The 112528-nt window shown below is 70.3% G+C and carries 109 protein-coding genes, 2 tRNA genes and 2 pseudogenes (1 of these 113 running past the window's edge); 51 read left to right on the forward strand and 62 right to left on the reverse strand.

Translation table 11 applies throughout. The features are described 5' to 3' along the window. A protein-coding gene (locus ABH926_RS08480) for an alpha/beta hydrolase (protein ID WP_370364838.1) crosses the window boundary here: on the reverse strand, window positions 1-983 show its 5' portion. It extends 43 nt beyond the left edge of the window; only the first 983 of its 1026 coding nucleotides appear in the window; the start codon lies at window positions 981-983; its stop codon lies beyond the left edge, outside the window. A 207-nt stretch (window positions 984-1190) separates the two neighbouring features. Here ABH926_RS08480 and ABH926_RS08485 point away from each other — a divergent pair, with 207 nt between their 5' ends. Beyond that, complete coding sequence (locus ABH926_RS08485; RefSeq protein ID WP_370364839.1) at window positions 1191-2291, forward strand: phosphotransferase enzyme family protein; 1101 nt, start codon at window positions 1191-1193, stop codon at window positions 2289-2291. On the opposite strand, the gene ABH926_RS08490 is transcribed toward ABH926_RS08485, so the two are convergent. The 3 genes from ABH926_RS08490 to ABH926_RS08500 all read right to left on the reverse strand — a co-directional run bounded on the left by ABH926_RS08490 (window position 2266) and on the right by ABH926_RS08500 (window position 4915). Then, window positions 2266-2787: a bacterial proteasome activator family protein gene (locus tag ABH926_RS08490; RefSeq protein ID WP_370365191.1), complete on the reverse strand. Its 522-nt coding sequence runs from the start codon at window positions 2785-2787 to the stop codon at window positions 2266-2268. The genes ABH926_RS08485 and ABH926_RS08490 overlap by 26 nt on opposite strands. Before the next feature lie 90 nt (window positions 2788-2877). Beyond that, a complete protein-coding gene (locus ABH926_RS08495) occupies window positions 2878-3876 on the reverse strand; it encodes an NAD(P)H-quinone oxidoreductase (protein WP_370364840.1) in 999 nt (332 codons plus the stop codon). Between the two features lie 451 nt (window positions 3877-4327). Further along, complete coding sequence (locus ABH926_RS08500; protein ID WP_370364841.1) at window positions 4328-4915, reverse strand: TetR/AcrR family transcriptional regulator; 588 nt, start codon at window positions 4913-4915, stop codon at window positions 4328-4330. A 98-nt stretch (window positions 4916-5013) separates the two neighbouring features. On the opposite strand from ABH926_RS08500, the gene ABH926_RS08505 reads away from it, so the two are divergent. After that, window positions 5014-5754, forward strand: a complete 741-nt coding sequence (locus tag ABH926_RS08505) for an SDR family oxidoreductase (RefSeq protein WP_370364842.1) — start codon at window positions 5014-5016, stop codon at window positions 5752-5754. Window positions 5755-5825: 71 nt separating this feature from the next. On the opposite strand, the gene ABH926_RS08510 is transcribed toward ABH926_RS08505, so the two are convergent. Next, entirely contained in the window at window positions 5826-6608 is a 783-nt protein-coding gene (locus ABH926_RS08510; RefSeq protein WP_370364844.1) for an oxidoreductase, read from the reverse strand. 244 nt (window positions 6609-6852) lie between these two features. On the opposite strand from ABH926_RS08510, the gene ABH926_RS08515 reads away from it, so the two are divergent. Next, a complete protein-coding gene (locus ABH926_RS08515; protein ID WP_370364845.1) occupies window positions 6853-7830 on the forward strand; it encodes an ATP-binding protein in 978 nt (325 codons plus the stop codon). On the opposite strand, the gene ABH926_RS08520 is transcribed toward ABH926_RS08515, so the two are convergent. Further along, window positions 7796-8533 carry an alpha/beta fold hydrolase gene (locus tag ABH926_RS08520; RefSeq protein ID WP_370364846.1) on the reverse strand — a complete coding sequence of 246 codons (738 nt, stop codon included), beginning with the start codon at window positions 8531-8533 and terminating at the stop codon, window positions 7796-7798. The two genes, ABH926_RS08515 and ABH926_RS08520, sit on opposite strands and share 35 nt — an antisense overlap. Window positions 8534-8736: 203 nt before the next feature. Continuing rightward, complete coding sequence (locus ABH926_RS08525; RefSeq protein WP_370364847.1) at window positions 8737-9318, reverse strand: TetR/AcrR family transcriptional regulator; 582 nt, start codon at window positions 9316-9318, stop codon at window positions 8737-8739. Window positions 9319-9460: 142 nt separating this feature from the next. On the opposite strand from ABH926_RS08525, the gene ABH926_RS08530 reads away from it, so the two are divergent. From ABH926_RS08530 to nhaA, 4 genes are all read left to right on the forward strand, one after another. Then, on the forward strand, window positions 9461-10663 hold the full coding sequence (locus ABH926_RS08530) for a sensor histidine kinase (protein ID WP_370364848.1): 1203 nt from the start codon (window positions 9461-9463) through the stop codon (window positions 10661-10663). A 28-nt stretch (window positions 10664-10691) separates the two neighbouring features. Then, the gene (locus ABH926_RS08535) at window positions 10692-11426 is read left to right on the forward strand and encodes a LytR/AlgR family response regulator transcription factor (RefSeq protein WP_370364849.1); all 735 of its coding nucleotides are present in this window, start codon (window positions 10692-10694) and stop codon (window positions 11424-11426) included. A gap of 308 nt (window positions 11427-11734) precedes the next feature. After that, window positions 11735-13690 carry an acetate--CoA ligase gene (acs, locus tag ABH926_RS08540; protein ID WP_370364850.1) on the forward strand — a complete coding sequence of 652 codons (1956 nt, stop codon included), beginning with the start codon at window positions 11735-11737 and terminating at the stop codon, window positions 13688-13690. A 218-nt stretch (window positions 13691-13908) separates the two neighbouring features. After that, entirely contained in the window at window positions 13909-15222 is a 1314-nt protein-coding gene (gene nhaA / locus ABH926_RS08545; RefSeq protein ID WP_370364851.1) for a Na+/H+ antiporter NhaA, read from the forward strand. A gap of 67 nt (window positions 15223-15289) precedes the next feature. Here nhaA and ABH926_RS08550 read toward each other — a convergent pair whose 3' ends face one another. From ABH926_RS08550 to ABH926_RS08585, 8 genes are all read right to left on the reverse strand, one after another. Further along, on the reverse strand, window positions 15290-16048 hold the full coding sequence (locus tag ABH926_RS08550; protein WP_370364852.1) for a MerR family transcriptional regulator: 759 nt from the start codon (window positions 16046-16048) through the stop codon (window positions 15290-15292). A gap of 120 nt (window positions 16049-16168) precedes the next feature. Beyond that, complete coding sequence (locus ABH926_RS08555; protein WP_370364853.1) at window positions 16169-16819, reverse strand: HAD family hydrolase; 651 nt, start codon at window positions 16817-16819, stop codon at window positions 16169-16171. Between the two features lie 107 nt (window positions 16820-16926). Further along, a complete protein-coding gene (locus ABH926_RS08560; RefSeq protein ID WP_370364854.1) occupies window positions 16927-18105 on the reverse strand; it encodes a lipid-transfer protein in 1179 nt (392 codons plus the stop codon). Further along, window positions 18102-18503: a MaoC family dehydratase gene (locus ABH926_RS08565; RefSeq protein ID WP_370364855.1), complete on the reverse strand. Its 402-nt coding sequence runs from the start codon at window positions 18501-18503 to the stop codon at window positions 18102-18104. Before ABH926_RS08565 ends, ABH926_RS08560 begins: the two co-directional genes overlap by 4 nt. After that, window positions 18500-19579, reverse strand: a complete 1080-nt coding sequence (locus tag ABH926_RS08570; protein WP_370364856.1) for an acyl-CoA dehydrogenase family protein — start codon at window positions 19577-19579, stop codon at window positions 18500-18502. Before ABH926_RS08570 ends, ABH926_RS08565 begins: the two co-directional genes overlap by 4 nt. Before the next feature lie 5 nt (window positions 19580-19584). Beyond that, complete coding sequence (locus ABH926_RS08575; RefSeq protein ID WP_370364857.1) at window positions 19585-19986, reverse strand: Zn-ribbon domain-containing OB-fold protein; 402 nt, start codon at window positions 19984-19986, stop codon at window positions 19585-19587. Continuing rightward, on the reverse strand, window positions 19983-20519 hold the full coding sequence (locus ABH926_RS08580; protein ID WP_370364858.1) for a MaoC family dehydratase N-terminal domain-containing protein: 537 nt from the start codon (window positions 20517-20519) through the stop codon (window positions 19983-19985). Before ABH926_RS08580 ends, ABH926_RS08575 begins: the two co-directional genes overlap by 4 nt. Before the next feature lie 8 nt (window positions 20520-20527). After that, complete coding sequence (locus ABH926_RS08585; RefSeq protein WP_370364859.1) at window positions 20528-21736, reverse strand: acyl-CoA dehydrogenase family protein; 1209 nt, start codon at window positions 21734-21736, stop codon at window positions 20528-20530. A gap of 161 nt (window positions 21737-21897) precedes the next feature. Here ABH926_RS08585 and ABH926_RS08590 point away from each other — a divergent pair, with 161 nt between their 5' ends. The 3 genes from ABH926_RS08590 (at window position 21898) to ABH926_RS08600 (ending at window position 25372) form a co-directional block, all read left to right on the forward strand. Beyond that, window positions 21898-22989 (forward strand): NTP transferase domain-containing protein, encoded by a 1092-nt coding sequence (locus ABH926_RS08590; protein WP_370364860.1) that lies wholly within the window; start codon window positions 21898-21900, stop codon window positions 22987-22989. After that, complete coding sequence (locus ABH926_RS08595) at window positions 22986-24329, forward strand: molybdopterin molybdotransferase MoeA (protein ID WP_370364861.1); 1344 nt, start codon at window positions 22986-22988, stop codon at window positions 24327-24329. The genes ABH926_RS08590 and ABH926_RS08595 overlap by 4 nt, the downstream gene beginning before the upstream one ends. A gap of 77 nt (window positions 24330-24406) precedes the next feature. Further along, window positions 24407-25372, forward strand: a complete 966-nt coding sequence (locus ABH926_RS08600; protein ID WP_370364862.1) for a TrkA family potassium uptake protein — start codon at window positions 24407-24409, stop codon at window positions 25370-25372. 98 nt (window positions 25373-25470) lie between these two features. Here ABH926_RS08600 and ABH926_RS08605 read toward each other — a convergent pair whose 3' ends face one another. Then, window positions 25471-26316, reverse strand: coding sequence for an HAD-IB family hydrolase (locus ABH926_RS08605; RefSeq protein ID WP_370364863.1), 846 nt, complete (start codon window positions 26314-26316; stop codon window positions 25471-25473). Window positions 26317-27027: 711 nt separating this feature from the next. Between ABH926_RS08605 and ssd the strand changes: the two genes are divergently transcribed. From ssd to ABH926_RS08640, 7 genes and pseudogenes are all read left to right on the forward strand, one after another. Then, window positions 27028-28785 (forward strand): septum site-determining protein Ssd, encoded by a 1758-nt coding sequence (gene ssd, locus ABH926_RS08610; protein WP_370364864.1) that lies wholly within the window; start codon window positions 27028-27030, stop codon window positions 28783-28785. Next, window positions 28782-30230 (forward strand): TadA family conjugal transfer-associated ATPase, encoded by a 1449-nt coding sequence (locus ABH926_RS08615; RefSeq protein ID WP_370364865.1) that lies wholly within the window; start codon window positions 28782-28784, stop codon window positions 30228-30230. The genes ssd and ABH926_RS08615 overlap by 4 nt, the downstream gene beginning before the upstream one ends. Then, window positions 30227-31039 (forward strand): type II secretion system F family protein, encoded by an 813-nt coding sequence (locus ABH926_RS08620; RefSeq protein ID WP_370364866.1) that lies wholly within the window; start codon window positions 30227-30229, stop codon window positions 31037-31039. The genes ABH926_RS08615 and ABH926_RS08620 overlap by 4 nt, the downstream gene beginning before the upstream one ends. Next, window positions 31036-31740 (forward strand): type II secretion system F family protein, encoded by a 705-nt coding sequence (locus ABH926_RS08625; protein ID WP_370364867.1) that lies wholly within the window; start codon window positions 31036-31038, stop codon window positions 31738-31740. Before ABH926_RS08620 ends, ABH926_RS08625 begins: the two co-directional genes overlap by 4 nt. 15 nt (window positions 31741-31755) lie before the next feature. Continuing rightward, window positions 31756-31935 carry a DUF4244 domain-containing protein gene (locus ABH926_RS08630; protein ID WP_370364868.1) on the forward strand — a complete coding sequence of 60 codons (180 nt, stop codon included), beginning with the start codon at window positions 31756-31758 and terminating at the stop codon, window positions 31933-31935. Then, the gene (locus tag ABH926_RS08635) at window positions 31935-32345 is read left to right on the forward strand and encodes a TadE family type IV pilus minor pilin (RefSeq protein ID WP_370364869.1); all 411 of its coding nucleotides are present in this window, start codon (window positions 31935-31937) and stop codon (window positions 32343-32345) included. The genes ABH926_RS08630 and ABH926_RS08635 overlap by 1 nt, the downstream gene beginning before the upstream one ends. Then, window positions 32296-32592 (forward strand): annotated as a pseudogene (locus tag ABH926_RS08640) (Rv3654c family TadE-like protein); the annotation flags it as partial. The gene ABH926_RS08635 and the pseudogene ABH926_RS08640, both read left to right, overlap by 50 nt. Window positions 32593-33147: 555 nt before the next feature. Here the strand turns inward: ABH926_RS08640 and ABH926_RS08645 are convergent. After that, a complete protein-coding gene (locus ABH926_RS08645; protein ID WP_370364870.1) occupies window positions 33148-33744 on the reverse strand; it encodes a hypothetical protein in 597 nt (198 codons plus the stop codon). Between the two features lie 232 nt (window positions 33745-33976). Between ABH926_RS08645 and ABH926_RS08650 the strand changes: the two genes are divergently transcribed. Further along, the gene (locus ABH926_RS08650) at window positions 33977-34531 is read left to right on the forward strand and encodes a peptidylprolyl isomerase (RefSeq protein ID WP_370364871.1); all 555 of its coding nucleotides are present in this window, start codon (window positions 33977-33979) and stop codon (window positions 34529-34531) included. Between the two features lie 153 nt (window positions 34532-34684). Then, window positions 34685-35749, forward strand: coding sequence for a rhomboid family intramembrane serine protease (locus ABH926_RS08655; protein WP_370364872.1), 1065 nt, complete (start codon window positions 34685-34687; stop codon window positions 35747-35749). A gap of 69 nt (window positions 35750-35818) precedes the next feature. Here ABH926_RS08655 and crgA read toward each other — a convergent pair whose 3' ends face one another. Further along, on the reverse strand, window positions 35819-36073 hold the full coding sequence (crgA, locus tag ABH926_RS08660; RefSeq protein WP_370364873.1) for a cell division protein CrgA: 255 nt from the start codon (window positions 36071-36073) through the stop codon (window positions 35819-35821). A gap of 78 nt (window positions 36074-36151) precedes the next feature. On the opposite strand from crgA, the gene ABH926_RS08665 reads away from it, so the two are divergent. Genes ABH926_RS08665 through ABH926_RS08680 form a run of 4 tightly spaced genes read left to right on the forward strand, consistent with a single transcriptional unit; the run spans window position 36152 to window position 38586 of the window. Further along, window positions 36152-36964: a DUF881 domain-containing protein gene (locus ABH926_RS08665; protein WP_370364874.1), complete on the forward strand. Its 813-nt coding sequence runs from the start codon at window positions 36152-36154 to the stop codon at window positions 36962-36964. A gap of 18 nt (window positions 36965-36982) precedes the next feature. Continuing rightward, window positions 36983-37702 (forward strand): class E sortase, encoded by a 720-nt coding sequence (locus ABH926_RS08670; protein ID WP_370364875.1) that lies wholly within the window; start codon window positions 36983-36985, stop codon window positions 37700-37702. 60 nt (window positions 37703-37762) lie between these two features. After that, window positions 37763-37921 carry a hypothetical protein gene (locus ABH926_RS08675; RefSeq protein ID WP_370364876.1) on the forward strand — a complete coding sequence of 53 codons (159 nt, stop codon included), beginning with the start codon at window positions 37763-37765 and terminating at the stop codon, window positions 37919-37921. 29 nt (window positions 37922-37950) lie between these two features. Further along, the gene (locus ABH926_RS08680) at window positions 37951-38586 is read left to right on the forward strand and encodes an aminodeoxychorismate/anthranilate synthase component II (protein ID WP_370364878.1); all 636 of its coding nucleotides are present in this window, start codon (window positions 37951-37953) and stop codon (window positions 38584-38586) included. Between the two features lie 64 nt (window positions 38587-38650). Here the strand turns inward: ABH926_RS08680 and pknB are convergent, their stop codons facing one another. The 6 genes and pseudogenes from pknB to ABH926_RS08710 all read right to left on the reverse strand — a co-directional run bounded on the left by pknB (window position 38651) and on the right by ABH926_RS08710 (window position 48069). Continuing rightward, window positions 38651-40750 (reverse strand): Stk1 family PASTA domain-containing Ser/Thr kinase, encoded by a 2100-nt coding sequence (gene pknB, locus ABH926_RS08685; RefSeq protein WP_370364879.1) that lies wholly within the window; start codon window positions 40748-40750, stop codon window positions 38651-38653. 195 nt (window positions 40751-40945) lie between these two features. Next, entirely contained in the window at window positions 40946-42421 is a 1476-nt protein-coding gene (locus tag ABH926_RS08690) for a peptidoglycan D,D-transpeptidase FtsI family protein (protein WP_370364881.1), read from the reverse strand. Between the two features lie 581 nt (window positions 42422-43002). Next, window positions 43003-44439: pseudogene (locus ABH926_RS08695) on the reverse strand (FtsW/RodA/SpoVE family cell cycle protein); the annotation flags it as partial. Between the two features lie 5 nt (window positions 44440-44444). Continuing rightward, complete coding sequence (locus ABH926_RS08700; RefSeq protein ID WP_370364882.1) at window positions 44445-46466, reverse strand: hypothetical protein; 2022 nt, start codon at window positions 46464-46466, stop codon at window positions 44445-44447. Between the two features lie 19 nt (window positions 46467-46485). Further along, window positions 46486-47010: an FHA domain-containing protein gene (locus tag ABH926_RS08705; protein ID WP_370364883.1), complete on the reverse strand. Its 525-nt coding sequence runs from the start codon at window positions 47008-47010 to the stop codon at window positions 46486-46488. Between the two features lie 21 nt (window positions 47011-47031). Next, the gene (locus ABH926_RS08710) at window positions 47032-48069 is read right to left on the reverse strand and encodes an FhaA domain-containing protein (RefSeq protein WP_370364884.1); all 1038 of its coding nucleotides are present in this window, start codon (window positions 48067-48069) and stop codon (window positions 47032-47034) included. A 461-nt stretch (window positions 48070-48530) separates the two neighbouring features. Between ABH926_RS08710 and ABH926_RS08715 the strand changes: the two genes are divergently transcribed. After that, window positions 48531-48614 (forward strand) — tRNA-Leu (locus ABH926_RS08715). A 151-nt stretch (window positions 48615-48765) separates the two neighbouring features. On the opposite strand, the gene ABH926_RS08720 is transcribed toward ABH926_RS08715, so the two are convergent. The 3 genes from ABH926_RS08720 to ABH926_RS08730 are packed head-to-tail and all read right to left on the reverse strand — an operon-like array spanning window position 48766 to window position 50825. Next, entirely contained in the window at window positions 48766-49413 is a 648-nt protein-coding gene (locus ABH926_RS08720; protein ID WP_370364885.1) for a class I SAM-dependent methyltransferase, read from the reverse strand. A 57-nt stretch (window positions 49414-49470) separates the two neighbouring features. Next, window positions 49471-50283, reverse strand: coding sequence for a DsbA family protein (locus ABH926_RS08725; protein WP_370364886.1), 813 nt, complete (start codon window positions 50281-50283; stop codon window positions 49471-49473). Beyond that, entirely contained in the window at window positions 50280-50825 is a 546-nt protein-coding gene (locus ABH926_RS08730; RefSeq protein ID WP_370364887.1) for a SigE family RNA polymerase sigma factor, read from the reverse strand. The genes ABH926_RS08725 and ABH926_RS08730 overlap by 4 nt, the downstream gene beginning before the upstream one ends. 174 nt (window positions 50826-50999) lie before the next feature. Here ABH926_RS08730 and ABH926_RS08735 point away from each other — a divergent pair, with 174 nt between their 5' ends. Genes ABH926_RS08735 through ABH926_RS08755 form a run of 5 tightly spaced genes read left to right on the forward strand, consistent with a single transcriptional unit; the run spans window position 51000 to window position 54128 of the window. Further along, complete coding sequence (locus ABH926_RS08735) at window positions 51000-51422, forward strand: DUF4260 family protein (protein WP_370364888.1); 423 nt, start codon at window positions 51000-51002, stop codon at window positions 51420-51422. After that, window positions 51415-51945, forward strand: a complete 531-nt coding sequence (locus tag ABH926_RS08740; RefSeq protein ID WP_370364889.1) for a TetR/AcrR family transcriptional regulator — start codon at window positions 51415-51417, stop codon at window positions 51943-51945. The genes ABH926_RS08735 and ABH926_RS08740 overlap by 8 nt, the downstream gene beginning before the upstream one ends. Before the next feature lie 51 nt (window positions 51946-51996). Continuing rightward, window positions 51997-52947 carry a Gfo/Idh/MocA family protein gene (locus ABH926_RS08745; RefSeq protein ID WP_370364890.1) on the forward strand — a complete coding sequence of 317 codons (951 nt, stop codon included), beginning with the start codon at window positions 51997-51999 and terminating at the stop codon, window positions 52945-52947. Window positions 52948-52993: 46 nt separating this feature from the next. Then, window positions 52994-53638 carry a LysE family translocator gene (locus tag ABH926_RS08750; RefSeq protein ID WP_370364891.1) on the forward strand — a complete coding sequence of 215 codons (645 nt, stop codon included), beginning with the start codon at window positions 52994-52996 and terminating at the stop codon, window positions 53636-53638. A gap of 16 nt (window positions 53639-53654) precedes the next feature. Beyond that, window positions 53655-54128 (forward strand): N-acetyltransferase family protein, encoded by a 474-nt coding sequence (locus ABH926_RS08755; RefSeq protein WP_370364892.1) that lies wholly within the window; start codon window positions 53655-53657, stop codon window positions 54126-54128. Here the strand turns inward: ABH926_RS08755 and ABH926_RS08760 are convergent. Further along, entirely contained in the window at window positions 54125-54865 is a 741-nt protein-coding gene (locus tag ABH926_RS08760; RefSeq protein WP_370364893.1) for a tyrosine-protein phosphatase, read from the reverse strand. The genes ABH926_RS08755 and ABH926_RS08760 overlap by 4 nt on opposite strands. Before the next feature lie 28 nt (window positions 54866-54893). Next, on the reverse strand, window positions 54894-55313 hold the full coding sequence (locus ABH926_RS08765; protein ID WP_370364894.1) for a winged helix-turn-helix transcriptional regulator: 420 nt from the start codon (window positions 55311-55313) through the stop codon (window positions 54894-54896). A gap of 143 nt (window positions 55314-55456) precedes the next feature. On the opposite strand from ABH926_RS08765, the gene ABH926_RS08770 reads away from it, so the two are divergent. After that, window positions 55457-56320, forward strand: coding sequence for an SDR family oxidoreductase (locus ABH926_RS08770; RefSeq protein WP_370364895.1), 864 nt, complete (start codon window positions 55457-55459; stop codon window positions 56318-56320). Between the two features lie 115 nt (window positions 56321-56435). Here ABH926_RS08770 and ABH926_RS08775 read toward each other — a convergent pair whose 3' ends face one another. Further along, window positions 56436-58055 carry an MFS transporter gene (locus tag ABH926_RS08775; RefSeq protein ID WP_370364896.1) on the reverse strand — a complete coding sequence of 540 codons (1620 nt, stop codon included), beginning with the start codon at window positions 58053-58055 and terminating at the stop codon, window positions 56436-56438. A 95-nt stretch (window positions 58056-58150) separates the two neighbouring features. Between ABH926_RS08775 and ABH926_RS08780 the strand changes: the two genes are divergently transcribed. Next, window positions 58151-58753 carry a TetR/AcrR family transcriptional regulator gene (locus ABH926_RS08780; protein ID WP_370364897.1) on the forward strand — a complete coding sequence of 201 codons (603 nt, stop codon included), beginning with the start codon at window positions 58151-58153 and terminating at the stop codon, window positions 58751-58753. A 32-nt stretch (window positions 58754-58785) separates the two neighbouring features. Here ABH926_RS08780 and ABH926_RS08785 read toward each other — a convergent pair whose 3' ends face one another. Further along, window positions 58786-59403 carry a TMEM165/GDT1 family protein gene (locus tag ABH926_RS08785; RefSeq protein ID WP_370364898.1) on the reverse strand — a complete coding sequence of 206 codons (618 nt, stop codon included), beginning with the start codon at window positions 59401-59403 and terminating at the stop codon, window positions 58786-58788. A gap of 201 nt (window positions 59404-59604) precedes the next feature. Here ABH926_RS08785 and ABH926_RS08790 point away from each other — a divergent pair, with 201 nt between their 5' ends. The 4 genes from ABH926_RS08790 to ABH926_RS08805 all read left to right on the forward strand — a co-directional run bounded on the left by ABH926_RS08790 (window position 59605) and on the right by ABH926_RS08805 (window position 63119). Further along, a complete protein-coding gene (locus ABH926_RS08790) occupies window positions 59605-60471 on the forward strand; it encodes a helix-turn-helix domain-containing protein (protein ID WP_370364899.1) in 867 nt (288 codons plus the stop codon). A gap of 169 nt (window positions 60472-60640) precedes the next feature. Continuing rightward, window positions 60641-61510 carry a Scr1 family TA system antitoxin-like transcriptional regulator gene (locus ABH926_RS08795; protein WP_370364900.1) on the forward strand — a complete coding sequence of 290 codons (870 nt, stop codon included), beginning with the start codon at window positions 60641-60643 and terminating at the stop codon, window positions 61508-61510. 100 nt (window positions 61511-61610) lie between these two features. Further along, entirely contained in the window at window positions 61611-62411 is an 801-nt protein-coding gene (locus ABH926_RS08800) for an ATP-binding protein (RefSeq protein ID WP_370364901.1), read from the forward strand. Window positions 62412-62504: 93 nt separating this feature from the next. Then, the gene (locus tag ABH926_RS08805; RefSeq protein ID WP_370364902.1) at window positions 62505-63119 is read left to right on the forward strand and encodes a hypothetical protein; all 615 of its coding nucleotides are present in this window, start codon (window positions 62505-62507) and stop codon (window positions 63117-63119) included. Here the strand turns inward: ABH926_RS08805 and ABH926_RS08810 are convergent. Beyond that, window positions 63103-63816, reverse strand: coding sequence for a nucleotidyltransferase domain-containing protein (locus ABH926_RS08810; protein WP_370364903.1), 714 nt, complete (start codon window positions 63814-63816; stop codon window positions 63103-63105). The two genes, ABH926_RS08805 and ABH926_RS08810, sit on opposite strands and share 17 nt — an antisense overlap. Window positions 63817-63951: 135 nt before the next feature. Between ABH926_RS08810 and ABH926_RS08815 the strand changes: the two genes are divergently transcribed. Continuing rightward, window positions 63952-65109, forward strand: coding sequence for a S1C family serine protease (locus tag ABH926_RS08815; protein ID WP_370364904.1), 1158 nt, complete (start codon window positions 63952-63954; stop codon window positions 65107-65109). 89 nt (window positions 65110-65198) lie between these two features. On the opposite strand, the gene ABH926_RS08820 is transcribed toward ABH926_RS08815, so the two are convergent. The 4 genes from ABH926_RS08820 to ABH926_RS08835 form a co-directional block, all read right to left on the reverse strand. Further along, window positions 65199-66095, reverse strand: a complete 897-nt coding sequence (locus ABH926_RS08820) for an aminoglycoside phosphotransferase family protein (RefSeq protein ID WP_370364905.1) — start codon at window positions 66093-66095, stop codon at window positions 65199-65201. Window positions 66096-66120: 25 nt separating this feature from the next. Beyond that, window positions 66121-66807 carry a Type 1 glutamine amidotransferase-like domain-containing protein gene (locus ABH926_RS08825; protein WP_370364906.1) on the reverse strand — a complete coding sequence of 229 codons (687 nt, stop codon included), beginning with the start codon at window positions 66805-66807 and terminating at the stop codon, window positions 66121-66123. Then, window positions 66807-67409, reverse strand: a complete 603-nt coding sequence (locus tag ABH926_RS08830) for a helix-turn-helix domain-containing protein (RefSeq protein ID WP_370364907.1) — start codon at window positions 67407-67409, stop codon at window positions 66807-66809. Before ABH926_RS08830 ends, ABH926_RS08825 begins: the two co-directional genes overlap by 1 nt. A gap of 71 nt (window positions 67410-67480) precedes the next feature. After that, the gene (locus ABH926_RS08835) at window positions 67481-67849 is read right to left on the reverse strand and encodes a hypothetical protein (protein WP_370364908.1); all 369 of its coding nucleotides are present in this window, start codon (window positions 67847-67849) and stop codon (window positions 67481-67483) included. Between the two features lie 239 nt (window positions 67850-68088). Between ABH926_RS08835 and ABH926_RS08840 the strand changes: the two genes are divergently transcribed. Continuing rightward, on the forward strand, window positions 68089-68823 hold the full coding sequence (locus ABH926_RS08840) for a GntR family transcriptional regulator (protein ID WP_370364909.1): 735 nt from the start codon (window positions 68089-68091) through the stop codon (window positions 68821-68823). Between the two features lie 175 nt (window positions 68824-68998). Further along, on the forward strand, window positions 68999-69451 hold the full coding sequence (locus ABH926_RS08845; protein WP_370364910.1) for a calmodulin-binding protein: 453 nt from the start codon (window positions 68999-69001) through the stop codon (window positions 69449-69451). Between the two features lie 80 nt (window positions 69452-69531). Here the strand turns inward: ABH926_RS08845 and ABH926_RS08850 are convergent. From ABH926_RS08850 to dnaA, 10 genes are all read right to left on the reverse strand, one after another. Then, window positions 69532-69605 (reverse strand) — tRNA-Ile (locus tag ABH926_RS08850). 67 nt (window positions 69606-69672) lie between these two features. Next, the gene (locus ABH926_RS08855; protein WP_370364911.1) at window positions 69673-70215 is read right to left on the reverse strand and encodes a DUF3566 domain-containing protein; all 543 of its coding nucleotides are present in this window, start codon (window positions 70213-70215) and stop codon (window positions 69673-69675) included. Window positions 70216-70535: 320 nt separating this feature from the next. Next, window positions 70536-70721 (reverse strand): hypothetical protein, encoded by a 186-nt coding sequence (locus ABH926_RS08860; protein ID WP_370364912.1) that lies wholly within the window; start codon window positions 70719-70721, stop codon window positions 70536-70538. Window positions 70722-71174: 453 nt separating this feature from the next. After that, window positions 71175-73817, reverse strand: coding sequence for a DNA gyrase subunit A (gene gyrA, locus ABH926_RS08865; RefSeq protein WP_370365192.1), 2643 nt, complete (start codon window positions 73815-73817; stop codon window positions 71175-71177). Window positions 73818-73910: 93 nt separating this feature from the next. After that, window positions 73911-75899, reverse strand: a complete 1989-nt coding sequence (gene gyrB / locus ABH926_RS08870) for a DNA topoisomerase (ATP-hydrolyzing) subunit B (RefSeq protein ID WP_370364913.1) — start codon at window positions 75897-75899, stop codon at window positions 73911-73913. A gap of 448 nt (window positions 75900-76347) precedes the next feature. Then, complete coding sequence (locus ABH926_RS08875) at window positions 76348-76845, reverse strand: DUF721 domain-containing protein (protein WP_370364914.1); 498 nt, start codon at window positions 76843-76845, stop codon at window positions 76348-76350. Next, window positions 76842-77987: a DNA replication/repair protein RecF gene (recF, locus tag ABH926_RS08880; protein WP_370364915.1), complete on the reverse strand. Its 1146-nt coding sequence runs from the start codon at window positions 77985-77987 to the stop codon at window positions 76842-76844. The genes ABH926_RS08875 and recF overlap by 4 nt, the downstream gene beginning before the upstream one ends. 8 nt (window positions 77988-77995) lie before the next feature. After that, window positions 77996-78874 (reverse strand): phosphogluconate dehydrogenase (NAD(+)-dependent, decarboxylating), encoded by an 879-nt coding sequence (gene gnd, locus ABH926_RS08885; protein ID WP_370364916.1) that lies wholly within the window; start codon window positions 78872-78874, stop codon window positions 77996-77998. 85 nt (window positions 78875-78959) lie between these two features. Further along, window positions 78960-80147 carry a DNA polymerase III subunit beta gene (gene dnaN / locus ABH926_RS08890; protein WP_370364917.1) on the reverse strand — a complete coding sequence of 396 codons (1188 nt, stop codon included), beginning with the start codon at window positions 80145-80147 and terminating at the stop codon, window positions 78960-78962. 753 nt (window positions 80148-80900) lie between these two features. After that, window positions 80901-82547 (reverse strand): chromosomal replication initiator protein DnaA, encoded by a 1647-nt coding sequence (gene dnaA / locus ABH926_RS08895; protein ID WP_370364918.1) that lies wholly within the window; start codon window positions 82545-82547, stop codon window positions 80901-80903. A 475-nt stretch (window positions 82548-83022) separates the two neighbouring features. Between dnaA and rpmH the strand changes: the two genes are divergently transcribed. From rpmH to ABH926_RS08940, 9 genes are all read left to right on the forward strand, one after another. Beyond that, window positions 83023-83160, forward strand: coding sequence for a 50S ribosomal protein L34 (rpmH, locus tag ABH926_RS08900; protein WP_015797593.1), 138 nt, complete (start codon window positions 83023-83025; stop codon window positions 83158-83160). Between the two features lie 28 nt (window positions 83161-83188). Then, window positions 83189-83539, forward strand: a complete 351-nt coding sequence (gene rnpA / locus ABH926_RS08905) for a ribonuclease P protein component (RefSeq protein WP_370364919.1) — start codon at window positions 83189-83191, stop codon at window positions 83537-83539. Further along, entirely contained in the window at window positions 83536-83943 is a 408-nt protein-coding gene (yidD, locus tag ABH926_RS08910; protein WP_370364920.1) for a membrane protein insertion efficiency factor YidD, read from the forward strand. The genes rnpA and yidD overlap by 4 nt, the downstream gene beginning before the upstream one ends. Then, window positions 83940-84926: a membrane protein insertase YidC gene (gene yidC / locus ABH926_RS08915; protein WP_370364921.1), complete on the forward strand. Its 987-nt coding sequence runs from the start codon at window positions 83940-83942 to the stop codon at window positions 84924-84926. Before yidD ends, yidC begins: the two co-directional genes overlap by 4 nt. Before the next feature lie 14 nt (window positions 84927-84940). Next, window positions 84941-85519: a protein jag gene (locus ABH926_RS08920; protein WP_370364922.1), complete on the forward strand. Its 579-nt coding sequence runs from the start codon at window positions 84941-84943 to the stop codon at window positions 85517-85519. Between the two features lie 29 nt (window positions 85520-85548). Next, a complete protein-coding gene (rsmG, locus tag ABH926_RS08925) occupies window positions 85549-86286 on the forward strand; it encodes a 16S rRNA (guanine(527)-N(7))-methyltransferase RsmG (protein ID WP_370364923.1) in 738 nt (245 codons plus the stop codon). A 458-nt stretch (window positions 86287-86744) separates the two neighbouring features. After that, the gene (locus ABH926_RS08930; protein WP_370341229.1) at window positions 86745-87725 is read left to right on the forward strand and encodes a ParA family protein; all 981 of its coding nucleotides are present in this window, start codon (window positions 86745-86747) and stop codon (window positions 87723-87725) included. Window positions 87726-87747: 22 nt separating this feature from the next. Further along, window positions 87748-88947, forward strand: a complete 1200-nt coding sequence (locus ABH926_RS08935) for a ParB/RepB/Spo0J family partition protein (protein WP_370364924.1) — start codon at window positions 87748-87750, stop codon at window positions 88945-88947. A 122-nt stretch (window positions 88948-89069) separates the two neighbouring features. After that, window positions 89070-89747, forward strand: coding sequence for a trans-aconitate 2-methyltransferase (locus ABH926_RS08940; protein WP_370364925.1), 678 nt, complete (start codon window positions 89070-89072; stop codon window positions 89745-89747). Here ABH926_RS08940 and ABH926_RS08945 read toward each other — a convergent pair. The 12 genes from ABH926_RS08945 to ABH926_RS09000 form a co-directional block, all read right to left on the reverse strand. Continuing rightward, on the reverse strand, window positions 89711-90658 hold the full coding sequence (locus ABH926_RS08945; RefSeq protein ID WP_370364926.1) for a D-alanine--D-alanine ligase: 948 nt from the start codon (window positions 90656-90658) through the stop codon (window positions 89711-89713). The two genes, ABH926_RS08940 and ABH926_RS08945, sit on opposite strands and share 37 nt — an antisense overlap. 290 nt (window positions 90659-90948) lie before the next feature. Further along, on the reverse strand, window positions 90949-92262 hold the full coding sequence (locus tag ABH926_RS08950) for a PLP-dependent aminotransferase family protein (RefSeq protein ID WP_370364927.1): 1314 nt from the start codon (window positions 92260-92262) through the stop codon (window positions 90949-90951). Between the two features lie 249 nt (window positions 92263-92511). Continuing rightward, complete coding sequence (locus ABH926_RS08955; protein ID WP_370364928.1) at window positions 92512-93267, reverse strand: rRNA methyltransferase; 756 nt, start codon at window positions 93265-93267, stop codon at window positions 92512-92514. Further along, on the reverse strand, window positions 93264-94265 hold the full coding sequence (locus ABH926_RS08960) for a DUF371 domain-containing protein (RefSeq protein ID WP_370364929.1): 1002 nt from the start codon (window positions 94263-94265) through the stop codon (window positions 93264-93266). The genes ABH926_RS08955 and ABH926_RS08960 overlap by 4 nt, the downstream gene beginning before the upstream one ends. A 251-nt stretch (window positions 94266-94516) precedes the next feature. Further along, on the reverse strand, window positions 94517-95662 hold the full coding sequence (locus ABH926_RS08965; RefSeq protein WP_370364930.1) for an N-acetylmuramoyl-L-alanine amidase: 1146 nt from the start codon (window positions 95660-95662) through the stop codon (window positions 94517-94519). 93 nt (window positions 95663-95755) lie between these two features. Further along, on the reverse strand, window positions 95756-96082 hold the full coding sequence (trxA, locus tag ABH926_RS08970) for a thioredoxin (RefSeq protein ID WP_370364931.1): 327 nt from the start codon (window positions 96080-96082) through the stop codon (window positions 95756-95758). Between the two features lie 106 nt (window positions 96083-96188). After that, window positions 96189-97142, reverse strand: a complete 954-nt coding sequence (trxB, locus tag ABH926_RS08975) for a thioredoxin-disulfide reductase (protein ID WP_370364932.1) — start codon at window positions 97140-97142, stop codon at window positions 96189-96191. Between the two features lie 109 nt (window positions 97143-97251). Next, on the reverse strand, window positions 97252-98145 hold the full coding sequence (locus tag ABH926_RS08980) for a zf-HC2 domain-containing protein (protein ID WP_370364933.1): 894 nt from the start codon (window positions 98143-98145) through the stop codon (window positions 97252-97254). After that, the gene (sigM, locus tag ABH926_RS08985; RefSeq protein ID WP_370364934.1) at window positions 98142-98819 is read right to left on the reverse strand and encodes an RNA polymerase sigma factor SigM; all 678 of its coding nucleotides are present in this window, start codon (window positions 98817-98819) and stop codon (window positions 98142-98144) included. Before sigM ends, ABH926_RS08980 begins: the two co-directional genes overlap by 4 nt. Window positions 98820-98829: 10 nt before the next feature. Beyond that, window positions 98830-100572 (reverse strand): serine/threonine protein kinase, encoded by a 1743-nt coding sequence (locus tag ABH926_RS08990; protein ID WP_370364935.1) that lies wholly within the window; start codon window positions 100570-100572, stop codon window positions 98830-98832. A gap of 183 nt (window positions 100573-100755) precedes the next feature. Continuing rightward, a complete protein-coding gene (gene murJ / locus ABH926_RS08995) occupies window positions 100756-103488 on the reverse strand; it encodes a murein biosynthesis integral membrane protein MurJ (RefSeq protein WP_370364936.1) in 2733 nt (910 codons plus the stop codon). Between the two features lie 54 nt (window positions 103489-103542). Further along, window positions 103543-105684, reverse strand: a complete 2142-nt coding sequence (locus ABH926_RS09000; protein WP_370364937.1) for a hypothetical protein — start codon at window positions 105682-105684, stop codon at window positions 103543-103545. Between the two features lie 56 nt (window positions 105685-105740). Here ABH926_RS09000 and ABH926_RS09005 point away from each other — a divergent pair, with 56 nt between their 5' ends. Then, window positions 105741-107216 (forward strand): CCA tRNA nucleotidyltransferase, encoded by a 1476-nt coding sequence (locus ABH926_RS09005; protein WP_370364938.1) that lies wholly within the window; start codon window positions 105741-105743, stop codon window positions 107214-107216. Here the strand turns inward: ABH926_RS09005 and ABH926_RS09010 are convergent. The 3 genes from ABH926_RS09010 to ABH926_RS09020 are packed head-to-tail and all read right to left on the reverse strand — an operon-like array spanning window position 107147 to window position 109089. Continuing rightward, complete coding sequence (locus ABH926_RS09010) at window positions 107147-108451, reverse strand: MFS transporter (RefSeq protein ID WP_370364939.1); 1305 nt, start codon at window positions 108449-108451, stop codon at window positions 107147-107149. The two genes, ABH926_RS09005 and ABH926_RS09010, sit on opposite strands and share 70 nt — an antisense overlap. A gap of 48 nt (window positions 108452-108499) precedes the next feature. Continuing rightward, on the reverse strand, window positions 108500-108796 hold the full coding sequence (locus ABH926_RS09015; RefSeq protein WP_370364940.1) for a hypothetical protein: 297 nt from the start codon (window positions 108794-108796) through the stop codon (window positions 108500-108502). Beyond that, complete coding sequence (locus ABH926_RS09020) at window positions 108793-109089, reverse strand: type II toxin-antitoxin system VapB family antitoxin (RefSeq protein ID WP_370340979.1); 297 nt, start codon at window positions 109087-109089, stop codon at window positions 108793-108795. Before ABH926_RS09020 ends, ABH926_RS09015 begins: the two co-directional genes overlap by 4 nt. 208 nt (window positions 109090-109297) lie before the next feature. Between ABH926_RS09020 and ABH926_RS09025 the strand changes: the two genes are divergently transcribed. The 3 genes from ABH926_RS09025 to ABH926_RS09035 all read left to right on the forward strand — a co-directional run bounded on the left by ABH926_RS09025 (window position 109298) and on the right by ABH926_RS09035 (window position 111965). Beyond that, the gene (locus tag ABH926_RS09025; protein WP_370364941.1) at window positions 109298-109813 is read left to right on the forward strand and encodes a SigE family RNA polymerase sigma factor; all 516 of its coding nucleotides are present in this window, start codon (window positions 109298-109300) and stop codon (window positions 109811-109813) included. 25 nt (window positions 109814-109838) lie between these two features. Beyond that, window positions 109839-111341 carry a hypothetical protein gene (locus tag ABH926_RS09030; protein ID WP_370364942.1) on the forward strand — a complete coding sequence of 501 codons (1503 nt, stop codon included), beginning with the start codon at window positions 109839-109841 and terminating at the stop codon, window positions 111339-111341. A gap of 126 nt (window positions 111342-111467) precedes the next feature. After that, on the forward strand, window positions 111468-111965 hold the full coding sequence (locus tag ABH926_RS09035) for an FBP domain-containing protein (RefSeq protein WP_370364944.1): 498 nt from the start codon (window positions 111468-111470) through the stop codon (window positions 111963-111965). Between the two features lie 33 nt (window positions 111966-111998). Here ABH926_RS09035 and ABH926_RS09040 read toward each other — a convergent pair whose 3' ends face one another. Further along, a complete protein-coding gene (locus tag ABH926_RS09040; RefSeq protein WP_370364945.1) occupies window positions 111999-112484 on the reverse strand; it encodes an N-acetyltransferase family protein in 486 nt (161 codons plus the stop codon). Between the last annotated feature and the right edge of the window lie 44 nt (window positions 112485-112528).

Raw genomic sequence — 112528 nt, forward strand, 5'->3', positions numbered from 1 at the left:
GTGAAGCCCTGGTCCAGAAAGCTGATCACCTTCGGGAAGACCGCGGTGACGAAGTCGTAGGTGTGCCCGCCCGGTTCCAGATGCCAGGACAGGTCCACACCGCAGTTGCAGTCGTGCAGCCGCTGCGCGAACTCCGATGCCTCACCCTGGATCAGCGGGTCGGTCTCGTCCTGGTCCTCCAACAGCAGCACCCGCTTGCCGGCCGCCTTCTTGACCATGTCGTCCGGGGTGTTGGCGGCCTCCACGGTGCTGTCCGAGCCGAACATCCCGTCCGGGTCGTCGACGTGGAAGTACCCGGCCAGCGAGGCGAACTGGCTGAACAGGTCCGGGTGCCGCAGGGTGAGGTTGGCCGCGCCGTAGCCGCCCATGGAGAACCCCACGATGGCGCGCATGCTCGCCGGGCGCGGCGTCTTGCCCTCGACCGCCGGGATCACGTTCCTGACCAGGTAGGTCTCGACCATGTCCTTGCCGTCCTGGGCGTCGGCCCACTCGGTGTCGTTGTGCGCGGTGCCCTCCCCGGTCGGCGCGGCCACGATGAACGGCGCCTCGCCGCCGGTGGTGAACGCCTGGTCCAGCACGTCCTTGACGGACCTCATGATGCGGTCCGGCTCGCCGGGCACCCCGTGCAGCAGGTAGACCACCGGCAGCACGACGTTCGCCGGCACGTCGGGCCGGTAGACGAAGACCGGCCGCGACTTCCAGTCGCTGTCCGCCGACGGCACGTTCAGCTCGGTGACCGTGCCCGGCCCGCCGGCCTTGACCACCGGGTGCGAGCTCACCGGGGCGGAATCAGTGCCGCCTGAGCTGTCCGTGGTCGCTGTGGAGTCGGAACTGGCCTCGGACAGCGGCCCGGTCGGGGGAGCGACCACGCCGGCCTCGTCGGCGCTCTGATGCTTGCCGAAGTGGTGGGTGGCGTAGCCGAACGCCACACCGGAGCCCACGACCAGCGCGGCGCTTATGACGAACAGGGCGGCAGCCCGCAAGGGGGAGCGGCTGCTGCGTTTGGGCGCGCGACGATTGCCTCTCGCGCTCGCCGCCATAGCCCGTCCGCCTCCCCGCGCTCCGCGCTGTAGCGCCGTCGCGTCTTGTCGCCCTGACGGACGACACACCGGATGTCCACTGGTTCATTCGAGGCTAGTCAGCGCACATAAAGCGCAGGTTAAGGATGATCCGCAATGTAGAGTGCGCGCATGCCCGGGACATCAGGGCCACTTCAGGCACTGTTTCTGCGGTTCGGGCTGCCTGCGCCGACCGCTTTCCGCCCTGTGGACTGCGGACTTCTCAACCGGTCCTATCAGATTACGTCCACAGACCGGCTCTACTTCCTAAAGCACTATCTGCCCTGGCGAGGAATCGGTTCCGGACTCCCGGACGCCTACGGCCGACGGCGCTCAGCAGCCCAAACACTGCGCTGGCAGCACGAAACCGTGATCCGATTACAGGCGGCGGGTCTCCCCGCAGTCGCCCCGTTAAGGGATCCCCATGGCCGTACGGTCGCATATGTAAGGGGACGCCCCTTTGCGGTGTTCCCCTGGAACGACGGCGTGCACCGCCACGGCAGACATATGCAGGAAATCGATGCGCACCGTTTGGGCGCCCTGCTCGCCGATATCCACACGGGCCTGGCGCGGGTCCTTCCCCGGGTGCCCCAGCCGCTGTACGTCCCGACCGCCTCCGAGCGCCGTGCCGTCGCCGAGGCCGAACAGCTCCTCGCGGTGGTCGAGACCGGTCCTGGCCGGGACGAGATGGACTCGCTGTCCGCGCACCGATTACGGGAGCGCTTAGCGCTCATTCCCGAGGTCGCACACCTCCGGCCCGCACCGGACGCCGTGGGGACCGTCGGCTACATCCACGGAGACTTCCACGCCGGGAACGTCATGTGGTCGGCCCTGGAGCCCGGAAGCCGGGTGACAGCGGTCGTGGACTGGGAGAAGACGGCCGTCGCGCCGTGTGGGGACGAGGTGGTGAGCACCGCTTTGGTGTTCTTCACCGGGGAGTACTCAGGTCAGCTCGACCTGGATCTGGTGCGTGCGTTCATCGGGGGCTACGCCGCGGCGCGCCCCGAGTTCTCCGAGCGGGAGCTCTCCGACTCCGTACGTCGGGTCTGGTGGGAGCGCCTCACCGACTTCTGGATCCTGACATGGCACTACCACCAGGCCGACCACCGGGCGGACTCGCTGTTCCCCGCCACCGCGGCACTGGTGCCGTGGTGGACGGAGAACTACGCGAAGGTCCTGGACGCCTTCCTGGAAGGCGCCGCGTCGGCTACAGGTACGGTCCCGCGCCGCTGATCCGCCCCGGCTGCTCACCGTCGGCCGCCATGTTGGGCGGCACGGATCCTGGCGGCAGCGCGCGCCGGATCTGCTCCAGCTGCGCCCGCGCGGCCATCTGCTGCGCGAACAGGGCGGTCTGGATGCCGTGGAACAGCCCCTCCAGCCAGCCGACCAGCTGGGCCTGGGCGATCCGGAGCTCGGACTCGCTGGGGACCTCGTCCTCGGCGAAGGGCAGCGACAGCCGCTCCAGCTCGGCCACGAGCTCGGGGGCCAGGCCCTTCTCCAGCTCCGCGATCGAGGAGCGGTGGATCTCGCGCAGGCGGGCCCGGGAAGCCTCGTCCAAAGGCGCGGCCCGCACTTCCTCCAGCAGCTGCTTGATCATCGAGCCGATCCGCATCACCTTGGCGGGCTGCTCGACCATCTCGGCGACGTTCATCGGGTTCTCGCCGGACTCGTCGTCGCCGCGCGCGCCGCCGGCGACCTCCGCGGGCACCACGATGACCCGGCCGGCCATGTCGTCGTCGTGGTCGGGGTCGTTGTTCAGGCTCATGTTCATGGCTCCGAAGATGTCGCCGTTCAATCCCGTCATGTATCCGTCCCTCGATTAGCTGCTGCTGCGTCCGGCCGCCACGTCCAGCACGACCTTGCCGACGTGTCCGCTCTCCTCGACCACCCGGTGCGCCTGGTCTGCCTGCTCAACCGGCAGCACCCGGTCGACGACGACCCGGAAGCGGCCCTGCTCGATCAGCGGCCACACCGCCTCCCGCGCCGCCGCGACGATCTGCGCTTTCTCTTCAGACGGCCGGGCGCGCAGTGTGGTTGCACTGATACTCGCCCGCTTGCGCAGCAGGGTGTTCAGGTTCACCTCGCCCTTGACACCGCCCTGCAGGCCGATGATCACCAGCCTGCCACCCACCGCCAGCGCCTGGACGTTGCGGTCCAGGTAGGCGGCGCCCATGTTGTCCAGGATCACGTCCACGCCGCGGCCGTCGGTGACCTCGGCCACCGTCTCCACGAAATCCTCGTCCCGGTAGTTCACCGCGACGTCGGCGCCGAGCTCGCGGCAGGCCTTCAGCTTCGCGGCGCTGCCGGCCGTCACGATCACCCGTGCGCCGAGCTCGTGCGCGAGCTGGATCGCGGTGGTCCCGATGCCGCTGGAGCCGCCGTGGACCAGCAGCGTCTGGCCGGCCTCGAGCCCGGCGAGCATGAAGACGTTCGACCAGACGGTGCACACCGTCTCCATCAGCCCGCCGGCATCCAGCGCGCTCATGCCCGTCGGCAACGGCGCGACCTGCCCCGCGGGCACCGCGACGAGCTCGGCGTACCCGCCGCCGGCCAGCAGCGCCACGACCTCGTCCCCGGGCACGAACCCGCCGACCCCGGCACCGACCTCGACGACCCGCCCGGAGCACTCCAGCCCCGGATAGGGCGAGGCACCCGGCGGCGGCGTGTAGAAGCCCATGCGCTGCAGGATGTCGGCCCGGTTCACCGCGGTCGCGGTGACCTGGATCAGCACCTCGCCGGCCGCCACGACCGGATCGGGCACCTCCGCCCACACCAACTGCTCCGGTCCGCCCGGCTCTGCGATCGTGATGGCGCGCATGACTTCACCCTAGCGAGACCCGTGCACAAGGGCCGGATCCGGGCGGGAGGACGGCTCTGGGCGGGACACCTGACCACGACTGGGGCCGCTGGGAACCTTGAGGCGCGATTGTTCCCCCATTCGGTCGACAACGAGTAAAAACCCGCCAGTAGCACTTGGCACCGACCTTGATCGGTCGTAGAAAGAAAGCAAGGCCCGGCGACCTCCCAACTCAAAGAGAAGGAATGGTTTGGCACAAGGCCGCTCGACCTCGACATCGAATCGGGAACCCACGCAAAGACCGACCCCTTAAGGGGCCAGCCAGCCAGGCAGACGGAGAGAAACCGCGAGGACCTGGAAGGCGACTACGGCATACAGACGCTTGTTAACTCGTTCTTGGTGTCATTCATAACGGCGGTGCCGCTTGCGCAGCGGCACCGCTGACCTTTTCTGTCGACGCTTCAAAAGGGGATTACCTTGGCGAATCCGCGGCGGCCGCGACAAGTGCGCCGGCGAGTTTATGCGCCGCCTCGTCGTCGAGCGGCCGGTGGCCCACCAGACCGCGATACCAGAGCAGGCCGTAGGCCAGGTCGGTGAGGAAGTCGAGGTCGGCCTCGGCCGAGACCTCGTCCCGGGCCGCGCCCCGTTCGAGCAGGACCCTCAGCGTCGCCCGGCGACTGGCGAGGAAGTCGTAGAAGGGGCGCGCGGAGTCGGGGTTCTCGATCGAGGCGACCATCATGCTCTTCAGCTCGCTGAGGACCTTGGGGTCCGCGGACTGCTGAAAGGTGGCCTTGAAGAACTCCGTCAGGTCGGCGGCCAGCGTGCCGGTGTCGGGCAGCGGGATGGTGTGCCGCGCCCGCGTCGCCACGGCCTCGGCGATCACCGCGGCCTTCGACGGCCACCAGCGGTAGACCGTCTGCTTGCCGACGCCGGCGTCGCGGGCCAGGCGCTCGATCGTGAAGCCCTCGTAGCCGACCTCCTGCAGCAGGCCGATCGCGGCGTCGATGATCGCCTCTCGGGCCGCCTCGTTGCGGCGTCTTCCGGTGTGCGGGCGCTCCATGCCCGGCAGCCTAACGGATTTGTCTAGACGCGTCGTCTCGGCAATACTTGTCGAGACGGATCGTTTCGACAAAGAGTCATCCGACGGAGGGGACGGGTATGTCCACCGAGGGGAAGTTCACCGGCAAGACCGTGTACGTGATCGGCGCGAGCCACGGGATCGGCGAGGCCATCGCCGGCGCGTTCGCCGCCGGCGGCGCCGACGTCCTGATCACCGGCCGCACCAAGGAGCGCCTGGACGCGGCGGCCGAGCGCATCGGCCACCCGGTGCGCGTCTTCCAGTCCGACGCGCGGCGGCAGGAGGACGTGGACGCGCTGTTCGCGGCCGCGGGTTCGAAGATCGACCACCTCGTGCTCGCCGTCAGCGGCGGCATGGTGGGGCTGGGCACGCTGGCCGAGCTCACCGACGAGGCCCTGCGCGAGGGCTTCGAGGGCAAGGTGTTCGCCCAGCTCAGGATCCTGAGGGCGGCGCTGCCGCACCTCGCCCCGGACGCCTCGGTGACCTTCATCGGCGCCGGCAGCTCGCGCGCGGCGTTCCCCGGCACCACCGCCCTGGCGGCGGCCAACGGCGCGCTGGACGCCGCGGTCCGCCCGCTGGCCGCGGAACTGGCCCCGGTCCGGGTGAACGCGGTCTCCCCCGGCGTGATCGACACCGCCTGGTGGCATCCGCTGGGCGAGCAGCGCGACGGGTTCATGGAGCAGCAGGCCGCCGCCACTCCGGTGGGGCGCGTCGGACAGCCTCAGGACATCGCCGACGCGGTGCTCTTCCTGGCCGGGAACGGCTTCACGACCGGCGTGGTGCTGGATGTGAACGGCGGGACCACGCTGGCCAGGAGCTGACGGGGATCAGGCCACGGACGGCCGGGCGGCGGGGCGCGATGACGCGTCCGGCTGTCCGGCTGTCCCGCTGTTCAGCCGCGCATGATGGCTTCGCACACCGCCAGCGACTCGCGCGCTCCCATCGCGACCGCCTCCGCGTAGTGCGCGAGCCAGGCGGCCAGCCCTTCCTCCGTGCCGGACGCGTAGCCGCGGGCGGCGTCCAGATACGCCTCGACGCCGAGGTCCACGTGCCCGGCCTCGACCACCGCCAGCGACTGCGGGTCCAGGCCGCGGTCGGCCAGGATCAGCCGGGACGCGGCCCGGGCCAGCAGGCCGTCGCCCCAGCCGAACGGCTCGCTCACCAGCAGCTCGGCGTGCACCGCCGCCGCGGCCACCACGGCCGGCACGTCGGCGGAGGCCGGATCGCGCAGGTCGTTCGCCAGGGTGGTGAGCACGGCCGCGGCCTCGGGGTCGCGCGGGCGGCCGACTCGGTCCTGCTCCAGGTGTCCCGCGGCGGCGAGCAGGTGCATCCGGGACAGCGCCTGGATCGGGGACCGCTTCCACACCGGCGCGAGCGTGCCCAGCTCGCCGGAGATCCGCAGCGCCCCGCGCAGCTGGCCGGAGCCGTCCTCGTCGCCGAGGTCGGTCCGCCGGCGGACCTCCTCCAGCGGCCAGTCCGTGCCCGCCTCGCTCAGCGAGCCCAGTGCGGCTGAAGCCCGGGCGCCGCGCAGCTGCGACTCGGCGGTGACGCGAGCCGACTGGCTGCGCAGGACCTTGTGCTTGCGCACGCGGTCCACCGCCTCGCGGGCGGTCTCCGCGGCCTCGGCGGCGTTCGGGACGGCGGCCAGGCGCCGGATCGGGGAGCGGGTGTCCATTTCAGGGACTCTACCGATTGGGCCCACGCGCAATGCGCGCTCCAGGCTTCGCAGAAGCCGTGCGCGCAGGCTGCGGGGATGGTAGCGGGGCCGCCACCCGATCGGAGGACGCATGGTTGACGCGCCGGGGCGCCGCCGTCGAGACTCGGCGCGTACCCGTTTTAATGAAAACGATTGTCATCAAGCCCGGCCGCCCCGCGGAGCCCGCGGCTTGTTCCCCTTCCCAGCGCTTGGAGGTCCCGACATGCGCATCGCCCTGGTCGGCAAAGGCGGCAGCGGCAAAACCACGGTCTCGGCCCTCCTGATCCGGCACCTGGCCGCCGGCGGCCGCCCGGTCGTCGCCGTGGACGCCGACATCAACCAGCACCTCGGATTGGCGCTCGGCCTTTCGGAGCAGCGGGCCGCGGCGCTGAGCCCGATGTCCGCCCACCTGTCGGCGATCAAGGACTACCTGCGCGGCGACAACCCGCTGATCGCCGGCGCCGAGGCCATGGTGAAGACCACACCGCCGGGACGCGGCTCGCGGCTGCTGCGCCTGGAGGAGGACAACGCCGTCCACAGCCTGTGCGCAACGCGGCTGGGCGGCGACCTGGAGACCGTCCGGCTGATGGTGACCGGCGGCTTCGAGGAGCAGGACCTGGGTGTGTCCTGCTACCACTCCAAAATCGGCGCCGCCGAGCTCTACCTGAACCACCTCGTCGACGGGCCCGACGAGTACCTGGTGATGGACATGACCGCGGGCGCGGACGCCTTCGCCTCCGGCCTGTTCACCCGTTTCGACCTGACCTGCCTGGTGGTGGAGCCGACCCGCAAGTCGGTGTCCGTCTACCAGCAGTACCGCGAGTACGCCAAGGAGTACGACGTCACCATCCGCGTGGTCGGCAACAAGGTGACCGGCCCGGAGGACGTCGCCTATCTGCGCGACCACACCGGCGCCGACCTCGTGGCCTGCCTCGGCGCCTCGCAGTATGTGCGGGCCCAGGAGCAGGGCCGGGACAAGGGCTTCGACACCCTTGAGCCGGCCAACCGCACCGCCCTGGCGCGCCTACAACTGGAAGTGGACTCGGTGCCGCAGGACTGGGCCAAGTTCACCCGGCAGGCGGTCCACTTCCACCTGAAGAACGCTCAGGCCTGGGGCGACCGCGCGACCGGCGTGGACCTCGGCGCGCAGGTCGACCCGGACTTCGTCATGGGACCGGAAGCGTTCGCGGCACCGAGCTGAACGCCGTCACCTTCCGCACCACGTCCGGGTCGATCAGGATCCGGAAATGGCCGAGGCTGGTCCAGTGGTCGAGTTCGGCCCCGGGCCACATGGCGGCCAGGCGGTCGCCGCTGGCCACCGGGACCTCGCGGTCGCCGAGGTCGTGGACGATCAGCAGCGGCGGCAGCCCGGCCAGGTCCGCGGTGCGCATCCGCTGCGGGATGTCGAACCGGTCCATGGACTCGCCTACGCGTTTCTCAAGAACCCTGAGGAAACCCGTCCGTATGCGTTCCCTGAAGCCGAGCATCTTCGCGAACTCATAAGAGAACCCGATCGGGTCGCTCACCGGCGCCACGACGGCCAGCCTCCCCACCCGGAGGCCGTCGAGCACCGACAGAACGACCGCTGCCGCGCCGAAGGAGTGCGCGATCACCGCATGCGCTTGCCCGAAACGGTCCACGGCACAGGACAGGCTCTCTGAGAACTCCGGGAGCGTCGCCCGCCCCGGCCCCGCGAAGCTCCGCGACGACTTCCCGTGGCCGGGGGCGTCGAACGACACCACGCGGTGGCCGGAGGCCAGCAGCGGCTCCACGAAGGCATCGAGCTGTTCGGCCACACCGCCCCAGCCGTGCACGAGGTAGACCACCGGCCCCTCCGCGCCCCAGACATTGCCGCGCACTGTGCTGTGGCGCACGGTCATCGTGAAGGGCTCGCCGGCGGACACCGCGACGGGCGTCCTCGGCCTCCAGGGCCGTTTGGGAACGGTGAGCCAGATCCGTTCGGCCCAGCGCGCGCCCGGACCCGGCGCGACGACTTCCAGCACCCCGAAAGCGGTACGCAGCGCACCAATCGCAACTGCCTTTTTAGCACGAACGGTCGTGCTTTTTTTACGCGACGACGATGACGCGGTCATCTGGATGACCCCCTCTAGCGGTTGGATTCGATCAGTCGGGAGAACGCGTTGCGCGCCCGTTCCTCGGCCCTGGCGTCGCCGAGCAGCCGGTGCGCCTGGAAGTAGATGAGCATGATCCCGTGCAGGTCGTGGGCGAACTGCTCCGGATCGGCGCCGGCGGCGAAGAAGCCCTCGGCGATCCCGGTCCGGAACATCTGCGCCACCGAGTCGTTGAAGTCCAGGTGCATGCGGACCAGGCGGTCCCGCACCGGCCCCGGCTGGTCGTCGTACTCCCACGCCGCCGAGACGAACAGGCACTCTGCGGTCCCGTCCCGCGACACCGCCAGCCAGCTTTCGAACAGCGTCGCGATCCGCTTCTCACCGCGCGGGGCGGACAGCGCGGGCCGGACGACGTCCTCGACGAACGCCTCGCTGGCGAACTCCAGGACCTGGACTTGCAGCGCCTCCTTGGACTTGAAGTGCGCGAACAGGCCGCTCTTGGACATCCCGGTCCGCTCGGCGAGCGAGCCGATGGTGAGCGAGGCCAGCCCGCTGGACGCCGCGACCTCGACCGCGGCTTCCAGGACCTGCCTGCGGGTCTCCTCGCCCTTGCTCACACTCAGAAAATAGCACGACCGTTCGGCGAGCGCGACCCATCATCGGCCACTGCCGGCCGACCACTCCCGGCCGGTCACTCTCAGCGATCTCAGACCCCCGACACCCTCGACTTCGCACCCCGACCGCATCAGACTGGGGCATGTGGCATCCAACCCCGCCACCGTCGGCATCGTGGCCGCCCTGGTCGCCCCGGCGGTCGCGGTGTCCCGCGCCGTCCAGCGGCACCGTTTGGCCGGCACGACCGCCGAACGCGCCGCCTACGCCGCCATGCACGCCGTCGCCCTCGCCGGGCCCCCTCTGCGGGCCGGCCTGACGCCGGACGCCACCCGCCGCGCGGCCCGCCACCTGCGGCCGCTGCTCGGCACCGCGGCGCTGGCCTTCAACGACACCGAACGGAACCTCACCTGGGACGGTGCCGGGCAGCACCGGCATTCTCAGGACTCCTACGAACTGTCCACCACGGCGCTCAAGTCCAGCAGCGTGACCGTCCTCGGTCCGGAGGAAGTGCACTGTGGCAGCGACTCCTGCGTGATCCGCCACGCGGTCGTCGCGCCGATCATCCCGCCGAGCAGCATCGGCGGGATCCGCGACGACGGCGGCAGCCCGGCGATCGGGACATTGTCGGTCTACAGTTCCAGCACCTCCGTGGCCCTGGTACGGGCCGTCGGCGAGGTCGCGTACTGGGTCGCCACGCAGATCGAACTGGCGGAACTCGACCGGTCGCGGACCCGCCTGATGGAGACCGAACTCAGGGCACTGAGGGCACAGATCTCGCCGCACTTCGTCTACAACTCGCTCACCGCCATCGCCTCCTTCACGCGCACCGATCCGCAACGCGCCAGAGAGCTCCTCTTAGAGTTCGCGGACTTCACCCGCTACTCGTTCCGTGCGCACGGCGAGTTCACGACGCTCGCCGAGGAACTGCGCAGCGTGGACCGCTACCTGTTGCTGGAACGTGCCCGTTTCGGCGAACGCCTCCAGGTGGCCCTGCGGATCGCCCCTGAGGTGCTGCCTGTAGAAGTTCCGTTCCTATGTGTACAGCCCATAGTGGAGAACGCAGTACGGCACGGACTGGAAGGCAAGCCCGGCCCCGGCCATGTCACCATCACCGCCGAGCCGACCCGGCACCACTACCGGATCACGGTCGAGGACGACGGAGTCGGGATCACCCCGGACGTCCTGCGCGACGCCCTAGCCCCGGCCGAGCCGGGCACGCGCACCTCCGTAGGGCTGTCCAACGTCCACGAACGGCTCCGCGCCGTCTACGGGACCGCCTACGGCCTGGCGATCGAATCCCAGCCCGGAGCGGGTACCACTGTGGTGATCCGGGTCCCGAAAAAGTAGAAGGCCACAGAAGCAGAGGGCATACCGCATGACCATCGCGACGCCGACCGGCCTGCGCGTGCTGGTGGTCGACGACGAGCCCCCGGCCGTCGCCGAACTCTCCTACCTCCTGTCCCGCGACCCCCGCGTCTCCTCGGTACGGACCGCCACTGACGGAGAGGACGCGCTGAGGGTCCTGAAGAACTCCCCTGTAGACGCCCTGTTCCTCGACATCCGCATGCCGGGTCTGGACGGTCTGGAGATAGCGGCGCTCCTCAATCAGTTCGCCACGCCGCCGCAGATCGTCTTCGTGACAGCTCATGAGGAATTCGCTCTGGAGGCGTTCGACCTACACGCCTCCGACTACCTGCTCAAGCCGGTCCGTGCCGAACGCCTCGCGGAAGCCATCCGCCGGATGACACCGGCGTCCACGCCCCGTAGGGCCCCCGAACCGGGGCCCTACGACGTCATCCCGGTGGAGCTGGCAGGCGTCACGCGCTTCATCCCGCGCCAGGACGTCTCCTATGCCGAAGCGCAAGGCGACTACGTGCGCTTGTACACGGACAGCAGCAGCCATCTGGTCCGCATCCCCTTGGCAGTACTGGAGGAGCACTGGTCCGGCGCCGGTTTCGCCCGCACGCACCGCCGCTTCCTGGTCCGCGTCGACGCCGTCTCGGAGGCCCGGTGGGAGAGCGGCCACCTGACCGTCATCGTCGGCGGGATCCCCCTCCCGGTCGCCCGCCGGCACACGCGTGAAGTGCGCGAACGGCTCAGCCACCGCTGATCGCGCCGTCCCGACCGCTGAACGCTCGGCGCGGACCGTCCATGGATCGGGCTCTCTCACCCTCTGCCCTGGTTTGCCCGTTACCGCCTACGGTGAGGTGACCGCCCGTCCATCCGACGTCGATGACGGCACGGCACCGTGAGCACGCCGCCCACCGAATCGGGTCCTGGTGGGCGGCGTCTGGGTGTCTCCAGGTAAAAGGTCTATACCAATGGCTCCGAAACCCTTGTGTTCCGGGCCCTCCCTTGGTGTGCTACTGCCTGGATAAAGTGTGACCGCTGTCATAATGCATCGAACGAGGAGAGACGGTGTCGAACGAGGCCCTTTCCAATTTGCTCCGTGAGGACCGCCGGTTCGCGCCGTCCGCGGCCTTCGCCGCCGACGCGAACGTCAAGGCCGAGGCTTACGCCACGGCTGACGCGGACCGGCTGGCGTTCTGGGACACGCAGGCCTCGCGCCTGTCCTGGGACACGCCCTGGACCGAGACGCTGGACTGGTCGGGCAAGCCGGTCGCCAAGTGGTTCGTCGGCGGGAAGCTGAACGTCGCCTACAACTGCGTGGACCGGCACGTCGAGGCCGGCAACGGCGACCGCGTCGCCATCCACTTCGAGGGTGAGCCCGGCGACTCCCGCGCCATCACCTACGCCGAGCTCAAGGACGAGGTCTCCAAGGCCGCCAACGCCCTGACCGAGCTCGGTGTGACCCGGGGCGACCGGGTCGCGATCTACATGCCGATGATCCCGGAGACCGCTGTCGCGATGCTCGCCTGTGCGCGCATCGGTGCGGTGCACTCCGTGGTCTTCGCGGCGTTCTCCCCCGACGCCCTGCGGGCGCGGATCGACGACGCCGGCGCCAAGCTGCTGATCACCGCCGACGGCTACCACCGCCGCGGCGGCACGGTGAACCTCAAGGCGAACGCCGACGAGGCCGTGACCGGTGCCGAGAGCATCGAGAACGTGCTCGTCGTCAAGCGCACCGGCGCGGACGTCACGTGGGGCGACAAGGACGTCTGGTGGCACGACGCGGTCGGCGCCGCGAGCACCGAGCACACCCCGGAGGCGTTCGACAGCGAGAACCCGCTGTTCATCCTCTACACGTCCGGCACCACGGGTAAGCCCAAGGGCATCCTGCACACCACCGGCGGGTACTTGACGCAGGCCTCGTACACCCACCACGCGGTGTTCGACCTGAAGCCGGAGTCGGACGTGTACTGGTGCACCGCCGACGTCGGTTGGGTGACCGGGCACTCCTACATCGTCTACGGCCCGCTCTCCAACGGCGCGACCGAGGTGATGTACGAGGGCACCCCCGACACGCCGCACCAGGGCCGCTTCTGGGAGATCGTCCAGAAGTACAAGGTCTCCCTGCTGTACACCGCTCCCACCGCGATCCGCATGTTCGCCAAGTGGGGCGACGACATCCCGGCGAAGTTCGACCTCTCCTCCCTGCGCCTGCTGGGCTCGGTCGGCGAGCCGATCAACCCCGAGGCCTGGATCTGGTACCGGGAGAACATCGGCGGGGGCCGCACCCCGGTGGTGGACACCTGGTGGCAGACCGAGACCGGGGCCATCATGATCTCCCCGCTGCCCGGCGTCACCGAGGCCAAGCCGGGCTCGGCCATGCGGCCGCTGCCGGGCATCTCGGCGAACGTGGTCGACAAGGACGGCACCATCGTCGAGAACGGCCACGGCGGCCTGCTGGTCCTGGACCAGCCCTGGCCCTCGATGGCCCGCGGCATCTGGGGCGACCAGCAGCGCTTCGTCGACACCTACTGGGCCCGGTTCGCCGAGCAGGGCTACTACTTCGCCGGCGACGGCGCGAAGAAGGACGAGGACGGCGACCTGTGGCTGCTGGGCCGCGTCGACGACATCATGCTCGTCTCCGGCCACAACATCTCCACCACCGAGGTCGAGTCCGCCCTGGTGTCCTACCCGGCCGTGGCCGAGGCCGCCGTGGTCGGCGCCAAGGACGAGACCACCGGCCAGCGCATCGTCGCCTTCGTCATCCTGCGGGCCGGCCAGGAGGAGACCGCTGAGCTGGACGCCGCGCTGAAGGCCCACGTCTCCAAGGAGATCGGCCCGATCGCCAAGCCCAAGCAGATCCAGATCGTGGCCGAGCTGCCCAAGACCCGCTCGGGCAAGATCATGCGCCGCCTGCTGAAGGACGTCGCCGAGGACCGCGCCGTCGGCGACACCACGACGCTGGCCGACTCCACGGTCATGGACCTGATCAAGGCAAAGCTGCCGCACGCCAGCGAGGACTGATCCAGTCTGCCTGAGTGTTCGACCGCCGGGTGCGCGGGCCTCATTGGCCCGTCGCACCCGGCGGTTCCGTGTTCTCAGGAGTCGGACCGCCGCACACAGGTTCCTCATAGTGCGTAACCTGAACGGCTCAGGAGCGCCGGGAAGTCTGGTCGGCATGGGTAGTGGTTTCTTGATCACCACCCGTCCGCCGCCGACCGCCGAGCCACCAGGACGCCCCGATGACGCCCCCGGACCGCCCCGCCGTCCCGTTCCGGGCCTTCGCCCGGCTCAGGCGGATCGAACGCCGACACGTGGCGGAAGTCCTGCGGACCGAGACCGTCGGCGGCGCGCTGCTCATCGTCTTCGCGCTCCTGGGGCTGCTGTGGGCCAACTCCCCGTGGCGCGCTTCCTACGACACCGTCAAGAACACCGTCGTCGGACCGCACCTGTGGCACCTCGACCTGACCCTGGCGGACTGGGCCGCCGATTTCCTGCTCGCGTTCTTCTTCCTGGTGGCCGGGATCGAGCTCAAGCACGAGCTGCAGGCCGGCGAACTGTCGAACCCGCGCGCCGCGGTGCTTCCGGTGGTCTCGGCGCTGTGCGGCATGGTGGTGCCGATCGGGGTCTACCTCGCGGTCAGCGCCGGGCACGCGAACGCGGGCTCCGGCTGGGCCGTGCCGACCGCCACCGACATCGCGTTCGCGCTCGCGGTGCTGGCCGTCGTCGGGCAGAACCTGCCGTCGGCGCTGCGGGCGTTCCTGCTGACCCTGGCCGTGGTCGACGACCTCGGGGCGATCATCATCATCGCGGTCGCGTACACGGCCAGCATCGACGCCGCCGCCTTGGCGATCGCTGCGCTCCTGCTCGTCGCCTTCTATGTGCTGCAACGCAAGCGGATCACCAGCTTGTGGCTCAACGTGCCGCTGGGCCTGGCCATCTGGATCGCCGTGCACGCCAGCGGCGTCCACGCGACGGTGGCCGGTGTGGCCATCGGCCTGATGCTGCACGGCCGGCACCATGGCGACGGCTATGCGGAAGCTGATGAGGGACGCGACCACGAGCCCCAGTCGCCGGCCGAGAATGTGCAGTGGGTGCTCCAACCGTTCTCCGCGGGCTTCTGCGTCCCCGTCTTCGCGATCATGTCGGCCGGGGTGTACATCGGCGGCAAGACACTGGGCAGCCTGGTCAGCAACCAGATCCCGCTGGCCATCGCCGCGGGCCTGTTCGTCGGCAAGGCGGTCGGGGTGTTCGGCGGCGCCTATCTGACCGCGCGTTTCACCCGCGCCGAGCTGTCCGACGAGCTGCGGTGGCGAGACATCGCCGCGGTCTCCACCCTGACCGGCGTCGGGTTCACCGTCTCGTTGTTGATCTCCGAGCTCGCCTTCACCGATACCCCGGAGTTGCTGAACCTCGCCAAGGGCGGAGTGCTGCTCGGTTCTCTGGTGTCCGCACTCGTCGCTGTCGTACTCCTGCGGCGCAGGGACCGCTTCTACGATCAGCTGTGCATCGCTGAAGCGGAGGAAGACGGGGAACCGGCGCTCGGGCGAGAATAGTGCGGCGTCCCCTCCGCACTGGCCGCGGAGGGGACGCGTTTGGGTTTCCGCGCTTAGCGGATCAGCACTAGTCGGCCAGACGTGCGTCCGCATAGGCAGCCATCGCGGCCGCCTGGTACTCGGCGAGACCTTCGGCGATCTTCATGTAGTTCACCTTGAAGCGCTCGTCGTCGACGTACATCTGGCCGAGGCACTTGTACGCCTTGCGGTTCGGCGTCCACCAGACACAGATGCCCTGGTAGTGCTGGTGGACCTCGTCCTGCACCGCCGGGTCGTCGACCGGGGTGCCGGCGGCCATGAACTCCGCCATCCGGATCATCGCCGCGGTCGCCTCCCGCTGCCAGCGCTCCATGTCCTCGTCGGTCATGGCCACGCGCTTGGCCTGGGCCCGCTCGAACTCCTCGGGCCAGCGCTCGCGCGCCTCGTCGTCGTACTGCGACTGGTCGAACCCCTCGAACAGGTTCTCCGGCCGGTTGATGTGCACGGACATCTCTGGCTTCCCTTCCAGCTCGACGATGGTCCGCCGCACGGTCTCGGCCACTCTCGACAGCCGGTCGCGCTCGACGATCAGCCGGCCGTACTGCCGGCGCAGCGCGGCCAGCGTGTCCGGTTCGGAGTCGATCGCCTCGGCGATGTCGGCCAGGCCGAGGCCCAGCTCGCGCAGGACGAGGATCTGCTGCAGGCGCAGCAGCTGCGACTCCTCGTAATAGCGGTAGCCGTTGGCGCCGACGTGGTCGGGCTTGAGGAGCCCGATGTCGTCGTAGTGGCGCAGGGTCCGGGCGGTGATCCCGGAGATCCGTGCCACCTGCGCGATCGACCAGCTCATAGCGGTTCCCATCGATATACAGCCGGTCCTTCCAGCTGCCTTTTCGAAGGTAGAAGCTTCCGTTACGGCAAGGTCAAGCCGAATTCGCCGGCGCCGCAGTTCCGGCGGCGCGAAAACCGGTCAGGGGCGGCTGAGGATCAGCTCGAAGGCCTCGGCGGTGGTCTCCAGGACCTGCTCGGGCTGCGGGTCCGTGGCGCCGAGCGTCCGGCCGTGCCGGATCCAGGCGGTGTGCAGCCCCGCGCCGTTGCCGCCGGCGACGTCCGAGCTCAGGGAGTCGCCGACCATCCAGCCGCCTTCCAGGGGCGCGCCGGCGCGCTCGGAGGCCAGCTGGAAGATCTTCGACTCGGGCTTCCAGCTGCCCTCGACGTCCGAGATGCAGACGACGTCCACATAGGCGCGCAGGCCGACGGCGTCGATCTTGGCGTTCTGGAAGTCGCCGAATCCGTTGGTGACGATGCCGGTCCGCCAGCCGGCGTCGCGCAGCGCCTCCAGCCCGTCCACTACCCCGTTGAAGGGCTTAAGCAGGTCGACCATGCGGAGCCGGTAGTCGGTCAGCAGCTCCGCCGGGTCGGCGTCCAGCCCGAAGTACTCCACCAGGCCGCGGAACGCGTCGTCCGGCGCGCCGGTCCAGAAGATGTGCTCGTTGTCGATGAACCAGCGCACATCACCGGTGGCGCCGTGGGTCGCGACCAGCTCCTCGGCCCAGGCGACGAAGGCGCCCTTGGAGAAGATCAGGGTGTCGTCCAGGTCGAAGAGCGCGAGACGGGGCATGGCTCCGAGATTAACTGATCGTTCCGACGCCCAACGGAACACCGGGTTACGGCTGGTGGCGGGGGTGCCGCTCACCGCCGGTGGGGCCGGCGCCGGCCGGCCCCCGCTCAGACCGCGCTGAGCACCAGCCCCGACGTCGGGACCCCGGTGCCAGCCGTGACCAGCACGTTGCGCACGTCCGGCACCTGGTTCACGGCCGTGCCCCGGGCCTGGCGCACCGCCTCGGCGATGCCGTTCATGCCGTGGATGTAGGCCTCGCCGAGCTGGCCGCCGTGGGTGTTCAGCGGAAGCCGCCCGCCGAGGTGGATGGCGCCGTCGCGGATGAAGTCGCGCGCCTCGCCCCGACCACAGAAGCCGAACTCCTCCAGCTGCGTCAGGACGAACGGAGTGAAGTGGTCATAGATGACCGCCGTCTGGATGTCGTCCGGCCCCAAACCGGACTGGCGCCACAGCTGCCGCGCGACGGTCCCCATCTCCGGCAGTCCGGTGATGTCGTCGCGGTAATAGCTGGTCATCATCTGTTGGTCGTGGGCGGAGCCCTGTGCGGCTCCCGCTATAAGGACTTCCTTGCCGGGAAGATCCTTAGCGCGCTCCGCAGAGACGACGACCAACGCGACTCCGCCGTCGGACTCTTGGCAGCAGTCCAGAAGCCGCAGCGGATCGGCGATCAGCTTCGAGCTCTGGTGGTCGGCCAAGGTGATCGGCCGGTCGTGGAACCACGCCGCGGGGTTCGTGGCGGCGTGGGTCCGCGCCGCTACGGCGACGCGCCCGAAGTCTTCGGAGGTGGCGCCGTACGTATGCATGTAGCGGCGCGCGGCCATGGCGACCCAGGCTGCCGGGGTGATGAGGCCGTAGGGCGAGTAGTAGCCGAAGTGCTGTGCCATCGGAGATTCGCCGCGGGCTTGGACCGCGGCGTCCCCCGAGCCGAAGCGCCGGCCCGAGCGTTCGTTGAAAGCGCGGTAGCAGACCACGACGTCGGCCATGCCCGCGGTGATCGCGGCCGCCGCGTGCGCGACGGTCGCACAGGCGGCACCGCCTCCGTAGTCGACCAGGGAGAAATAACGCAGTTCGGCGACGCCCAGACCCCGGCCGACCATGATCGAGGGACTGGAGTCCATCGAGAAGGTCACCAGACCGTCGACGTCATGCGGTGCTACCCCGGCGTCGTCCAACGCGGCCTTGCACGCCTCCAGACACAGTTGGAGTTCACTGCGTCCCGACTCCTTGGAGAACTCCGTGGCGCCGATACCGGCGATCGCTACTGCGCCGGACAGGGACCCGCTCACTCGCCGCCGCCCTTCAGGGTCACGGTTCCGGTGACATGGTTGCCGAGCTGGTTCGCACCCCGGATCGCGATCTCGACGGTGCCGTCCTCGCTGACGCGCGCCACGGACCCGGTGAGGGTCATCGTGTCGCCGGGGTAGTTCGGGACGCCGAGCCGGATCGCGATCTTCAGGATGCGCGCCTCGGCGCCGGCCCAGTCGGTGACGAAGCGCCCGACGAGTCCGTTGGTGGTGAGGATGTTCATGAAGATGTCGGGGGAGCCCTTCTCCCGGGCGGCCGGGACGTCGTGGTGCACGTCCTGGTAGTCCCGGGAAGCGATGGCGCCGGAGACGATCCTCGTCGGGGTGATCGGGATGACCAGCTCCGGCAACGTCTCCCCGACCTTCGGCAGCGCGGTCATTCGTCCTCCTCGATCGGGTAAGCGGAGATCAGTTCGCCGAGGTCGCCGGACCAGGCTTCCGCGGAGCCGCCATAGAGCTCCCAGTAGCGGGCCCATGCGTGGTACCGGTGCAGGGGATAGGTGATGTCCACCCCGAAACCGCCATGCAGGTGCTGCGCGGAGCCGACGACCCGGCGCGCGCCGTCCGCGGCCCAGATCTTGGCGGAGGCGACCGCGTACCGGGCTCGGGGTGAGCTGATGCCGTGCTCTGCGATGGCGTGTACGGCATCCCACAGCGCGGCCTGCATAGCGCGGGAATCGATATAGCGGTCCGCAGCCCGGAGCGCCACGCCTTGGAACGTGGCCAAGGGGTGTCCGAACTGGACGCGTACGCCGACGTATTCGGCGGTCATCGCCAGCGCCCGCGCCGCGATACCGCACAGCATCGCCGAGGAGAAGAGCGCGGCGTAGGCACGCGCTTCGCCGACCGCGTCGCTGATCTCCATGACCTCGGCGTCGATGAACTCCAGGACGCCCAGCGGCTCGCCGGTGGTGGTCACCTGGTCGCCGATGCGCGCCGTCGACAGGGAGGCCAGCGCCAGGACTTCCCGTCCGTCCTCGCGCAGGGCCGGGACGAGCACCAGGTCGGAGCTGAGCGGGTACGGCACCAGCTGCGTGATCCCGTTGAGCCGCCGGCCGGTCAGCCGCAACGGCGCGGCCAGCGTGGACGGATGCTCGGTGAGCCCCGCGGTGATGACGAGCTCGCCGGACAGCATCGCCGGAAGGTACTGCTCGTCGATCACCAAAGCCGCGACGAACGTCTCCACCAGCGGCAGCCGCGCGAGCGCCGCACCGGCGTCGGTCAGCAACCGCACCATGCCCGGCACTCCGGTACCGCCGCCGCCCACGCTCTCCGGGAGGACCGCGGCGAGCAGTCCGGTGTCGGCCAGGGTCCGCCACAGTCGGCGGTCGTGTTCGTCGGACACCGCTTCGTTGCTGTGGGCCGGACTCCGGGTGTTCTCTACGTCGAGGTCCTTGAAGACCTGGACGGACAGCTCTCCCACGGCTTCCAGCGCGTCGTCCACGGACTGGTCCACGACCGTCACGGTGAGACCTCCGGTCCGGCGAAGACGAGCCCGTCCTCGAAAACGAGGCTCATGGGCATCCCTATACGCAGGTCCTCATTAGCGATGCCGCGTGCCCCGCACACGATGCGGGGCCGCGCATCGCTGTCCTCTACCTCCAGGTCAATAAGGATGACCGCATAGGGACCCTCTTCCCATGGGGGTAGCGGGTGATGGCAGATCGTGTAGCTGTGCAGGACCGCACGACCGGTCGCCTTCGCCGTCGTCCAGTCCAGGGACTGGCACTCCGGACACATGGGAGACGGAGGATGCCGGAGCGATCCACAGGCTGTGCACTTCTGGATGAGTACGTCGCCCTTGGCGACGCCCTCCCAGTAGTAGGCGTTGTCGCGGCCGATGACCGGCAGGGGGCGGTTCATGCGTGCGCCCCTGTGTCTTGCACCCGCGCGGGCTTGAACCAAAGAGTCCGGAACAACATCTCGCCGACCAGCTCACCGTGCTGGTCGCGGTATTCGGTGATCGACGTCAGGAAGTAGCCCGCGCCGAGCGCCGTCCTCTTAAGCGGCGACACGGAGTCGAGCCGTGTGGTGGCGTACAGATGGTCCCCGACGGTGAGGTACCGGTGATAGGTCTGCTCGCAGTCGGTCGCCACCACGGCGCGGTAGCCCGCCTCGATCAGCGTGGCCTGGGCCCGCGTGGACCCGTCCTGGGCCCCGCGCATCCGCAGCCCGGGCATCGTCCAGGCCTGCAACGACGCCGGCGGAGCGACCACGTCGGGGTGGCCCGCCCGGCGGGCCGCCGCCGGGTCGGTGTAGATCGGCAGCTCGTCGCCCATCGCGTCGCACCAGTGCCGGATCATCGGCTGGTTCACCGGGTCCCAGGCCGGGACCGGCTCGGACGGCGGGTCGGCTATGTGCGCGGACACTGTCTCGTACAGCGGATCGGTCTCCACAGTTCTCCCTATCTCCGCACCCTGGGCATCGCCAGCCCGGTCATCGCGATGATCTCCCGCTGGATCTCGTTGGCCCCGCCGCCGAAGGTGTTGGTCACCGCGTAGCGGTAGAGGAATTCGAGGTCGCCTGCCAGGAGCGCGCCGGGGGATCCCGTCTTCAGGACTCCTCCTGCGCCGAGCACCTGGAGCAACTCCGCCAGCGCCTCTATATGCGTTTCCGTCCCGTGCACCTTCGCCGCGGAGGCGTCGGCGGGGGACAGGTGCCCGCCGGTCTGGTCCTTCTGCAGCGCCGCGACCATCTGGCCGTTGAGCAGCCGCAGACCGCTGATGCGGACGTAGGCGCGCGCCATGGTGTTCTTCACCCAGGGCAGATCTATGATCCGGAGCCCGCCGGCGGCCGGTGTCTCCATAGCCCAGCTCTGCACCTTGGCGAACGAGCGGATCACGCCCTGGGCCACCGCGGCCAACGCCACCCGCTCGTGGTTCAGCTGCGTGGTGATCAGTTTCCAGCCCTCGTTCTCGCCGCCGACCCGCATCGTCACCGGGACGCGCACGTCGCGGTAGTACGTGGCGGTCGTGTAGTGCGAGGCGATCGTGTGGATCTTCGTCGCCTCGAAACCCGGATCCCGGGTGTCGACCAGCAGGATCGAGATGCCCTTGTGCTTCGGTGCTTCCGGATCGGTCCGGCAGGCCAGCCAGACGTACTCGGCGGAGTCCCCGTGGGTCGTGAAGATCTTCTGGCCGTCGACCACATAAGCGCTGCCGTCCTCGGTGCGCACGGCCCGCGTGGTCAGACTCGCCAGATCGGTGCCGGCGCCGGGCTCGGAGTAGCCGGCCGCGACGTCGATCTCCCCGGAGAGGATGCCCGGCAGCAGCAGGTCCTTCTGTTCCTGTGTGCCGAAACGCATCAGCGTCGGCCCGACAGTGTTGAGCGCCACCAGGGGCAACGGGCAGCCGGCGCGCGCCGCCTCGTCGAAGAAGACGAACTGCTCGACCGGCGTCAGGCCGCGCCCGCCGTACTCCTGGGGCCATCCCACCCCGAGCCAGCCGTCCGCGCCGAGCTTCCGGTGCAGGGTGCGGGCCGTGTCCGTGGAGGAGTCCGGCAGGCGCAGATCGTGGCGGACCTCATCGGTGACCAGTCCGGCGAAGTAGGTCCGCAGTTCGGCTCGCAGGGCTCGTTGGGCCGGGGTGTAGGCCAGATGTTCCGGAGGATGCATACGGCGGCGTCTCCCGCGGTCGGCGTGATCGGCTGGACGTGTGGGTGCTGAAGTGCTGCTCTGCGCCCGACCGGCGGTTCGCGGCGGGCCGAACGCGATCTGAGCACTCGTCAGATTAGAACACGTTCTACTGGAAGGCCACACCGGGTTAGGGTGGCGGCATGGACGCTCTGAGCGGACCCGGAGAACCCTTCGACGTGATCGTTCTGGCCGGCGGCGGCGCGCGCCGACTGGGCGGGGCGGACAAACCGGCGCTCGAGGTCGGCGGGATCAGCCTGCTCGACCGGGTGCTGGCGGCCTGTCGGGGCGCGGCGTCGGTCGCGGTCGTGGGCCCGCCGCGGCCGGTCGGCAGGCCGGTGGTGTTCACCCGCGAGTACCCGCCCGGCGGCGGCCCGGTGCCGGCTCTGGCCGCCGGGATGGCCGTCGGCTCCGCCGACCACGTCGCCGTCTTCGCCGCCGACCTGCCGTTCCTGGACGTGGAGGCCGTCACCCTTCTGCGGCGCTCGCTGACCGCCGACGCAGTGCTCTTCACCGACGAGCGGGGCAAGGACCAGCCGCTGGCGGCGATATATCGGCGCAACGCGCTTGGGGCAGCCTTGGGCGCACTGTCGGAGTTGCGGGGCGCACGCCTGTTCGCGATCGTCGAAGGGCTGGACACGACCCGGATCCCGGACACGCGAGGAGTCACCGCAGACTGCGACACGTGGGACGCCGTTCACGCGGCCCGCGCTCTGGTCGCGACACGACCCGCCACAAAGACGAAGATGGGGGACATGGACGACAAGAAGCTGCTCGCCGACTGGTGCGCCGCGGCCGCGGCCGAACTCGGGCTGACCGGGCACGAACTCGCCGAGGGCGACCTGGACGCGATCCTCGGCCTGGCCGGGGTCGCCGCCCACAACGTTCTGCGACCGGCCGCGCCGCTGACCACGTTCCTGGCCGGCTACGCGGTCGGGCTGCGCAGCTCGGCCGGCGGCGGCCGCGGCGCGCTGGACGGGCCGATCGCGAAGCTCAGCGCCCTGGCTCAGGCCTGGGACCCGGCCGCCGACGGCCCGGCCCGGGGCACCGGCGGCGCGGTGAGCGCGACGGTCGGCGGCTCGGTCGCGGCGAGCCCGGCGGCTGCGACGCCCGGCGGCGTGGCGGGCGGCGGCGTGGCGGGCGGCGCTCCCGGGACCACCGGCGCCCCGGACCTCGACTCCGCGGGCACCCCCGGCGACGAGTCCGGCGACTCCACAGGATCCGGCGGCCGGTGAACACGTCCTGGGCCGAGGCCCGCAAGATCGCCGGCGCCGCGGCGATCCCCCTGCCCGCCGCCCGCGTCCCCATGGCCCAGGCCCGCGGCGCGGTCCTCGCCGAGTCACTGTCCGCACTGGTCGACCTGCCGCCGTTCGCGACCTCCGCGATGGACGGCTGGGCGGTGGCCGGGCCCGGGCCGTGGCGGGTCGCCGGGCGGGTGCTGGCCGGCCAGGAGGCGACCCGGCTAGGCGACGGCGAGGCGGTGGAGATCGCCACCGGAGCGCGGGTGCCGTCCGGGGCGTCGTCGGTGCTGCGGCGGGAGCGCGGTTTCGTCGACGGGCACGGCCGGCTCCACGTCGGCGAGAGCGGCGAGGCCAGCGAGGGCGGCGAGGCCAGCGAGGGCGGCGAGGCCAGCGAGGGCGGCGAGGCCGGCGACGGACACCGCAGCCACGCCTCGGCCGCCGCGACCGTGCCGCAGCGCTCCTACGCGGCGGTGTCCAACGGGACCACTGCCACGCGCACTCCGCGCGGCACCGAACTGGGTCTGCCGATAGGAGCCGACATCCGGCCGCAGGGCCAGGAGTCGCGCCGCGGCGAGACCCTGCTGTCGGCGGGCACCCGCGTCACCCCGGCGGTCCTGGGCCTGGCCGCCGCCGCCGGCTACGACGACCTGCCGGTCCACGAGCGGCCCCGGGTCGCCCTGGTCGTCATCGGCGACGAGCTGGCCGGCTCCGGCCTGCCGGACGGCGCCCGGATCCGGGACGCGCTCGGGCCGATGTTCACCGCCTGGCTCGACGCGCTCGGGGTCGAGGCGACGGTGAGCCGGGTCGCCGACGATGCCGGGGAACTGCTCGCGGTCGTCGCCTCCTCCCCGGCCGACGTGGTGATCACCACCGGCGGCACGGCCCGCGGCCCGATGGACCACGTGCACCAGGTGCTGGGCGAACTCGGCGCGCGGATGCTCGTCGACGGCGTGTCGGTCCGGCCGGGGCACCCGATGCTGCTCGCCCAGTACGGCGGGACCCGGCAGCACCGCCGGTTCGTCGCCGGGCTCCCCGGCAACCCGCTGGCCGCGGTCGTCGGCTTCGTCACCGTGGTGCGGCCGCTGCTGCGCCGGCTGTCGGGCCTGCCGGACCCGTCACACTTCCTGCCGCTCGGGGATGCCGTCAGCACCCATCCGACCGACACTCGACTGGTGCCCGTCTCCGTCACCGACGCCTGCGCGATCCCCCTGCGGTTCACCGGCCCGGCGATGCTGCGCGGACTGGCGCTGGCCGACGGGCTGGCCGTCGTACCGCCGGGAGGAGGGGTGGTCGCCCTCGGCGCCGGGCAGCGGGTGGAGGTGCTGACGGTCTGAGCGAGAACACCACGTACGCAGCCCCGTTCCGCCCGACCGTCGTGCTGCCGCGCGCGGTCTCGGGCCCTTTGTGGGGGGTGTTCAAGCGGGTCCTGCTGGCGCTGGGGATCCTGGTGCTCTCCGCGGTGATCGTCTATCTGGGACGCGACGGCTACCGCGACTCCTCCGGCAAGCCCATCGGCTGGCTCACAGCCTTCTACTACGCCACCGTGACCCTGTCGACCACCGGCTACGGCGACGTGGTGCCGGTCAGCGACTCGGCCCGGCTGATCAACACCCTGGTCGTGACGCCGCTGCGCGTGCTGTTCCTGCTGGTGCTGGTCGGCACCACCCTGGAGGTGCTCACCGAGCGGACCCGCAACGAATGGCGGCAGGAGAGGTGGAGGTCGAAGGTGCGGGATCACACCGTCGTGGTCGGCTACGGCACCAAAGGCGGCTCCGCCGTACAGACGCTGCTGAAGAACGGCCACAGCCCGGAGTCCATCGTGGTGGTCGACACCGATCCGACGCGGATCGCCGAGGCCAACCGGCGCGGCCTGGCCGGCGTGGTCGGCGACGGCAGCCGCGGCGAGGTGCTGGAGCGCGCGGAGGTGGCCAAGGCCAGGAACGTGGTGATCAGCGCCGAGCGTGACGACACCGCGGTGCTGACCACCCTCACTGTGCGCCGCCTCAACCGCCGCGCCACGGTGGTGGCCTCGGTCCGGGAGGCCGAGAACGCCCCGCTGCTGCGCCAGAGCGGCGCCTCCTCGGTGGTCACCAGCTCCGACACCGCCGGGCAGCTGCTGGGCGTGGCCACCATCAGCCCCCGGGTCAGCCAGGTCGTGCAGGACCTGCTGTCCTACGGCGACGGCCTGGAGCTGCTGGAGCGCCCGGCCGACACCGGCGACGCGGGCAAGGAGCCCGGGGCGGTGAAGGAGCCGGTCCTGGCGGTGATCCGCGGGTCGCGGACCATGCGCTACGACGACGTGGCGATCGGCACCATCGAGCTGACCGACCGCCTGGTCGTGGTGCGCTCGGTGCACAACCGGCGGCCAGGGGCCTGAGACCGCCCGAGATCGCCTCGGATCAGCTCAAGCCACCCTCAAAGCCGCTTCAACCGCCCGAGGGCGCCCCGGACCGTCTCAGAGCTTTACAGACCGGGTCAGGCCAGTCCGGAGCCGCGCCGGCGCCGCCCGCGCGTCCCCAGCCACCAGATCGTCCCGGCCGTGGCCAGCGCCAGCCCGAGCGCCGTCCCGGAGACCGCGGGCCTGGCGGCCAGTTCGCCCACCCGGGAGCGCAGCGCCACCGGCTTGTCGAAGACCAGGATCGGCCACTCGCGGGCCGTGGCCTCCTTGCGCAGGGCGCGGTCGGGGTTGACGGCGTAGGGGTGGCCGACGGACTCCAGCATCGGGACGTCGGTCGCCGAATCGCTGTAGGCGAAGGACCGGCCCAGGTCGTAGCCGCGCTCGGCGGCCAGCTCCACGATCGCCTTCGCCTTGTTCTCGGCGTAGGCGTAGAACTCGATCTCCCCGCTGTACTTGCCGTCCTCGCCGACCGCCATCCGGGTGCCGATCGCCAGGTCCGCGCCGAGCATCTCGGCGATCGGCTCGACCACCTCCGAGCCGGAGGTGGAGACGATCACCACGTCGCGCCCGGCGGCCTTGTGCTCGGCGATCAGCGCCGCGGCCTCGGAGTAGATCAACGGGTCGATCAGGTCGTGCAGGGTCTCGCCGACGATCTCCTTGACCTGTTCGACGTCCCAGCCGGTGGCCATGGCCGACAGGAACTGCCGCATCCGCTCCATCTGGTCGTGGTCCGCGCCGCCGGCCAGGTACACGAACTGGGCATAGGCCGTCCGCAGCACAGCGCGCCGGTTGATCAGGCCACCGTTGTAGAACGACCGGCCGAAGGCCAGGGTCGAGGACTTGGCGATGATCGTCTTGTCCAGGTCGAAGAAGGCCGCCGGACGGCCCGCGCCATCCGCACGTGCGTCCGCATGCTCATCCACACAATCGAGGATAGCGTCGTTGGTAGGTCCTACGCCGGGACCGCTTCAGTTGCGCCCTCAGTGACGGCTTTGAAGCGCAGTTGCGCCCGGTAGAGGGCCTCTCTTCAGTCATTCGGCGTAATGGATGAGGGTGGGGTTTGCATTCTGCGAGCCTCGGGTACACCATGGAAGTCACGGATCGTTCGCGACCGTGCTACCACGGCCCGGCTCCTCCCCCCCGAGCCTGGTCGTGGAGAAGACCCCCGCTCTCCCCCCCGGCGGGGGTCTTCACTTTTCCCACTTCGGCGCCCCGCCCGCCGTCCGCCGGTCCGCCTCCGCCGGGCCCCGGTTGTGCTGACAACCGGTTCGCCGCACCGGCCCGCGCCCGCTCTCCGAGCCCTGATCCCGCCCCTTCCCGGGCGGCTCGAGCAGGGATCGGTGACAGATCCCGCGCGGATCCGGCGCAGTTCCCGCACAGTTGCGACAACAGACGTTCGGATATTTCGTTGTCGGGTTTTGCCCTTACCTGAGAAATCCACAAGTTCGCACACGAACTAAGACCGCGCATCCAATAACAGCGTGGCCGTTAGACCGAACGGGGGATAGCCGTTATCCCCAACCCGGGTTTATCCACAAGTGCTTCCGCCGCTCCTGGCGCCCTCCGCGTTTCCTCGGCGACCGTGGGCCGGTGCCCCGCCGACCGAAGGCGGGCCCCGATCCCAGGGAGCCGCCATGCCAGACCTCACCCAGCATCCGGTGCCCGGCCGGCCGGGCCGCGGCCGCCGTCCCGACCCCCCGCCCCGCCCCGGTCGGGGCCCGACCCCGGCCCCGGCGCCGCTGGCCGTGACCTCCGATCCGGCGCTGGCCGAGGCGCTGCTGCGGGTGGCCGCCGAGGCCGGCGTGCGGATCGACATCGTGCCCGGTCCCAGCGCCGCGCGGCACCGCTGGTCGGCCGCGCCGCTGGTACTGGTCGGCGCCGACCAGGCCGGCGAGGTGGCCCGGGCCGGCCTGCCGCGCCGGCCGGAGGTGGCGCTGATCGGCCGCGACCTGGACGACGCCTCGGTCTGGCAGCGCGGCAGCGCCGTGGGCGCCGCGCACGTGCTGATCCTGCCGGACTGCGAACGCTGGCTGGCCGGGCTGCTCGCCGAGGCCGACAGCCCCCGCGAGGAGCCCGGAGCGGTGGTCGCGGTGCTGTCCGGGCGCGGCGGCGCCGGCGGCTCGACGCTGGCCGCCGCGCTGGCCCTGGCCGGCGTCCGGCGCGGCCTGCGCTGCACCCTGGTCGACCTGGACCCCGCCGGCGGCGGCATCGACCTGCTGTTCGGGCTGGAGACCGAGCCCGGACCGCGCTGGTCGGAGCTGGCGCAGTGGCGCGACGGCCGGCTGTCCGGCCGCTCGCTGCGGGACGCGCTGCCGACCTACGCCGCGCACTCCCGGCACGGCCTGGCCGCGGGCCTGGGCCTGGCCGCCGACGGCGCGGACCGGCTGCCGGTCCTGGCCTGGCCGCGCGCCCGGCCGGGGGAGGGGCCCGAGGACGACGGCCCCGGCTGGCTCGGCGCCCGGCCCTCGGCTCCCGAGGACCCCTGGTACGACAGCGGGACGCCGGCCGACCCGGCGAAGGCGGACCCCTGGCTGGTGCCGGACGGCCCGGCCCGCGGCGGCGACATTGCCGCCGGATCCGGGAATCCGTTGTTCGGCACGACATCCCCTGACATCAACGAGGATCTGACCGCCACGGACGATCTGCGCTCGACTGAGGATCTGTGGTCCGGCGGCGATTCGCCGACCCGGAAGGAAACCGCCGCTCCGGGGCCGGGTGGACGCCGCTTCAATGCTGACGCCTCATCAGCGGAATCCCTTTCCGGGGCAAGCGTGATCGCCTTGGAAATCTCTGATTCAGAGGGATCCGGCGAAGTCGCCGACGGTTCCGCGAGCCGCGACCGGATCGGCGGCGCGGCGCGGGCCGCGACCCGGCCGCGGCGCGGTCTGCCGATCCTCACCTGGCCGCGCACCCGGACCGACCTCCCGCTCCCGGCGGTCGCCGCCGAGCCGGTGCGCGCCGTGCTCACCGCCCTGGCGCAGGCCGGCGATCTGGTCGTGGTGGACCTGCCGCGGGCCCTGGACGAGGCCGCGACCGAGGCGCTGGCCCTGGCGAACGTGGCGCTCATGGTGGTCCCGGCCGAGGTCCGGGCTTCAGCGGCGGCCTCGCAGCTGGCCGCCGCGGTCCGGCTGATCACGCCGGACCTGCGGGTGGTGGTGCGGCTGCCGGCGCCCGGCGGGCTGGAACCCCTCGACATAACGGATGTCATGGGCGGTCTGCCGCTGGCCGGGGTGATCAACGCCGACCGCCGGCTGCCGATCGCCGCCGAGCACGGCTATCCGCCTGGCGCCAGCGCCCGGGGCACCGTGTCCGCCTTCTGCCGGGCCTTCCTGGAGGACCTGTTCGCCCTGCCGTCCGGACGGCGCGGCTCCGAGTCCCGGGTGGCGGCATGAGCGCCCCGGCCCCCGCACCGATGCCGCTGCCGCTGCCGCCCTCCGCTCCGCTGTCCCCCGCGCCCCTACCCGGATCGGAGCGGCTGCGGCTCAACGCCGCGCTCGTGGACCGGGTCCGGACCCGGCTGGCCACCCCGCCGGTGCGGATCGACATGCAGGCCATCCTCGCCGCGCTGCGCGCCGAGGGGTGCATGCTCGACGGCCGCGATCTGCGCGCGGCGGCCTACCAGGTCCGCTCCGAACTCACCGGGGCCGGAGTGCTGGAGCGCTTCCTGGCCGACCCGGAGGTCACCGACGTCCTGGTCAACGCGCCGGATTCGGTGTGGATCGAGCGGGCCGGGACGCTGAGCCGGGCCGACGTGCGCTTCCCCGACGAGGCCGCGGTACGGCGGCTCGCGCAGCGCCTGGCCGCCCACGCCGGACGCCGGCTCGACGACGCGGCACCGTGCGTGGACGGCGTCCTGCCCGACGGCGCGCGCCTGCACGCCGTGCTGCCTCCGGTGGCGGTCCGCGGAACGCTGATCTCCCTGCGAGTCCCGCCGCGCCGGGCGTTCACCGTCGACCGGCTCTGCGCCGGCGGACTGACCACCGAGCACGGCGCGCGCCTGCTGCGGGCCGTCGCCGCGGCCAGGGTGTCGTATCTGGTCACCGGCGGAACCGGCAGCGGCAAGACGACCCTGCTCGGCGCGCTGCTCGGCCTGGTGCCGGCCGACGAGCGGATCGTGGTCGCCGAGGAGTGCGCCGAGGTGGTCGTCGACCATCCGCATGTGGCGCGGCTGCAATGCCGGATCGCCAATCAGGAGAACCGGGGCGCGGTGAACCTGCGAACGCTGGTCCGGCAGGCGTTGCGGATGCGGCCGGACCGGGTCGTGGTCGGCGAGGTGCGCGGTCCCGAGGTGCTGGAACTGCTGGCGGCCATGAACACCGGCCACGACGGATGCGCGGCGACCCTGCACGCCAACGGGGTCGAGGACGTCGTGGCCCGGGTCGAGGCCCTGGCCGCCCCGGCCGGTCTGGAGCGCGACGCGCTGCACGCGCAGTTGGCCTCCGCGGTGCAGGCGGTCGTGCATCTGGTGCGGGACAAGGGAAAACGGCGGCTGGCCTCGATCGGCGTCACCGACCGCGGGTTCGGGCAGACCGAGGTGCTCCCCGCGGTGGACTTCGACACCGCGGGCACGGCGTCCTACGGGCCCGGCTCGGACCGTCTCAGCTCCCTGTTGGGCTTCGACGTCCGGGACAGAACTGAGGAACCGTCTGAAGAACAGTGCACCGCGGATCCCGACGACGATCTGGAGAAACTGGCCGGCTGGCAGGAGGCGCTGGCCGCCGCCGACCGTCTCCTGCCGGTCCTCAAGAGCACCGGAGGCGATGGCGGCAGTGGCTCCGACGCACCGTTCGTCGCCGACTACGGCCCCTCCCCGACCCGCCGAGGAGGCCGCCGATGAACTCCGCGCTGGCCGGGATCCTGGCCGCCTCGGCGGTCCTGGCCTTCCCGGGGCCGGGCACGCGCCGCCGCCTGCAGACCGCCGTGCTGGGCGGCCCCCGGGACCCGAAATGGCGGCTGCGGCTGGCCGGCGCGTGGCCGACGGTGCTGTCGGCGATCGCGGTGGGCGTGCTCAGTTCTCTGCTGGCCCGCTCGACGGTCCTGGCGTTCCTGGTGCCGCTCGGCGCGTGGCGGGGGTACCGGGCGTGGACCGCGCACACCGCGCGGCTGGCCGTCGAGCGGCGGCAGACGGAGGTCATCGAACTCTGCGTCACCATCTGCTCCGAACTGCACGCCGGCCGGGAGGCGCGCGACGCGTTGCGGGACGCCGCCTCCGCCGCGTGCCCGGATCTGGCGGTGCGCCTGGCCGGTCCACTGTCCACCGGGGACGATGTCGTGACCGTGCTCCGCTCGGCCGCCGGGACGCCGGGACGTGAGGCGCTCGCCGCGCTGGCCGCGTGCTGGCAGGTCGCCGAGGGCGGCGCGGGCATGACCGCGGCGATCGGGGAGTTGGCCGACGGGCTCCGCGCCGAACGCGCGCAGCGCCGCGAGCTGGACGCCGAGCTCGCCGGGATCCGCACGTCGGCGCGGCTGCTGGCGCTGCTCCCGGTAGCCGGGCTGATCATCGGCTCCGGTATGGGGCTCTCACCGATCCCCATGCTCCTGCACACCGGCGTCGGCGAGACCTGCCTGGTGCTGGGCATCGCCTTCGTCCTCGGCGGCGTGCTGTGGATGGACCGCATCGCGCGGTCGGCGGAGGCTCTGTCATGACCGTCCTGGGAGTCGCGTTCACCGGTGTCGTGGCTGGGGTCTCGGCTGGCTTGTCAGTGCTCTGTTGGCCGCAACGGCAGCAGAGCCATCCCGCGCGCCGGCTGGCGTTTCTGACGACGCAGAACTGCGCGGCCGATCCCGCGCGCTCGCGACCGTGGGCCGGTTTTCTCAAACATCTGAGAAACAACCCCTGGAGCGCCGCCCGCCACGAACGACGGCACGGCGAGGCAACGGCGCGCATATGTCCCATCGCCGCGGATCTGCTGGCCGCGTGCCTGGCCTCCGGCGCCGATCCGCTGCGCGCCGCCGAGGTGGTGGCGTACTGCCTGCGGCCTCCGGGACGGCTCAGCAGCCTCGGCGAACAGGCCGCGGCCGAGATGGCCGACCGTTTCCAGGAGGTCGCGCACCTGCTCCGGCTCGGCGGCAACCCGATCACCACCTGGCGGGTGGTCGCCGCCGAACCCGGACTGCGCCCGGTCGCCGAGGCCATCGGCCGGGCCGGCCTGTCCGGCGCCCCGCCGGTCGCCACGATCCGGGCCTGCGCGACGGATCTGCGCAAGGAACGGCACGCCGCGAGCACGGCCGCGGCCCGTCGCGCCGGGGTCCGGGGCGTCGCCCCGCTGGCCGGCTGCTTCCTGCCCGCCTTCGTCCTGATCGGCGTCGTCCCGATCGTCCTGGGCCTGGCCCACCACCTGCTCTGACCGGAAGGAAGAACCATGAGACACCCCATCGGCCGAAGACTCCGCCGCGACGACGGCATGTCGACCGTCGAGTACACCCTGGGAACCCTCGCCGCCTGCGCCTTCGCCGTGATCCTGTACAAGGTGATCACGAGCCCGATGGTGCAGAACGGGCTCACCGCGGTGCTGCGCAAGGCTTTGAACACGGCGTTCTGATGCGCCGGCCGGGACAGCCCAGACAGCCCGATGCCGGCTACGCCACGGTCGAGGCGGCGCTGGCCATTCCGAGCCTGGTGCTGTTCACCGTGGCGCTCGCCGGGATCCTGGCCGGTCTGGCGACACAGATCCGCTGTGTCGACGCCGCACGCCTGGGCGCGCGCGCCGCGGCCCGCGGTGAGCCGGCCGCAGCCGTCCAGACCGCGGTCGCCCGCGCCGCTCCCGGCGCGACGGTGCGCATCACGACAGAAGACGGCCTGATCCGCGTCTCGGTCGCCGCGCCGGTGGCCGGACTGCCGATGCTGCGGGCGTTCACCGTGCACGCCGAGGCCTACGAGGCCGACGAAGCCACCGTGGGAGATGAGGGAGGTGAGGGAAGTGAGAACCCAGACGACGCACCGGGTCCGTGACCGGGGCTCGGCCACGGTCTACGCCGCGCTGCTGGCGGGCCTACTGACCGCCCTCACCGGGGCGGTACTCGCCCTCGGCGCCGCGGTCCTCGCCCGGCACCGGGCCGGGGCCGCCGCCGATCTGGCGGCGCTGAGCGCGGCCGTCCACGCCGATGCCGGGGAAGTGCCCTGTGACTGGGCGCGGCGGGTGGCCGCCGCCCAACGCGCCAGGGTGATCCGCTGTGCCTGCGACGGCCCGGTGTGTCTTGTCGGCGCCGCTGTCGGGACGCCATGGGGTGCCGCGGCCGTGACCAGTCGCGCCGGTCCGGCCGACGATCCCGTCGGGCAGGGCGGCGTCGGGCCGGGCACCGTCGGGGTCGAGCGCGGTGCCGGCCTGGAAGCGCAGACCGCCGGTCTTCCGGCCGCTCCGGTCACCCCCGCCTCGCCACCCCACGGAGCCCCACTCGTCCCATCCGCCCCAGCCGTCGGCGTCCGCGTCGTCCTCGCCGAAACCGAGCCACCGGCTCGCGCGCCGGCTGCGGCGTGCGGCCAGCTGCGCGCACCGCGCCCCGGACCGCTGCATCCCCACGCGGAGCAGCCAGAGCGCGATCACGAAGACCCAGCCGAATATCGCGCCGGTGAGGAAGACCTGCGCCGTGGTGGTCTGGACGCCCACCCCCAGGAAGACCAGGTGGTCCCCGCCGGTGCTGGAGGCGGCAACTCCGGTGGCGATCATCACCACGAGGCTGAGCAGCCCCAGCGCGACGGCTATCATCCCGCGACCCCTTTCGGTGGGGTGGTCGGATCAGGCGGGAGGCGGTGCTCAGGGCCAGCGGTTGGCCGGCGACTCGCGCCGGCCGGACTCCATGGTGTCGTCCGCCGAGGCCCGGCTGTCGCGCTCCTGCCAGCGGCCGACCGGCTCGACGTCGGTGTCGGTGTCCAGGATCCACACGCTGTCGGCGTTGGACCGCGACCGGCGCCACCACAGCAGGCCGACCGCGCCGGCCGCGCCGAGCACCATCAGGCCGAGCGGGGCGCGCCCGCGCCGGGCCGAGGTCACCACGGCCACCGGCATGACCGAGGCGATCCGCGTCATCGGCGAGGGCTGCGGGGCGCCGTACCGGATGGCCTGCCAGGCCGCGCCGCCGCGGGCCGCGGCCTCGGCGGCCACCGGGCGGGCCCGCTCGGCCATCACCGCGGCCGCGACCGAGGCCCGGTCGGCGACCTGCTGGGCGACCACGTTCGCACGGTCGGCGACCTGCACCGCCGTGCCCTGTGCGACCCCGGCGGCCTGCATCGCCGCGGACTGGGCGGTCCCGGCCGCTTCCGAGACCGTCTGGGCCGCGCCGGAGGTCCTGTCGCGGACGGCGCAGCGCGCCCGCTCCATACGACTGGCCGGCTTTTCGTGACTGAACGGCATCCTCATCGTCGCCTCGCCTCTCCTCACATCTGGTGTTCACCGCTGCCCGGCGGCCCCGTCGGGCAGCGCCGCCGGAAGCAGGGTCGACCTGGCAAGCGGCTCGAGTTCGTGCCTGCCCGGCCTCCCCTCCAGACAACCTCACTCAGGGCCATTGGGGCTACTCAGAGGGTGAGCGTGCTTCCGTGCGAGGATGGAGAGCGTCCATACGACAGAAACCGAAAGGCAACAGACTGTGGCCGAGAACCTGTACGCCACCATCAAGACGAACCACGGTGACATCGTGGTGCGGCTGCTTCCGGACTACGCGCCGAAGACGGTCGCCAACTTCGTGGGTCTGGCGGAGGGGACCCGGGAGTGGACGCACCCCGAGACCAACGAGACGTCGACCAAGCCGCTGTACAACGGCACGATCTTCCACCGGATCATCCCGCAGTTCATGATCCAGGGCGGCGACCCGCTGGGCCAGGGCTTCGGCGGCCCCGGCTACGTCTTCGACGACGAGCCGCACCCGGACCAGACCTTCAACGACCGCGACTACCTGCTGGCCATGGCCAACGCGGGTGTCCGCAACGGCAAGGGGACCAACGGCTCGCAGTTCTTCATCACGGTGCCGACCCCGCGCCGGCCGACCCACCTCAACGGCAAGCACACCATCTTCGGTGAGGTCGTGGACGCCGACAGCCGCAAGGTCGTGGACGAGATCTCGGCCGTGCCGACCGGTGCGCAGGACCGTCCGCTGAACCCGGTCGTGATCGAGAGCATCGTCGTCGAGCGCCGCGAGGGCTGAGCCCGGCACGCGCGGGGCCCGGAGGAAACTCCGTGCCCCGCGTGTTCGTTTCCTCTACATTCGATCCGGCCGATCGAAACCGGAACCTTCGCGTCGCAGTATCAAAAGAGGACCACCGTGACGATGCCGCCAGGCAGCCCAGGCAGCCCTTCCGTGCCCGCGACCGAACTCCCGGCCTGCTACCGGCACCCGGGGCGGGAGGCGCAGATCCGCTGCACCCGCTGCGAGCGCCGCATCTGCCCGGAGTGCATGGTGCCGGCCTCGGTCGGGTTCCAGTGTCCGGACTGCGTCCGCGGCGGCGCCCAGCAGGTGCCCAAGGCCCGGTCCCCGTTCGGCGCGGTGCTGCGGCCCCGGGTGGTCCCGGTGGTCACCTACAGTCTGATCGCGCTGAACTTCGTGATGTTCGGCCTGCAGCACATCGTCGGCACCTCGCAGGTCGGCGCGGCCGGCGGCGGGGTGTTCCAGGTCAACACCCTGGACATGCGGCTGGAGCTGATCGCCAAGGGCACCTGGGTGGACGGCCAGCCGATAGGCGTGGCCAACGGCGAGTGGTACCGCCTGGTCACCTCGATGTTCCTGCACGCGAACATCGTGCACATCGCCTCGAACATGATCTCGCTGTTCTTCATCGGCCCGATGCTGGAGGCGATGCTGGGCCGGCTGCGCTTCGCGCTGGTCTACCTGATCGGCGGCCTGGCCGGGGCGGTGACGTCCTACTGGTTCATGACCGCGCTGAGCCCGGCGAGCCTGGGCGCCTCCGGCGCCATCTCCGCGGTGTTCGGCTGTCTGGTGGTGATCGGGCTGCGGCGCAAGATCCTGGACCCCGGCATGATCGTCGTGGTGCTGGTCATCAACATCGTGATCCCGCTGCAGAACACCAACATCGACTGGCGCGACCACGTCGGCGGCGTGGTGGCCGGGGCGCTGATCGGCGCGGTCTACGCCTACGCCCCGGAGCTCATCGGCCTGTTCGGCAAGGCCAGGGCGCCGCGCGAGCAGCAGGTGCGGCTGCTCAACTGGCTCGGCTTCGGCACCATGGCGGTGGTGCTGGCCCTGGCGATCGCCGCCACGGCCGTGCACACCGCCCATCTGAACGATCCGGCCAACCGGACGCGCACCGTCGACGGCGCAGCGTACTCACCCGGTGTGACCAGGGTCATCACCGACGGCCCGGAGAGTTATCCACAGGCTTCCGGTGCTTATCCACACTGGGGATAAGCCTGTGGACGTTGTGTTAGGCAGCAGCCGGGCACGGTCGGTGACGACAGCACGCAGAACGCTCCGCCGCTACTTCCACTTCATGGACGCGATGAAGCCGGTGATGATCAGACCGAAGCCGACGGCCATGTTCCAGCCGCCCAGCGCCGACACCGGGTACGTCATGTTCGACAGGTAGTAGACGACTATCCACAGCAGGCCGAGCAGGAAGCACCCGACCATCAGCGGCAGCACGACCCGGTTCCCGGTGTCCAGCTTGATCGGCTGCTTCTTGTCCGGCGGCGGGGTGTACGCGGCCTTCTTGCGGACCTTCGACTCGGGCACGGTTCACTCCTGGATTGCTCGGCTGCTGTGCGGCCTCGATCGGGCATGCGACAGGGTGCGTCCGATAGCGTATCCGCCATGGCGTCAGGGCGCGATCAGCTGGACGAACCCGAAGCGGGAACCGGCCCGGAGCCGGCCGGCGGACGCGGGCCCCTCCGGCCCTCCCGGGTGGCTTGGCACACCGGGGTGGTGCTGGTGTTCGCCCTCGCCGGGGCGCTGTTCCTGACGGCCAGGGACACCGCGAACGGCCAGGGGGACATCCGGCCGGACCGGGGAGCGCAGCTCTCCGACGTGATCCGGGCGCAGAACGCCCACAACCAACAGCTTACCGAGCAGGTGGCGGCCCAGCGCGCGAACCAGGACGCGCTGACCCGGGCCCAGAGCGCCGACGCCCGCGTCAAGGCGGCCCAGGACCAGGCGGACGCGCTGGCCGGCCGGGTCGCCCTGACTCCGGTCAGCGGCTCGGCCCTGGCGGTGACCCTCAACGACGCCCCGCCGAACACCCAGCCCGCCGCCGGGGCGCCGGCACCGCAGCCGGACTGGCTGATCATCCACCAGCAGGACGTGCAGGCCGTGGTGAACGCGTTGTGGGCCGGCGGCGCGACCGGGATCCAGCTCATGGACCAGCGCCTGGCCCCCACCTCGGCGGTGCGCTGCGTCGGGAACACCCTGCTGCTCCAGGGGCGTGTCTACTCCCCGCCCTACGTGATCACCGCGGTCGGCGACCCGACCAAGCTGCGCGCCTCGCTGCTGGCCGCCCCGGCCGTGCAGACCTACCTGGAATACGTCAGCGCATACGGCCTCGGTTGGGACGTGAAGGCACGCGATCGAGTGACACTCCCGGGCTACACCGGCCCGCTGGACGTGTCGTTCGCCTCCCCGGCCCAGTAATGCCGACAAACTGGCGGAATGTGGGCTGACCGTGCGCGAACAGCGATCCGATCCGTCGGTGAGATCCTGATCACGCTCGGCATGGTGCTCTTCCTGTTCTGCGCCTACCAGCTCTTCTACACCAATGTGGTCGCCGACGAGGCGATGCAGTCCGAGGTCTCGGACCTGCACAAGCTGTGGGGCGAGACGCCGGCCGCGCGCTCCGCCGCGCCGGCGGCCACCGGCCCGTTCGACACCGCCGACAGCCACGGCACCGCCGGCGCCGCGTTCGCGATCCTGCACATCCCGCGGCTCGGCGACAAGTCGATCCCGGTCCTGCAGGGCACCACCCTGGACCTGTTGGGCCGCGGAGTCGGCCACTACAAGGACTCGGCCATGCCGGGCCTGGTCGGCAACTTCGCCGTCGCCGGGCACCGCAAGACGCACGGCGAACCCTTCCGCTACCTCGACGAGATGCGCGCCGGCGACCTGATCGTGGTCGAGACCGCCGACGCCTGGTACACCTACCGCGAGGACCGCGACCCGTTCATCGTCGACCCGACCGACCTCGGCGTCGTGGCCCCGGTCCCGGACCACCCGGGTGCGACGCCCTCCCGGAAACTGATCACGCTGACCACCTGCAACCCGTGGTGGGCCTCCACCCAGCGCATGATCGTCACCGGCGAGCTGATCGGCCGGCAGCCACGATCGGCTGGCGCGCCCCCGGCATTGACGGTGAACGCCCCCAAGTTCCAATAGGACTCTGGTAAAACCTCATAGAGAGCTCTATAGAGAAGTCTGTAGAGAGAGGAGTTGGCGATGTACGCGTTTCTGTGGCGGCACCTTCCCGGGCCCGTCTACGCGAGGATCCTCATCGCCCTGGCCGTCGCGGCCTTGGTCGTGGTGCTCCTGTTCGGCTGGGTCTTCCCCTGGATCGAACCGCTGATGCCGTTCAGCGGCAACACCGTCTCCCAGTAGCCGCTCCCCGCTGCCGGTAGGCTCACCGCATGGCAGCGCGGATCCTGGTCGTCGACAACTACGACAGCTTCGTCTACAACCTCGTTCAGTACCTGTACCAGCTCGGCGCGGAGTGCGAGGTGGTGCGCAACGACGCGATCGGCGTCGAAGCCGCGCACGACTACGACGGCGTCCTGCTCTCTCCCGGCCCGGGAACGCCCGAGGAGGCCGGCATCTGCGTGAAGATGGTCGGCTACGCGGAGCAGCACCGGATCCCGGTCTTCGGCGTCTGTCTGGGCCTGCAGTCCATCGCGGTGGCGCACGGCGCCGTGGTCGGCCGCGCCCCGGAACTGCTGCACGGCAAGACCAGCACGGTCACGCACGACGGCGCGGGCGTCTTCCAGGGCCTTCCGGATCCGTTCACCGCCACGCGCTACCACTCGCTGGCCATAGAGCCCGACACGCTGCCGGCGGACCTCGTCGTCACCGCGCGCACCGACTCCGGCGTCATCATGGGCATCCGGCACCCCGAACTCCCGGTCGAGGCGGTGCAGTTCCACCCCGAGTCCGTCCTCACCGAGGGCGGGCACCGGATGCTGGCGAACTGGCTGACGGTATGCGGGGACGCCGGAGCGGTCGAGCGCTCCGCCGGACTCGCACCGGTGGTGCTGAGCGCAGCGAACTAGAGAACAGCGCATAGCGAAGCCCCGCACGGAATTCCGTGCGGGGCTTCGCTATAGCGGGAACCGCTTAGTTGCCGCCGCCCTTCTTGGACGTCGACGGGTTGCTCGGGCAGCCCGGGGCCGACGGGTCGAAGTTGCAGATGGGGTTGTTCGACGAGGTCTGGCCGTTGCCCGGTCCGGACGTCGTCGTCGTGGGGTTGCCGCCCTGACAGGTCGGGTCCGACGGGTCGCACTGCTGCTGGGAGCTCGACGAACTGGTCGGCGGCGCCGGCGGCTGCGGCGCGTAGTAGACCACGATCGGCGTGTCGGCGGGGTACTGGCCGTCCGGCGTCGGGCTGATCCGGGTCACGTCGCCGGGCTGCTGACCGTTGGCGGTGTTGTCGACCGTGGCCGTGACGTTGCTGAAGCCCTCGCCCTTGATCTGGTTGACGACGCCGCCGTACGGCTGGCCGGCGAAGTTCCCGGTGCTGAGCGTGGCCTTCGCCGGACCGCTGGAGACGATCCAGCCGATCTGGACCTTGGTCACGTCGGGGACCTGCTTGCCGTCGAGGATCGCGTTGTTGCTGCCGGCGTCGACCACGTCGATGATGTTGCCGCTCGGGACCTTGGGATCCGGCTGCGAGGTGATCAGCGGGTTGCTGAGGTCGAAGTGGGCACCGGTCAGGTACTGCCTCAGCTGGTCCTGGTTCATTCCGTTGAGGGTGGCCTTCTGCGGCACCGTGCCGTTCTGCGGGCCCAGCGACAGGCAGTAGGTGATCGGCCCCGGCTTCCCGTAGGTCCCGGCCGCCGGGTTCTGGGCGATGATCGTCCCGGCGTTCCCGGAGTGCACGTCGGTTCCGGCGGGGCAGTCCTTGCCGCTGCCGGCGGCCAGGCTGAACCCCGCGTAGTCCGGCTGCCCCAGCATTTGCTGCGCCTGCTGGACGTTCTTCACCCCGATGCCGAAGTCCGGCACCGCCTTGGAGTTGGCGTTGCCACCGGACTTCAGCAGCGACTTGGCCAGCAGGACCGCGGCGATGACCGCCGCGATACCGGCCACGGCCAGGATGATGTACCCGGTCCGGCCGCTCTTCTCCGGCTCCGGAGGACGGCGCGGCTCAGCACGGCGCGGCGGGGCCGGCGGACGGCCCGAGTCCCCGTACTCGTCGTCGTAGCGCGCCGTGGCGGGCTGCTGGTAGCCGGTCGGCGCCTCGACCGCGGGCATCGCCCGGGTCTGGCCGACCGCCGCCGCGGCACCCACCTGGCGCGGGTCCAGCCGCTGGGTCGGCATGTTCGCCGCGCCCAGCACCGCGGTCTGCGCCTCGGTCGGCCGGCCGTCGAGCACCCGCTCGATGTCGGCGCGCATCTCGGTGGCCGACTGGTATCGCGCATCGGCCGTCTTGGCCAGCGACTTCAGCACCACCGCGTCGATCGCCGGGCTGACCTCGGGGTCGTAGGACGACGGCGGCTGCGGCTCCTCGCGCACGTGCTGGTAGGCCACGGCCACCGGGGAGTCGCCGACGAACGGCGGCCGACCGGTGAGCAGCTCGAACATCAGGCAGCCGGTGGAGTACAGGTCGCTGCGGGCGTCCACGGTCTCGCCCTTGGCCTGCTCCGGCGAGAGGTACTGCGCGGTACCGATGACCGCGGCGGTCTGCGTCATCGTCATGCCGTTGTCGGCCATGGCCCGGGCGATGCCGAAGTCCATCACCTTCACGGTGCCGGACCGGGTCAGCATGATGTTCGCGGGCTTGATGTCGCGGTGGATGATGCCGTTGCGGTGCGAGTAGTCCAGAGCCTGCAGCACGCCGGCGGTGATCTCCAGGGCCCGCTCGGGCAGCAGCCGGCGGCCGGAGTGCAGCAGGTCGCGCAGCGTGGAGCCGTCGGCGTACTCCATCACGATGTAGGGGACCGAGACGCCGTTCTCGAAGTCCTCGCCGGTGTCGTAGATGGCCACGATCGCAGGGTGGTTGAGCGAGGCCGCGGACTGCGCCTCGCGGCGGAACCGCGCCTGGAACGTGGGGTCGCGGGACAGGTCGGCACGCAGCGTCTTCACCGCGACCGTGCGGCCCAGGCGGGTGTCGCGGGCCATGAAGACCTCGGCCATCCCGCCTCGGCCCAGCACGGAGCCCAGCTCGTACCTGCCGCCGAGCCGCCGCGGCTGTTCCGCCCCGGGGTAGGTTCCGGACATCTCATCGCTCCAGCTCATCGATCGTCGCGCGGGTGGCGCGGCGGTCTGACATCGTCTCAGTCGAAAACTTGCTTCCGGCAGTATCCCCCGAACCGGCTCCCGCGCCAGACCGCCCGCCGGAATCGCCCTCGGACCGGCCCTCCCGCTACCCGGGCCGGCCGGTCCGACACGCCACCCGGGCCCGTCCCGTCACTTCTAGCTCATGCCGAGCGCCGCCTTCAGCACCGCCTGGGCCGTGGGGCCGGCGAATCCGACGCCGCTGATATCGCTGCGGATGGAGGGGTCGTTGGACTCGACCATGACCGCCACCGCGACCTTCTTGCCGTTGGCGCTGCCGTAGCAGACGAACCAGGCCAGCGGGTTCTGGCCCTGCCCGCGCTGCGCGGTACCGGTCTTGGCGCCCATGTGGATGCCGGGGATGCCAGCGTGCTGCGCGGTGCCGTTGGCCACCACGTTCTGCATCATGTCGTCGAGCGTGGCCGCGGTCGCCGGGCTCATGGCCTGGCTGAGCTCGTGCTGGTGGTCCGACCCCTTGTAGGTGACGTGGCCGTTGGGCGCGGTCTCCTTGTCCACCAGGTAGGGCTGCATGATCGTGCCGCCGTTGGCCACCGAGGCCGCGATCATCGCCGCCTGCAGCGGAGTGACCTGGGTGTCGCCCTGGCCGATCGAGTCCTGCGCCAGACCCAGGGTGTTGCTGCCGATGCTCGCCACCGACGGGAAGTTCGACTGCGCCACCGCCAGCGGGATCTTCAGGCTCGGGTCGTTGAAGCCGAACTTCGAGGCGTAGGAGGACATCACCTGCGAGCCCAGCTTGGCGCCGACGAAGCCGTAGACGGAGTTGCAGGACTGGGCCAGCGCGGTCTTCAGGTCGGTGCCCGGGCAGGGGCCGTCCTCGTTGGGCAGGTTGTAGCCGGAGCCCGGGACGGAGTAGGAGTTGGGGTCGGCACCGGTCGGGCCGGTCTCGGTGAACTGGCCGGAGTCCAGGGCCGCGGCCGCGGTGACGATCTTGAACACCGAGCCGGGCGGGTAGTTCTCCTGGATAGCGTGGTTCAGGTCCGGCTTGTCCTTCTGCGACTCCAGGGCCTTGCCCGCGGCCGAGGAGGTGTCGCCGTCGTTCGACGCTATCCCGTTGGGGTCGAAGGTCGGGTTGGAGTACATCGCCAGGATCGCGCCGGTGGTCGGGTCCAGCGCCACCACCGAGCCGCTGCGGCCGTTCAGCCCCTTGATGGCGGCCTGCTGCACCGCGTTCTGCAGCGTGAGCTGGACGTCGCCGCCCTTCTTGGACTTGCCGGTCAGCGTGTCCATGAAGTTGGCCACGGACTCGGAGCTGTCAGTACCCGCGAGGTAGCCGTCCAGGACGGACTCTATGTCCCGGGAGCCGTAGCCGATCGACTTCCAGCCGGTGACGTTGGCGTAGTCGGACTTCAGCGGGTACGTGCGCTGGTACTTGTAGGACAGACCGCCGGAGGGGACCGAGTCCGCGATGACGGTGCCGTCCGCGGTGAGGATCTTGCCCCGCGGATAGGCGAAGGCGTCCAGCAGGGTGCGCTGGTTGCCGGCCCGGGCCTTGTAGCTGTCGGCGTTGACCACCTGCAGGTAGTTGGAGCTCACGAGCAGGCTGGCGATGAGCAGGAAGCAGAACAGGGCCACCCGCCTGATGGGCTGGTTCACGGTCCGTACCTCCGCTCAGACGGGCCCGGCCGGCCCGGCGCGTCACCCGGGTTCGCCCCGGGTGCCGGGGTCGGCCGCGTCCGCACGTCTTCGTCCTCTTCGTCGTCTTCGAACACCGGGGTATAGGACTCCGTTGACCCGTGTTCCGGTTCCGACCTCGGCTGGGATGTGGCCTGGATCGCTTGGGTCGCCTCCGCTGCGCGCAGCATCGTCTGCTCTCCGTAACCGCGGGGCTGGGAGGGGACGGCCTGCGTCACATCGCCGGCACCGGCCGCCGCCGCGGCGTTCGCCTGGCGCACCGGCATCGGCTCGGTGGGGTCGGTCGCGCCCGGAGGCGTCGGCCCGGCAGGTCCGCCGGGTCCACCGGGGCCACCGGGTCCGCCGGGGCCGAACCCGCTCTGGGCCAAGCCGCTCTGCTCAAGACCGGTCTGTCCGAGACCCGGCTGGGCCAGTGGGTGCGGCCGGGCGGGACCGCCGGGACCGCCGGGACCGGCGGGACCCTGCGGCGGCGCGGGCTGCGCGTGCCGGCCCGGAGTGGCGTTCGACGGCATCTTCTGGGCGGCGGCCAGGCGCATGGCCCGCAGCTCGTCGTCGGACAGCGGGATCGCCGGCGGCAGCGGACGCCGCGCGGAGTCGGACAACCGGATCAGCAGCGCGACCACGACCCAGTTCGCCACCAGCGCCGAACCACCGGCGGCCAGGAACGGCATCGGCAGACCGGTCAGCGGGATGACGCGCATGACGCCGCCGGCGGTGATGAACACCTGGAGCGCGAACGTCACGGACAGACCGGCGGCCAGCAGCTTGCCGTAGTTGTCGCGGATCAGCAGCGCGGTCTTGAAACCGCGCATCACGAACAGCGTGTAGACCATCATCAGCGCGAACAGCCCGACCATGCCGAGCTCCTCGCCGACCGTGACCAGGATGAAGTCGGCGTTCTTGGCGAACCCGACCAGCCAGGGCCGGCCCTGGTCCAGGCCCTTGCCGAAGATGCCGCCGGTGGCGAAGCCGTAGATGGACTGCGAGATCTGGTCCGAGGGGCAGTTCTTCCCGCCCGCCTGGGCACAGATCTCGCCGTTGAACGGGTGCAGCCAGTTGTTCACGCGCGCCTGGACGTGCGGCACCGTCGTGGCGATGAACACAGCGCCGCCGACGAACGCGGTGACACCGAAGACCAGCCACGAGGTCCGCTCGGTCGCGATGTACAGCAGCACCACGAAGGCGCCGAAGAACATCAGCGAGACACCGAGGTCGGTCTCGAAGACCAGGATGAGCATCGCCAGGACCCAGCAGACCGCGATCGGCCCCATGTCGCGGCCGCGCGGGATGTTCAGGCCGAAGACGCGGCGCGAGGCCACCCGCAGCGCGTCGCGCTTGGCCATCAGGAACGCGGCGAAGAACGACACCAGCAGCAGCTTGCCGAACTCGGCCGGCTGGATCGAGACCCCGCCGGGGAAGCGGATCCAGCTCTTGGCGCCGTTGGCGCTGGAGATCGAGGCCGGCAGCACGGCCGGGATCGCGACCAGGAACAGGCCGGTGACCATCGAGATGTACGCGTAGCGCTGCAGGATCCGGTGGTCCTTGACGAACAGCAGGAACAGGGCCAGGGCGATGATGCCCAGCGCGGTGTACATCAGCTGGTTCGTCGTGGACCCGCTGGGCGGGGTGTGGTACTTCGTCGGGTCCAGCTTGTGCAGCGCCTGGAACCGCTCGGAGTCGTAGATGTCCAGGCGGTGGATCAGCACCAGGCCGATGCCGTTGAGGAAGATCGCCAGCGGCAGGAAAAGCGGGTCGGCGTAGGGCGCGGCATAGCGGATCAGCAGGTTGGCGACGATCACCACCGCCGCCAGGCCCGCGCCGTAGCCCCACATGCCGGCCGGCAGCTTGCCGTTGTCGGCCAGGCCCACGTTGGCGTACGCGAACATGGCGACGGCCACCGCGAACAGACTGAGCAGGAGCTCAGTGTTGCGGCGCTTGGGGATCAGCGGTTCTTCGGGCCGGGGCGGGGCGGCTGACATCGACACTACTGAGGACCGTCCGTTGTTCCGGCGCAGTACGCCTTCATCTGCGGGTCGTCACCCTGCGTCCCGGGGGCCGAGGACGACGACGTGGGGTTCTGCGGCTCCGGCGTGCCCTGCACGCCGCCGGTCGAGGCGGTCGTGCCGGTCGGGACGCCGGTCGGCGCGTTGCTCGGCGGGGTGGACGCCGGGCCGTTGGCCAGCGGGGCGCCGACCTTGGACGACGCGGGCGGGGTGGTCGGGGCGAGGTTCTGCCCCGGCACCGTGGTGCCTGCCGGCTTGCCGGACGCGGGCTGGTTCAGCGCCTGGCTCTGGACGGTCGTCTGGCTGTGCCGGTAGTCGGCACAGGACTTCGCGGCCGCCCGGTACTGCTCCAGGTACGCCAGCGCGGCGCCCTCGGAGCCGAACGATTCGGTCTTGTACAGGTCGGCGCGCTTGCTCTGCGGCACCGAGTTGATCCACAGCGGGCCCTCGGCCATCGTCTGCTGCGACGCGGCGAACGACAGCTGCGACATGCCCTGGTACAGCAGCACCTGCTTGCTGTCCGAGGAGGGCGTCACGTAGTACTGCCCCTGGCTGTACACATACGCCCCGCCCGCGCCGGCGGCCAGCACCACGACCACCGCGCCGGTGATGAACAGGCCCTTCTTGCCGCGCTTGGCGGGGGCCGGCCCGCCGGGGCCGGCGGGCGCGCCGTCCGGTCCGCCGTAGCCGCCGGCACTGCGCCGACCGCCGGGGGGGTTCTGGTTCTCCGCCTCCGGCACCAGGCCGCGCTGCCCGGGCACCGACTCCAGCTCCGTGGTCTGCGCCGACGGGTCGAACTGCTGGGGCGCGGTGGCCACCGGTCCGCCCGGGTGCTCGGCCATCTGCTGGTTCTGCTGGTTGCGGCGCGAGCGCAGCCGCGCGGCCCGGCCGGCCGGGTGGTTCTGCGGGAAGTCGTCCTGCGGCGGGCCGCCCGATGCGGGCTGGCCGCCGGCGGCCGGGGTGCTGAACCGGGGCAGCTGCTCGACGCCCTCGCTGGCCGCGCCGACCACGACCGGGGTCAGCGACCCCAGCATCTGCGTGGCCTCGTTGGGACTGGCGCCCGGGATCGTCCCGTCGTCGAGGGTGTCGGCGACGATGCAGGTGATGTTGTCCGGGCCGCCGGCCCGCAGCGCCAGCTCGATCAGCGTGTCCACGGCCTGCTGCGGGTCCGCGTAGGCGGCCAGCGTCTCGGCCAGCGTCTCCTGGGAGACGAAGCCCGACAGGCCGTCGGAGCACAGCAGGTAGCGGTCGCCGGCGTAGGCGTCGAAGGTACCGATGTCGGCCTCGACCTGGGTGCGGCCGTCCAGGACCCGCATCAGCAGGGAGCGCTGCGGGTGGTGCCCGGCCTCCTCCTCGGTGATCCGGCCCTCGTCGATCAGGCGCTGCACCCAGGTGTGGTCCGCGGTCATCTGCTCCAGCAGGCCGTCGCGCAGGCGGTAGGCGCGGGAGTCGCCGACGTGCACCATGCCGAACCGGCCGCCGGACCACAGCATCGCGGTCAGCGTGGTGCCCATGCCCTCCAGCTCGGGGCGCTCGGCCACGATGGCCCGCAGCCGCTCGTTGGCCGCCACCACCGCGCCGCCCAGCAGCGCCAGGTCGGGCTCGCCGAAGGCCGGGTCGGGGGCCGAGTGCGGGTTGCCGGACTCGCGGGCGGCCAGGTCGTGCTGGGAGATGTGCAGGGTCTGCTCGTTGTCCGACACGCCGCCCGGGCCGGGCGCGGGCGGACCGCCCGGACCGCCCGGGCCGCCGGGGCCGGGCCGGCCCTGGCCGCCGGGCACCATCGCGGGCATCTCCCCGGTGCCGGACAGCAGGTCCTCGCCGCCGGGCGAGTCCAGCCGCAGAACCGTCGTCATCACGACGGAGCTGGCCAGCTCACCGGCGGCGGCGCCGCCCATCCCGTCGGCGATCGCCAGCAGCCGCGGGCCGGCGTAACCGGAGTCCTCGTTGCCCTCCCGGATCAGCCCGACATGGGAGCGGATCGCGTACCTGAGCACAAGAGCCATCTGGCACCTCTCCTTATCCCTAAGCGCGCAACTCGAGCACGGTCTTGCCGATGCGGATCGGGACACCGATCTGTGCCACGGTCGGCGCGTTCAGCTTCGTCTGCCCGAGGAAGGTGCCGTTGGTGGAGCCGAGGTCTTCGACTATCCACTGCCCGGAGGCGTCCGGATAGAGCCTCGCGTGCCGGCTGGAGGCGTAGTCGTCGTCCAGCACGATGGTCGAGTCGTGCGCGCGGCCCATCGTCACCTGCTGGCCGCTGGTGATGTTGACCGTGGTGCCGGCCAGCGAGCCGCCGACCACCACCAGGCGGGTGGGCATCGGGGGGCCGCTGCGCCGGGCACCGGGGTTGTAGGGCTGGCGGGCGCCGCCGCGCGCGGGAACCTGTTGGGTCGACGCGGCGGCGGCCTTGGCTGCCTTGGCCTGCTGGCGCTTGCTGTTCCGGGATCCGTAGAGGTCGGAGCGCATGACCCCGACCGCGGAGAACACGAACAGCCAGAGCAGCACCAGGAAGGCGAGCCGGATCACCGTGAGGGTCAGCTGGGACATCTGTCGTCGGTCCGCCTCGGCCTAGCCCTGCTGACGGAAGATGATCGTGGTGGTGCCCAGGTGGATCACCGAGCCGTCCCGCAGGGGGGCCTGCGTGACGTGCTGGTTGTCCACCACGATGCCGTTGGTGGAGCCCAGGTCCGACACGTACGACGGCGTCCCGATGCGGATCTCGGCGTGCCGGCGCGACACCGACGGGTCGTCGACCCGCAGGTCGACGTCCGTGCCGCGGCCCATCGTGGTGACCGGCTTGGTCAGCATGTGCCGCGCGCCGTTGATCTCCACCCAGCACTGGGTCTGCGACTGCTGCGGCGGCGCGTACTGCTGCTGCTGTTGCTGCCCGCCGGGCGGGCCCCAGCCGGGCTGCTGCGGCGGCGGCTGGCCGTAGGGGTCGTACCCGCCCTGGTCGTACCCGCCCTGGTCGTATCCGCCCTGGCCGCCGGGCGGCGGCGCGCCCCAGCCGGGCTGCGGTCCGCCCTGGCCCTGCGGGGGCGGCTGCGGGGCGCCCCACGGCGCGGGCTGCGGCACCGGGTTCGGCGGCGGCACGGGCTGCAGGCCGCCGGGACCCTGCGGACCCCCGGGGCCCTGGGGTCCACCCGGGCCCTGCGGGCCGCCCTGGTATGGGGGAGGCTGGCCGTAGGGGTCGTAGCCCTGGGGCTCGCCTTGCATCTGAGACACGGGCACCACTCCTGCCAACGCCTGACTTTGGATCCGGAACATCCCCGTGTCGAGATCGGCCGCACGCGCGAACTTCACCTCGACAGGTCCGACGAACATATAGCGCTGTTCCGCACCGTACTCACGGACGAGTTCGGCGAGTTCAGCGCCCAGGGGGCCGGCGTACGTCGCCAGCCTCTCGTAGTCCACGCCGCCCAACTCGACCGTGAAGTCGTTGGGCACCATGGTCCGTCCCTGGCTGACTATGGCCGCCCGGTCATCGCACTCGCGCTGAAGCGCGGACGCGATCTCGACCGGCTGGACCTCGGACTTGAATGCCTTGGCGAAGGCGCCGTTGACCAACCCTTCGATGCGTCGCTCGAACCGCTGTAGGACTCCCACGGACACCCCCTTCCGGCGCGCCAGCCTAGCGTTGACCGGCCTCGCAGACCATTCTGTCGTCAGCGCGCCCTCGTCGGGACGCCGTCGTCGTCGGACCCACGGTCACTCGCGCCCTCCGCCGCCTGCGACGTCCGGCCCGCGTGCCTGTTACGGATGAGATCGTAACCACCCCGTCCCCCGCTGCGTACCCACATCGCCGCGAGATCAGCCGCACGGCCGCGCCCACGCAGCTCAGCGGCCCGACCGAAAGCGACCCGCTCAAGCGGCCCGCATGTCGGGAGGCGAACACCCTCTCGTCACAAGGACGTGCGACACCCCCTGCCGGTTCCCATCGTAAATCCGGTCGCCGAAACGGCCGATCACCGGACGTACCGGGATGTGACGAGCGCTACCTCGGGGGCCGTCGCCATATTGGCGGGAGCGACCTTCGGCGCGTGCTAATGTTTGTGCAGCAAGAGCGAGCGCGAGTGGCGGAATAGGCAGACGCGCACGGTTCAGGTCCGTGTGCCCGAAAGGGCGTGGGGGTTCAACTCCCCCCTCGCGCACTTGTGAGCAGGAAGACAGGCCCGGTCCTGGTGATCATCATCAGGAAGCCGGGTCTTTTCTGTTTTCCACTCGTCTGGCCGAATCGCGCCGGAGCCGGGCCCGGTCTGGTGATCTTCCAGCCCCGTCATCGGCGGTCCTCGGGATTGGTTCTTAACCCTCGCCCCCGTCGCCCGCGACGCGCGCCAGCACCCACTGCCAGCTCTCGCTCCCCATCGCGGTCCGCATGTTCACCAGTTCGTCCAGCAGCGGGGTGAAGCCGGCCTCGGCGAGGTGGCGGACGTTCGTCGCGGGGTCGTGGCTGGAGAAGAACATGGGGACGCCGAGCCAGGGCTCGACGTCGTCGGCGGAGCCGCCCCGGCCGAAGGAGGCCAGCAGCAGCCCGCCGGGACGGAGCCAGCCGGCGATCCGGTCCAGGAGCGGCCGCTGCTCCGCACGGGGGATGTGGTTGAAGCTGTAGAAGGCCGTCACCGCGTCGAAGGAGTCCTCGGGCAGGTCCAGGTTCGTCATGTCCGCCTTGAGGAAGGACGCCGCCGGCACCCGCTGCGCGGCGAGCGCCAGCTGGCCGGCGGAGATGTCCACGCCGAGCACGTCGAATCGCTGAGCCAGCAAGGCGGTGGCGGGGATTCCGGCGCCGCATCCGAGTTCGAGGACCCGGGCTCCGTCACCGAGGTGGCCCCCGAGTTCGCCGACGAAGCGGACCCGCGGATCGTCGGGCACACCCTCGCCGTACGCCGACAGGTACTGCTCGGCCATGGCGTCGTATCCGGACTCGATGATCGCTTTCGGGTCGGTTGTCATGAGTCGCCAAGCTAGTCCCGAACTGGGGCGGCGACCACGGGTTTTCCGCGCACGACCTCAGTGCGGTGCGATCTCCCGCACCAGCCAGTCGTCGACGGTCTTTCCGAGGTCGCCGCCGGCCGGCACGCCGCCGGTCCACTGCTTGCCGTCGACGGTGATGCAGGGCACGCCTTCGCAATGCAGCGTGGTGAAGGCGCTGTCGTAGTTGAGGTTGATCGCGGCCGCAAAGGGCTGATCGTCCACGCACTTCTCGAACGCCGCGGTGTCCAGTCCAGGGATCTTGCGCGCTATCGCGATGAGCGTCGAAGCCGTGAAGGCGTCGACGGTTTCCGGCGGCTGGTTGGCGAAGACCGCCCCGCGATACGCCGAGAAGTCGCCTTGCGCGGCCGCGCACTGCACAGCGTTGCCCGCGGCCAGGGAGCCGCTCCCGGGCGTCACGCCGGACCTGTCGATCAGGTTCACCGGGCGGTACTCCACCTGGATCCGTCCGGAATCAGCTTCCTGTTCGAGGAAGGCGCTTGTCCCGCTGTCGGCCTGCCGGCACGGCGGGCACCGGTAGTCGTCGTAGACCACGACCTTCGTCTTCGCCGACGCCGGCCCCAGCGTGACCACCGCGGCCCCGGCACCGACCACACCGGCCTGCGGGCCTTGGCCGTCGGCGGATCCGGCCCCGAGCGACGTGCCTGCGATCACCGCGGCCGCCACCACCCCGAGGACCCCCGACCCGGCCAGGCCGTTGCGCCGGCGCAGCGAGGAGCGTCCGCGCCGCAGGATCGCCTCGGTCGGCGGCGCCGCGACCCGGGCCGCGGTCGCGGTGCCCGTCATGACCTCGCGCAGGCCGCTCTCCCACTCCCAGGCCTCGTCCGTCATGTGCGTGCTCCCTTCATCGCCGCCGCGGGTCCGTGGAAAGCGGACAGTCCCGCCAGCCCCGCGTCGTTCCGCAACTTCGCCAGCGCGCGCGAGGCCTGACTCTTGACCGTGCCGACGGAGCAGCCGAGCAACGCGGCGACCTCGCTCTCCGCCAAGTCCTCCCAGTACCGCAGCACCACGATCGCGCGCTGCTTCGGCGGCAGCGTGGCGAGCGCGGCGAACAGCACGCCCCGTTCCTCGACCCCGCAGCCGTCGTCGGGCGGCCAGGCGGCGTGCTCGGGGACCGTGGCGACGCTGTACTCCACCGGCCGTTTGGACCGGAACCGGCTCCGGTTGGCGTTGACCAGGATCTTGCGGACGTAGGCGTCGACGTCCTCGACCCCGCGCACGCGGTGCCACGACCGGTAGGCCTTGATCAGCGTGGTCTGCGCGAGGTCCTCGGCGTGGCCGAGGTCCCCCGTGAGCAGATACGCCGTCCGCACCAGCCCCGGCCACCGCGCTGCCGTGAAGCGGCGGAACTCGTCTTCGTCCTCGGGACGCATCCGGTACCCCCTTCCGCACCACAGACCACGGACTCCCCAGAACAGGTTGCATCACCGGGAACCCGGACCGGAAGCGGCGCGATTGACAGGCTAATGCCGTTAGCCTACGGTGAAGCTAACGACGTTAGCCGCGATTGCGGCGCGCAGACCCATCGCACGAGACTGGGGACCACGATGACCACCGTCGACTCCGCCATGGCGACCACCGAGCACCACCTCCCCTCCGCCCTGCGCCGCGGCGGCTGGGCCGCCTGGGCCGTGTTCCTCACCGCCTTCGCGATCCTGGAGGGTGTGAACCACGGCGCCGGCAGCTGGCTGGCCCTGGTCGGCGGTCTGATCGCCCCGGATCTGACCTTCTTCGCGGCCGCCGGCGCGCACGAGCCGGTCCGCCAGGGCCAGCTGCCCCGCAAGGCGGTCCCCTTCTACAACACCGCGCACCGCACCTGGATCCCGTTCGCGCTCGCCGTCGCCTACTCAGTGTCCCCGCTGCAGGTGCCCGCGCTGTTCACCTTCCTGCTGGCCTGGATGCTCCACATCGCGATCGACCGCGTCGCCGGATACACCCTGCGCACCAAGGAAGGCTTCATCCGTGGCTGAGCACCACACCGGAGCGCTCACCGAGCGGCAGCGGCAGATCGCCGAGGCCGCTCGTGCGCTGCTGGACGCCGAAGGCCCTGAAGGCCTCACGATGCGCCGCGTCGCGGACGCCCTGGGTATCAAGGCACCGTCTCTCTATAAGCACGTTCCTGACAAGACCGCGCTGGAAGCCCTTGTCGTCGCGGAGGGATTCCTCGAGTACGCCGAAGCACTGGAAGCCGCGATCGCCGACGCCGACAATCCCTTGGCGGCGCTGGCGAAGACCTACCGCGAATACGCTGTCGCGCACCCGCACCTCTACAGGCTCATGAACTACAGGCCCCTCCGGAGGGATCTCCTCCCCGAGGGACTCGAGGAACGCGCCGCTCTGCCGCTCCTCAAGGTCATCGGGGACGACGCGGCCAGAGCCCGGGCCCTGTGGGCTTTCGCACATGGCATGGTGAGCCTGGAGATCGACGGCCGGTTTCCTCCGGACGCCGACATCCCGGCCGCATGGGGCGCCGGACTGGCCACGTTCGCATAAAGATCCCGACGACGCGGAACAACAGGCCGGCCGGGACGGTTCCCTGCGATCATGACCGACCTCCCGCTCCGCCTCGGCGTCATCGGCCTCGGCGCCATGGGTGCCGAGATGCTCGCGATCGCCGCGGCGCATCCGGACGTCGCCGTGGAACTCGCGGCCGATCCCAGCGAGCCCGCTATAGAGCGCGCACGTATAGCGAATCCCGCAGTGACGTTCACGAACGACCCGATGGCGATCATCGCGCGCACCGACATCGATGCCGTCTACATAGCGGCGCCTCCCATAACGCACGCGCGCTATGCGATCGCGGCCATGGAATCCGGCAAAGCGGTCTTCTGTGAGAAGCCCCTGGCGGTGGATCTCGCGGAAGGCCAGGAGATGGTGGACGTCGCCGCCGCCACAGGCCTGGTCAACGCACTCAACTACACGCTGTCCGACCGGAGCGCCGCAGTGGAGGTCCTGCGTGCGGTTCGCGCAGGGGAAGCCGGCGACATCCTCAGCGTGGACATCCAGTTCCTCTTTCCAGAGTGGCCGCGGGACTTCCAGAAGGAAACCCGCTGGGTGGCCGGCCGAGAGCAAGGCGGGTTTCTGCGCGAAGTCGGCTCGCACTATGTGTTTCTCACGGACCGCGTCCTAGGTCCCCTCACTACAGTCCATACAGAGGTCTCCTATGGAGCAGACGGAGAGACCACCGCGACAGGGCTGTTCTCCGCGAGCGGAACCCCGGTACGGCTAAGCGGAAACGTCGCAGCAGGCCCTGAGACCTACTGCTGGACCCTTTACGGCTCCCGCCGCTCCTATCGGATCACCTCCTGGGGCGACCTCTCTATAGCCGACGCCGGCGGATGGCAGCCGGTCACGCTGACCGGGCCGCGCGGAGGCGAGGACACTCGCCTCGCCGAGTTCGTCGGCGCGGTCCGCGGCCGTCCCTCAACGCTGGCCGACTTCGCTGCGGGATTGCGCGTGCAGCGGGCGATCGAGGCTTTCCACACAGCGGGATAGGGGAAATCTGTTTGCCGCGGCCACCGCGGGTCCGGACGATGAACCCATGCTGGCCACCCTGCTGCCCTTCCTCATCGCCTGTACCGCGGTCGCCGCGGTTCCCGGACAGAGCACGGCGCTGATCATCCGCCAGTCGATCCGCGGCGGGAAGCGGGCCGGGGTCGCGACCGTCCTGGGCAACGAAAGCGGGGTGTTCGTCTGGGGATGCGCCGCGGCGTTCGGCTTCACCGCACTGCTCGCGGCCTCCCAGATCGCCTACGACGGCATGCGGATCGTCGGTGCCTGCGTGCTGGCGTGGTTCGCCGTCCAGTCCTTCCGCTCCGCCCGCCGGATGAAGGGGGAGCAGAGCTCCGAGGAGCCCGATGAGGCCGACGGCGGCACTCGGACCCGGGGACCGCTGTGGTCCTACCGCGCCGGGCTGCTGACGAACCTGGCCAACCCGAAGGCCGCGATCTTCGCGATGTCCTTCCTGCCGCAGTTCGTCCCGGCGGGTGCCCCGAAGCTGCCGACCATGGTTCTGCTGGCCGCGGTCTGGGCCGTCTATGAGGTCTTCTACTACTCGCTCTATGTCTGGTGCGTCCAGCGGATGCGCGCGTTCTTCAGCCGGCGCGAGGTCCGCCGCCGCATGGAGCAGGTTTCCGGCACCGTCATGCTCGGACTGGCCGTGCGGATGGTCGTCGAGAACAGCTGACGGGTATCACCCGGGCATGACCGACATCGAGATCCGCCCGGCGACTCTGGACGATCTGGACGGCCTCACCCACGACAGCGCCGCGTTGTTCGCCGAGGACGGCATCACGCGGGACCGGCTGCGCGACCCGGACTGGCCGCGGGACAACAACCGCGCATGGTGTGCGGGGCTGATCGCCGCTCCGGATGCCCTGGTACTGGTCGCTTTAGAGGAAGGCGCAGTTGTCGGACACCTGATCGGCACCTTTAGTCCGTCGTCCTCTATGTGGACGGCGGCGCGCGCCGAACTGGTCAGCACACATGTAGCGCCCTCCTATAGAGGACAAGGGATTGGCGGCCGCATGGTCGAGGACTTCATCGCCTGGGGACGCGACCGCGGAGCGGCACGCCTTCACGTCTCCGCGTACACGGCGAACAGCGCCGCGATCCGCTTCTATCAGCGGTTCGGCTTCGCGGCGCTGTCGATCGAGCTAACCCTCGATATGGATTAAGCCCCGACGTCGACTAGCTTCGCCTTCAACGCGGCGATCAGAGCGTCATCCACACCGAGTTCCTTCTCTGTGTATCCCTGCACTGAGCCGTACTGGGATTTCAGATCAGCGATGAACAGCTCCATCGGCTCCTTAGGAGCTCGGGCATATGCGGACCACGAGAGCTCGCGGCCCGGATAGAACGCCTTCCAGTCCGCGATCAACCGCTGGGTCGCCAACTCCGTCAGCGCGAAGTCGTCCAGCACGTTCTCCTCGGACACACCGATCAGGCTGAGGACGAGCATCGCGATGATGCCGGTCCGGTCCTTGCCGGAAGCACAGTGGAAGACGGTGGTCCCAGACTCCGGGTCGGCGATGACGTCCAGAACCCCGCGGATCTCCTTGACGCCGTCCTGCGCCACTTCCATATAGCGATCAGCGAGGAACCGCCACGGATCGAAGCCGTCCCCCAGCGCACCCTGGTCGTACGGCCGGTGCTCGATGCTCAGATTGACGTAGCGCAGCCCCGGGAACTCCGGCACCCGGCCGGACTGCTCGATCTCCCACGGGTACCGCAGATCGATGACCGTGTGGACGTCCAGCGCGCGGAAACGCTCGACATCGGCGGACTCGCTCAGCTTCCGGAGGTTGTCCGAGCGGTACAGCACGCCCCACTTCGTCGCGCCGCCCTCGGCCGCCGGATAACCGCCGAGGTCACGGAAGTTGTGCAGGCGCTGGAATTCCACGTGTCGGGTCATGGCGCCCAGTCTGGATCACCGCCGGCGGCTATGCGGCGCCGGCCTGGTCGTAGCGCGCCTGCGCGGCCATGACCTCCGGCATCCGGGCCTCCAGGAACCGCACGAGCTCCTTGAGCCGGTCCGAGGTCTGCACGCCCAGCGGCGTCAGCTGGTACTCCACCCGCGGCGGCATCGTCGACTGCACCTCGCGGGCGACGAAACCGTCCCGCTCCAGGGCCTGCAGCCCCTGGGACAACATCTTCTCGCTGACCCCGTCGACCCGGCGGCGCAACTCGTTGAACCGGACCGGTCCCTCGCGCAGCACCATCATGATGAGCGTGCCCCAGCGGCCGGTCACGTGCTCCAGCGTCCGGCGCGTCGGACAGCTCGCCTGCAGGACGTCGTAGGCCATCTCGATGGCGCGCTCTTCCGGATCGGTCACCTCGGTCACCTCGGCGCGCGTACTCATGCGCTCCACGGTACCTCACACGCTTTCCATGCGGTAGCGCTGTGCCACGGGTTGCGCTTTCTGAAGGTTAGTGCCATCGTCGGTACCGCACTAACCAATGGAAAGCGCCCCGCGGGGCCGCCGCCTGACCCTGAGGAGTCCCCATGACCATCGCCATCACCGCCGCCGGCGGCCACCTCGGCCGGCTCGTCGTCGAAGACCTGCTGCGGCGCGGCGTCCCGGCCGGGCAGATCCGCGCGATAGTCCGCACCCCGGAGAAGGTCCAGGACCTCGCCGACCGCGGCGTGCAGGTCGTGCGCGGCGACTACGCCGACGTTCCGGGCCTGACCGAGGCGCTGCGCGGCGCCGACAAGTGGATCTTCATCTCCTCCAGCGGCCCCGACGAGGACCGCCTCAGCAACCACCTGTCCGCGCTCCAGGCAGGCGAGGCGGCCGGCGTCGGGCACGTGATCTACACCTCGATCCCGAAGGCCGAGACCAACCCGATCAACTTCGCCTCGGTGCACAAGGCCACCGAGGCCGCGATCAAGGAGTCCGGCCTGTCCTTTACGTTCCTGCGGAACAACTGGTACTGGGAGAACCTGACCGCGACCCTGCCCGGCTCCGTCGAGCACGGCGCGATCATCGGCGCGGTCGGCGCGGGCCTGACCGCCTTCGCCTCCCGGGCCGACTACGCCGCCGCGGCCGCGGCCGTGGCCACCACCGAGGGCCACGAGGGCCAGGTCTACGAGCTCACCGGCGACAAGGCCTACAGCTACGCCGAGATCGCGGCCGAGGTCTCGCGCCAGGCCGGCAAGGAGGTGGCGGCGGTGAATCTGGACCCGGAGGAGTACCGCTCGACGCTGGCCGGCTTCGGCCTGCCGGCCTTCCTGGCCGAGGGCCTGGCCGACGCCGACTCGAAGATCGCCGAGGGCGCGCTGGCGGACGTGACCGACACCCTCAGCACCCTGATCGGCCGGCCTACCACCACGGTCGCCGAGGCCGTGACCGACGCGCTCAAGGCCTGATCCCGTCTGAGGAAACGCCGAGTCCGCCGGTCTCCCCATCGGAGACCGGCGGACTTGTGTTCATTCGGATCCCGTGCTCATTCGGACCGGTGCGGACCGGCGTCGGCACCCCGGCTCACACCGCCGTCGCGGCGTGGTCGGCGGCCGGCTCCAACGAAGGGGCCTTCTTGCTCTTCTTCTCCTTCTTGGGCGCCGGCGGCAGGACCGGCTCGTTGCGCATCGCCCGGAAGGCGAACACCGCGGTGAGGAGCAGCACGCCCGAGCCGACCACGGCTGTGGTGTGCAGGCCCGACGAGTAGGCGTCGCGAGCCGTTGTGAGCAGGGCGTGCGTGGCCGGGCTGGGGAACTGCGCGGCCAGCGCGTCCGCGCCGCTGACGGTCTCGTGGCCGGCGCGCACCGCCGCCTCGGGAGCGCCCGCCGCGCCGACGGTCTGCATCTTGTGGTGGTAGATCGCGGCGCCGATGCTGCCCAGCAGCGCCATGCCCAGCGAGCTGCCGAGCTCCGCGCCGGTCTCGTTCAGCGCCGAGGCCGAGCCGGCCCGCTCGGCCGGGGCCGCGGCCATCACCATGTTCCCGACGATGCTCTGCGCCGCCACCACGCCGCCGGCCGCGACGCCCGCGCCGACCACCAGCACCACGATCGGGTTGCCCGGGCGGGCCATGGTCAGCACCAGCGCGCCGGCCGCCGAGACCAGGAACGCCACGCCGATGATCCGGGCCGGCCGGACCTTGGTCGTCAGCGCTCCGGTGACCCCCATGCCCACGCTGATGAACGGCATCGCCGCCATCGACCACAGCGCCGCGGTGAACGGCCGCATCCCGGCGACCGACTGCAGGTACTGCGTGTTGAAGAGACTGAAGCCCATCAGGACGAAGTTGCCGCACAGGTTCACCAGCATCGGCGCCCGGAAACCGGGCTTGCGGAACAGCTCCATGTCGATCAGCGGGTTCTTCGCGGTGTGCTGCCGGATCACGAAGGCGATGCCCAGGGCGACGCCGAACGCCAGCGCCGCGGCGGCGGTGACGCTGAAGCCGTCCACGGCCAGCTGCTTGACGCCGTACACCGCCGGGAAGATGGCGGCCATCGACAGCACCGAGCCGAGGATGTCGAACCGGTGGCCGGACGCGGCGGCCTTGTACTCGGGCAGCAGCAGCGGGCCCAGGACCAGCAGCAGCGCCATGGCCGGCAGGTTGATCAGGAACACCGAGCCCCACCAGAAGTGGTTCAGCAGCACGCCGCCCACGATCGGGCCGAGCGTCACGCCGCCGATCAGGCCGCCGGTCCACAGCGAGATGGCGGTCTGCCGCTGCTTGGGGTCGTGGAACATGTTCCGGATCAGGGCCATCGTCGAGGGCATCAGGGTCGCACCGGCCACGCCGAGCAGCGCCCGGGTGCCGATCAGCATCTCCGCGCTGCCGGAGTAGGCGGCGACGACCGAGGCCGCGCCGAACGCGGTGGCGCCGATCAGCAGCAGCCGGCGCCGGCCGATGCGGTCGCCGACGGCGCCCATCGTGATCAGCAGTCCGGCCAGCGCGAAGCCGTAGGCGTCCATGATCCACAGCTGCTGGGTGGCGCTGGGCTTGAGCGAGGCGCTGATGAACGGCAGCCCGAACAGCAGCACCGACATGTCCATCGAGATGAGCAGGCACGGCAGGACCAGCACGGCCAGCCCGATCCACTCCTTGCGGCCGGCACGTTGGGCCGGTGCGTTCTCAGGGCTCTTGGTCGTCGTCATGGGATGACCGTACAACCGTCTTGGACGTTTGTGCAAGACCTGCGTTCAAGACACTCGTACGAGACATGCGTCTAAGACTGCGCTAGGCTCGGCGCATGAGCAACCGTGACGACCTCCTGGCGGGGGCCAAGAAGTGTCTGCTGGAGAAGGGCTACTCGCGCACCACCGCACGGGACATCGCCCAGGCCTCGGGCGTCAGCCTGGCCGCCATCGGCTACCACTTCGGGTCCAAGGACGCGCTGATGAACGAGGCGATGTTCCAGGCCATCGGGGAATGGGGCGACCACCTGGAGGAGGCCTTCGCCAAGGCCGGGCCCGACCTGTCGGTCCAGGAGCGCTTCGCCCGCGTCTACGACGACGTCTCCACGACCTTCGACCGGAACCAGCCGCTGTGGATGGCCAGCTTCGAACTGATCCTGCAGCTCGACCACATCCCCGGCGCGCGCGAGATGTTCAAGAACGCGATCCCGGAGGCGCGCAAGGGCCTGGCGAACCTGATCCTCGGGATCCCGGAAGAAGACCAGGGCTTGGACATGGAACTGGGAGCCGGCGCGGTCCTGTACTCCCTGATGGCCGGCCTGCTGATCCAGCGCTTCGCCGACGCCGACCGGACGCCGACCGGGGCGGACATGGCGCGGGGGCTGCGCCAGCTCGCGGACGTCCTGGATGGAAGCGAGAAGGCAGCGGCGGTCTCCTAGCAGCTCGGGGCCGGGTCACCGGCACCCGCCGCTCAGCCGGCGACGGCCTGCCACAGGCTGACGCCGGCGAGCACGATCATCACCAGCGCGGCCAGCCGCACGATCAGGTGCAGCGGCAGCACCCTGAGCAGGCCGCGGCCGCCGACGATCGCCAGCGCGCCGACCGTCCACAGGCCGAGTGCGGCGCCGATCCCGACGGCCAGCGGATCGGCGAACTTGGCGGCCAGGTTCGCGGTCACGATCTGGGTCAGGTCCCCGAACTCGGCGACCAGGATCACCCCGAAGGCGGTTCCGGCCACCTTGCCGAACCCGGCGTCGGCCCCGAGGTCCGGGGCGGTGTCCTCCTGCTGCCCCGGTATCGCTTGCCCCTCCTCGCTGCCCCCGTGGCCGTGGCTGCGCAGCATCACCACCGCACCGGCCAGGAAGAGCACCGCGACCACGGCCTCCAGCGGACGCCGCGGCACCAGCGCGAGCAGGGAGCCGGCCGCCACGGCCAGGCAGACGTGCACCAGGAAACCGGCCGCCACCCCGGCGAACACCCAGGACGGTCGGTACCTGGCCCCCAGGATCAGGGACGCGATCGCGGTCTTGTCCGGCAGTTCGGCCAGGAACACCACGCCGAAGGTGGTGAGGAGGGCGGCCAGACTCATACGGCGCTCACGAGCGTCAAACTACTGCGAATCGGACCGTTGTGAAGCCCGAACGAATCTATGGATGAGCGCTACGTCCGGCGGTATCCACGCCGGATATCCAAGATCACATTGAATGATGGTAGCTCGACCGGGTGATAGACACGGCATAAGTCCCGGAAACCCTCACAGATGGTCCGCGGTCGCCGCCACACTGTGGGGATGAGCCCAGCACGCAGCGTATTAGCTGAAGAACTCGGTCGGCGTCTGCGTCGGCACCGACTGGACCTCGGCTTGTCCGGACTCGAAGTCGCCGCCCGCGCCGGTGTCACCCAGCCCTCGGTGTCGAAGATCGAGCGCGGCATGATGCTCCCCTCGACGGAGGTCCTGGAGCGGGTGCTCGGCGTCCTGGGCCTCGGGGACGAGCACCGGACCGATCTGCGCGACCTGCTCACCCGCGCGGTCGACGACGCCGCCGACCGCCGCCGGCACGGCCGCGGCCTGGCCCTGCTGGACGCGATCGCCGAACGCGAGCGCAACACCACGGTCCTGCGGTCCTTCTCCACCTCGATGATCCCGCCCCTGCTGCAGACCGCCGACTATGCCCGCTACGCCGCACGCCTGACCCCATGGATGTCCGAGCGCGAACTCGGCCGGGCCTCGGCGCTGCATCTGGAGCGCCAGGGGGTGCTCTTCGAACAGGGACGCAGCTTCGAGTTCCTGCTCACCGAGAGCGCCCTGCGCCTGTGCCCGGGCCCGCCCACGCTGGCCGCGACCCAGGCCGACCGGCTGCGCGTGCTCTCGGCGCTGCCCGGGGTGCGGATCGGCATCGTGCCGGACGCCGCCGCCGTGTCAGAGGTCTTCCCGCTGTATGGCTTCACACTCCACGACGACGCAGCCGTGGCCGTGGAGACCTTCACCGGCGAACTGCTGCTCTCCCGCGCCGACGAGATCGCGGCGCACGCCGCGGTGTTCGACGGCTACTCGGCCAGCGCCGACTACGACCTGGAGACGGTGACCGGCCTGCTGACGAGCGACCGGCGGCCGCTGGCCGCGATCCCGGCGCCGGCCGGGGCCGGAACCGGCTGACCCGGCCGGGCGCCGGTCGGCGGCGGGGGGCGCCGGCCGCCGCTGACCTGGGGACGGCCGCACATCGAGTCGTCGGCCCAGTCCAACACAATCCATACAGGTGACCGCCGGCAACTGATCCTGCCGGATCGGTCACCGATTCCTCACAAGTGGTGTAGAACCAATGGGTATGAGTGCGGTGCGAAGTCCTTACGCGGCCAAGCTGGGCGGCCGGATCCGGCAGTTCCGGATGGAGCGCGCGCTGTCCAGCGGCGAGCTCGCGGCGGCCGCCTCTGTCACCTCCTCGGCGGTGTCCAAGGTCGAGCACGGCAAGATGGTCCCCAGCCGGGACGTGCTCGCCCGGATCGTCACCGCTTTGAACCTGCCGGCCGAGGAGCAGGAGAGCCTGTTCGACCTGCTCGGCCAGGCCGCCGCCGACGCCGCCAGCAACCGCGGCTACGGCAAGGGCCTGACCCTGCTGAACCAGATCGCCGACCGCGAGCGGGTCTGCTCGGCGGTGTCGACGTTCTCGAACTCGATCATCCCGCGCCTGCTGCAGACCGCCGAGTACGCCAGGGACGCCAACCGGCTCACCCCGTGGCTGTCCGAGCGCGAGGTCGGCAAGGCCGCGATGACCCACACCGAACGGCAGTCGGTGCTGTTCGAGGACGGCCGGGAGTTCACCTTCCTGATCACCGAGGGCGTGCTGCGCACCTGGCCAGGCGAGCTGACGGTGATGGCCGCGCAGTTCGACCGGCTCCGGCAGATGGCGGTCCATCCCGGGGTGCGGGTGGGGATCCTGCCGTGGACCTCGGCGATGCGCGGACTGCCGATGGTCACCTTCACCCTGTACGACGACCGCGAGGTCGCCGTGGAGATGTTCACCGGCGAGCTGCTGATGGCGCAGCCTGACAAGGTCTCGACACACGTGGCGCAGTTCCGCCGTTTCGAGGAGTCGGCTGTGTACGGTGAAGAGGCGATCGGACTCATCAACCGGGTGGAGATGGACCTCGCGCGGCTGCCCCCGCCGGCCCTGGATGAGGAAGTGTCATCCAAATAAGGGAACTTCCTTGAAATGCCCTAGATAAGGGCGCATTGGGGGCTAGCCTGGCTGACGGGAGGGCGGAACCGCCCCCTCCCCACCGTCCGGGAGGCCCCAGATGTCGAATTGGTCTCGCTCCTTCCCCGGGCTGGCCGAGCACCTCACCGAGGTCCGCCAGTTCACCCAGATGGTGCTCGGCGAGGCGCCGGGCTCGGAGCTGGTGCTCCTGGCCGTCTCCGAACTGGCTGGCAACGCCATCGTGCACACCGCCAGCGGCGCGCCCGGCGGACAGTTCGTGGTGCACCTCGCGGCTTTCGCGGATCGCTGGCAGGTCCGGGTCGACGACGAGGGATCGGCGACCGAACCGCGCGTGGTGGTCGACGGAGTGGGCGAGGACGCCGACTGGGACTCCGAATCCGGGCGCGGGCTGGCCATGGTCGCGTCCATCTCCCACAAGTGGGGCGTGCGGGGCGGCCGCGACGCCCGGTCGGTGTGGGCCGAGATCCCCTATCCCGTGCCGGCCGACGGCGGGATCGGCGCCGCGATGTCGGGCGGGATGATGGAAGCCCTGGAGTCCGTCGCGCTGGCCCTGGGCGGCGCGGACGAGCCGCAATATCAGGAGCTTGAGATTCCGGCCCAGCCGGCTCCGACTGCGGTTCCGAATCCGACCCCGGCCCCGGCCCCGACGCCGACTCCAACCCCGGCCACCGCCCCGCCGGCCCGCTGGCCCGGGACGGTCCCGAGCGATCCGGTGCGCGCCGAACGGATCCGGAGACAGGCCAGCCAGGCCGCCTTCCTGCGCGCGCTGGTCGAGAACGCGTACGCCGAGACCCTCGGGCCGCGACCGCTGCCGTTCTGGCCGCCGTTCCCGAATCCGCTTGCGCTGCAAGGGGCTTCGGCGGGAGGCGACGCGCGATAAGGCAGACGGCGCACGGCGTGGGGCCGGGATTGTCAGTGGCATGAGAGACCATAATGTCCACCTAATCGACAAATCCTCCCGAAAGGACCGGCCATGAGAATTCGTCCCGCGCTGGCCGTCGCCGGCTCCGTCTTCCTGTTCTCCTACAACGGTTTCGCCGCTCACGCCGCCGCGGAGCCCGCGGGCGGGACGTCGTTACCGACCCCCGGAACCGCCGTCGCGCTCACCGAGGACGGCGACATGGTGCTGGAGTGCGACGGCGTGGTCCACCGCTTCGAGGTACTGGGCACCGGGCAGGTCCACGTCGGCGACAGGGTCGCCGGCGTCCAGCCGACCGTCGCGGTGCGGACCGACGCCGAGCAGCTGACCGGGTACGACGCCGAACTCGGCACGGTGACGGTGTCGGAGAAGACCCCGGCCGTCGGCGACTTCGTGGCCCCGGCCGCCGGCCGGGAGTTCCCGGCGGCCGAGTCGCTGGCCCAGGACCTGACCGTCTCCATGCAGCACAGCCCGTGCGGCGGCGATCAGCCCGCGACGTTCACGAGCAAGACCGCTTTCCCTTTGCTGAACACGAATCTGACGTCCTTCCCGCCGAAGAACGCGGTGTACCTGATGACCTCTCCGGTGGAGCTGACCGACATCGCGAACCCGTCGGGGCCCTCCGTCATGCTGACGGAATTCCCGCTGACCATCACGCAGGCTTCGTGACCTCCGGACGCGGCGCGACGGCCTGGTAACCGTCGAAGAGCGGACCGCCGAGCCGGTCCAGGACGCCGCGGGCGAAGGCCTCGACCGCGGCGGGATCGTGCTGGGCGGCCAGCCAGCGGTCGGCGAGCTCCGGATCGTCCGCCCGCAGTTCGCGCAGCAGCCATTTGCCGGTGCCGTCCCAGCGTTCGGCGGCGACCAGCGCGCAGTGTGCCGCGTCCTTCCACAGCGCGGCCGCGATCACCTGCCGCTCACCGGGATCGGTGGCGTACACGAGATCGTCGAGCAGATCGGTGAGGCCGTAGCGGGCCCGCTCCAGCTGCGCCGGTCCCATCGGCCCGGGTCCGGCCTCCAGGACCGCGCGGCATCGCGCCTGCCGCCCGGCCGGGTCGCCGACGATCGCCGTGCCGTGGCCGACCATCCGGTACAGGGTCGGCTTGCGCTCCGGGCGCTTCTTGGCGAGCCACGCGTCAAGGGTCTGCTCGTCGTGCACGAACAGCTCGACGGGCCAGTCCCGGAAGACGAGCGACTCGCGGCGGGGCGCGAGGGGATCATCGAGGGGGAGTGCCACGACGATGTCGAGGTCCGAGCCCGCCGTCCGGTGCGCGGTCAGGACGCTGCCGGCCAGCACGGCCCACACAGCCTGTGGATAACGGTCGAGCACCAGAGCCCGGGCGTCGCCGAGCGGATCACGGTCCATCGCCCGATGATCGCCGCGTCCGGCGCCCCGGACAACTCGTTTCCTTAGGAATCGGGCCGCCGGCTTAACGGCTTTCTTCACCGATTCTCATGCTCTCGGCAAGGCACTCTCATCGTCCGCGGGCACCGTGAACCCATGACCGGATTCGAGCACGACCCGTACCAGCCGGAGCAGCCCAGCACCGGCACCCCGCAGCCGTGGGGCCACCCGTCTTCCGGGCCGGTGTTCGGTCCGGCCCAGACTTCCTCGTCGGCCCCCTCCGACCCGTCCGGCACGTCCGCCCCCTCCGGCGCCGTGCCCCCGTACACCCCGATCACCCCGATCTCCTCGACGACGCCGGGATACGGCGGTCCGGGCGACGCCGGGGGTCCTGGCGGACCCGGCGGACCCGGATACCCGCCGTACCACCCGGCGTTCTCCCCCGAGCCGCCGCAGCGGCCGAGGCGCAAGCGGCGGATGGGAGTGGCACTCATCGTCGCCGGCACCATCGCCGCCTCGGCCGCTGCCGGCGGTATCGCCGGAACCATCGCCTCGCACAACACCTCTTCGAACTCGGCGTCCGCGAGCACCCAGGTGAACAACACCGCCGTGAACACCCCGGTCAGCAACCAGACCGGGACGCCGACGACCACTGTCGGCCAGGTCGCCAAGGCCGCGCTGCCGACCGTGGTCCAGGTCTCGGTGGACTCCTACCAGGGCAAGTCCGTCGGCTCCGGCGTCATCCTGTCCTCCGACGGCCTGATCCTGACCAACAACCACGTGATCTCCGACGCCACGAACGGCAACGGCCAGATCACCATCACCTTCAACGACGGCAAGACCACCCAGGCCGGCATCGTCGGCGCGGACACCGGCAGCGACCTGGCGGTGATCAAGGCGCAGAACGAGAGCGGCCTGCCCACCGCCAGCCTCGGTGACAGCGACAAGGTCGGGGTCGGCGACACCGTGATCGCCATCGGCTCCCCCGACGGCCTGCAGAGCACGGTGACCAGCGGCATCGTCAGCGCCCTGAACCGCCAGGTGACGGTCAGCAGCGACAGCAGCAGCCGGTTCTCCGGCGGCGGCAGCCAGGTCACCTACAAGGCAATCCAGACCGACGCCAGCCTCAACCCCGGCAACAGCGGCGGCCCGCTGCTGAACGCGCAGGGACAGGTCATCGGCATCAACTCGGCGATCTACTCGCCGACCAGCTCCTACAACGCCCAGGGCGGCAGCGTCGGCCTCGGGTTCTCCATCCCGATCAACCAGGTGAAGACCATGCTCGGCAAGCTCGAGGCCGGCCAGATGAGCTAGGCGGCCCCGAACGCCGGCGCCCCGGATGGTGGCTCCGGGGCGCTGGCATGTCCGCGCGTTCAGCCCTGTTCAGCCCTGTTCAGCCCTGTTCAGCCCTTCAGGACACGATCCAGTGCCGCCCGGCCCACCGGCCCCCAATGCGGCTTGCCGCCGGGACGACCCCGATCCCCGTTCCGCCCCATGAGCATCAGGAAGAGGCTCTTCATCGCGGCCAGCCCGCGGGCCCGCCGGATCGCCGCCTCATCCGCTCGCGCATACGCGGCGAAGAACCGCGGGGCCAGGCCCGCGGGCAGCAGCACCCACGCGGCCGCGAGGTCCCACGCCGGATCGCCGGCGGCCAGGTCGCCGAAGTCGACGATGCCCGAGAGCGTTCCGTCCGAGACGACGACGTTCGCGGGATGAAGGTCGCCGTGCACCCACACCGGCGGACCCTCCCACTCCCCGGCCGCGACGGCGTCGTCCCAGACGGTCCAGACGTCGGCGGCGTCATCGGGAGCGACCAAGCGGAGAAAACGCTCGAAGCCCTCCGTGGAGTCCCGAAGATGGCCGCCGCGATCCCAGGCGCCCGGCGCGTCGGCGGGTGCCTCCACATGGAGCGCCCGGAGAAAGCCGGCCAGTGTGTCGGCCGCATGGGCCCCGCGGCTGATCGATCCGTGGTCCAGCGGCTCGCCGTCGACCCACGTCATCACGGTCCAGTGCTTGGGGAAGCGCTCGGACGGCTCGCCGAACCGCACCGGAGTCGGCACCGGCAGCGGCAGGCGCGGCGCCAGCACGGGCAGCCACCGCCGCTCCTTGAGCTGAAGCTCCGGGGTCGAGTCCATGCGCTGCATGCGCACGGCCAATTCGTCCCCCAGGCGCCACATCTGGTTGCCCCAGCCGCCCGCCACCTCGCGGATGGTCAGCTCCGCGAGGTCGGGATGCTGGTCTCGCAACAGGTCGCGGACCAGGTCCGCGGTGATCTCGATGCCGCCGGCGGTGTCGGTCATGCGAAGCCACTGTACTGAGGTGCTCTCACCCCGGCAGCTCGATGCTTTCGCCCGGCTGCACGTTCAGAGGACTCCGCACTACCCCAAAAATCTGTACCGGTTCGAAGCCGACCGAGGTCAGCCGGCCGTCCGTGACCACCGCCCCGGAACGCTCGTGCAGGGCTATTACAGGCTTCTGATTTCTATGCACCCAGTCCTGGACCTGAGGCGCGTCTGCCGTCCGGTGGTGGACGAACGCGGCGTACCCCGCGATCCGGTCGAGACCCCGGGTATCCGTGGTGCCATAAGGATCCGGGTCCAGGTGCGCGATGGTCGAGATGTCCGCGCCCAGCAACGCCGCGCCGGCGCTGGTTCCATAGACAGCGCCGCCGTCGTCGATGAACGCCTGCAACGCCGGCCCCATACCGCTGCGCCGCACGACATCGAGCAACCGGAAGGTGTTGCCGCCGCCGATGTAGACGCCGCGGTAGTCGGCGAAACGCCGTGCGAGCCCGTGGCCGGCGCCGTCCCAGATATCGATGTCGGTGACGCCGAGCGGGCCGAGAACACCAGTCAGCCAGTCCAGGCAATCGCTATACGCGGTTTCGGCCGGGTCGATCGCCATCGGCCAGTACCACAGCGGCCCGGAACCGAGCGCCGATGCGAAGGCGGAGTCAAGAGGCGCCGTGTCTTCGACGCCACCCCCGCCCGAGAGGAAGACCGAACCACCCATCAGCGGCCCTCGCCTGGTGTGCGGCCCATACTGCCGAGCGTAGAAGCCTTGATCATCGGCAGGCAAGGCGGGCACGGAGCACCGGAAACGGGTCGCCGGGCGCGCCGGGTGTTGTCGGGGACGGCCAGCACGTCCAGCGAGTAGCCGAGTTTCTGTGCCCACACCACGTGTGCGATCGGCCGCGGCGGCACCCGCACCAATTCCCAGCGCTGGATCGAGTCCCGACTGACGCCCACCAGGACGCCGAGTTCCCCCTGAGCCATCCCCAGGGCGAGGCGGCGGTTGCGCAGCGGCACCGCCAACCGCCGCCGCTCGAAGATCTCGAAGGTCTCGCCAGGGCGCTGGCGCACCGGGCCCACCCGCAGTTCGCCGTCCCGGCCGACGATCACCAGCCGTCGGCCGAGCTCGCGCGACCACTGGATCAGGTGCCCCAGCGTCGGTTCTATCGCCCCGGTCTCCCATTCGGAGATGGCCCTGCCGCGCACCGGCATGCCGACCGCGAGCGCGTTCTGGGAGAGCCCGGCGTCCAGGCGGGCGGACCGCAGGCCGCCGACGATCCGCGCCAAGGCCCGCTCGGCCGTGTAGTCAACGTGCAGCGCCATCAACGGGTCCAGTCGTCTTTCGTCATGCCGACCCTTCTTTTCGCTATCGCTTGACGGGGAATCTCCATGACTCACCCACCGCCCTTGGGCGGCTGGTTGCTCCACCGGCAGCGGATCAACGCCTCGGTGTGCTCGGCGACCTGCACCGCGGCCTGGCGCGGGTTACTGCCGGTCTCGTGCATGATCAGACACGCCAAAGCGGTCTGCAGACCCCGGTGATAGCCGTGCCACTCGCTCAGATCGCGGCGGGCCTGCTCACCGGAGGGGCAGTACTCCCCGGCGTCGAAGGTCAGCGTCGCCGCCAGCCCCAGCAGCGCCAGATAGCTGCTGGAGTGGCCGGCGGACAGCAGCCGACGCTGGAACTTCGCCTCGGCCTCGGTGACGGCGATCCCGTCGATACGGGCCCAGTCTCCGACCACGAGGTCTGATGCGCTCCTCACCTCGAATCGAGGCACCTTCGGTCTCCTTTCGGCGGAACGTGCCGTGCGATCGCGCGCCGCGCCGTCGACGTCCGATCGCACCAGGCGTACCTCAGGTTACTGACTTCCCAGTATTGCGACAAGGATAACGGGTTATTTGCCACCTCCCACCCACGAACGCCGCATACCGGCGTAGTGCTGCTACTGTGTCGCTGAGGTGCGCACGGAAGGGATTCGATGGAAGTAGGGGCCTGCGACACATGAAGCGCATCGACGACCGTCCGAGGCACGCACAGATCGCCGCGGACCTGCGCGCGAAGATCCTCTCCGGCGACATCACCGGCACGCTTCCGACGTTCAAGCTGCTGAAGGACCTGTACAACACTTCGACCAACACCGCCCAGCGGGCAGTAGCGCTACTTAAGGCCGAGGGCTTCGTCGAGGGCCAGCAGGGCAAAGCCCTGATCATCCGCTCCGACCGCATCCGGATCACCGACGCGGCCTCCCAGCTCGAACCGCCGGCCAGCACCATCACCTACCAGGTCCTGCACGTCGGCCCCGAGCGCCCGCCGTCCGACGCCGCGGCGAAGCTGGGCCTGGCCGACAACGAGACCGCGCTGCTGCGCAAACGCCTGATGCTCCGCGACGACGACCCGGTCGAGATCGAGTGGTCGTACTACCCGGAATCAGTGGTCACCGGCACCGCGCTCGACAAACCGCCGCACCAGATCCAGCGCGACCTGGCCACCGCGCCGACCGTCCTGGCCGCCCTGGGCTGGCGGCACCACGGCCTCATCGACGAGATCCAGGTCCGCGAACCGACGACCGAGGAACTGCAGACCCTCGAGCTGCCGGACGAGATCCCGGTCATGCGCACGCTGCGCACCATCACCGACGCCGAGGGAACCGTGCTCGAGGTGACAGTCATGATCACCAGCGGGCATCTGTACGGCGTGCGCTACCACCAGACGCTCACACCGCCGGCATCGGCGTAGCCATCCAGGCTCGGTTCGCAAAGTACTGAGCACTCAGTAGCCTTTGCCGCCTAGGCCACGAACGCCTTCCCGCGGCCGGACCAACTTGTCCGGCCGACACCACCAGAAGAAGATCATTTTCAGTCACCGATCGGATACGGTGCGTGTGCAAAGCCCATCTGACAAGGGGAAACACATGCAACGTACTCTCAAGGCCGCCATCGGTGCCCTCGCCGCCATGGTGATGATCACACTCACCTCCGCACCGGCGTACGCCACCTCGATGGCCCGCACCAAGGACAACGCCGCGGCCTACTTCGTCATGACCGACGTCACCCACGAGCAATTCGTGGTGAGGCTGGACAACCCCGCGGACATCGAGCACGCGCGGGAACTGCTGTCAGGCGAGACCACTGACCGGCCGCACCTCCTCGGGCGCATCAAGCCCAGCACGGCGCCGTACAACCCGCGCTGGAGCTACCACCTCAAGCCGGAGACCATCGGATTCTTCGACGTCGCCATCGAGGTCTGCGACGCCACGATCCCCTACGTCGAGGAGCACCTCGACGAGGCCGGCGGCGCCTTCCTTCCCGGGTACGTCTGGTGCGACTGGTCTTCGCGCCTGGTGAGGGAAATCCCGGCGCCTTAGTAAGGGGCAGCTGAGGGCCGATTGAGGGCCGAAAACCCGACAGCCTCGGATCTTTACAGATCCGAGGCTGTTCACCGGGGTGGGCCTAGGTGGACTTGAACCACCGACCTCCGCCTTATCAGGGCGGCGCGCTAACCAACTGTGCCATAGGCCCCGGTTGGTAACGTCGAGAAGCTTACCCCACCGGGGGCGGTGCCCCAAAACCGCTTAGCGGGGGCGCCTCAGGAGGCGGTGTCGTCGGCGAGGGTGACCTCTATGCCGCCGACGAGGGACGAGCACATGTTGTACAGGTAGGCCGCCAGGGTGGCCAGGGCCGTGAACAGGACGATGTTCACCACGCTCACCAGGGCCGTGAAGCTCATCACCTTGCCGAAGGACAGGACCGAGGTCAGGGTGACGCTGTTGGGCTGGTTGGCGGGGGCGACGGAGGCCAGGGTGCGGTTGATCGAGTCGAAGACGCCGAGGGCGTTCAGGGCCGACCACAGCAGGGCCGCCGCGACCACCGAGACGACCGCGAAGGCGATCGACAGGACGAACGTCGTCTTCATCACCGACCAGGGGTCGACCTTCGCCACCCGCAGGCGGGCCTTGCGGCCGCGCGGGGCGGCGCCGGGCGCCTGGGCCTGCTGCTGGTAGCGGGGCGCGCCCGACGGGGAGCCGGCCGCCGGGTTGGTCGGGCGCACGCCCCAGCCGCCTCCGGCCTGCTGGCGGGTGCCCGCCTGGCCTTGAGCGGAATCCGATTGCTGATACGCCACAGTGCCCATGGTAGGGGCTTCCTTGCGTCTTGCCCCGGTACGACGGCCTCCGCCGCCGGAAAGCCGCCCGGCCAGACCAGACAGGCCGGCCGTGATCGCGGTGGCCGCGCCCGCCACCGCGGCGCCCGCGCCGGCGGCGGCTCCGGCACCGGCGGCGCCGGGCGTGCCGGGGCCGGCCGGAACGCCAGGAACGCCGGGGCCACCAGGAACGCCAGGGCCGCCGGGAACGCCGGGAGCAGCACCTGGACCAGCGACGGGACCAGCGCCAGGACCGGGAGCATGAGCTAGGCCGGGACCGGGCGCGTGAGCCGGGCCGGCGCCGGGGCCGGTCATGCCCGGAACGCCATGAGCGGGAGCGCCGGACGCACCCTGAGCCGTTGGAGCGGCGTGAGCACCATGCGCACCCTGGCCCTGACCGCCCTGCTGGCCACCATGACCGCCGGGCATGCCGGCAGCACCAGGACCGCCAGGTCCATACCCGCCCGCAGGGCCGGGCCCACCAGGTCCGCGCCCACCCTGCGGCGGCCCGTAACCGGGCGGCGGCTGGTTCGGCGGCGGCGCCTGCCGGTGCGCCCCGGGCGGCACGGCGTCGGGAACGGAAGAGGCGCCGGGGCCGACCCCGTAAGCGCGGGGCCCGCCGCCGACGCCGTCGGGGTCGGTTCCGAGGCCGGGATCGGTCGTCGTCTCGCTACTCACCCGGCCAAGCTACCGTTCTCATGCTCATAGGTCTCCCCGGCCCCGCAATTTTCCGTAGCCCGGACCATATGTTCGACGGACCTCAACGCTGCTCCCTGCACATAACCGGACACGTAACGGAACCAGGCCGAGGTCCAGGCCCCGCCGAGCACCGCCGAACGGGCGTCACCCGTCTGCCCGGTGTCGAGACACCGGGGCCGGCGAAAAACAAGCGGCGGCACCGGTGCCTCGCACCGATGCCGCCGCCTCGCCTTCTGTCAGGCCTCAGGCGATCACTCCTCGCCGGAGCCCTCCGAACCCTCTGAGTCTTCCGAGCTGTCGGAATCGCCCGACTCGCCCGAGCCCTCGGCACCCTCGACGCCCTCGGCATCCGCCGAGCTCACCGCGCCGTTCTCCGAAGCCTCGGCCACCGGACCCGCGCCGGAGTCCGCGCCGGCCGAGTCCCCCGGCTCCTCGCCCAGCTCGTCCAGGGCCTCGCCCGGATCCTCGTTGCGCGCGATCGCGAGCACCGTGTCGCCCTTGCTCAGGTTGATCACCCGCACGCCCATGGTGTCCCGCGACGTCGGCCGCACCTCGGACACCCGCGTCCGGATCACGCCGCCGGACAGCGTGATCGCCATGACCTCGTCGCCCTCGTCGACGACCGCGGCGCCGACCAGGCCGCCGCGCTCGTCGACGGTCTTGGCCGCGATCACGCCCAGGCCGCCGCGGCCGCGCAGCGGGAACATGTCCACCGCCGTCCGCTTGCCGTAGCCACCGGAGGTGGCGGTGAACAAGAAGGTGTCCGGCCGGACCACGTCCATCGACAGCAGCACGTCGTCCTCGCGGAAGCGCATGCCGATCACGCCCGAGGTGGCCCGGCCCATCGGCCGCAGCGCCTCGTCGGTCGCGGTGAAGCGCAGCCCCTGCGCCTGCTTGGAGACCAGCAGCAGGTCGTCCTCGGGGGAGACCAGCTCGGCGGCGATCAGCTCGTCGTCCTCGCGCAGGTTGATGGCGATGACGCCGGCCGAGCGCGGCGAGTCGTAGTCCTTCAGCGGCGTCTTCTTGATCAGGCCGTTCTTGGTGGCCAGCACCAGGTACGGCGCCTGCTCGTAGTCCCGCAGGTCCAGCACCTGGGCGATCTTCTCGTCCGGCAGGAACGCCAGCAGGTTCGCCACGTGCTGGCCGCGCGCGTCGCGCGCGGTGTCCGGCAGCTCGTGCGCCTTCGCCCGGTACACCCGGCCCTTGTTCGTGAAGAACAGCAGCCAGTGGTGCGTGGTGGTGACGAAGAAGTGGTCGACGATGTCGTCCTGCTTCAGCTGCGCGCCCTTGACGCCCTTGCCGCCGCGCTTCTGCGAGCGGTACAGGTCCGTCCGGGTCCGCCGGGTGTAGCCGCCGCGGGTGATCGTGACGACTACGTCCTCCTCGGGGATCAGGTCCTCGATGGACATGTCGCCCTCGTAGGGCACCAGCTGCGAACGCCGGTCGTCGCCGTACTTGTCGGTGATCGCCTGCAGCTCCTCCGAGACGATCCGCCGCTGCCGCTCCGGCGACTCCAGGATCGCGGTGTAGTCCGCGATCTTGGCCATCAGCTCGTTGTAGTCGGCCTCGATCCGCTGCCGCTCCAGGGCGGCCAGCCGGCGCAGCTGCATCTCCAGGATCGCGTTGGCCTGGATCTCGTCGATGGTCAGCAGCTCGATCAGGCCGGTGCGGGCCTCGTCGACCGTGGGGGAGCGGCGGATCAGCGCCACCACCTCGTCGATCGCGTCCAGCGCCTTGAGCAGGCCGATCAGGATGTGCGCGCGCTCCTGGGCCTTGCGCAGGCGGAAGCGGGTGCGGCGGACGATCACGTCGATCTGGTGCGTGACCCAGTGCCGGATGAAGGCGTCCAGCGGCAGTGTGCGCGGCACGTCGTCGACCAGCGCCAGCATGTTCGCGCCGAACGAGTCCTGCAGCTGCGTGTGCTTGTACAGGTTGTTCAGCACGACCTTGGCGACCGCGTCCCGCTTCAGGACGATCACCAGGCGCTGGCCGGTCCGGGAGGAGGACTCGTCGCGGACGTCGGCGATGCCGGCGACCTTGCCGTCCTTCACCAGCTCGGCGATCTTCAGCGCCAGGTTGTCCGGGTTCACCTGGTAGGGCAGCTCGGTGACCACCAGGCACATGCGCCCGTTGATCTCCTCGGTGTTGACCACCGCTCGCATGGTGATCGAGCCGCGGCCGGTCCGGTAGGCGTCTTCGATGCCGCGCCGGCCCACGATCAGCGCGCCGGTCGGGAAGTCCGGGCCCTTGATGCGCTCCATGAGCGCTTCCAGGAGTTCCTCGTTGGTCGCCTCGGGGTTCTGCAGGAACCACTGGACGCCGTCGTTGACCTCGCGCAGGTTGTGGCTCGGGATGTTGGTCGCCATGCCGACCGCGATGCCGGTCGAGCCGTTCACCAACAGGTTGGGGAACCGCGCGGGCAGCACGACCGGCTCGGTGGAGCGACCGTCGTAGTTGGGGCGCAGGTCGACGGTGTCCTCGTCGATGTCCCGCACCATCTCCATGGCCAGCGGCGCCATCTTGCACTCGGTGTACCGCATGGCCGCGGCCGGGTCGTTGCCCGGGGAGCCGAAGTTGCCGTTCCCGTCGACCAGCACCATCCGCAGCGACCAGGGCTGCGCCAGGCGGACCAGGGTGTCGTAGATCGGGGAGTCGCCGTGCGGGTGGTAGATACCCATGACCTCGCCGACGACGCGGGCGCACTTGTAGTAGCCGCGGTCGGGGCGGTAGCCGCCGTCGTACATCGCGTACAGCACCCGGCGGTGCACCGGCTTCAGGCCGTCCCGGACGTCCGGCAGCGCGCGGCCGACGATCACGCTCATCGCGTAGTCGAGGTACGAGCGCTGCATCTCCGTCTGGAGGTCGACCGGGTCGATCCGGTCGCCCTGCGGCATCTCGTCCACAGTCTCCGTGCTCAAATCTCAATCCTTCGCTGTAAAAGGAGAGGTGGTGCTCTCGTCAGGTCTGCTTCGTGGACGGGTGTGGACTCAGATGTCCAGGAACCTGACGTCCTTCGCGTTGCGCTGGATGAAGTTCCGGCGGGCCTCGACGTCCTCGCCCATCAGGACCGAGAACAGGTCGTCGGCCTGGGCCGCGTCGTCGAGCGTGACCTGCCGCAGGATCCGGTGCTCCCGGTCCATGGTGGTGATCCGCAGCTCCTCGGCGTTCATCTCGCCGAGGCCCTTGAAGCGCTGGACGGTCTCGTCCTTCATCCGCTTGCCGGCTCCGACGCCCGCCTCGATGAGCTGGTCGCGCTCGCGGTCGGAGTAGGCGTAGTGGAAGTCGTTGTTCGTCCACTTCACCTTGTACAGCGGCGGCGCGGCCAGGTACACGTGCCCGGCCTCGACCAGCGGCTTCATGAACCGGAACAGCAGCGTGAGCAGCAGGGTGTTGATGTGCGCGCCGTCGACGTCGGCGTCGGCCATCAGGATGATCTTGTGGTAGCGCAGCCGGCTGATGTCGAAGTCGTCGTGCACCCCGGTGCCCAGCGCCGAGATCAGCGCCTGCACCTCGGTGTTCTGCAGCACCTTGTCGATGCGCGCCTTCTCCACGTTCAGGATCTTGCCGCGGATCGGCAGGATGGCCTGGGTCATCGGGTCGCGCCCGGAGCGCGCCGAGCCGCCGGCGGAGTCACCCTCGACGATGAAGATCTCGGTCTTCGTCGGGTCGTTGGACTGGCAGTCGGACAGCTTGCCGGGCAGCGAGGACGACTCCAGCAGGCCCTTGCGGCGGGTGAGCTCGCGGGCCTTGCGCGCGGCCATGCGCGCGGTGGAGGCCTGGATCGTCTTGCGGATGACCTCGCGGGCCTCGTTCGGGTTCTCCTCGAGCCACTCGCCGAGCTTCTCGTAGACCAGACGCTGCACGAAGGTCTTGGCCTCGGGGTTGCCCAGCTTGTCCTTGGTCTGGCCCTCGAACTGCGGCTCGGACAGCTTCACCGAGACGATCGTGGTCAGGCCCTCGCGGATGTCCTCGCCGGCGAGGTTCTCGTCCTTGTCCTTGAGCAGCTTCTGGTCGCGCGCGTACTTGTTGATCAGCGTCGTCAGCGCCGCGCGGAAGCCCTCCTCGTGCGTGCCGCCGCCGTGCGTGTTGATGTTGTTGGCGAAGGTGTAGATCGACTCGGAGTACTGGCTGTTCCACTGCAGGGCGATCTCGGCGGCCAGCGTGCGGTCCTTGTCCTCGCCCTCGAAGTCGATGACGTTCGGGTGGACCGGCTCGCCCTTGCGCGAGTTGATGTGCCGCACGAAGTCGGCGATGCCGCCCTCGGCGTGGTACTTCACCGAGCGCTGCTCGCCGTTCTCGTCCAGGAACTCCGGACGCTCGTCGGTCAGCGAGATCGTCAGGCCCTTGTTGAGGAAGGCCATCTCCTGGAACCGGCGCGAGAGCGTCTCGAAGGAGTAGACCGTGGTCTCGAAGATGTCGGTGTCGGCCCAGAAGATCGTGGAGGTGCCGGTGTCCTCGGCCGGGCCGCCCTTGCACACCTCGGACTCGGGCACGCCGTGCTTGTACACCTGGTTCCAGACGAAACCGTCGGTGTGCACCTCGACCTCGACCCGGGTGGACAGCGCGTTCACCACCGAGACGCCGACGCCGTGCAGACCGCCGGAGACCTTGTAGCCGCCGTCGCCGAACTTGCCGCCGGCGTGCAGGATCGTCATCACGACTTCCAGCGCGGACTTGCCGGTCTTGGTGTTGATGCCGACCGGGATGCCGCGGCCGTTGTCCACGACCTTCACGCCGCCGTCGGCCAGCAGCCTGACCTCGATGGTGTCGGCGTAGCCGGCCATCGCCTCGTCCACCGAGTTGTCCACGATCTCGTACACCAGGTGGTGCAGACCGCGTTCGCCGGTGGAGCCGATGTACATGCCCGGCCGCTTCCGGACGGCTTCCAACCCCTCCAGAACGCTGATGGAGTCGGCGTTGTAGGTGCCATCGGAGCTTGGGGTGGTGTTGTCCCCGGTCGGTTCTACGTCCGCCACGGCGCGCTGGCCCTTTCTCAAAACACGACCCGGGCCTCGGAGCGCGCCGTCGGAGGAACCCACCGGACAGTCGCGGCCCGACGCGAGCCGCGAAGGGGAAGACTTACAGGCTTCATTCTACCCTGCCCGGCTGACCAAAGTGGCCCTCGTACGGCCCTGTGAGGCCTCGAGAGACATTTTTTGCCCGTCTTTGAAGTCCCCCCATACGAGGCGCCCTGCGGACGGCTCACGACAGCGTCCTGCACGGTCTGAGGATGCGAGAGGGTGATTGTCACAGGTATGGACGCTTGTGATCCGCCTCGGCGGGGCCGATTCAGGCCTGCTGAACAGGCGATCAGCGCTCACGGGCCGCCCGGGGCCGCCGGCGGGCTGGCGGCGGTCCACCGCGAACCTAACCGCCGAGGGGGTGCCGAACAAGGTCAAAAGACAGGGAACGGGCGAGATCGCCTCATCGCCCGCCGGGGCCGACCACTTTCAGGTGCCCGATGGCGCCGGCGGCTTCGCGGCCGCCGTGGGCCGCGCGGGAGGTCCCCAGCTCGGCGTTGAGTTTCGCCAGCAGCTGCGGGGCCATCATCCGCAGTTCGGTGGCCCAGGCCGCGGAATCGGTGCGGATGGTGAGGACGCCGTCGTTGAACTCCACCGGCCGGCAGTGCGCCGAGATGTGGCTGCCCACGATCTCGCCCCAGCGGCCCATGACGCCGCCGACCGCCGCCGGCACGCTCCAGCCGCGGTCCTCGATCATCCTGGGGATCGCCGAGGACAGCAGCTGCGGATCGCGTTCGTCGGGGCCCGATCCCGAGCGCTGGCCCGGGTTGTTGTTACGCCGGCGGTTGCCGCTCCACCCCGCGCCGTTGTCCTTGCCCCGGGCCCGGGCCGCGGCCAGCGCGGCGCGGGCCAGGTCCACGCCCGAGCCCTCGGATCCGTTGTCCACAGGCTGTGGATTCACGCCGCACTCACCTGCCCGCCGGCCACTGTGAACTTCTGGCCGATCAGCTGCTCGGGGACGTCGGCGTCCACGGCGGCGGTGATGAGCACCTGGTCGGCGCCGGACACACGCTCGGCCAGCCGGCGGCGGCGCTTGGCGTCGAGTTCGGCGAAGACGTCGTCCAGGATCAGGACCGGCTCGCCGCCGTCGGATCCGTCCGAGCGCAGCAGGTCGTAGGCGGCCAAACGTAATGCCAGCGCGTACGACCAGGATTCGCCGTGGCTGGCGTAGCCGCGGGCCGGCATGTGCTCGCCGGACGCCGAGGTCAGCTCCAGCAGCATTTCGTCGCGGTGCGGGCCGACCAGGGTGATGCCGCGCTCCAATTCGTTAGCGCGGGCCTCGCCCAGAGCCGTCAGGAACTGTTCCGTGAGGACGGCGACGGCCGGATCGGGCTCCGGGGAGACCGTCGAGCGGTAGCCGATGCGGGTCGCCCCACCCTCGGCGATCTCGACGTAACACTTGTCCACAAGGGGGGACAACGTCGAGATCAGCGCCAGCCGCGCGGCGACCAGTTCGGCGCCGGCCAGCGCCAGGTGGTGGTCCCAGGCGTCGAGGGTGGACATGTTGGGGCCGGAGGTCTTGTTACGCCGGGCCATCGCGGCCGTGCGCAGCAAGGTGTTGCGCTGCTTCAGCACTCTGTCGTAGTCGGCACGGACCCCGGCGTAGCGCGGCCAGCGCGCGACGAGCAGTTCGTCCAGGAACCGCCGGCGCTCCCCGGGATCGCCCTTCACCAGCGCCAGATCTTCCGGCGCGAACAGCACGGTCCGCAGCACACCGAGGACCTCGCGCGGGCGCGGGACCGGATTGCGGTTGAGCCGCGCCCGGTTCGCCCCGCCCGGGTTCAGCTCGATTTCCACAAGCTGTGTACGGCCTTCGCGCTCCACGTTCGCGCGCACTATGGCGCGCGGCGCGCCGAAGCGCACGAGCGGCTGGTCGGTGGCCACGCGGTGGCTGTCGAGGGTGGCGATGTAGCCGATCGCCTCGACCAGGTTGGTCTTCCCCTGCCCGTTGGGGCCGACGAACGCCGTGACGCCTCCCTCGAGCGCGATCTCGAGGGAGGCGTACGAGCGGAAGTCCGCCAGCGACAGATGCGTGACCCGCAATGGGTGTCCTAACTCTCCTTCTGCACGGCGTGTCCGCCGAACTGATTGCGCAGCGCCGCGACCGCCTTCATCTGCGGCGAGTCCTCCTGGCGCGAGGTGAAGCGCGCGTACAGCGAGGCGGTGATCGCCGGGGTCGGCACGGCCATGTCGATACCGGCCTCCACGGTCCAGCGGCCCTCGCCGGAGTCGTCGGCGTAGCCGCGGATGCCGGCCAGGTGCTCGTCGTCGTCCAGGGCGCGGACCAGCAGGTCCAGCAGCCAGGAGCGGATGACGGTGCCCTCCTGCCAGGAGCGGAACACCTCGCGCACGTTGGTCACCTGCGGGGCGGCCTCCAGCAGCTCCCAGCCCTCGGCGAAGGACTGCATCATGCCGTACTCGATGCCGTTGTGGACCATCTTGGAGAAGTGGCCCGCGCCGACCGCGCCGGCGTGCACGAAGCCGCTGTCGCCATCGGGCTTGAGCGCGTCGAAGACCGGCTGCACGCGGGCGATGTCGGCCTCGTCGCCGCCGACCATCAGGGCGTAGCCGTTCTGCAGGCCCCAGACACCGCCGGAGACGCCGGCGTCGACGAAGCCGACGCCCTTGGTCTTCAGCAGTTCGGCGTGCTTGATGTCCTCGGTCCAGCGCGAGTTGCCGCCGTCGATCACCAGGTCGCCGGTGTGCAGCAGATCGGCCAGCTCGTTCACCGTGGCGTCGGTGGCCTCACCGGCCGGGACCATGATCCAGATCACCCGCGGCGCGGCCAGCGTCTGGACCAGCTCCTTCAGCGAGCCGACGTCGGCCAGCTTGGGGTCGCGGTCGTAGCCGACGACGGTGTGTCCGGCGCGGCGGATGCGCTCGCGCATGTTGCCGCCCATCTTGCCCAGGCCGACAAGACCGATCTCCATCGTCTTCCCTCTGTTTCTTCCGTCACCTTCACCTGATCGTGTCAGAACCGACCTTACGGGGCCTGAGAGGCGATCGCTTTCCGGGTCAGCCCGCGGACTGACCGGGGACACGCAGCGGCATCATCAGGTAACGGAATTCCTCCTGCGCCGGGGCGTCCAGGGCCGGGCGGCCCATGAGGACCGCGGGCTTGGAGGCGACCGTGAACGACAGCTGCGCGTACTGGGTGTCGATCACCTGCAGGCCGTCGAGCAGGAAGGCGGGGTTGAACGAGACGGAGATGTCCTCGCCGTCCAGGACCGCGTCCATGGCCTCGGAGGCCTGCGCCTCGTCGCCCGCGCCGGCCTCCAGGGTCACCTCGCCCTGAGTGAAGGCCAGCTTGATCGGCGAGGTCCGGTCGGCCACCAGGGACACGCGCTTGGCGGCCTCCAGGAACGGCCCGGTCTCGACGGTCGCGGTGATGTTGTACTCGTTCGGGAACAGCGAGCGGTACTTCACGAACTCGCCGGACAGCAGCCGCGAGGTCATCCGCCGGGAGCCCTTGGCCCCGCTGGAGGCACCCTCGCCGGACTCGAAGCCGATGAGCCCCTCGCCGGCGTCGCCGCCGGACAGCGCCAGGGAGACCCAGTCGCCCCCGGTGAGCGCCTTCGCGGTGTCCGACAGGACTTTGGAGGGGATCAGGGCGGTCGCCGACATGTCGTCCTGCTCCGGCTTCCACTGGAGCTCGCGCACGGCCAGCCGGAAGCGGTCGGTGGCGACCAGGGTGATCTTCTCGCCCTCGATCTCCACGCGGATGCCGGTGAGCATCGGGATGGTGTCGTCGCGCCCGGCGGCGATGGCCACCTGGGAGACCGCGCCGGCCAGCCCGGAGGCGGTGACCGCGCCGGTGGCGGTCGGCATGGTGGGCAGCGCCGGGTAGTCCTCGACGGGCAGCGTCTGCAGCGTGAAGCGGCTGGATCCACAGCTGACGAGAACCTTCGAGCCCTCGGTGGAGAACTCCACGGGGCGGTTCGGCAGCGACTTGGCGATGTCGGCGAGCAGCTTGCCGTGGATCAGGATCCGGCCGGGCTCGGTGACGTCGGCGCTGATCTGGGCCCGCGAGGAGACCTCGTAGTCGAACCCGGACAAAGTGACCGAGCCGTTGTCCCCGCCGTCGCCTTCGGCGGCCTCGAAGACCAGGCCGGCCAGGACCGGGGCGGCCGGACGGCTGGGCAGGGACCGCGCGGTCCATGCCACGGCCTCGGAAAGGACGTCGCGTTCGACCCGGAACTTCACCGGACACCGCCTCCTGCTTGCTTGCTCGCTGCTCGTCGGAACCAGCGTCCCATCATGCCGTCTGTGACCCACAGGCTGTGAATCGGCGGTGCGTGTTGGGAGGTTCCAGTGTGCCTGAAACGAGCTTCGGCAGGAGTGGAAACGGCGACAACGGGGGATGGAGTGTCAGAGGGCCCTGAAAGAGTGAATCCGTCTTCGTCGCGGTGGGACGTCCGACAAGTGGTCCGCAGGTTTTCCACAGATGTGGGCCGAGACGATTCAAATCGGCCGACGAAGCTAACTGTTGTCGTAGTAGTAGTAGGGGCTGTGGATACTGTGGATAACCGGTCTTCGGGCAGCTCAGACCTATTTTGTTAGTCCACATCGCTTGTGTGTTTAACTGTGGAAAACAATTCATCTCTGGGGATAACTCGCTGGTATCCACACGTCCACTCAGTTACGCACAGCGTTGTCCACAGGTTATCCCCAGTTTTCCACGGACTTGTCCCCAGACGGCCGCGATCATGCGATCTGCCATGTGGGTGACACGTTGAACCTGAGGAACGTCATGCCTCCGACTGTTTCCGGCGGCATCTCCTTAGCGACATAGAGCTCTGAAGCGGACATGCAGGACATTAGTCGACAAGGAGCTATGAAAGGTGGGAGGCGCGGCGTTTCTCGATCTTCGGCGTGTCGTGTCGCGCGGTGACACCGCCTGGCACAAAAAGAGGTCCCCACACGCTCGGCGCGGGGACCTCAGAAGAAAGGAGCAGGTCAGCCTGACTGTTTGATCCGGTTGGTGAGCTCGGTGACCTGGTTGAAGATGGCCCGGCGCTCCGGCAGCAGCGAGCGGATCTTGCGGTCGGCGTGCATCACCGTGGTGTGGTCCCGGCCGCCGAAGGCCTGCCCGATCTTGGGCAGTGAAAGGTCGGTGAGCTCCCGGCACAGATACATGGCGATCTGCCGGGCGGTCACCAGGATGCGGCTGCGGGAAGTCCCGCAGAGGTCCTCCATGGTGATCCCGAAGTACATCGCGGTCTGCGCCATGATCGTCGAGACGGTGATCTCCGGACCGGCCGCGTCCGGCATCAGGTTCTTCAGGACGTCCTCGGCCAGCGACAAGTCGACAGGGGCCCGGTTCAGTGAGGCGAACGCGGTGACTCGGATCAGCGCGCCCTCGAGTTCGCGGATGTTGGTGGAGATCTTGGAGGCGATGAACTCCAGCACTTCCGGCGGCGCGTTGAGACCCTCCTGCTGGGCCTTCTTGCGCAGGATCGCGATCCGGGTCTCGAGCTCGGGCGGCTGGATGTCGGTGATCAGGCCCCACTCGAAGCGCGAGCGGAGCCGGTCCTCCAGGGTGTTCAGCTGCTTGGGCGGCCGGTCGCTGGAGATGACGATCTGCTTCGAGGCGTTGTGGAGGGTGTTGAAGGTGTGGAAGAACTCCTCCTGCGTCCCCTCCTTGTTCTCCAGGAACTGGATGTCGTCGACCATCAGGATGTCGACGTCGCGGTAGCGCTTGCGCAGGTGGTTGCCGGCGCCGTCGCGGATCGCGTTGATGAAGTCGTTGGTGAACTCCTCGGTGGACACGTAGCGCACGCGGGTCCCCGGGTACAGGTTGCGCGCGTAGTGGCCGATCGCGTGGAGCAGGTGGGTCTTGCCCAGGCCGGAGTCGCCGTAGATGAACAGCGGGTTGTAGGCCTTGGCCGGGGCCTCGGCGACGGCGACCGCCGCGGCGTGCGCGAACCGGTTGCTGGAGCCGATGACGAACGTCTCGAAGACGTACTTCTCATTGAGTTTGGCCTGCTGGGCCTTGGCGCCGTCGTCGGGCGTGGACGAGCGCGCACCGGGTCTGCCGGTGGACAGCGACAGGGTGGCCGCTATCGGGTCGTTCTCCTCGGCCGGCGGCTCGGAGATGCGTGGCGGGGGCAGCGCCACGCCGCCGATCGAGGGCCGGGGCAGCTCGGCGGCGAACGCCGGCGGTTCGCTGTGGAAAGCGGCCGGGGCGGCCTGCTCGATCCCGGACAGGGGCGCCGGCGGCGGCGGGGTCCAGTGCGCCGGGGGCGGCGCGAGCTGCTGGATGACCGGGGCGGCCGACGGGGCCGGGGCGGGGGTGTTCTCCATCGCCTTGTCGACGAACAGGCTGAACTTGATGTCCGGGCCGAACATGGCGGCCAGATGGGTGGTGAGCATCGGCTCGAGCCGCTGCTCCAGGTAGTTCTTGGAGAAGTCGTCCGGTACCGCGAGCACGATCGTGTCGCCGATCACGGTCTTGGCCTCCGGGATCATCAGGAAGGCCTGTTCGCTCTTGGTCAGGGAGCCGTCCGACTCGACGCGGGCGCGGAACTGCGACCACAGCGCGATCGCGTCGGCGGGCGCGGCCATCGGGTGCGGTACCGGGGTGTAGCCTTGCGGGTCGGACACGGCCTGCGGCTCCATTCTGTGCTCCTCGCCCCCTGCGGGACCGGCGGGCCGGCATCACGTTTCCCACAGGCTTTCCACAGGTCGTACGCAGAAGCTGTGTACAGCTGTGGATAATGCCGGGCGTGGCAGTGTCGGTCGTCGTATCTGTTGTTTTCACTGGTCCGGCGCTTGTCGGGGCGGTGCGGACCTCACAAAATGCCGCGTCCGGCGGTCGGTGGCGGTCCGGCCGACGGTAGCGGGTGGCCCCGGTTATCCACAAGTACGGAGGTCCTGTGGATAATAGGGCTCAGGAGTACGCCCACGGCCCGGTCCACCTCGGGTTTGACCCTTCCGGGTGGCGCCACGTACCGTAAGCAGGTCGAGAAGTCGATTGCCGATGCCGCGCGTCTGTGCGCGAAGGAGCCGTTGGCGCACTTCAGACAGACCTAAGCAGTGACGCCGCCCTGAAGGGCGCCAACTACAAGCGGAGCCCCCAGTGAGCAAGCGCACCTTCCAGCCGAACAACCGCCGCCGTGCCAAGACCCACGGCTTCCGTCTGCGCATGCGGACCCGCGCCGGCCGCGCGATCCTGGCCAACCGTCGTGCCAAGGGCCGTAGCGAGCTGTCGGCCTGAGCCGCGGTTCGCAGCCTTCCGTCCCGCCGTGCTCTCCTCCGCGCACCGCATGCGGAGGTCGGCGGACTTCGGTGCGGCCGTGCGCGGCGGCCGGAGGGCCGGCCGGACCACGCTCGTCGCGCACCTGGCAGTCCCCTCGGACCCGCCGCCTGCGGCTGACGCCGCCGTGCTGGCGGGCTTCGTCGTGAGCAAGGCCGTGGGCCCGGCCGTGGTGCGGACGGCGGTCAAGCGACGCCTGCGGCACCTGGTCCGGTCCCGGCTGGACCTGCTGCCCCCGGGCTCGCGCCTGGTGATCCGGGCCCTGCCGCCGGCGGCCGCGGCGGATTCGGCCACCCTTGGCGCCGACCTGGATTCGGCCCTGCGGAAGCTGTTGCGATGAAGTACGTGTTGATGGGCCTGATCCGGCTCTACCAGATCGTCCTGAGCCCGGTGGTGAACTGGCGGGGCCCGGTGTGCAAGTTCGAGCCGTCGTGCTCGCACTACGGCTACGAGGCCGTGAAGACGCACGGGGCGATCAGGGGCGGCGGCATGACCGTCTGGCGGGTGCTGCGCTGCAACCCGTGGAGCTCGGGCGGATACGATCCAGTCAGGCCCAAGGAGCCCGGGCGGCCCGGGGGCGGCGAAAAAGATCACGAGGCGCGGAACCTCTCGGTGACCGAGACGAGTTCCCCTGGTGAAGACACACAGACTTCCGACCGGACTGAAATGGTCGGTATGCCCACCAAGTCGGCCCGTCCCGCGGTCCGGCTCGACCTGATGTCCAGCCGAGGAGCTCGATCGTGATCGACACAATCCTCTCCCCGATCATCTGGGCCACCAGCTTCGTGCTGATGCTGTGGCACCGGGCGTTCGGGGCGATTTTCGGCAGCGACTCCTCGGCGTCCTGGGTGCTGGCGATCCTCTTCCTGACGATCACCATCCGTGCCGCGATGATTCCGCTGTTCCGCAAGCAGATCAAGTCGATGCAGAACATGCAGCGACTCCAGCCGCAGATCCAGGCGCTGCAGAAGAAGTACAAGCTCGACAAGCAGAAGCTTCAGCAGGAGATGATGAAGCTGTACAAGGACAACGGGACCTCCCCGTTCGCCTCGTGCATGCCGATCCTGCTGCAGACGCCGTTCTTCATGGGCCTGTACCGCGTGCTCAGCCACGTGGCCGCCGGCAACGCGGTCGGCGCGCTGTCCAAGGCCGACGCCTACAGCGCCCAGCACGCGAACTTCCTCGGTGCGCCGCTGTCGCTGAGTTTCCTGCACCACACGCCGTCCCAGATGGCCGCGGTCGGCATCACCTCGGTGACCAACCTGCAGATCGTCGCGGTCATCATGGCGGTCATCTACGCCACGTCGCAGTTCCTGACGCAGCGCATGATGATGGCCAAGAACACCAACTTGGACAACAGCGTCCCGAACCCGATGATGCAGAGCCAGAAGATCATGCTCTACGTCATGCCGTTCGGCATGCTGTTCTTCAGCCTGAACGTCCAGATCGGTGTCGTGCTGTACCTGATGACCACGAACGTGTGGACGATCGGCCAGCAGTTCTACACTCTGCGCAATTCCCCGATGCCCGGCAGCCAGGCGGAGAAGGAGATGCTCGCCCGCCGCAAGGCCAAGGAGGAGCGCAAGCGCGAGGAGCTCGTCGCGAAGAACCCGGAGGCCGCCAAGGAACTGGCCGCCGCCAACGGCTCCCCCACCCAGGACAAGGTGCCGGCCTCCAGGCAGCGTCAACAGCCGGTCCGCACCACTCGTAGCAAGCGCAAGAAGTAGAGGAGCCGCACGGCATGAGCGACACCACCGCGGTGACCGAGGCCGAGGCCTCCGAGCAGGTCGACGCCGAGCAGGAGACGGCCGGCGAGCGCGCCGAGAAGTCTGCCGAGCGCGCTCCGGAATCCGCCGCCGAGCGGATCGCCCGCCTGGAGCGCGAGGGCGACATCGCCGCCGACTACCTGGAGGGCCTGCTCGACATCGCCGACCTGGACGGCGACATCGACATGGACGTCGAGGGCGATCGGGCCTCGGTCTCCATCGTCGGCGGCAAGCTGTCCCACCTGGTGGGCTCCGAGGGCGAGGTGCTCGACGCGCTGCAGGAGCTGACCCGGCTGGCGGTGCTCCGGGAGACCGGCGAGCGCTCGCGGCTGATGCTGGACATCGACGGCCACCGCGCCACCCGCCGCTCCGAGCTCACCCGGATCGGCACCGAGGCGGCGCGCAAGGTCGCCGAGACCGGCGAGCCGGTGAAGCTGTCGGCGATGTCGCCCTTCGAGCGCAAGGTCGTGCACGACGCGGTGGCGGCGGCCGGACTGCGCAGCGAGTCGGAGGGCGAGGAGCCGAACCGCTGTGTCGTGGTGCTTCCGGTCTGAGGACCGAGCGGTCAGGACATAGTGGAGACATGCGAACTTCTTCGCCCGACCCCGCTTCCCCCGGCGGCGAGCCGACCGATCTGGTCCTGGGCCCCGTTCCGGAGGCGGTGGTCTCCGTTTTCGGCGACCGGGCGGCCGACGCCACCCGGTACGCCGAGATCCTGGCCGGCCCCGGTGTGACCCGAGGGCTCCTGGGCCCTCGGGAGGTGCCGCGGCTGTGGGAGCGGCACATCCTGAACTGCGCGGTGGTCGGCGGTCTGCTGCCCACCGACATCCAGATCTGTGACGTCGGCTCCGGAGCCGGGCTTCCCGGCATCGTCCTGGCCCTGGCACGCCCGGACCTGTCGGTGACCCTCCTGGAGCCGCTGCTGCGCCGTACTCTGTTCCTGGACGAGGTGATCGACCTCCTGGGCCTGGACAACGTGCGGGTATTGCGCGGCCGGGCCGAGGAGTTCGCCGGCAAGGAGCGGTTCGACGTGGTCACCTCCCGGGCCGTGGCGCCGCTGGACCGGCTGGCCGGCTGGTCGCTGCCGCTGCTGCGTTCCGGGGGCGAGATGGTGGCGCTCAAGGGCGGCTCGGCCGAGGCCGAACTCGCCGAGAGCGCGGATCTGCTCGCCAAGCTCGGCGCCACCCGGTGGAGTGTGGAGACGGTCGGGGCCGGGATCGTGGAGCCGCCGACGACGGTGATCCGGGTCGGGATCGAGCAGGAGATCCAGGTGCGCGGGCCGAAGAAGCAGCGGCCGCGGAACCGGCGCCCCGGACGCTGAGGTCGGTCCGCGGCCTCGGCCTCCGACGGGGGCTGGGGCCGCCGACCGATGTTTCACGGGAAACCGAGGGTGCCGGAGGGGCCCGTGAAGGGTGCCGGGGGCGATGTTTCACGGGAAACCGACAAAAGAGGGCTGTGTTTCACGGGAAACACAGCCCTTCGTTCGTTCTCGGGGGAGCGAGTACGGCAGACTGTTGGTTCGTAGCTTCTCGCTTCATGTTGAGCACAGCCTTCCGCGCGTCCCATGACAGGAGTTCTTCCGTGGCCGCACCCGGCAATGAACACCGAGAGCACCAGGGGGTCGACCCGCTGCTCGCGCAGTCCGTGGTGGACAGCCTGAACGACGAGCCCTACTACCCCGCCGGGACCACCGACGTCATGGCCACGCCGCCGGTGGACCTCGAGTACGAGTCCGGACACGTTCCCGCGGGAGCCACTCCCTCTGCACCCCTTCAGGTAATGCACATGCCGTCTTCTTCCGTTCCCGCCCAGGGGCCGTCCGTCTCCGACGACTCGGACACCCCGATTGCCCGCCAAGCCGCCGCCGCGATAGAAGCGCTCTCCGGAGTGACCCGACTCCCCCGACCGGACAAGACCCGCGTCCTGGTCGTCGCCAACCAGAAGGGCGGCGTCGGCAAGACCACGACCACGGTCAACCTGGCCGCCTCGCTCGCCCAGGCCGGCGCCGACGTGCTGGTGATCGACCTGGACCCGCAGGGCAACGCCTCCACCGCGCTGTCGGTCGAACACCACGCCGACGTGCCCTCGGTCTACGACGTCCTCATCGAGCGCTACACGATGGACGAGGTCGTGCAGCAGGTGCCCGAGATCCCCCACCTCTACTGCTGCCCGGCGACCATCGACCTGGCCGGCGCGGAGATCGAACTGGTCTCGATGGTGGCCCGGGAGAGCCGGCTGTCCAAGGCGCTGTCCGGCTACCAGAAGAAGATGGACTACATCCTCATCGACTGCCCGCCGTCGCTGGGACTGCTGACGGTCAACGCGATGGTGGCCGGCGCCGAGGTGCTGATCCCGATCCAGTGCGAGTACTACGCGCTGGAGGGCCTGAGCCAGCTGCTGCACAACATCGAGCTGATCCGCGGGCACCTGAACCCCGACCTCCACGTGTCGACGATTCTGCTCACCATGTACGACTCCCGGACCCGGCTGTCGACCGAGGTGGCCGAGCAGGTGCGCACCCACTTCCCGAACGAGGTGCTGTCCTCGGCGATCCCGCGTTCGGTGCGGGTCTCCGAGGCGCCGTCGTACGGCCAGACCGTGATGACGTGGGACCCGGTCTCCACCGGGGCCATCGCCTACCGGGACGCGGCCCGGGAGATCGCTGAGCGCGGCGCGTCCCGCATCGCGATGGACGGCATGAACGATTTCCGGGCCGACATCGAGTACGGTGGGGCGTCCCTGCACAGCGGTGGGCAGTGAACGGCACGATGGGAGAGCAGTGGTGAGCAGCAGCCGACGCGGACTGGGCAAGGGCCTGGGTGCTCTGATCCCCACCGGCGCCCCGCCCGCGATACTGTCCGAGAAGACCCGAGCCGAGTCGGCGGGCCCTTCGGCGGCCGGCGATGTTTCCCGTGAAACCACCACCGATGTTTCACGGGAAGCCGCGACAGCGGCACCGGTCCGGACGGCGCTCGGCACCCTGCCGATCGACACCGACCACCGGGTGTCCGAGGAGACGACGAGCATCGCGTCCGCGCCCGCGGCTCCGGTCCCGGCGCCCACGGCCAGTCCCGAGTCCTTCAACGGCACCCGCGTGCCGGACGGACTGATGCCGGTTCCCGGTGCCTCGTTCGCCGAGATCCCGCAGAGCCAGATCCGACCGAACCCGGTGCAGCCCCGCACCGAGTTCGACGAAGTCGCGCTGGCCGAACTGGTGGCCTCCATCAAGGAGGTCGGCCTCCTCCAGCCGATCGTGGTCCGGCAGCTGCCCGAGCCCGACGGCGACCACCACTACGAACTCATCATGGGTGAGCGCCGGTGGCGGGCTTCGCAGGAGGCCGGTCTCTCCGCGATCCCGGCCATCATCCGCGACACCCGCGACGACCGGATGCTTCTGGACGCGCTGCTGGAGAACCTCCAGCGCGCCCAGCTGAACCCGCTCGAAGAGGCCGCGGCGTACGACCAGCTGCTCAAGGACTTCGACTGCACCCACGAAGTCCTGGCCGAGAAGATCGGCAAGTCACGGCCGCACGTGACCAACACGCTGCGCCTGCTCACTCTGACCCCGGGCATCCAGCGCCGGGTCGCGGCCGGCGTCATCACCGCCGGCCACGCCCGAGCGCTGCTCGGCCTGAAGTCGGTGGAGCAGCAGGAGGAGATCGCCAAGCGCATCGTCCGCGAGAACCTGTCGGTCCGCGCGGTCGAGGAGCTGGCGGGCATGGGCCGCTGGGACGCTGCCGCACTGGACACCGCGCTGACCGAGACGCCCGAGGACTACCTCGACTTCACCGACAAGCCCAAGGGCAAGCGAGTGCGCTCCGGCAGCCGGATGCCGATCCTGGAGGAGTACGGTCAGCGGCTGTCGGATCGGCTGGAGACCCGGGTGAAGGTCGACATCATGCAGAAGCGCGGCCGGATCACCATCGAGTACGCGGGGATAGAGGATCTGAAGCGGATCGCGAAGGCGATCCTCGGCGAGTAGGTCGTTGTTTCACGGGAAACCGTGAAGAGGCCCGGCGGCCCATCCGCCGGGCCTCTGTCATGTTTCACGGGAAACAGGGGGCGCTGTTTCCCGTGAAACAGCGCGAAGGAGAGAGGTGCAAAGTGGCTGGGCACTGGGACGAGGTGTACATCAAGAAGGGCCGCGAGGACGTCAGCTGGTTCCAGACCGATCCGCGGATGTCGCTGGAGCTCATCCGCGAGTGTGGCCTGTCGCTGGCTGCGGCGATCGTGGATGTCGGCGGCGGCGCCTCCGTCCTCGGCAGCCGGTTGCTGGCGGATGGCTTCAGCGATGTGACGGTGCTCGACATTGCGGAGTCCGCGTTGGCGGTGGCGCGGGACGAGCTTGGTTTCACGGGAAGCACGATCGCGGCCGATGTGCGTGAGTGGCGACCGGAACACCGGTATCAGCTGTGGCATGACCGCGCGGTGTTCCACTTCCTCACCGCGGAGGAGGATCGGGCTGCCTACCGCCGAACGGTGGACGCGGCTGTCGAGCCAGACGGTTGGGTGGCTGTCGGGACGTTCGCGACCGACGGACCGGAGCAGTGCTCGGGACTTCCGACTGCGCGCTATGACGCGGACACGCTTGCCGCGGAGTTCTCCGGATGGGACGTCGTGGACGCCCGAAACGAAGAACACACCGCACCCCGTGGGATGCGGTGCAGCCGTTCACTTGGCTCCTGCTGCGGCGCCACTGATGTTTCACGGGAAACAGCCGACCGTGTTTCCCGTGAAACATCGGCCTACTTGGCGATGACGGCCTGGACCAGATCGCGGTAGAGCACCCCGAGGTCGAGGTCCGCGGCGGCGGCGGCCATCGGCAGCAGGCTGGTCTCAGTGAGGCCCGGTGCCACGTTCACTTCCAGGAACCAGGGCGTCCCGTCGGCGTCGAGGATCAGGTCGGTGCGCGAGACGCAGGACAGTCCGAGCGTCGTGTGCGCGCGGACGGCCAGCTGCTCGACGGCCTTCGCCTCGTCGGCGGTGAGCCGGGCCGGCGCGAAGAACTCGGTGATGCCGGCGGTGTAGCGGGCCGCGTAGTCGTAGACGCCGGAGTCGGCGACGATCTCGACCGCGGGCAGGGCCTGCGGGCCGGTGCCGGTGTCGACGACCGATACCGCGATCTCGCGGCCGGTGATGTGCCGCTCGATGAGCGCGGTCTCGTCGTAGGCGAAGCAAGCCACCATCGCGGCCGGCAGGTCCTCGCGGGTGTGCACGCCGGCCGCGCCGAGGGAGGATCCGCCCCGGGCCGGCTTCACGAACAGCGGCAGCGGGAGCCCACCGGTCACCGCGTCCAGGACGGCCTGGGTGCCGAGGTCCCGGAACGTCGTCTTGGGGATGGCGACCCAGTCGGGGGTGGCCAGTCCGGCGGAGCGGATGACGTCCTTGGCCGAGGGCTTGTCGAAGGCGCGGCGGCAGGCGGCGGCGGACGAGCCGACGTAGGGGACGCCCAGCAGCGCCAGGATTCCCTGCACCGCCCCGTCCTCACCGGTGGCCCCGTGCAGGGTGGGGAAGACGGCGTCGGGGCGGTCGGCGAGCAGCGACGGCAGAAGCGCGGCGTCGATGTCGCGCACCTGTACTTCGACGCCCGCGCTGCGAAGCGCGTCGGCCACCCGGCGACCGGAGCGGATCGAGACGTCGCGTTCGTGGCTGAGGCCGCCGGCCAAGACGACGACACGGCCCAGGTCGCTCATTGCAATCACTGCCCTTCTCACCGGTATCTTCGCCCCCGATCATGCCAGAGGAGTCGGAGGGGTCATGCGCGATGTTTCACGGGAAACAGCGATGTTTCACGGGAAACATCGCCGGATCGACGGCGTCGGGACCGCCTCGGCACGCCCGCCGAAGCTGACGTTTCCCGTGAAACATCGTCTGCCGCCAGTCTGGCCGCCTCATGTTTCACGGGAAACACGGCCTGTTTCACGCCGGTCCCGAGCGATGTTTCACGGGAAACCGGGCGCCGGTTTCCCGTGAAACATCCCCGCTAGGCCAGATCGGGCCCGGGCGTGTCGACGCCGTCGCGGCTCTCCAGCGCCCGCGTCGCGTCGTGTCCGAACGCCGCGCGCAGTTCCATCTCCTCGCGCAGGACGTCGGCGAAGCGCCGCACGCCCTCGCGGATGCGCTCGGGCGTCGGGTAGCAGTACGACAGGCGCAGTGAGGACGCGCCGAATCCGTCTGAGTAGAAACCCGTGCCCGGGACGTAGGCCACGCGCGCGGTCACGGCACGAGGCAGCATCGCCTTGGAGTCGAGCCCCGACGGGAGCGTGACCCACACGTAGAAACCGCCGTCGGGCTTGGTCCACGTGACACCGGCGGGCATCAGCTCGGACAGCGCGGTCAGGGTCGCGTCGCGGCGCTCCAGATACATGGCCCGGAAGGCCTTGATCTGCTCGCGCCACGGCTGGGTGGTCAGGTAGCGGGAGACCATCATCTGGGAGAAGGCCGGCGGGCACAGGTCCGCGGCCTCGGCGGCCAGCGTCAGCTTCTCGCGGACCGCGTGCGGCGCCAGGGCCCAGCCGACGCGGAAGCCTGGGGCGAAGGTCTTGGAGAACGACCCGAGATAGATGACGTTCTCGGTGTCCAGCGAGCGGAGGGCCGGGTAGGTCTCGCCCTCGAAGCCGAGCAGCCCGTACGGGTTGTCCTCCAGGATCAGGATTCCGGCCTCGCGGCAGATCTCCACGATCTCCGGACGCCGCTCGACGGCCATCGTCACGCCGGCCGGGTTGTGGAAGTTCGGGATCGTGTAGAGGAACTTGATGCGGCGGCCGGAGGCCTTCACCGAGGCGATCGCCGCGCGCAGGTTGTCCGGGACCAGGCCCTGGTCGTCCATCGCCACGTGGACCACCTGGGCCTGGTACGAGGCGAAGACGCCGAGCGCGCCCACGTAGGACGGGCCCTCGGCGAGGATGACGTCGCCGGGGTCGATGAAGATCCGGGTGACCAGGTCCAGCGCCTGCTGGGAGCCGACGGTCGCGATGACGTCGTCGGGGTGGCCCTCGATGCCCTCCAGGCGCATGATCTCGCAGATCTGCTCGCGCAGGGTCTCGTCGCCCTGGGCCCCGCCGTACTGCATCGCGAGGGTGCCCGACTCGCGGACCAGCTCCTCGGCGACCGTGGCGATGGAGTCCATCGGCAGCGCCGCCAGGTTCGGCATGCCGCCGGCCAGCGACACCACTTCCGGCCGGGATGCCACGGCGAACAGAGCTCGGATCTCGGATGCGGTCATCCCGCGAGTCCTGGCAGCGTAACGGTCGACATACGAGTCGAGCCGGGAACCCGGACGCTGCGGGAGTTCCATATCACTCTCCTTGGAGTCGAAAGGGTGGAGCCTGTTCACCAAGTCAAGCAGGCAAAGCCATCTTCTCGGCGGCTTGTCCGCCTTTTCGGGGTCGTGTGACAGGACTAACATCCCCCTCGCAGACAGCCGCGGGGGTGGTTCGGCCCCGCTTACACGCCGGTCGTGGCCGGATGTCGCTGGGAAGGGAGTCGGCTGATGCGGAGGCGGATCGCCTCGGGAATCAGGCGCCGCCTGACGGTCCGGGGCGTGCTACACATCGCGCTGTGGTTCATCGGGGGCGTCCTGGCCGGGTTCGGCAGCGGCGTGCTGCGCCCCCACCGGGTCACGTGGGTCGACCGCGACCGCTCGGAGGTGCAGGACGGTCTCCGTCGCCCCCGACCCCAGCCGCCGCGCCCACGACGAGCTGATGGTGTCCAGATCGGTGTGCGGCACCAGCCGGACGTCGGCGACCTGCCAGCCGAGCGCGGCCAGACGATCGGTCAGCCCGGTTGAGACCACCGTGGCCGGTGTGAGCTCGGGCAGGTCGCGGATCTCCAGCGGGACGGGCTCGCGCCAGATGCTGGTGCCGATGGAGATCTCCAGCGGGGCGCCGGGCTTGGCGACCGCGCGCAGACCCGACAGCACGTCGTCCTCGCCGAGCACCACACCGCGCAGCAGCTTGCCCCACGGCATGAGGACGGTGACCTCGTCAGCCACCCCGTGCAGCGCGGCCGGCACCGTCTCGATCGCCGAACTGACCAGGATCAGGTTCGGCGCCCCGCCCTTCGCCGGCTTGCGCGCGGCCCGCACGGCGGTCTCGGTCATGCGCTGCCACGCCGGATCGACCCCGACCACGAGCCATTCCGGATGCGCGACGGCCTGCCGGTAGGCGGTGCGCGCATCGCCGGTCCCGACGTCGACGAGGACCCGGTCGGCCGAAGCCAGCGCCGCAGCCCACTCGGTGGGATCCAGATCGGTGAGCTTCTTGCCGGCGAGGACTTTGAGGGCGGGGGTGCGGGTGGTCATGTCTGGTCCTGCTCGTTGAGAAGCGCGTAGAGCCGTTTGCGGGTGAGTCCGAAGGGCGCCAGGGCCTCGGTCAGGGTCCTGGGAGCGATGCCGGCCGCGGTGAGGGCCCGGGCGACGGCGGTGAGGTCGGCGAGTTCGCTGTCTGATGCCGCCGGACCGACGACGGTCAGGACGCCGGGAGCCTCGACGGCGGCGGCCGGCGTCGAGCGCGTCACGGCCGTCCCGATGTCGAGTTCTGAGGTGTCCTCGATCCAGATGTCCCGTCCGGCGAGGACCGAGGGGTCGGAGCCGGGTGGCATGTGGAACACCGTGGCGGTCAGAGGGAGCGTGGGGAGGCGCTGTGGGCTTCCCAAGTATGCGTAGGGGTCCGGAGGTAGGCCGGAGGCCAGCAGTGCCTCCAGGGGCTTGTACGGGCTTGCGACGGCCACCCGGGCCCCGGCGGCAGCGGCGCGTTCGAGGACTGCGTTGGTCGCGGCGACTTCCTTGGCCGGTGCGTCGGACGCGATGGTCAGCGACAGGGCCGCCCGCCCGCCGAGGTCTTTGAGCGAGGGCAGATGGGTCCGCTCGCCGAAACCGACGCGGAGCAGAGGACGGCCCGGCCCGATCTCCTCGACGGTGAGGGTGATTTCGCGCCCCGGATCGGTGAGCGCCGAGGCGAACTCCTCGGGGACGTCGTCCGCGGTGAGTGTGGAATCGACGGCCAGCGTGTCGGCGTCGAGCGTGCGACTGCGCCGGACGACGGCCCGGTCGGTGAGCGCCCGGCGCGGGTTGAGCGTGGCCTCGCCGACGAGCGCGGGCAGCCCCGGAGTCGCCAGCGTCAGCCGCACGCGACCCCGCAGCGGAGCCAGGTTCGGGTCCAGCACGGTCCCGACCGCGAGCACGCACGTGGCCCGCGCACTGATGACCGGCTCCGCGGTCAGCTCGAAGGTCTTCGCATGCGTCGCCCGGATCGCCGGGTGTCCGCGGCCGACGAGGACGGCTTGGTGGGGATGGGGCACCCTTCCAGGGTAGGGGCGCTAGCGGGAGCGCAGCCCGCGGTGGCCCGCCGGACGGAGCGGATGGCTGTGTGGACAGGCCGATGCCGCCGGGCTGCCGAACCAAGCTGCCACGACTTGTCGCGCCGCCGCACCCCTGACCGGTGCTGGCAGCAGCGGTCGGGCACACCAGGCCCCGCCGCCGTCCAGGATCGCTTCGGCAGCTGGTGCCGAGCCGCCGATACCCGTCCCCGTCCCCGTCCTCGCCCCCGCCCTCAGTGCGAGCGCAGCTCCGCCAGCCGCAGCACCCCGGTCGGCGCGTCCGACTCCGGCGGCAGGTACAGCCGCTGGACCGCGATCACTATGGCGTCGGCGCACGACTCGCGGAAGCGCTGCGAGGCGAGCAGGGCGGCGTCGTGCGGGCTGGTGAGGTAGCCGAGCTCGATGCGGACCGCCGGCATCTGCGTGTAGCGCAGCACGTCCCAGGTCATGCCGTGGGTGCCGAGGTTGGCCAGGCCGGTGCGCGCGGTGACCTCGCGCTGGACCAGGCCGGCGAAGCGCTCGCCGGTGGGGGAGCTGTGGCCGAAGCGGTCGTTGCCGTAGTAGAACGCCGCGACGCCGCTGGCCGCCGGGTTGGTGTGGGCGTCGCAGTGCAGGGAGATGAGGAGGTCCGCGCCCAGTTCGTTCGCCTTCTCGGCGCGGCGGCGGTCGTCGGGGCTGCCGCCGGGGCCGTGCGACATGTGGGTGGTGACGCTCAGCTTCTCCAGGCGGGTCTTGACGCGGTCGGCGATGTCGAAGACGACCTCGGCCTCGATCAGGCCGCCGGCGGTGACGCCGGTGTCGGGGCCGCCGTGGCCCGGGTCCAGGACCAGGGTCTTGCCGGGCAGGGCCGGGCCCGCGCTCTGGATGGCCTCTGATTCGCGCATCGCGTGCAGCAGGCCGCCGTGTGCCATGCGGCGGTTCAGGCGGTTGAGGGCCTGGACCGTCGGCAGGTCGGTGACGCCGGTGGCGGGCAGGCCCACGTTGCGCTGGAACTCGCGGACCGCCGCCACGGTGGTGGGGTCGTAGGCGCCGTTGACGCGGCCGCAGTCGAATCCGAGGGTGAGCAGCGAGCGCTGCAGTTCGGCCACGTCGTCGCCGAAGGGCGGCTCGGCGGGGGACGGGACCAGGTCGCGGTCGCCGAGGCGCCAGGACGCCTCCTCCAGCAGCCGCATCGTGCCGGGGGTGACCACGCCGTCGACGGTGGTGCGGCGGGTCTGCTGGAAATGGCGGACCGCGTGCTCCACCGCGTCGTCGAAGACCGACTCGCCCTGCGCGGGGATGGCCCCCGCGTCGATGAGGCCGAGCCGGGCCAGGCGTTCACGGATCGCGGCCACCGCGGGGCCGGAGTCGCCGCGGCGGTAGGTCGGTTCAGTGGTCACGGTCCCCTACCCTACGCACTCTGTCTCCTGTCTCCGGTGCAAAGCCGAAGGGGCGGTCCCAAAGACCGCCCCTTTGACGAAGTACCTCCTGGATCAGCCGACGTAGGCGGCCAGGTCCTTGAGCAGCAGGGCCTTCGGCTTGGCGCCGACGATCGTCTTCACGACCTCGCCGCCGCTGTAGACGTTGAGCGTCGGGATCGAGCGGACGCCGTACTTGGCCTGGGTGAGGGGGTTCTCGTCGGTGTTCAGCTTGACGATGTCGATCTTGTCGCCGTGCTCGGCGTAGATCGCCTCCAGCACCGGGGCGACCTGGCGGCACGGGCCGCACCACGGCGCCCAGAAGTCGACCAGCACCGGCTTGTCGTTCTTCAGGACCTCGGCCTCGAAGGTCGCGTCGGTCACTTGGCGGATGTCGCCCATGGTGTGCTCCTCATGTAGTTCGTGTAGCCAGAGTCCGGGGTGGGTGGCGCCTTGGGATCGAGTACGTTTCCCGTGAAACATCGGGCGATGTTTCACGGGAAACAAGTCAGACGGTGACGGGCTGGTGGTGCGCCAGCTCCGACAGGTGGCGCTCAGCGTCCAGGGCGGCGGCACAGCCGGTGCCGGCCGCGGTGATGGCCTGCCGATAGGTGTGGTCGACCACGTCGCCGGCCGCGTACACGGCCGGGACGCTGGTGCGGGTGGTCGGCGAGGCGACCTTGATGTAGCCCTCGTCGTCCAGGTCCAGCACCCCCTGGAACAGCTCGGTGCGCGGCAGGTGGCCGATGGCCACGAACAGCGCGCCGGCCGGCTTCAGGGTCTGCTCGCCGGTCTTCAGGTTGCGCAGCTTCACCCCGGTGACGTGGGCCTCGCCCTCGATGCCGACGACCTCGGAGTCCCAGATGAAGGAGATCTTCGGGTTCGCGAAGGCCCGCTCCTGCATCACCTTGGACGCCCGCAGCTCGTCGCGGCGGTGCACGACGGTGACGGTCTGCCCGAAGCGGGTGAGGAACAGCGCCTCCTCCATGGCGGTGTCGCCGCCGCCGACCACGACGATGTCCTGGCCCTTGAAGAAGAAGCCGTCACAGGTGGCACACCACGAGACGCCCTTGCCGCTGAGCCGCTTCTCGTCCGGCAGGCCCAGCTCCTTGTACGCCGAGCCGGTCGAGACGATGACGGTGTGCGCCTGGTGCACGGTGCCGGCGGAGTCAGTGACCTTCTTTATGGCCCCGTTCAGGTCCACCGCGGTGACGTCGTCGAAGACCAGCTCCGCGCCGAAGCGCTCGGCCTGCTTCTGCATGTTGTCCATCAGGTCCGGACCCATGATCCCCTCGGGGAAGCCCGGGAAGTTCTCCACCTCGGTGGTGTTCATCAGCGCGCCGCCGGCGGTCACGGAACCGGCGAACACCAGCGGGTTCAGGCCCGCGCGCGCGGTGTACACCGCGGCGGTGTACCCGGCGGGTCCCGAACCGATGATGATGACGTTACGGATCTCGCTCACGTGAGCCTGGCCTCTCGAATCCTGGGGGCATCTGCCGTGCCGGTTGGCTCAACCGATCCTAGGCAAGATGCATTCCCGGCAGTGCCACGTGAGGGGCAACACGACGGTGTCAAGGACGAGGCACCGTGATGTGGTCGACGACTTGTCCCGGATTGCCCGGAGTGCACGTTGCCGAGTCGACGACATAGACGTCCGCGACGGTCGTGCTGTCGGACCGCGCGTAGACCAGAAGCAGGGCCGGCTTGCCCGCGAACTCGGTCTGCGTGCTGCCCAGCAACCGGGTGCCGGCGGTCACGCCCACCGGCAGGCACGCGGGCCCGCCGAACTCACTGGTCCCGGCCGGGGTCTGGCCATGCTGCTTGAGCAAGGCCTCGGCCTGCTGCTCGATGCTCCCCGGGTTGGGCTGCTCGGCCCCCGGCTTCGTGGAGGGAGCCACTCCGACCTGCGGCGACATCGCTCCACCGGGAACCTGGGTGTCGGCGTGGGCCCCGCCGCCGGACTGCGCGTCGGGCGCGCGGCCCGCGGCGGCGCTACTGCCGTTCGAGCCCTTGTCGGCGCTGCCGCCGTTCACCGCGGTGACGATACCGATACCGCCCGCGACCACGAGCGTCGCCCCGGCCAGGGCGCCGAGGCTGATCCGGAACCGCCGGCGGCGGGCCGGGGAAGCCGCGCTCGCGGCCGCGGCATGGTGGCCCACCGGCGCCTGAACGGCGGGGGCGGGCAGGGGCGGCTCGCGGTACAGGGCGGCTTCCACACGGGCCATGACATCGTGCGGAATCGGCGTCGGCGGCAGCAGCCCGCCCAGGTCGCCCAGATTCCCCAGACTGCCCAGTTCGGTCTCGCCGGCGATGAGCGCGAAGTCCTCGGAGCACAGCGGGCACGAGGCCAGGTGCGCCCGCGCCTCGTCGGCCGTGGCGGGCTCGAGCAGTCCCTCGAACAGGTCGGCCAACAGGTCGGGGTCCAGATGGGTCCCGGGTCGGGAAGCGGCGGGATCAGTCATCATCCGGCCGTACCTCCTTCCCGGCGATCTTGCCGCGTCGGAACTTTGACGCGGCCCGTGCCCCCTTGGTTCCCCGTCGATTCACCGTTTCCCGGAGATTGCGCCGGATTTCCTTCGCGCAGATGTCTCAGGAGCGGCAGGAGTTTCGCCCGAGCCCGCGCGCAGCGGCTCTTGACCGTCCCGGGAGCCACGCCGAGCGCCCCCGCGGTCTCGTCCACGCTGTAGCCCTCGAGGTCGACCATGACCAGTGCCACCCGCTGCTCCTCCGGCAGGGTCGCCAGCGCCGACTGCAACGCCAGGCGCAGATCGGTGTTGGTGATCTCGTCGGTGACGGTGGGCCGCGCGTACTCGGTCTCCACCTCCGGCAGCGGCACCGTCGGACGGCTGCCACGCCGCCGCATCCGGTCCAGACAGGCGTTCACCACGACCCGGTGCAGCCAGGTGGTGACGGCCGAGTCGCCGCGGAAGGAGCCCGCGGCCCGGTAGGCCGAGATCATCGCGTCCTGCAACGCGTCGGCGGCGTCCTCCGGGTCGCCCAGGGTGCGCAGCGCCACGGCCCAGAGCCGGTCGCGGTGGCGGCGGAAGAGCTCGCCGAAGGCGTCGCCGTCCCCCTCGACGTGCCGGGCGAGCAGGGCCCGGTCGTCGAGGGGGGTGAGGTCCGCACCTTGGGGAGGCATGGCGGTCGGATCAGGAGGCGTTGAACTTCACGGACACGATCGAGTCACCGTAACGGTTACCGTCGTCGTGGGCGCAATGTATGGTCTTGTCCGGAGTCGGCACCGCCGGCAGCGGCTTGGTGAACCAGATCAGCACGAAGCGCGTGTTCGCCGGGGCGGAGGCCTTCAGGGTGACCGTGGTGCTGCCGGGATCGGCGGACGCGATCTTCTTGAAGTCCGCCGGAGGCTGCCCGCCGACGACCGAGGGCGCCGCGGTGACCGAGGGGTCGGCGGCCCACATCTCCATCGCCGCGCCCGCGGTACCGATGGTGACCGTGGCGTTGGAGACGGACTTCGCCGAGCCCAGGTCGAAGATCAGGCCCGTGCTCTTCTGGCTGCCGCTGTGCGTCGCGTAGGCCTGGCAGTACTGGTTGGTGACCCAGCCCTTGTCGCCGATCTGGTTGCCCGTCAGGTAGCCCTTGCCCTCGCTGCCGTCGTCTTCGTCGTAGACCGAGACGGCGGCGGGGGTGATGTTCGCGTCCGCCGGGGCCTGGCTGGACCCCCCGGTGGAGGGCGGCGCCGAGGTCGAGTTCGTGTTGCCGGCGTTCTGGTTGCCCTTGCTCCCGCTGCCGCTGAACATCGTGTAGGCCAGCAGCGCCACGGCGACCACCGCGGCGACCGCGCCGACGATGATCAGCGTCGAGCTGTTGCGCCCGCCGTCGCCGCCGGAGCCCCGGGAACCGCCGTAACCGCCGCCGGAACCCCCGCCGCGCGGACGGTATTCGTCCTCGTCGTAGGAGCTCGGCCGCTGGGAGCCGCCGTGTCCGGAGCCGTGCGAGGCCGGACGCGGGGGCGCCGGCTGGTAGCTCGGCGCGACCTGCGGCATGGCGGTGGTGCGCGTCGCGCCGGCGGGCATGGCCGGCATGACCGTGGTCTGCTGGTGGCGCAGCGGCGCGGTCTGCGGCGTCGAGGGCAGCGGCGCCTCGTAGCGCGGGCGCGGCAGCTGGGCCAGGGCGTCGGCGACCTCGGTCGGGGTCTGGAACTGGGGACCGGCCGGACCGTCGCCCAGGATGCGCAGGATCACCTCGTCCAGCTGCGGGGAGACCTCCGATCGCAGCTCGCTCGGCGGGACCGGGTCCGGCTGTTGCGGGCGCTTGCCGGTGAGCAGCGCGTAGGCCAGCTCGCCGATGGCGCCCAGGTCGGTGCCCATCGGGTCGCGCGAGACCGTGCCGGTCAGGGCCGCGGCCAGGCACAGGTCGAGGATCTTCACCTCGCCGGTGTCGGTGCGCAGCACCGTCTTGGGGGACAGCCGCAGGTGGGCCAGGCCCTGCTCGTGGGCCTCGGTCATGGCCCGGGCCAGCTCGGTGGTGATCCGCACCGCCTCGGTGACCGGGACCGGGCCGCCGGACAGGACCTCGCCCAGGGTGTGGCCGTCGTGCAGCCACTCGGTGATGACGTAGTAGAGCCCGTCGTCGGGCACGGCGTCCAGGACCTGGACGAAGTGGTTGTCGGCCATCGCGGCGGCGGCCCGGGCGGCGGCCATGAAGGCCTCGGCCCGCGGCTGGTCCGAGCGCAGCAGGTGGATGCGGTTGGGACGGTTCAGCTTCTCGTCGGCGGCGAGCCAGGTGATGGCCGGGCCGGTGGTGTGCAGGACTCGCTCCAGGCGGTACCGGCCGTCGAGCCGGTCGCCCACGGTCACACCCAGTGACAGGATCAGCGCCTCGGCGTCCGCGCCGACGCCGCCGTCCGGATCGGTGGTCTGGTCGGCTGCCACATGACTCCCTGGTCCGTGCATGCTCTGTGGCATGGTCTCGTCATCCCCGCCTCATGGTATTAGGTTTCGTGCCGTCCTCGTGGCGCGTTGTCCGACCCTCATCTGTGCAGACCGTTCAGAACCATGGGCGGTTGTATCGGGGAACGTGTCCAGATCGGTCGACACCGCGTGTTCGCCAGGCGGCTACCTCCCCAACTTCGCGCGCACCGAGCCGAGCAACTGCTCGACTTCTTCCACATGCATCAAGCGGGCGCACAGCACGAACAGGGTGGCGAGCAGGCCACCGCCGACCGCCAGCGAGACGGCGGAGCCCAGCCAACCCTGTCCGACCATACGGTTCACGTATAAGGCGACGATAAACGTGGCGCCGGCCGCGACCGCGGAGGCCCCGATCAGCCGGACGTAGGTCTGCATGATGCGCTTGCCGTCCAGGCCGCGCAGCCGCCGCTTGAGCTTCTGCGCGGTGATGGCCAGGCCCAGGCAGTACGCGACGCCGTAGACCGAGCACATCGCCACCACCGCCCAGCGCTCCTCGCCACCGCCCTTCAGGGCGTAGAACACCGCCGTGCTCAGCGCCACGTTGGCCGCCGAGATCCAGATGTTGATGGTGAACGGGCTCTTGGTGTCCTCGAACGCGTAGAAGCCGCGCAGCATCAGGAACTGCGCCGAGAACGGGATCAGGCCCAGTCCGAACGCTGACAGCATGTAACCGATGATGTGCGCGTTGTCCATCGACATACCGCCGTGCTTGAACAGCACCACGGCGATCTGCGGGCCCAGTACCAGGAACGCGAACGCCGCCGGGACGATCGCCACGCCGGTGACCCGCAGGCCGTAGGAGATGTCGTCGCGGACCGCGCCCAGGTCGTTCTTCACCGCCGCGCGGCTCATCCGGGGCAGCAGCGCGGTGATCACCGAGACGGTGATCAGGGCCTGCGGCAGGCCCCAGATCATGTAGGCGTTGTTGTACGCCGCCACGCCCCAGTGCTCGAAGCCGTCGTTGCCGACGTCGGAGGCGTAGCGCATGACCACGGCCAGGCCGATCTGGTTCACCAGCACGAACAGCAGCGTCCACTTGGCCAGCGTGACCGCCTTGCCCAGCCCGTGCCCCCGCCAGTCGAAGCGCAGCGTGAGGTGCATGCCGGCCTGCTTGATGTACGGCAGCATGGTCAGCGCCTGCACCGCGATGCCCAGCGTGACGCCCAGGCCCAGCAGCCGGACGTCGGCGGCCGGGATGGTCGAGGGGGTCAGATCGTTGCTGCGGTTGATGTACCAGTACGCGCCGGTGGAGCCGATGACCACGACGTTGGTCAGCACCGGCGTCCACATCATCGGACCGAAGCGGCCCTTGGCGTTGAGGATCTGGCCGAGCACCACGAACAGCCCCAGGAAGAAGATCTGCGGCATGAACATGCGGCCCAGGTCGATCGCCAGCTGCCGGTTCGACCCGGTGAAGCTGGAGAACAGGTCGACCAGCTGCGGGGTGAACAGCTCGGTGAGGATCGTCAGGGTGAGCACGCCGGTCAGGACCAGCGTCAGCAGCCGGCTGGCGTAGGCCGAGCCGCCGTCGCGGTCCCGGTGCATCGAGCGCACCAGCTGCGGCACGAACACCGCGTTCAGCGCGCCGCCGATGATCAGGATGTACAGCATGTTCGGCAGGTTCAGGCCGATGGTGTAGGAGTTCGCGACGTCGGCGGTGCCGATCGCGGCCACCAGCAGGAACTGCCGGACCAGGCCGGTCAGCCGGGAGGCCAGCGTGCCCAGGGCCATCAGCCGCGAGGCGCGGCTGATGCTCGGCTCGGCCGGCGCCTGCGGGCGGGCCTCGGTCGGGGTGCCGGTGCGGTCCCGGACGCCCTGCTCATAGGCGGCGCCCTCGCGGGTGCCGGGTCCGGTGCCGGCCGGCCCGCCGGGGCCGCGGGTCGCCGGGCCCTGCACCCGGCCGCGACGTGGCGGTATCAGGGCTTCGAGGTTGCTGGGGTTCGCGCGGCGGGGCGCGACGGTCATCGTCGGGATCGGCGAGAGGTCCCAGCGCGTGGCGCTGACCGCGTCCTCGTAATCGTCGCGCCAGTCGCGCTCGGCGCCGTCCTCGTCGGCGTCCGCGCCGTAGGGCTCGCGGTCCTGCTGCCCGGCCTGCCAGGACGGCGGCTGCTGGTCGCCGCCGCGGCCCGGCACCTCGTCGCGGAACAGGGCGCGGTTCTCCTCGCCGGGGCGGCGGCCGTGGCTGCTCCCCTGGCCGCCCCCGTGGCCCGAATCGGTACCCGGGTTGGGCGGGCTCGGCTGCCAGGAGTCGGCCTGGGCCCGGCGCGGGTCGGTGGCGTGCGAGGGGGCGCCGCTGTGCGCGGGCGCGCCGCCGTACTGGTCCGGCTGGCCGGGGGCCGGGCGCGGATCGACCTGGCGGCCGTGCGAGGGCGCGGCGTACTGCTGCGGGCCGCGCGGGTCGGGGCGCTGTCCGCGCGAGGGGTCGCCGGGGTTCGGGTACTGATCGCCGCCGCGCTGCGGGTTCGGGCTGCCCTGTCGCGGGTCGCCGGCGTACGGGTCCCGGCCGCGATAGGGGTCCTGCGGGCCGGCGTACTGCTCGCGGTAGCCGGGCTGCTCGGCGTTGCCGGGCGGCCCCGGACGGGCCGGAGCGGGGCGGCCGTGGTCTGGGCGCGGCTGGTTCGGCTGCGGCGCCGGACCCTGGGGGCGGCCCTGGCCGGCCCGCGGGTCGGGGGGCAGCGGACGGCCGGTCTGCGGATCGAACCGCGGCTCCGGCTGCGGCGTCCACGGCTGCTGCGGCGCGGGTCCGGGGCCCGGGACGTGACGAGGATCACTGCCCTGCGGTGCGCCGGGACCGGTCTGGGGAGCGTGCCGGGGCCGCTGGTCGTCGTCTTCGCGCGGCGGATCCGGGTGCCACAGACCACTGCCGTCGCTCGTCATCTCTCCAGCGCTCCCCGCGTCCGTGGTGTCCGTCGTCCGATCATTGTCGGTGTTTCAGCTTGCCATTGTGTCCTGTGCGGGGGCGTGATGGGTGCGCTTGGCGCGGTAGACGCGCAAACCGATCAACAGGATCAGCAGGAAACCCGAGCCGATCATCAGACCCAGGGCGATGATGCCGATGCGGCTGACCTTCACCGTGACGTAGGTGACGCTGGTGTTCGCCTTCAATGGCGTGGACAGGTTCGCCGGGTAATACGTGCAGTTCTCGGTCGTGTCCTTGCACGTGTACAGCGTCGCCTGCAGGGTGACCGGCTGTCCGTTACCCAGAGCCTGCACCGGGATACGGACAGTGGCCGACTGGCCCTTGTTGATGCTGTGAGGTCCCTGGTCCTCAGCGACCTTGAGCTCCATGGTGTGCGCGCCGGTGTCCTGTGCGCGCAGGTAGATCGTGATCGGCGCGTCGGTGTCGTTCTTGATGGTGACCGGGACCGTCCCGGACTTGCCGGACATCGTCAGGGGTGGAGTCTGGGTGCCGAAGGACACCAGGCCGTGGTCGGTGACCACCGTGTCGTAGACCGTCTTGCCGTAGGCCGGGCCGCCGGGGTGGTCGCGCCACCAGGTCGCTATCGGCCGGAACGGGACGGCGGTGTCGTACTGCTGGTCCGTGATGACGGCGTGCAGCGCGTGGTAGAGCTGCTGGCTGTCCGAGGCCGAGTTCACGGCGGCGTCCGTCTGGTTCGCGGTGGTGATCCGGCTCAGCGCCGAGGCCTTCTGCGGCGTGGCCGGCGTGTTGCCGACCACCTGGCTCAGCGAGTCCAAGCCGAACCACTGGTCCTTGGTGGGCACCGTGCTCATGGCCTTGATCGCGCTGAGCAGTTCCTGCGGCGGGTCGAAGTCCCGCGGCGGCGTCACCACCAGGATGTGCGAGCCCTCGGTGTTCGCCAGCGCGGTCTGCGCCAGCCACTCCTGCCCGGCCAGGACCCCGGCGTTGCTCAGCGAGGGCGCGGCGGGCTTGGCGGGGTCGGTGAAGATGTTCGACAGGTAGTTGTCGTAGACGACCGTGTTCGGGCTGTTCGGCAGCGAGGCGTGGGCCGAGGGCCAGGTGGAGACCGCGTTCGAGCCAAGCAGCGTGACCATGTTCGACACCTTGGTACCGGCCAGGGCGGCCAGCGTGGTCGCGTCCGCTTGGCCGTCGGAGGGCCAGGCGACGGCCGGGTTGCCCGGGCGGCAGCCGCCGGTGGCCGGCGCCTGGATGCCCGTGGCCGAGGTCAGCAGGTTCCGGCCGGCCGCGGTGCGGGACAGGGTGTTCACGTCCGGGTCGCCGTACAGCAGGCTCCAGCAGTTCTGGGCCTGGGCCGAGGTGAGGATGCCGGACGCCTGGTTGTAGAAACTCCCCGGATCGTTGCCGGAGTAGCCGGTCAGTTTGTCGTTGTTCTTGGGATCCGGGGCGAAGTAGCCGTTGACCAGCTGGTTCGCAGTGGCGAGCACGTCCGGGTCGACCAGCCAGTTGACCAGCGGCAGGCCCGCTCCGGCCTGCAGGACCTTGCTCAGGCGCCCGCCTTGCGCGTACTGCTGGGCCGTCGACTGGTCGGCCAGGATCGGCGCCTCCGAGGAGTTCGGCATCTTCTGCCCGGTCAGTCCGGGCTGGCCGACGACCGGCCACATCAGGGCCACGCGGGCCTGCTGGGCGCCCGACATTTCCTTCGGCTTCCACACCAGGAAGGTCCGCTGGCCGCCGAGGAAGTGGCCGTCTTCGTCCATCACGTCGAAGTCGAAGGCGTAGACGCCGGCGTACGGCGTCTGGAGACCGAACAGCTGCAACTCCGTCGGGGACAGCGTCCAGGTCGCCGAGGCGTTGGGAGCCAGCTTGTCGGAGACCTTCTTGCCCAGGTCCAGTTCGAAGCCCTGGCCATCGGCCGAGCCCAGTGCCGAGCGGTTGGTCACCATGCTCCGCCACACCTGGAGATGGAGGTTCTTCAGCGTGGTCGAGCCGGTGTTCTTCACGACGCCGGAGAAGTTCATCTTGCTGCCGATGGTGCTGAAGTCCGGCACCTGCGGCGAGACCTGGCTGATCCCGACTTCCACGGGCTGCGCCGCCGACCGCGCCGCCGCGGCCGAAGCGTTGCCGGGCAGCAGGCTTGCGGCGCCCACGAACAGCGCGAAGGCGGAGAGAGCACGCAGGACTCGGCTGGTCACCTGACGAATCGTAGTCCGGCCCGGCGACCGCGCCCCGACACGTAAACTCGGACACCATGCACACCGACCAGCAGCGACAGCCGGAACCGCAGCTTGACCAGGCACAGCGGGCGGCGGTAACAGAACTGCTACGAGTCGTGCCGGTGCTCGGGCAGCTCGCCGATCGGTTCGCCGCCGCAGGTCACAGCCTGGCCCTGGTCGGCGGTCCGGTCCGGGACGCGCTGCTGGGCCGGCACAGCGACGACCTGGACTTCACCACCGACGCCCGGCCCGAGCAGGTGCTGCGGCTGGTGCAGGGCTGGGCCGAGGCGGTCTGGGACGTCGGCATCGCCTTCGGCACGGTCGGGGCGCAGAAGGACGGCGCGAAGCTGGAGATCACCACCTTCCGCTCCGAGGCCTACGACCGCGAGTCGCGCAAGCCCGAGGTGGCCTACGGCGACTCGATCGACGACGACCTGTTCCGCCGCGACTTCACGGTGAACGCCATGGCCGTGCGGCTGACCGGTGACGCCGGGGATTTCGAGTTCGTCGACCCCTACGGCGGTCTGGGCGACCTCGCCGCGGGCGTGCTCCGCACTCCGGGCACACCGGAGATGTCCTTTTCTGACGACCCGCTGCGGATGATGCGCGCGGCCCGGTTCGCCGCGCAGCTCGGCTTCGACGTCGCGCCGGAAGTGCGCAGCGCGATGACCGAGATGGCCGAGCGGCTGACCATCGTCAGCGCCGAGCGGGTGCAGGTCGAGCTCTCCAAACTGCTGCTCGCCCCGAACCCGCGGGCCGGCCTGGCCCTGCTGGTGGACACCGGCCTGGTCGAATTCGTGGTGCCGGAACTGCCCAAGCTGCGTCTGGAGATCGACGAGCACCACCGGCACAAGGACGTCTACGAGCACACCCTGACGGTGCTGGAGCAGGCGGTCGATCTGGAGACGGACGGCCCGGACCTGATCCTGCGCCTGGCCGCGCTGCTGCACGACATCGGCAAGCCGAAGACGCGCCGCTTCGAGCCCGGCGGCGGCGTGTCGTTCCACCACCACGAGGTCGTGGGCGCGCACATGACGGCCTCGCGGCTGCGGAAACTGAAGTACAGCAAGGAGATCATCGACGACACCTCGCGGCTGGTGGAGCTGCATCTGCGGTTCCACGGCTACGGCGAGGCGGAGTGGACGGACAGCGCGGTGCGCCGTTACGTGCGCGACGCGGGGCCGCTTCTGGAGCGCCTGCACAAGCTGACACGCTCGGACTGCACGACCCGCAACCGTCGCCGGGCCCTGATGCTGGAGCACGCCTACGACGATCTGGAGCGCCGCATCACCGAGCTGCGTGAGCAGGAGGAGCTCGACTCGATCCGCCCGGACCTGGACGGCAACGAGATCATGCAGATCCTCGGGATCAAGCCGGGACCGGAAGTCGGCGCCGCGTACAAGCATCTGCTGGAGCTGCGCATGGACCGCGGCCCGCTGGATCACGACACGGCGGTGACGGAGTTGCGGTCCTGGTGGGCCGAGCGCGAAGCCGAGCGGAACCAGCCATAAGCGATTCCCGCCAGCAGGTACACAGCGACGGTCGCGTATAGGAGCGCCGTCGACTTCCCGGACGGCGGTAGCGTCGCGGCGGCTACAGCGGCCGCCGCGACAAACGCTCCGTTGAAGAGCATGTCGTAGAGCGAGAAGACTCGTCCTCTATAAGAGTCCTCCACATTGCGCTGCACTGTGGTGTCGGTACAGATCTTCTGTCCCTGAGCCAGGAATCCCAGGACCAGCGCACCGATCAGCAGCGGGACGACGCGCCACCAGACGGCCGAGGCGGCCAGGGTGATCGCGGAGCCGATCAGGCAGACGGTGATCCAGGTGGAGAAAGCCACGTGGCGCAAAATGACCGGCGAGGCGAACGCGGCGATGAAGTAGCCGACCCCGGAGACCGCGACCGCGGTGCCGAAACCGCGCAGCCCGGCGTTCGTGTCGGCGGGGGCGTTGAAGGTGTTGCGGAACAACAGCAGGACCATGATGGTCGTCAGGCCGTAGCAGAAGCGGTTGGCCGTGATGGCGGCCAGGGCCGCGGCCGCGGGCTTACGTTCCCTGAGATGCTCCAGGCCCTCCCACAGCCCGCGCGCCACGATCTTCAGTTCGCCCCATGTGGAGGAGTCGGGGGTCGCGTCCGGGCCCAGAGAGTCGCGCGGCATGGTGCGGGCCACCAGACCGCCCGCCATATAGAGGACGGCGGCGACGACGAGGATGAGCGCGTTCGCGCTGTCCCCGGCTCCCACGAGAGCGCGGACCACGACCCCCACGGAGCCGCCGATGGTCGCGGCCAGGGTCCCGGCCGTGGGGGAGACCGCGTTGGCCACGACGAGCCGTTCGTTGTCCACAGCCTGTGGAAGAGCGGCGGACAGTCCCGCGAGGATGAAGCGGTTGGCGCTGAGGACCGCCAGCGCGGAGGCGTAGAAGAGGAGTCCGCTGTGCCCGGCGAGGACCTGGGCGGCCACGATCAGCACGACCGCCGCGCGCAGCACGTTGGCGTACAGCAGCACCTGCCGGCGCCGCCAGCGGTCCAGGAACACCCCGGCGAACGGCCCGATGATCGTGAAGGGCACCAGGAGCAGGGCGAAGGCCTTCGCCACTTCGGCGGCCGTGGCCTCCTTCTCCGGGGAGAACACGACGAAGGCCGCCAGCGCCACCTGGAACACGCCGTCGCCGAACTGGCCGATCAGGCGGGTCGCGAACAGCCGCCGGAAGAGCCCGGACCTCAGCAACTCCCGGAGATCACTCACCTTCGCAGCGTAGTGCGCGGGGTGCCTCGGGCGCCTGTAACGGCGGCCCTACTTGGTGCTGTCGAGGCAGAGGGTTTTGGTGCGGTTCTTGTCCACGACGGCCATGACGGTCGCGGGGTAGGCGTCACAGCCGTTGCTGTCGCCGCTGTCGAGGACCGCGGCCACCTTGAAGGCCGCGCCGCCCTTGGTGCAGCCGACGGCCTTGAAGCTCCCGCCGGACGGCGCCGTGATGCAGTCTCCCGCCCGGGCCGGCGACGGCGCGGGGCGGTTCGCGTACCAGAGGACGCCGGCGAGCACCGCGACGATCGCGACCGCGCCGGTCAGCGCGGCGGCGCGGCCCCTCATTCCCCGAGGTCCAGCACTCGCGCGTGCAGCACCGTGCGCTGTTGGAGCGCGGCGCGCACGGCCCGGTGCAGGCCGTCCTCCAGGTAGTACCCGCCGTGCCAGTGCACGACGTGCGCGAACAGGTCGCCGTAGAAGGTGGAGTCCTGGGACAGTAGGGCGTCCAGGTCCAGGTGACGCTTCGTGGTGATGAGCTGGTCCAGGCGGATCTGGCGCGGGGCCACCTCGGCCCACTCCTTGAAGGAGCGTCCGTGGTCGGGGTAGGGCCGCCCTTCGCCGATGCGCTTGAAGATCACGGCACCAGGGTAGCCGGAGCGGCTCGGGGAGGCGGCTTCCGATCGGCAAAGAGGACACAAAATCGTGACGGAACGGGGCCGGACTGTGATCTCCGCAGGGCTGCGCGTGACTTCGCGGCGGGCCAAGTCCGTCCGCGGCACGAAAATCTTGTCCACCCTACGAACCTGCTCCGAGAAGACATGAGTCGTCACTGACGTGAGATTCCATATGGGAAGCCGTGCGGACCACCCGGATACGCGGGAGGAGTTCCGCGAGTTCGCTGTGGCCAGCCAGAGCCATCTGCGGCGGTCGGCCTACCTGCTCTGCGGTGACTGGCACTTCGCAGAGGACCTCGTCCAGATGGCCTTCGACCGCATCTACCGGCACTGGAACCGGGTCCGGGCCGCGGACAACCCCGGTGCCTATGCGCGGCAGGTGGTCTACCGATGCTTTCTGGACTCCAGGAAGAAGCACCTCGATGTGGTGCCCCTGGAACACCTCCCCGAGAAGGCGTCGCCGGCGGAGCCGACCGAAACACGTCTCGCGGTGATGGAAGCGCTCAGGCAACTGCCGCCTCGTACCCGCGCCGTCGTGGTGCTGCGGTACTGGGAGGACATGAGCGTGGAGCAGACCGCGGGGATCCTCGACATCTCCCAGGGCTCGGTGAAGAGCATGGCCAGCCGGGGCCTGAGGCTGTTGCGGGAGCCGTTGGCCGGGTTCGCCGACGCGTCAGGCCGATCGTGAGCAGGAGCGAGGAAGTAGACCTGACATGAGCATCGAAGACAACGAAACCGCCGCCGTGCGCGGTCTGCTCGGCACGGCCTTCGCCGCGCCCGAGCCGCCGTTGCGCGACCTCGCGAGCGGGTCCATCGCCCGCGGGGACTCCGCACGGCGCCGGAACCGGATGATCGCCGCGGGCGGGGCCACGCTCAGTGTGGTGGCCGTGCTCGGGACGTTCGCCCTGGTGACCGGGGCGGGCCCGGCCGGGCACAGGACGCCGAACCCGGTGAACCCGGCCACGTCCACGGCGATCACCGCGAGCCCGACCGGGAATCTGGCCTTCGGGCCGCAGCCGGCCGGCGTCGACAAGACCGTGGACGTCAAGGTGCACGTGGCCGCGCTGTTGCAGCCGCTGTTGCCGTCCGGGATCACGGCCGGGCAGGTGCCCCCGGGCGGTCTGCCCGGCGAGGGCCCGACCACCGCCTTCCTGACCGGGCCGTCCGGGACCAACCAGGTGGAGATGTGGGTCGGGACGGCGCCTGCCGACGACGCCCAGGTCCGCCAGGCCACGTGCTCGGGCGGTACCTGCACGACCCGGAGCGTCGAGGGCGGGACGGTCTACTTGGACGACCACAGCACCACCGCGGCGGACTATGTGCGTGGCGCCGGCCTGAAGACGGACGTCCTCAAGGCCGGCACGGACAAGACCGTCGTGCTCAGAACACTGTCGATGGTCTTCGTCCCGACGGACCGCAGCAAGTACGCGTTCAGCTTCACGCAGTCGACCCACACCGCGAAGGTCCAGTACGCGGACCACGAGCCGTCGGACTACATGACCGGGGGTGAATGGCCGCCTCAGGACTTCAGCACCATCTCGGCCAACGATCCGTCGGGACTGCTGATGACGCCCGACGACTACGCCGCGATGCTCGGCAAGCCGGGCCTGGACAAGCTGGAGTACCTGCTCGACCCCCGGACCGCGGTCTCGCAGGAGACGAAGAACCGGTTCGCGAGCACTGAAGCGCAGATCGCTGCCGCTGCACAGGCCGCGCTTCCCACCGGGGTGAAGGCCAGTGTCGACACCGGAATGATGCAGACGCAGCTGATGGTGACCGGGCCGACCGGCAAGAACCAGCTGCGCTGGTCGGTGGACAACCAGACCGCGCAGAGCCGGCAGCAGTGGCTGGGCTGGTGCCCGCCGAACGTGACCTGCACGAAGCGGACGGTTCCCGGCGGGACGCTGCTGGTCTGGGCCGAGAAGCCGATGGACAGCAAGGGGACCATCCTGGACCAGACGCCGTCCTCCTACGAGTACTGGCTCTTCCCCGACGACTTCAGCAAGCCGTCGGTCACCATGACGCTGGCGACGTCCGCGGACCAGACCGGTCTGCCCGGCAAGTCGGAACCCGATCCCGGGAACACCTACTCGGTGACCGATGGTCCGTACGCGCCGGTCCAGGTGAGCGCGGACCAGTTCCTGGCGGTGGCCCAGAGCGGTCAGCTGGCGACGGCCATCACCACGACGACCTCGCTTTTGAAGACCCTCGGCTAGGTTCCCGAGGTTCTCACCGCATATCCCAGTGCCCGGGCCCTCGTATGGTCCGGGCACTTTTCCGCGGGTGAGACGACGGCGAATCCGCTTTGCCGTTCCGAGCCCCGGCATGGTCAGCTCGATCTCATGCATCCGGTCACCGAAGACGCCATCCGAGCCAGCTTCGCCAACTGCTCCCAGGGCGAGGCCAAGCGCATCCCGATGCCCCGCGACCTGGCCGAGACCCCGTGGTCCGACCTCGACTTCCTCGGCTGGCGCGATCTCGGTGCGCAGGACCGCGCCTACCTGGTGACGCCGCGCGGCGACGGGCTGACCGGGGTCATGCTCCGCAGCGCCACGACCCGCAAGGGCTTCCTGCGCCGCAACCTGTGCTCGCTGTGCCTGACCACCCACCCCCGCGGCGGCGTGTCGCTCATGACCGGCCGCAAGGCCGGGGACGCCGGCCGCCAGGGCAACTCCGTGGGGCTCTACCTGTGTTCGGACCTCGCGTGCTCGCTGTATATCCGCGGCACGAAGTCTCCCGGCGCCGCGGGCGAACGGATGGAGGAGACGCTGAAGGTGGAGGAACAGGTGGGGCGGATGGCCGGCAAGCTCGAGGATTTTCTGGTGCGGCTCGGGGTGTAAGGCACCTGGGTCACTCGAAAGTGTGAAGTGCGCTCAGCACCCGCACTCTGCCCGCAACAACACGCCCGCGCCGCAGTCGAAGGCCACACCCTGCAGCACCGGAGCCCGCCGCACTTCCACGAAGCCCAGCGCCAGGTGCAGATCGACCGAGGCGGGATTGGCCGCCGACACGAAGCACCAGACCTCCGGCGCGCGTTGACTGACACCGACCCAGGCCATCCGCCACCGGGTCAGCGCGTCTCCGACCCCGCGCCGCCGCCACGGTCGCGCGACCGACACGCCCATCAAGTAGTAGCCGCCGGGCGCCCCGTCGTCCGGATGCGGTGCGAGATGAATCACATTCGCGTACCCGGCGATCTCCCCGCCGACCCGCGCGACGACGACCGCGTTCCGCTCACCGCGAAGCGTCCTCGCGATCCGGCCGGCCCAGTCCGAAACCGTGCCGCCACGCGCCCTGACCTGCAACGCGGCGAGATGATCGAGGTCTTCCTCGCGGGCTTGGGCCAGCGTGACCGCCACCGCGGGCTCCCGATCCGCCGGCGAGGGCAGGTACTCCGCGAACG

The organism is Catenulispora sp. GP43, from assembly GCF_041260665.1.
In the GTDB taxonomy this organism is placed as follows: domain Bacteria; phylum Actinomycetota; class Actinomycetes; order Streptomycetales; family Catenulisporaceae; genus Catenulispora.

Excerpts from the sequence above, each read along its gene's own strand:
- ABH926_RS08485 (WP_370364839.1), top strand. The coding sequence starts at position 1,191 with ATGCCCGGGACATCAGGGCCACTTCAGGCACTGTTTCTGCGGTTCGGG.
- ABH926_RS08490 (WP_370365191.1), bottom strand. The coding sequence starts at position 2,787 with ATGGCCGGCCGGGTCATCGTGGTGCCCGCGGAGGTCGCCGGCGGCGCG.
- ABH926_RS08495 (WP_370364840.1), bottom strand. The coding sequence starts at position 3,876 with ATGCGCGCCATCACGATCGCAGAGCCGGGCGGACCGGAGCAGTTGGTG.
- ABH926_RS08500 (WP_370364841.1), bottom strand. The coding sequence starts at position 4,915 with ATGGAGCGCCCGCACACCGGAAGACGCCGCAACGAGGCGGCCCGAGAG.
- ABH926_RS08505 (WP_370364842.1), top strand. The coding sequence starts at position 5,014 with ATGTCCACCGAGGGGAAGTTCACCGGCAAGACCGTGTACGTGATCGGC.
- ABH926_RS08510 (WP_370364844.1), bottom strand. The coding sequence starts at position 6,608 with ATGGACACCCGCTCCCCGATCCGGCGCCTGGCCGCCGTCCCGAACGCC.
- ABH926_RS08515 (WP_370364845.1), top strand. The coding sequence starts at position 6,853 with ATGCGCATCGCCCTGGTCGGCAAAGGCGGCAGCGGCAAAACCACGGTC.
- ABH926_RS08535 (WP_370364849.1), top strand. The coding sequence starts at position 10,692 with ATGACCATCGCGACGCCGACCGGCCTGCGCGTGCTGGTGGTCGACGAC.
- nhaA (WP_370364851.1), top strand. The coding sequence starts at position 13,909 with ATGACGCCCCCGGACCGCCCCGCCGTCCCGTTCCGGGCCTTCGCCCGG.
- ABH926_RS08550 (WP_370364852.1), bottom strand. The coding sequence starts at position 16,048 with ATGAGCTGGTCGATCGCGCAGGTGGCACGGATCTCCGGGATCACCGCC.
- ABH926_RS08555 (WP_370364853.1), bottom strand. The coding sequence starts at position 16,819 with ATGCCCCGTCTCGCGCTCTTCGACCTGGACGACACCCTGATCTTCTCC.
- ABH926_RS08565 (WP_370364855.1), bottom strand. The coding sequence starts at position 18,503 with ATGACCGCGCTGCCGAAGGTCGGGGAGACGTTGCCGGAGCTGGTCATC.
- ABH926_RS08575 (WP_370364857.1), bottom strand. The coding sequence starts at position 19,986 with ATGAACCGCCCCCTGCCGGTCATCGGCCGCGACAACGCCTACTACTGG.
- ABH926_RS08585 (WP_370364859.1), bottom strand. The coding sequence starts at position 21,736 with ATGCATCCTCCGGAACATCTGGCCTACACCCCGGCCCAACGAGCCCTG.
- ABH926_RS08590 (WP_370364860.1), top strand. The coding sequence starts at position 21,898 with ATGGACGCTCTGAGCGGACCCGGAGAACCCTTCGACGTGATCGTTCTG.
- ssd (WP_370364864.1), top strand. The coding sequence starts at position 27,028 with ATGCCAGACCTCACCCAGCATCCGGTGCCCGGCCGGCCGGGCCGCGGC.
- ABH926_RS08615 (WP_370364865.1), top strand. The coding sequence starts at position 28,782 with ATGAGCGCCCCGGCCCCCGCACCGATGCCGCTGCCGCTGCCGCCCTCC.
- ABH926_RS08620 (WP_370364866.1), top strand. The coding sequence starts at position 30,227 with ATGAACTCCGCGCTGGCCGGGATCCTGGCCGCCTCGGCGGTCCTGGCC.
- ABH926_RS08625 (WP_370364867.1), top strand. The coding sequence starts at position 31,036 with ATGACCGTCCTGGGAGTCGCGTTCACCGGTGTCGTGGCTGGGGTCTCG.
- ABH926_RS08630 (WP_370364868.1), top strand. The coding sequence starts at position 31,756 with ATGAGACACCCCATCGGCCGAAGACTCCGCCGCGACGACGGCATGTCG.
- ABH926_RS08635 (WP_370364869.1), top strand. The coding sequence starts at position 31,935 with ATGCGCCGGCCGGGACAGCCCAGACAGCCCGATGCCGGCTACGCCACG.
- ABH926_RS08645 (WP_370364870.1), bottom strand. The coding sequence starts at position 33,744 with ATGCCGTTCAGTCACGAAAAGCCGGCCAGTCGTATGGAGCGGGCGCGC.
- ABH926_RS08665 (WP_370364874.1), top strand. The coding sequence starts at position 36,152 with ATGGCGTCAGGGCGCGATCAGCTGGACGAACCCGAAGCGGGAACCGGC.
- ABH926_RS08670 (WP_370364875.1), top strand. The coding sequence starts at position 36,983 with ATGTGGGCTGACCGTGCGCGAACAGCGATCCGATCCGTCGGTGAGATC.
- ABH926_RS08675 (WP_370364876.1), top strand. The coding sequence starts at position 37,763 with ATGTACGCGTTTCTGTGGCGGCACCTTCCCGGGCCCGTCTACGCGAGG.
- ABH926_RS08680 (WP_370364878.1), top strand. The coding sequence starts at position 37,951 with ATGGCAGCGCGGATCCTGGTCGTCGACAACTACGACAGCTTCGTCTAC.
- pknB (WP_370364879.1), bottom strand. The coding sequence starts at position 40,750 with ATGTCCGGAACCTACCCCGGGGCGGAACAGCCGCGGCGGCTCGGCGGC.
- ABH926_RS08700 (WP_370364882.1), bottom strand. The coding sequence starts at position 46,466 with ATGGCTCTTGTGCTCAGGTACGCGATCCGCTCCCATGTCGGGCTGATC.
- ABH926_RS08705 (WP_370364883.1), bottom strand. The coding sequence starts at position 47,010 with ATGTCCCAGCTGACCCTCACGGTGATCCGGCTCGCCTTCCTGGTGCTG.
- ABH926_RS08720 (WP_370364885.1), bottom strand. The coding sequence starts at position 49,413 with ATGACAACCGACCCGAAAGCGATCATCGAGTCCGGATACGACGCCATG.
- ABH926_RS08725 (WP_370364886.1), bottom strand. The coding sequence starts at position 50,283 with ATGACGGACGAGGCCTGGGAGTGGGAGAGCGGCCTGCGCGAGGTCATG.
- ABH926_RS08730 (WP_370364887.1), bottom strand. The coding sequence starts at position 50,825 with ATGCGTCCCGAGGACGAAGACGAGTTCCGCCGCTTCACGGCAGCGCGG.
- ABH926_RS08735 (WP_370364888.1), top strand. The coding sequence starts at position 51,000 with ATGACCACCGTCGACTCCGCCATGGCGACCACCGAGCACCACCTCCCC.
- ABH926_RS08745 (WP_370364890.1), top strand. The coding sequence starts at position 51,997 with ATGACCGACCTCCCGCTCCGCCTCGGCGTCATCGGCCTCGGCGCCATG.
- ABH926_RS08750 (WP_370364891.1), top strand. The coding sequence starts at position 52,994 with ATGCTGGCCACCCTGCTGCCCTTCCTCATCGCCTGTACCGCGGTCGCC.
- ABH926_RS08755 (WP_370364892.1), top strand. The coding sequence starts at position 53,655 with ATGACCGACATCGAGATCCGCCCGGCGACTCTGGACGATCTGGACGGC.
- ABH926_RS08760 (WP_370364893.1), bottom strand. The coding sequence starts at position 54,865 with ATGACCCGACACGTGGAATTCCAGCGCCTGCACAACTTCCGTGACCTC.
- ABH926_RS08765 (WP_370364894.1), bottom strand. The coding sequence starts at position 55,313 with ATGAGTACGCGCGCCGAGGTGACCGAGGTGACCGATCCGGAAGAGCGC.
- ABH926_RS08770 (WP_370364895.1), top strand. The coding sequence starts at position 55,457 with ATGACCATCGCCATCACCGCCGCCGGCGGCCACCTCGGCCGGCTCGTC.
- ABH926_RS08775 (WP_370364896.1), bottom strand. The coding sequence starts at position 58,055 with ATGACGACGACCAAGAGCCCTGAGAACGCACCGGCCCAACGTGCCGGC.
- ABH926_RS08780 (WP_370364897.1), top strand. The coding sequence starts at position 58,151 with ATGAGCAACCGTGACGACCTCCTGGCGGGGGCCAAGAAGTGTCTGCTG.
- ABH926_RS08785 (WP_370364898.1), bottom strand. The coding sequence starts at position 59,403 with ATGAGTCTGGCCGCCCTCCTCACCACCTTCGGCGTGGTGTTCCTGGCC.
- ABH926_RS08790 (WP_370364899.1), top strand. The coding sequence starts at position 59,605 with ATGAGCCCAGCACGCAGCGTATTAGCTGAAGAACTCGGTCGGCGTCTG.
- ABH926_RS08795 (WP_370364900.1), top strand. The coding sequence starts at position 60,641 with ATGAGTGCGGTGCGAAGTCCTTACGCGGCCAAGCTGGGCGGCCGGATC.
- ABH926_RS08800 (WP_370364901.1), top strand. The coding sequence starts at position 61,611 with ATGTCGAATTGGTCTCGCTCCTTCCCCGGGCTGGCCGAGCACCTCACC.
- ABH926_RS08805 (WP_370364902.1), top strand. The coding sequence starts at position 62,505 with ATGAGAATTCGTCCCGCGCTGGCCGTCGCCGGCTCCGTCTTCCTGTTC.
- ABH926_RS08810 (WP_370364903.1), bottom strand. The coding sequence starts at position 63,816 with ATGGACCGTGATCCGCTCGGCGACGCCCGGGCTCTGGTGCTCGACCGT.
- ABH926_RS08815 (WP_370364904.1), top strand. The coding sequence starts at position 63,952 with ATGACCGGATTCGAGCACGACCCGTACCAGCCGGAGCAGCCCAGCACC.
- ABH926_RS08820 (WP_370364905.1), bottom strand. The coding sequence starts at position 66,095 with ATGACCGACACCGCCGGCGGCATCGAGATCACCGCGGACCTGGTCCGC.
- ABH926_RS08825 (WP_370364906.1), bottom strand. The coding sequence starts at position 66,807 with ATGGGTGGTTCGGTCTTCCTCTCGGGCGGGGGTGGCGTCGAAGACACG.
- ABH926_RS08830 (WP_370364907.1), bottom strand. The coding sequence starts at position 67,409 with ATGGCGCTGCACGTTGACTACACGGCCGAGCGGGCCTTGGCGCGGATC.
- ABH926_RS08840 (WP_370364909.1), top strand. The coding sequence starts at position 68,089 with ATGAAGCGCATCGACGACCGTCCGAGGCACGCACAGATCGCCGCGGAC.
- ABH926_RS08845 (WP_370364910.1), top strand. The coding sequence starts at position 68,999 with ATGCAACGTACTCTCAAGGCCGCCATCGGTGCCCTCGCCGCCATGGTG.
- ABH926_RS08855 (WP_370364911.1), bottom strand. The coding sequence starts at position 70,215 with ATGGGCACTGTGGCGTATCAGCAATCGGATTCCGCTCAAGGCCAGGCG.
- gyrA (WP_370365192.1), bottom strand. The coding sequence starts at position 73,817 with ATGCCGCAGGGCGACCGGATCGACCCGGTCGACCTCCAGACGGAGATG.
- gnd (WP_370364916.1), bottom strand. The coding sequence starts at position 78,874 with ATGGAGATCGGTCTTGTCGGCCTGGGCAAGATGGGCGGCAACATGCGC.
- yidD (WP_370364920.1), top strand. The coding sequence starts at position 83,536 with ATGAAGTACGTGTTGATGGGCCTGATCCGGCTCTACCAGATCGTCCTG.
- ABH926_RS08920 (WP_370364922.1), top strand. The coding sequence starts at position 84,941 with ATGAGCGACACCACCGCGGTGACCGAGGCCGAGGCCTCCGAGCAGGTC.
- rsmG (WP_370364923.1), top strand. The coding sequence starts at position 85,549 with ATGCGAACTTCTTCGCCCGACCCCGCTTCCCCCGGCGGCGAGCCGACC.
- ABH926_RS08930 (WP_370341229.1), top strand. The coding sequence starts at position 86,745 with ATGCACATGCCGTCTTCTTCCGTTCCCGCCCAGGGGCCGTCCGTCTCC.
- ABH926_RS08945 (WP_370364926.1), bottom strand. The coding sequence starts at position 90,658 with ATGAGCGACCTGGGCCGTGTCGTCGTCTTGGCCGGCGGCCTCAGCCAC.
- ABH926_RS08950 (WP_370364927.1), bottom strand. The coding sequence starts at position 92,262 with ATGGAACTCCCGCAGCGTCCGGGTTCCCGGCTCGACTCGTATGTCGAC.
- ABH926_RS08955 (WP_370364928.1), bottom strand. The coding sequence starts at position 93,267 with ATGACCACCCGCACCCCCGCCCTCAAAGTCCTCGCCGGCAAGAAGCTC.
- trxA (WP_370364931.1), bottom strand. The coding sequence starts at position 96,082 with ATGGGCGACATCCGCCAAGTGACCGACGCGACCTTCGAGGCCGAGGTC.
- ABH926_RS08980 (WP_370364933.1), bottom strand. The coding sequence starts at position 98,145 with ATGATGACTGATCCCGCCGCTTCCCGACCCGGGACCCATCTGGACCCC.
- sigM (WP_370364934.1), bottom strand. The coding sequence starts at position 98,819 with ATGCCTCCCCAAGGTGCGGACCTCACCCCCCTCGACGACCGGGCCCTG.
- murJ (WP_370364936.1), bottom strand. The coding sequence starts at position 103,488 with ATGACGAGCGACGGCAGTGGTCTGTGGCACCCGGATCCGCCGCGCGAA.
- ABH926_RS09005 (WP_370364938.1), top strand. The coding sequence starts at position 105,741 with ATGCACACCGACCAGCAGCGACAGCCGGAACCGCAGCTTGACCAGGCA.
- ABH926_RS09015 (WP_370364940.1), bottom strand. The coding sequence starts at position 108,796 with ATGAGGGGCCGCGCCGCCGCGCTGACCGGCGCGGTCGCGATCGTCGCG.
- ABH926_RS09025 (WP_370364941.1), top strand. The coding sequence starts at position 109,298 with ATGGGAAGCCGTGCGGACCACCCGGATACGCGGGAGGAGTTCCGCGAG.
- ABH926_RS09030 (WP_370364942.1), top strand. The coding sequence starts at position 109,839 with ATGAGCATCGAAGACAACGAAACCGCCGCCGTGCGCGGTCTGCTCGGC.
- ABH926_RS09035 (WP_370364944.1), top strand. The coding sequence starts at position 111,468 with ATGCATCCGGTCACCGAAGACGCCATCCGAGCCAGCTTCGCCAACTGC.